This is a genomic window from Aeromonas sp. QDB63 (assembly GCF_027707425.1).
Lineage (GTDB): Bacteria > Pseudomonadota > Gammaproteobacteria > Enterobacterales > Aeromonadaceae > Aeromonas > Aeromonas caviae.
Genome location: NZ_JAPCIS010000001.1, coordinates 167,328 through 280,551, shown reverse-complemented (window position 1 = coordinate 280,551; position 113,224 = coordinate 167,328). Strand labels below are relative to the sequence as shown.

The window sequence follows — 113,224 nt, the reverse complement described above, 5'->3', positions numbered from 1 at the left end:
GTATTGGCAAATGTCAGGTCAATGGGCGCGGTCAGCACGATGGCGGACGAGCGCGCAGGAATACCCAGCCCGGTTCAGGGGCGTCTGCACTTTCAAGGAAGGCGCCAAGGACCACGCGGATGCATGATGCTACTTGGGAGTGGGCAGATCGGGTCTGCACCGTGAGAGCCGGGCAACGCAGGCAGACAGCCTGAACGGTTCTCAAGGCGAGTAAATCAGAAGAAGGTTATGCGGGTACTGGCAGGATTCATCGTGAGGTGAAGCATTGCGAACATAATCAGGGCTGATTAACTAGCCGGCGCGCATTCTCTCCTCGAAATGTGTAAAAAGCAAACACTAATTGTGCGTTCACCCAGTCATTCCCTGTTTTTCTCTGCCACGGGGATGACAAAAGGGCTCCCTTGGGAGCCCTTTTCATTGCCGGTCAGGGACGGGCTCAGGCGTCGCCACAGGCCTTCTTGGCGGCGGTGATCATGGGGGTAATGGTCATGCCCTGTACCACGATGGAGAACATCACCACCGAGTAGGTCATCACCAGGATCACCTGGCGCAGATCGACGTTGTGTTCCGGGATCATCATGACACCGGATGGCAGTGCCAGGGCCATGGCCATGGCCAGACCGCCACGCAGGCCGCCCCAGGTGAGGATGCGCACCGAGAAGGTGTTGTAGCTGCGGAACTTGCGGAACGTCACATAGGGCAGGGAGACGCTGATGAAGCGGGCAGCCAGGCAGAGCGGCACCGCGATGACCAGCAGGATCCAGTCGCGCCAGTCGAGGTCCAGCAGCACCAGTGCCAGACCGATCAGCAGGAACAGCAGGGCGTTGAGGAACTGATCCATCAACTCCCAGAAGTGATCCAGGTGGTGCTGGCTCTGCTCGGAGAAGCCGGAATGACGGGTCCAGTTGCCGATCATGATGCCGGTCACCACCATGGCCAGGGCGCCGGAGACGCCGATCATGTTGGCGAAGGCGAAGCCCGCGGTCGGGATGCAGAGGGTCAGCAGCAGCTCCAGGGAGCCGTCGTCGGTGGCGCTGATCATCACGTGGGCGATGAGACCCAGCACGGCCCCGAACAGGATGCCGCCGAGAGCCTCATGCAGGAACAGACCGGCCACGCTGCCGAAGGTGGGCTCCACGCCGCCAAAGGCCACGGCAAACACGGTGGCGAAGATGACCAGACCGACACCGTCGTTGAACAGGGATTCCCCCTCGATCTGGATGGCGATCTGGGGTGGCGCCTTCATCTTTTTGACGATGGCCAGTACGGCAATCGGGTCAGTGGGGGAGATCAGGGCACCGAACAACATGCAGTAGACCAGCGGCACATCCCAGCCCAGCAGCTTGGCGATGAACCAGAAGCCGTAGCCGATGAGGAAGGTGGAGAGCAGGGTGGCGGCTATGGCCAGAATGGTGATTTCCCACTTCTGGCTACGCAACGCCTTGAGGTTGATGCCAAGGCCGCCGGCGAACAGCAGGAAGCCCAGGATCCCCTTCAACAGGAAGTTCTGGAAGTCGATGCTCTCCATGGTCTTGATGGCGAGAGGCTCCAGATTGAACCAACCCAGTTTGCCAAACAGCACCAGCAGCGCGGAGATCAGCATGGAGCCCGCAGTGATGGCGATGGTGGTCTGGATCTTCACAACATACTGGTTGGCAAAGGCGATGAAGATCGCCAACGCTGCCAGGAAGCAGAGTGTGTAGTAGACGCTCATAGTTATTTTTCTCTTTGGTAAACAGCAAGCACGTATCCCTCTTGAGGACGGGCATAGGGTACTCCCGGGTTAGATCATGCTCATTACCTATTTATGGTTATATTTAATCGTCACCACGGACAGATAGACGGCTAGATTTCCATTTAATTTGATTGCTGCTAGGATGGGCATCACGCAGTTGCATGGATGTAAGGGGTACGAGCGGTGTCGAGCAGAGAGTCGAACAAGAAAGCGGATGTCACAACCAGGCTGGAAGCCTGTCTCAAGGAGCGGATCCTGATCATCGACGGGGCCATGGGCACCATGATCCAGGGTTACAAACTCGGTGAGGCGGACTATCGGGGGGAGCGGTTTGCCGACTGGCATACCGACATCAAGGGCAACAACGACCTGCTGGTGTTGAGCCGTCCCGCCGTCATTCGCGAGATCCACGACCAGTATTGTGCCGCCGGGGCCGACATCCTCGAGACCAACACCTTCAACGCCACCCGCATCGCCATGGCGGACTACGAGATGGAAGCGCTCTCGGCCGAGATAAACCGGGAGGCGGCCCGCCTGGCCCGCGCCGTGGCGGACGAGTGGACCGCCAAGGACCCGGCGAAACCGCGCTTTGTGGCAGGGGTACTGGGCCCCACCAACCGTACCGCCTCCATCTCGCCGGACGTGAACGATCCGGGCAAGCGCAACGTCACCTATGACGAGCTGGTGGCCGCCTACACCGAATCGACCCACGCCCTCATCGAGGGCGGTGCCGACATCATCCTGATCGAGACCATCTTCGACACCCTCAACGCCAAGGCGGCCGCCTTCGCGGTGGACCTGGTGTTCGAGGAGCTGGGTTACAGCCTGCCGGTGATGATCTCCGGCACCATCACGGACGCCTCCGGTCGTACCCTCTCGGGCCAGACCACCGAGGCCTTCTACCACTCCCTTCGCCACGTCAAACCGGTCTCCTTCGGCCTCAACTGTGCGCTGGGGCCGGACGAGCTGCGCCAGTACGTGGAGGAGCTGTCCCGCATCAGCGAGACCCATGTCAGCGCCCACCCCAATGCCGGTCTGCCCAATGCGTTTGGCGAGTACGATCTGGACGCGGTCGAGATGGCGGAGCATATCCGCGAGTGGGCCCAAAGCGGCTTTCTCAACCTGGTGGGCGGCTGCTGCGGCACCACCCCGACCCACATCCGCGCCATGGCGGACGCCGTGGCGGGCATCAAGCCCCGCGCCCTGCCGGATCTGCCGGTAGCCTGCCGGTTGTCGGGCCTGGAGCCTCTCATCATCACGGCGGACTCCATGTTCGTGAACGTGGGTGAGCGGACCAACGTCACCGGTTCGGCCAAGTTCAAGCGCTTGATAAAAGAGGGGCTCTACGACGAGGCCCTGGATGTGGCCAAGCAGCAGGTGGAAAACGGCGCCCAGATCATCGACATCAACATGGATGAGGGGATGCTGGACGCCGAGGCGGCCATGGTGCGCTTCCTGAACCTCATCGCCGGGGAACCGGATATCGCCCGGGTGCCGGTGATGATCGACTCCTCCAAGTGGGAGGTGCTGGAGGCGGGCCTCAAGTGCGTGCAGGGCAAGCCGGTGGTCAACTCCATCTCCATGAAGGAGGGGGAGGACAAATTCATCGAGCAGGCGAAACTGCTGCGTCGCTACGGCGCCGCCGTCATCGTCATGGCGTTCGACGAGGTGGGCCAGGCTGATACCCGTGCCCGCAAGTTCGAGATCTGCCAGCGCGCCTACCGCATTCTGGTGGACCGCGTCGGCTTCCCGCCGGAAGACATCATCTTCGACCCCAACATCTTCGCGGTGGCGACCGGCATCGACGAGCACAACAACTACGCGGTGGACTTCATCGAGGCGGTGAAGGACATCAAAACGCACCTGCCCCACGCCATGATCTCCGGCGGCGTCTCCAACGTCTCCTTCTCCTTCCGTGGCAACGAGCCGGTGCGCGAAGCCATCCACGCTGTCTTCCTCTACCACGCCATCAGGAACGGCATGGACATGGGGATCGTCAACGCGGGCCAGCTTGCCATCTACGAAGACATCCCGGCCGAGCTCAAAGAGAAGGTCGAGGCGGTAGTGCTGAACCTCAACGACAACGCCACCGAGGCGCTGCTGGCCATCGCCGAGAAGTATCGCGGCGCGGGTGCCCAGGCGGAGGATCCGCGGGATCAGGAGTGGCGCAGCTGGCCGGTGGGCAAGCGGCTCGAACACGCCCTGGTCAAGGGGATCACTGATTTCATCGAGGAGGACACCGAGGAGGCGCGCGCCCAAGCCGAGAAGCCGCTGCACGTCATCGAGGGGCCGCTGATGGACGGCATGAACGTGGTGGGCGATCTGTTCGGCGCCGGCAAGATGTTCCTGCCCCAGGTGGTGAAGTCGGCCCGGGTGATGAAGCGGGCGGTGGCCTACCTGCAACCCTACATCGAGGCGGAGAAGTCCGGCGGTTCCAGCAACGGCAAAATCGTGCTGGCCACCGTCAAGGGCGACGTGCACGACATCGGCAAGAACATCGTCGGGGTGGTGCTCCAGTGCAACAACTTCGAGATCGTGGATCTCGGGGTCATGGTCTCCTGCGAGACTATCCTCAAGACGGCCCGGGAAGTGAACGCCGACATCATCGGCCTGTCGGGCCTCATCACTCCGTCCCTGGACGAGATGGTGCATGTAGCAAAGGAGATGGAGCGTCAGGGGTTCAAGCTGCCGCTGCTCATCGGCGGTGCCACCACTTCCAAGGCCCACACCGCGGTGAAGATAGAGCAGAACTACTCCGAGCCCGTGGTCTATGTCTCCAACGCCTCCCGCGCCGTGGGGGTGGCCCAGAGCCTGCTGAGCCCGGAGCTCAAGCCCGCCTTCGTCGCCCGCATCGACAAGGAGTACGAGATTGCCCGGGATCAGCATGCCCGCAAGCAGCCGCGCTCCAAGCCGGTCAGCCTGGCCCATGCCCGGGCCAACCGCCATCAGCTGGACTGGGTGGGCTATGAGCCCCCGGCGCCCCGGGAGCCCGGCGTACAGAAGTTCGAAAACGTGCCCATCTCGGTGCTGCGCCCCTACATCGACTGGACGCCGTTCTTCCTGAGCTGGGAGCTGGCGGGCAAGTTCCCCCGCATTCTGGAGGATGAAGTCGTGGGGGAGGAGGCGACGCGCCTCTACGCCGACGCCAACGCCATGCTGGACCAGCTGGAGAAGGATCAGAGCGTGCGCTGCGCCGGCATTGTCGGCCTGTTCCCCGCCAACGCCGTGGGGGACAGCATCGAGGTCTACACCGACGAGACCCGCACCCAGGTGCGCAAGGTGCTGCACCACCTGCGCCAGCAGAGCGAGAAGCAGGGCTTCCCCAACTACTGTCTGGCGGACTATGTGGCGCCGAAGGAGAGCGGCAAGCCCGACTGGATCGGCGCCTTCGCGGTGACCGGCGGCATCGGCGAGGAGGCCATCGCCAAGGCCTACAAGGCGGACCACGACGACTACAACGCCATTCTCATCCAGGCGGTGTGCGATCGCCTCGCCGAGGCCTTTGCCGAATACCTCCACGAGCAGGTGCGCAAAGTGCACTGGGGCTATGCCCCGGACGAGGCACTCAGCAACGAGGAACTGATTCGCGAAAATTATCAGGGGATACGTCCGGCGCCGGGCTACCCGGCCTGCCCGGAGCACACCGAGAAGGGGAGCATCTGGGAGCTGCTGGACGTGGAACAGGCCATCGGCATGCAGCTCACCGAGTCCTACGCCATGTGGCCGGGGGCGGCGGTATCCGGCTGGTACTTCTCCCACCCTGAGAGCAAATACTTCGCGGTGGCCCAGATCCAGCAGGATCAGGTGGAAGACTACGCCCAGCGCAAGGGGATGACCCTGGCAGAGGCCGAACGCTGGCTGGGACCCAACCTGCACTGATCCCCGTCTGCCTCGCCTCACGCGGTGCGGGGCAGACGCCGGGTACGCACGCCATATCGAGGTTGCCATGAAGATTGGATTTGTCGGTCTGGGGGCTGTGGTGCAGACAGCCTATCTGCCTGCACTCGCAGCCCTGGCCGAAAATACCGAGATATGGGGCTTTGATCCCGCCATCACCCTGCCCGGCGTCATGTCTGCGCCGACCCTGGAAGCCCTGCTGGCCAAACCCCTGGATCGGCTGGTGATCGCCACCCCTTCCCTGCTGCATCTGCCCGTGTTGGAGCAGGCACTGGCCAGCGCCATTCCCCTCATCCTGGTGGAGAAACCCGTGGTGGCCACCCTGGCCCAGCACGATCGCCTGCACGCCCTGCTGGCGGACCCCGAGGTCGCAGCCAGGGTGCTGGCGCTGGATCACTGGATGGCCCGCAATGCCATCCAGCAGTTGCTGCTGAGCGGCAAACTGGATGAAGGCTGGCAGCCTCGGGCACCAGGCTTCGCCGGGGTCGGGCTGGCCACCCTCGCCGATATCAGCGCGGTGGAGGGCTTTTTGCTGGAACCCTGCGGCCTGGACGAGACGGGGCATCCCTGTGCCCTCAACTTCGCCACCGGGGAGCCGGATCGGCGGGTCCTGCGCCATCCAGACGGGGTGATCCTCGACATCGGCACCCATCTGCTGGCGATGATCCGGGAACTGCTGGTGGCCCTGGGTGGAGACGACCGCCTGCACCTGATCGCGGAGGACGTCTGCGACCGGCTGGGGCAGCCCATCCGGCGCGGGGATCTGGAGACCGCCGAGGGGCGAGCCTGCCTGCGCGGCGAGGCGGCAGGGGTGCCCCTGACCCTCTGGCTCGACAAGTATGCCGGTCCCGGGGTGGAGAAGAAGGGGCTTTGCCTGCACTTCAAGGACGGGCGGCGCATCGAGCTGCTTCGCCGCGGCAACCTGGAGTGGCTGCACCATCACGACGTCGACGGGATGCGGGGCTGGCAACATGAGGGACCCCTCTATCGCCACTGCATCGCCCAGACCCTGCTGGCCCCCGTGCCTTTGGGAGGCTGGGCCGGCACCACGGCGCGCCGTTTGCAGGAGGTCGCCCTGCTGCTTGAGTTGCAGCAAGGGCTGCGCGGCCCCCATTGACGTCGCTGTGGGCCATCGGGCATGAGGGCTGGTGGCTGGCGCCGTCTTGCAGAACGGTCTGTTCTTGAGTGCGGCACTCTCGGTTTTTGCCTGTTCTTGCAGAACCGCGCATGGTGAGGGGAAAGGATTGGCGTTGCCAGTCGTTCATGGCACCTTATACTCTCCAGTCCGATTATCAGGTCTGCCATTTCCATGAATATTGCCATTTTATCCCGTGAGCCCAACAACTACTCCACCCGCCGTCTGGTCGAGGTGGCCCGGGCCCGTGGGCATCAGGTCGAGGTGCTCGACACCCTGCGCTGCTACATGAACATCGCCTCCCACAGCCCCTCCATCCATTACGAAGGACGGGAGCTGGAGAGCTATGACGCCGTGATCCCGCGCATCGGTGCCAGCATCACCTTCTATGGCACCGCCGTGCTGCGCCAGTTCGAGATGATGAGCACCATGGCTCTCAACAGCTCGGTGGCCATCTCCCGCTCCCGGGACAAGCTGCGAGCCATGCAGCTGCTCTCCCGTCACGGCATCGGCCTGCCGGTGACCGGCTATGCCCACAGCACCCACGACGTACCGGATCTCATCACCATGGTGGGGGGCGCCCCCCTGGTGGTGAAGCTGCTGGAGGGCACCCAGGGGATTGGCGTGGTGCTGTGCGAAACCCAGAAGGCCGCGGAGAGCGTCATCGAGGCCTTTATCCAGACCAACAACAACATCCTGGTGCAGGAGTACATCCGCGAGGCCAACGGCGCCGACATCCGCTGCCTGGTGGTCAACGGCAAGGTGGTGGCCGCCATGCGCCGCCAGGCCCAGCCGGGGGAGTTTCGCTCCAACCTGCACCGGGGTGGCACAGCCGAAGCCATCAAGATCACGCCGGAAGAGCGTGCCACCGCCGTGCAGGCCGCCAAGATCATGGGGCTGGACGTGGCCGGGGTGGACATCCTGCGTAGCGCCCGCGGCCCGCTGGTGCTGGAGGTGAACTCCTCCCCCGGTCTGCAGGGGGTGGAAGCCGCCTCCGGCAAGGACGTGGCGGGCAAGATCATCGAGTTCCTCGAGCTCAAGGCGAGCCGCAAGCACAAGCCGGCGGAATGAGTCCCAAACGAGTGTCAGACAGGTAAACACAGGGCGCCCTCGGGCGCCTTGTTGCTATCTGGGGGGTGGGCTGGAAGGCTGCGGGCTTGCCGGGAAGTGTCTCCCTTCTCCCACAGTGTTGAACAGCCGGGAAGAAGGGCCGGGAATCAGGGGGTTATGCCGCCCCGGGGGCGCCGGGGATCATCACCAGCCGGGCGCTGAAGACCCCCTCCACCAGATGGGTCTCAATCTGCCAGCCCAGCTTCTCGCAGATGCGCTGGATGATGGTGAGACCGCAGCCGTAGCCGAGGATCTGATCCGGCGCGGCGGCGGTGGGGTTGCTGATGGTGAGCACCTGCTCGTGCAGGGTGATCTCGATGTGCCCCTCGGCGTAGCTCAGGGCGTTTTTCAAGAGGTTGCCGAGGGCGATGGCGAGCAGGGAGAGGGGGGCCTGCACCTCGCTCTCCTCGTCCAGTTGCAGGCGAATGTCCAGCGTCTCCCGTTGCAGCAGGGGAGCGAGGCGGGTCAGCTCCCGGCGAATGAGCGGCGCCACCTGCTGGGGCGGGCGCTCCACGGCCTCCTTGCGTCCCAGCAGCAGGAAGGTTTCGGTGAGCAGGGCCATCTCGTCGGCGGCGGCGCGGATGCGGCTGACGGCGCGGGCTGCCGGGGCGGGCAGGTCATTCACCTTGCCGAGCAGGGCCGCGGATCCCTGGATCACCATGTTGGGGGTGCGCAGCTCGTGGCTGGCAAAGCGGCTGAACTCCTGTTCACGGGCAAACACGGCGGCTACCTCGTGCTTGCCCGCCAGCAGCGCCTGCTCTATCTCTCGCAGCTCCTGCCAGGGGGCATCGGGCACGAAGTCCCCCTGATCCGGGGTCAGGTGGGCGACCCGCTGGCGCAGCCGCTCCAGCGGCCTGGTGATGTGACGCACCAGCCAGATGCCGAAGGCGAGGCTCCCCAGCAGCAGGGCCAGGCCGATGAGGCGGGTCACCAGATGCAGCTTGGCTTCGTAAGGGTCGAGGTAGTCGTCCGCATCGTCGTTGAACACCAGATAGAGCAGCCCCTGACCCGAGGGGTGGGCGCGTACCAGGAAGTGCTTGTCCTCCCGGCCCAGCTGATGCTCGAAGAAGCCGGAGCTCTGGTAGGCCTTGAGCCAGGCGGGCAGGCGGCCCGCCTCTGTCCAGTAGCTGGAGAACTGGCGCGGACTGGGGGCGGGGGCCGCCATCCCGAGGCGCAACCAGTCGTCGTCATAGCGGGTTGCCTCCGCCTCCAGCCAGTGGCGCAGGCTCAGCTCCTCCATCTTGTTCTCGGCCACCACTATCAGCAGGCTCAGGATCACCAGCAGCAGCAGACCGGCCCCTCCCAGCGCCAGCACCAGGCGCCGGCGCAGGCTCGGCAGGCCGGAGGCAAGGGGCGGCGTCGGGTTCGTCATGGGGTCACCAGCCGGTAGCCCTGGCCGTGCAGGGTCTCCAGCATGGGGGTGGGGAAGGGCTTGTCGAGGGCGCTGCGCAGGGCATAGATGTGGCTGCGCAGGGCGTCGGAGTCGGGCTCCTCGTCGCCCCAGACGGTGTCGAGCACCTCCTGGCGCGTCACCAGCTGGGGCGCGCGCTTCACCAGCAGGGTGAGGATCTGGAACGGGATCTTGCCGAGCTTGAGCTCCACCCCGGCGCGGGTGGTGCGGCCGCTGGCGGGATCCACCGTCAGATCGCCAAAGCAGAGCACGCCCATGTCCCCTCTGGGGCCACGCAGGCTGAGGGCCTCCAGGCGCACCTCCAGCTCCTCCATGGCGAACGGCTTGACCAGATAGTCGTCGCCCCCCGCCCGAAAGCCTGCCAGCTTGTCCTCCAGGCTGTCACGGGCGGTGAGAAAGAGCACCGGGGTCGCGATGCCGTCCGCACGCAGCCGCTCCACGGTACGCAGGCCGTCGAGGCGCGGCATCATGACGTCCATGATGATGACGTCGAAGCGCTCCTGGGCCAGCAGTTGCAGCGCGGCCTGGCCATGATAGGCGCAGTCCACCCTGTGCCCGGCCAGCGCCAGATAGTCCATGATGGTCTCCGCCACCTGGGGACTGTCTTCCACCACCAGTATTTTCATGCTCTGATCTCCTGGTCTGTGCCGCTATTTCACGGCCATTTCACACCGGATGGGTCATCCTGTGTGCCAGTGTAACCCCGAGGATCCCCGATGAAGAAGTCTCTCTGCGCCTTCTGGTTATTGATTCTATTGCCTTTTGGTCTGGTGCAGGCGGCCGAGTTCAAGCTCACGGGCCGCACCACCTGGCAGCTTGGCCAGTTGATGGTCAATGGCATTCCCTTCGTGATCGATGAGCGCACCCGCTTCAAGGATGGCTTGGATGAGGACGATCTCGGCGGGACCTGGGTCGATCTGGAAGGGGTCGTGCAGGAGACGGCGGCAGGGGCGCGGCGGCTCGTTCGCGAGGTGGAGGCGCTGGAAGAGGAGGACGAGATGGAACTGGAAGGGCCGGTGGAAGGGGGACGGATCTGGGGTTATGTCACCTCGGATGGGAGCCTCTCCCCGTTCGAGGGACGCTGGCTGGAGCTGGAGTGCAAGTTTGACGGCATGCGCCTGAGCCAGTGCCGGGAGGATGACTGACCGGTCAGGGCGGACCGGGAAAAATTGCCCGTCCGGGGCCATAGTTAAACCTCACCCCGTGACCCCGGACCGCCTGCCATGACCCGAACCGCACTCTGCCTGCTGCTGTTGCCCTTCTGCACCCTTGCCGACGACGCCGAGCTCTGGCTGGTGGAGCTGGAGCACAACGACGGGGTGCGCCTGCAATTCCAGGGGGCTGAGCTGGAGCTCGGCAGTGCCGAACTGCACGGCGTGGCGCAGCCGGACGGACTCGTGCCCGGCATGCACCTCGCGATCCAGAGCCGCTACGGCGTCGCCGAGACGATCCGGGTGCTCGACGGGGCGCCGGATCCGGCGCTCGGGGCCAACTGGCGGCGGGCGGAGGATCGACTGCTCACCCACAATCAGCAGGCATTGCTGCTACAGGAACTCGGCGTGCTGGTGTTTGATGCTGACACTCGCTGGATCAACGGCAGCGCTGCCGATTTGCAACCGGGTCGCCGCCTGGTGCTGAGCCGGGATGAAGAGGGCCGCCTCACCGATATCCTCATTCCCGACCCCGAGGATCCCCTCGACGCCGAAGAGTGAGACCTCTCTCCCTTTCCCCTTGTTAATGGCTTGTACTTTAAATTTCCCCACTTATACTGGCGCACATCTTGTCGGAGTGCTGACCGTCGAACGACGCTAAGCTGAGACCGTTAATTCGGGATCCGTGGAACCTGATCAGGTTAAGACCTGCGAAGGGAAACAAGGGTAACTTGCGGGTTACCGCGCTAGGGAAGGCACACCTTCCCGCCAGCTGGAGGCAGACCGCCTCTGGCTGGCACAGGCGCACAGGGGGAGGTTGTCCCGTCCGGTTGTCCTTAGGGCGCCGGGTTTCCAGACTAGGGAAACAACGGGACGGCAGAGCAGGGAAGATCCATGCCCGGCTCACTCCCCCGAGCACACCCCGCCGCAAGTTCATCTTCTCCTCGAACTCCAGACAAGCAAACACCCATAACTTCAACCAGTTAATGTGAGTTTTGCTATGTCTACCAATGTATCTGATACCACCAAATCCAGCCGCCGCGAGCAGCGCTCCAGCGCCCAGACCTTTATCGACAACCTCAAGGGGATGGCGCACCCCAACTCCCGCCGCATCTTTATCCAGGGTTCTCGCCCTGACATCCGGGTGCCACTGCGGGAAATCCAGCTGGCCGACACCTTCGTCGGCGGCACCAAGGACGCTCCCCAGTTCGAGCCCAACGAGCCGGTGCCGGTTTACGATACCTCGGGCCCCTATGGGGAAGAGGCCGCCCCCATCGACGTGCGCCGCGGTCTGCCGCGTCTGCGGGAGAACTGGGTGCTGGAGCGCGATGACACCGACGCGCTGGACGGGCTGAGCTCCACCTTCACTCAGGAGCGGCTGGCGGACGAGGGGCTGGATCACCTGCGCTTCGAACATCTGCCGAGCGCCCGCCGTGCCAAGCCGGGCCGCCGGGTCACCCAGCTGCACTATGCCCGCCAAGGCATCGTCACTCCCGAGATGGAATTTATCGCCCTGCGCGAGAACATGGGCCGCGAGCGGGTGCGCTCAGAACTCCTGCGCACCCAGCACCCGGGTCAGGGCTTTGGCGCCAGACTGCCCCAGAACATCACCCCCGAGTTCGTGCGCGATGAGGTGGCCGCCGGTCGCGCCATCATCCCCAGCAACATCAACCACCCGGAAGCGGAGCCCATGATCATCGGCCGCAACTTCCTGGTGAAGATCAACGCCAACATCGGCAACTCGGCGGTCACTTCCAGCATCGAAGAGGAAGTGGAGAAGCTGGTCTGGTCCACCCGCTGGGGTGCCGACACCGTGATGGATCTCTCCACCGGCCGCTACATCCACGAGACCCGCGAGTGGATCCTGCGCAACAGCCCGGTGCCCATCGGTACCGTGCCCATCTACCAGGCGCTGGAGAAGACCAACGGCATCGCCGAAGACCTCACCTGGGAGCTGTTCCGCGACACCCTGCTGGAACAGGCCGAGCAGGGGGTGGACTACTTCACCATCCACGCCGGCGTCTTGCTGCGCTTCGTGCCGATGACTGCCAAGCGCCTCACCGGCATCGTGTCGCGTGGTGGCAGCATCATGGCCAAGTGGTGCCTGTCGCACCACAAGGAGAACTTCCTCTACGAGCACTTCCGCGAGATCTGCGAGATCTGCGCCGCCTATGACGTCAGTCTGTCGCTGGGTGACGGTCTGCGTCCGGGCTCCGTCTATGACGCCAACGACGAGGCCCAGTTCGCCGAGCTGCGCACCCTGGGCGAGCTCACCAAGATTGCCTGGGAATACGACGTGCAGGTGATGATCGAGGGCCCCGGCCACGTACCCATGCACATGATCGAGCGCAATATGACCGAGCAGCTCGAGCACTGCCACGAGGCGCCGTTCTATACCCTGGGCCCGCTCACCACCGACATTGCACCGGGGTACGATCACTTCACCTCCGGCATCGGCGCCGCGCTCATCGGCTGGTACGGCTGCGCCATGCTCTGCTACGTGACCCCCAAGGAGCACCTGGGCCTGCCCAACAAGGAGGACGTGAAGCAGGGGCTCATTACCTACAAGATCGCCGCCCACGCTGCTGACCTTGCCAAGGGCCACCCGGGCGCCCAGATCCGCGACAACGCCATGTCCAAGGCGCGCTTCGAGTTCCGCTGGGAGGATCAATTCAACCTGGCCCTGGATCCCGACACCGCCCGCGCCTACCACGACGAGACCCTGCCTCAGGAGTCCGGCAAAGTGGCACACTTCTGCTCCATGTGCGGGCCCAAGTTCTGCTCCATGAAGATCACCCAGGACGTGCGCGACTACGCCGCCAAGCTGGAAGCCGTAGAGATAAAGCTGGTCGGCATGGACGGTCAGCAGGAGCGGGTGGTGGCCGAGGTGGAGAGCGGCATGGCCCGCATGGCTGAAACCTTCAAGGAGACCGGCGGCGAGATCTACCATCAGGCGGCGACCCTGAAGCAGGCCGCAGGGGAGGAGGCGTGAGCTGCGAGCGCGGGGCTGTCAGCCCCGCCGACCTGTCCGCCGTGACGCAGGCCCGCCCCGTGGTCTGGACCATCGCCGGGTCCGACTCCGGCGGCGGGGCCGGCATTCAGGCCGACTTGCACACAATGCATGACCTCGGCGTGCACGGCTGCTCTGTCATCTCCGCCATCACCGCCCAGAACTCGGTGGCGGTGAAGATGGTCGACCCCGTGCTGATGCAGACCTTCGCCGCCCAGATCGATGCCCTGGGGCTGGATCTGCCACCCGCCGCCATCAAGATAGGCCTGCTGCCGACCCGGCTGCATGTGGAGGTGCTGGCACGCAGGTTGTCGACCGTCGAGGCTCCCTTCGTGGTCTACGACCCGGTGGCCATCGCCAGCACCGGCACCCCCATGGCGGAGCCCGGCATGCTGGTGGCGGTGCGCGAGCACCTGCTGCCGCGCCTCTCCTTGATCACCCCCAATGGTCCCGAGCTGGAAGCCCTGACCGGCCTGCCCGCCACCAGTCCCGAGCTGGTGCGCCTCGCCGCCCGGCGGCTGCGCGAACTCGGCGCTCGCGCCGTGCTGGTCAAGGGGGGCCACCTTGAATGGGGCGGGGATCTCTGCCTCGACTACTACCAGGATGAGACCCGCGAATTCTGGCTCGCCGCGCCGCGCCTCGATACCCGCCACGGTCACGGCACCGGTTGCGCTTACGCCAGCGCCATCGCCGCCGTGGTGGCGCAGGACTATCCGGTGGAGGACGCCATCACCCTGGCGCGCGCCTACCTGCAACAGGGCTTGGCGGCGGCGCAAGGGGTGGGGGCCGGCCCCGGCCCCATCGCCCATCTCGGCTGGCCTGCTGATCTTGCCCACTTCCCCCGTGCCGTGCTGGCGGGATCGCCGCTCGATCGCCGCTTCGGACTTTATGACGCGAGCAGCGCCCGTCTGCCGCAGGGCCCCTTCGCGCCGACCGAACACCACCTCGGCCTCTATCCGGTGGTGGATTCGGTCAAGTGGCTCAAGCGTCTGCTGGGGGCCGGGGTCAAGACCATCCAGCTACGGATCAAGAATCTGCCCGCCACAGAGGTGGCGCCGGCCATTCGTGATGCGGTCGCGCTCGGTCGCCGCCATGGGGCGCGGCTCTTTATCAACGACTACTGGCAGCAGGCCATCGAGGCGGGGGCCTGGGGCGTGCATCTGGGGCAGGAGGATATGGAGACCGCCGATCTCGCCGCCATTCAGGCGGCGGGGCTGCGCCTTGGCATCTCCACCCACGGCTACTTCGAGCTGATGCGGGCCCGCGAGCTTGCCCCCTCCTATATCGCGCTCGGCCATATCTTCCCGACCAACACCAAAGCGATGCCTTCGCGCCCCCAGGGGCTGGCGCGGCTGCACCACTACCGCGCCCTGATGGCGCAGTGGCCCACGGTGGCCATCGGTGGCATCAGCGAGGAGCGGGTGGCGGCGGTCAAGGCAAGCGGGGTCGGCAGCATTGCGCTGGTCTCGGCCATCACGGCGAGCGATGACTGGCAGGGCGCGACCGAGCGGCTGCTCGCTGCCGTGGGGGCGGGGGATGAACCGCGCTCGGCCTGCGTGATACGGGAGGCAGAACATGCGCTCTGATGCCGCTTCTCTCAGTGACAAAGAGTATCTGCGATACGGCCGCCAGCTGATGCTGGCGGAAGTGGGGGAAGCAGGTCAGGCGCGGCTGAAAGATAAATCCGTGCTGATCGTGGGCCTCGGCGGGCTCGGCTCGCCGCTCGCCCTCTATCTGGCCGGCGCCGGGGTGGGCACCTTGTGGCTGGCCGATGGCGACACGGTGGATTCCAGCAACCTGCCGCGCCAGATCCTGTTCGATAGCGAGGCGGTCAACCACTCCAAGGCGGAGCTGGCCCGCGAGCGCTTGGCGGCCCACAACCCGCTGGTGGAGCTGATTGCCATCAATCAGCGACTCGATGCCGCCAGCCTGCCGGGGTTTGTGACCGAGGTGGATCTGGTGATCGACTGCTGCGACAACCTCGCCACCCGCCAGGCCATCAACGCCGCCTGCGTGGCCCAGGGCAAGCCCTGGGTCTGTGCCGCCGCAGTGGGCTGGCAGGGGCAGCTGATGGTGCGCACCAGCAGCGATCACGCCTGCTACGCCTGCCTCTATCCGCTGGATACCAAGGTGAGTCAGAGCTGCGAGACCAGCGGTGTCACCGGCCCGCTGGTCGGGGTGATGGGCTCTTTGCAGGCGCTGGAGGCACTGAAACTGCTGCTCGGGATGCCGAGCCCGGTGGCGGGCACATTGCGCCGGTTCGATGCGTTGACCCATCAGTGGCAGACCCTCACGCTGGCTCCCGACCCCGATTGCCCGGTCTGCGGCAGCACCCACCCGGCTCAGGAGAATTAACCATGAAGATCCGATTGAACGATATCGAGCTGACGCTGCCCACCGGCCAGCGCCTGACTGAGCTGCTGGCGGTGCAGGAGATTCCCCCTCAGGGGGTAGCGGTGGCCCTTAACGGCGCCGTGCTGCCCCGTGGCCGCTGGGCCGAGACCCGTCTCAATGACGGGGACGAACTCCACCTCTTCACCGCCATTGCCGGAGGCTGACCCATGATGCTCGCAGTCCCATCTTCGCGTGTTCTGCCTTGCGGCGGCACTCCATCTCTACTTACCACTGTGGCGGGAGGCTGACATGCTCAAGATTGCCGATCACACCTTCTCTTCGCGCCTCTTCACCGGCACCGGCAAGTTTGCCCGCCCGGAACTGATGGCCGCCGCCATCGAGGCAAGCGGCTCCCAGCTGGTGACCATGGCCATCAAGCGCCTCGAACCGGGCAAGGCCCACGACGATATCCTCACGCCCCTTCGGCAACTCGGGGTCAAGCTGCTGCCCAACACCTCGGGGGCCAAGACCGCAGCCGAGGCGGTATTTGCCGCCCACCTCGCCCGCGAGGCGCTGGGCACGAACTGGCTCAAGCTCGAGATCCACCCCGACCCTCGTTACCTCCTGCCCGATCCCATCGAGACGTTGAAAGCCGCCGAGCAGCTGGTGAAAGAGGGCTTTGTGGTGCTGCCCTACTGCGGGGCCGACCCCGTGCTGTGCAAGCGGCTCGAAGAGGTGGGTTGCGCTGCCGTGATGCCGCTGGGCGCCCCCATCGGCTCCAATCAGGGGTTGGTGACCCGGGAGTTTCTCTCCATCATCGTCGAGCAAGCCAATGTGCCCGTGGTGGTGGATGCGGGCATCGGTGCGCCGAGCCATGCGGCCGCCGCCTTTGAGCTCGGCGCCGATGCCGTGCTGGTCAACACCGCCATCGCGGTGAGCGGCGACCCGATCGCCATGGGCCGCGCCTTTGCGCTGGCCTGCACCGCCGGGCGCAGTGCCTATGAAGCCGGTCTCGGCGCCCGCGCCCTGCAGGCCCAAGCCTCCAGCCCGCTTACCGATTTTCTGGGGGCGTTATGAGTCAGCATGCCAATGGCCCCACCCCGACCCTCCCCTTGCCAGGGGAGGGAGTATCGACTCCGCCCTCTTGTGAAGTAGGAGGTCGGGGGGGCGGATTAACACCTCCCCCTTGTGAAGGGGGAGGCCGGGAGGGGGTTGAGAGAAAGTCGGAGAGTTTTCTCGATAGATGGCTCGAGCTGGAGTGGGACGATATCGGCATGCAGATCCGCGCCAAGACCGCCGCCGATGTAGAGCGGGCGCTGAATACCTCCCGCCGTACCCTGGCGGACTTTATGGCGCTGATCTCCCCGGCCGCCGAGGCGTATCTGCCGCAGATGGCAGCCGAGGCCGAGCGGCTCACTCGCCAGCGTTTTGGCAACACCATCGGCTTCTATGTGCCCCTCTATCTGTCGAACCTCTGCGCCAACGACTGCACCTACTGCGGCTTCTCCATGAGCAACCGCCTCAAGCGCAAGACCTTGAATAGCGAGGAGATTGAGCGCGAGTGTCTGGCCATCAAGGCGCGCGGCTTTGACAGCGTGCTGCTGGTGACCGGCGAGCACGAGCACAAGGTGGGGCTCGCCTATTTTCGGCAGGTGTTGCCCATCATCCGCCGTCACTTCAGCACGGTGGGGATGGAGGTGCAGCCCCTCTCTCAGGACGAATACGCCGAGCTGAAAACCCTCGGCCTCGATTCGGTCATGGTCTATCAGGAGACCTACCACGCCCCCACCTATGCCCGCCACCATCTGCGTGGCAACAAGCGGGACATCGCATGGCGCCTCGCCACGCCGGATCGGCTCGGCCGTGCCGGTATCGACAAGATAGGGCTGGGGGCGCTGATCGGTCTCTCCTCGGACTGGCGCGCCGACAGCTACTTTGTCGCCGAGCACCTCGCCTGGCTGGAGCGCCACCACTGGCAGAGCCGCTACTCGCTCTCCTTCCCGCGCCTGCGCCCCTGCACCGGGGGGTTGGAGCCGGAGGTTGTGATATCGGATCGCCAGCTGGCCCAGCTTATCTGCGCCTGGCGCCTCTTCTCGCCCACGCTGGACTTGTCCCTCTCGACCCGCGAGTCGGCTACGTTTCGCAACGGCGCGGTGCGCCTTGGCATCACCCAGATGTCGGCCGAGTCGCGCACCCAGCCGGGTGGCTATGCCGAGGGGGATAAAGAGGAGCTGGAGCAGTTCGCCATCCACGACGACAGGCCGGTGGGGGAAGTGGCCGCCGCCGTGCGGCAGGCAGGGTTGCAGCCGGTGTTCAAGGATTGGGAACCCTTCCTGGGCCGATAGGGGCGGCCACGCCCCCCTTTACCGGCGGCGCCCGGTATAACGATTGGGCGCCGTTCGGCCACACACCTTGCTGGTGGCGACCCTTTGGCTCCCTCCCCTGCGAAGGGGAGGGCTGGGGAGGGGTCTTTATGCGGCATTTCATTGCCATCGTAGGGTCGATTAGCCGTCAGGCGTAATCGTCCGTTCCGAGGCATGGTGTTGGCGGCAGGAGCCGTTGTGTGGTGGCACGGCCTTGCCGTGCAGGACGCGAGGCCGCTGGCCTCGAAGGGGTTTCGCCCGCCCTTCGGGCTTGGTCGAGTAACTTTTCTTTGCGTGGCCAAAGAAAAGTCACCAAAAGAAAGGCCACCCCCGCTTATTCGCCCGACTTCGTCGGGTTCCTTCGTCTCACCCGCTTGTCCGACGGCACGCGCCGACGGGCCATCCATGGCCCGGCGCCGCTCGCTCGACATCCTGTCTCGCGGCCTGGACAAGCGGGTTCGTCTCAGCGAATAAGAGGGGGAACCAAGACCGCGCCCGATCTTGGCCAGTTAGTACGGTGTGCGTTGTAATGCTCGTTCATGTCACACCTCTCAATATCAACAGGGAAATATCCCCAACTATCTGATATATGGCGTAGTATCGGAAATAACTGACTCTGGATGAGGCTTTCAAACTAGGGAAGGTGCGAATAAGTCATATGGCACGAGAGCATTTAATGGTAACCCATTGATATTAAATGACTAAAACTTTCATTTTTTGTTCGTGGGATACTTGTTCGCACTTTCCCTAATTGACGTGTTTGTGTTGGATGTTTCTCGTTCATAAGTGGTCAATCTGGGGAAAGGAGTCTCGATATTGTGGGGGGGGCTGCGGATTGATGTTGCTTGGTTGAGATTCACATGACATCTGTATTGTGTTCTTGTCCTGCCTTATACACCTGTCTGGGCCAATCCCTGTCGCCTGATTGCCGGCTGCGCATCGACCCGGAGCCGGTTTGTCTCTAGCATGGGAGGGATGCGGGGCTGGTGCTCCGCCCCCACGGGCTTTTGGCGAAGTCCGTCCTGCGGACTTCTGGCGGAGAGAAAAGATGAAGCTGCGTTCCTTGTTGATGGTGGGTGCCCTGCTGCTGGGCGGATGTGCGGTCAATCCCTATGGGGGGACGCCTGCGCCGGTCGGCGAGCCGGACAAGCCGGTGACCAAACCAGAGAAACCCGTGGCCGAGCCTGACAAGGCCGAGCCGGTGCCTGCTCCCAAACCCGTGGCACCGACGGGGCTGGCGGTCGCCCTGGCCGATGACTTCCTGAAGGCCGCCGATGTGCAGGCACTGGCGGGCAGCAGCCCGGTACTGCTGCTGATGGCGCCCCAGAACGGTACAGGTGAGCCCTTCAGCACCCAGCCCCTGGCGGTGGCCATGATCCAGCGCATTCAGGCCAATAGCGGCTTTCGTTTCGCAGACCCGGGCCAGGTGGCGGCCATCACGGGTCAGCTTGAATACCAGCAGGGGGGCATGAACCCCGCCTCCCTGGTGCGTCTGGGTCGCCAGACCGGGGCGGGTTACATGCTCTACGGGGATCTCCTCTCTGAAGGGGGCCGCTACCGGCTCGCCATGAGCCTGATGGATCTCAAGAGCGGTGAACTGCTCTGGAATGCCAGCCGATCCGCAGCCCGCTGATGCCGGCTCGCCGGATCCCTCTTGACCGGGATCCGGCCTTGCCCCCCTTGTCCGGGGGCGGGAATACCCCTGTGGCGCCCCTGACGTCATAGGGGTTGGCATGTCGCACTGCCTGAAGGCAAAAACACCTTCCTGACTGTCTGAGAATTCTGGTTCTGACAGCATCCCCGATTGCTACCATTCACTTTGCCGGAGGCTTGTCCGGTGAACACGTCACCGATCGCATCCTTCCCGCCCGGCAGGCAGCTTTCTGCCCCTGTGCGATACTCCATGAGTCTTGTATAACAGGAGTACAGGGACCTACTCCCATGGATAGTAAGGAGCTCGGATGGCGCTCTCAGTGGCACAACTCTACGAAGTGATGGCCCAGTTGCCGGATCCCGTTTTCATCCTCAGCGAAGATGGCTACTACATCGAGTACATCGGCGGGATGGAGCAGCAGTCCTACCAGAACGGCAACCCGCTGATCGGCAGACAACTGCTGGACGTGCTGCCCGAGGACAAGGCGCAGTGGGTGATGGCGCAGGTGGCTCAGGCCCTCGCCAGCGGCCAAGTGCAGGTGGTGGAGTATGACCTCTCCCCCGCCGAGGTGGACGGCATCGACGCCGACGCCGGGCCCCAGGGAATGCAGCGTTTCGAGGGCAAGATAGCGCCCTTGCCCTCTTTATATGAGGGGAAGCGGGCGGTGACCTGGATGACCCGCAGCATCACCCGCCAGCACGAGCTGCAACAGCGGCTCAAGCGGCTCGGGGAGACGGATCAGCTCACCGGCCTCTACAACCGCCACTTCTTCTTCGACCAGTATCACCACAGGGTGCAGGGGCAGCATCTCACCGGCCTCATCATGCTGGATCTCGATCACTTCAAGCAGATCAACGATCGCTTCGGCCACCAGACCGGTGACAAGGTCCTGTGCCGGGTCTGCGAGTGCGTCTCTGCCCAGTTGCGGGGGGAGGATCTCTTCGTGCGCAGCGGTGGCGAGGAGTTTCTGATCCTGCTGCCGCAGATCGACGAGGGGATATTGCTGAAGGTGGCGGAGCGGATCCGCGCCGCAGTGGCGGCCATGGCGCCGGATCCCGCCCCCGTGACCGTGAGTCTGGGCACCACCCTGATCCGGCCGGGAGAGGATCTTGGCACCGTGCTGGCCCGGGCGGACGAGTGGCTCTATCGGGCCAAGCGGGGCGGGCGCAACCGGGTGGCCCATGATGGGGCGCCCTGAGGGGCGCAGTGAACAGGAAAGAGGGCGACCCGGGGTCGCCCTCTTTCATTTGGCCGGGCCAGATCAGCCGAACAGGGTCGAGATATTCTGCCCCGCCATCAGCAGGCCGATGGCCAGGGCGCTGAACCAGACCAGGGTGGCGGCGACCAGGGCATAGCCGAGGGCGACGAAGAGACCGTCCCGCTGCAACATGCCGATGGCCAGCAGCAGGATGGCCCAGGCGGGCATGGCGTTGGTGAAGGGAATGGCGCCCAGCGGCAGCATCAGCAGCAGGGCGGCCAGCATGATGAGCAGGCCGTTGCAGCGGTTGATGGTCACGCTGCCGGTCAGGATGAGCAGGCGCGGGCGGATGAAGCGGTCGATGCGGGCCAGCAGATCCGCCCCCTTGTGCAGGGTCGGCTTGAGGTGCTCGGCGGCAAAGCGGCGCTCCATCAGGAAGGCGGGCAGCCAGGGCACCCGGTTGAGGGTGATGCCGATGCCGATGAAGAGGATCAGCAGGCCAAAGGGGGTGCTGACGCCGGGAATGGAAACCGGCAGCAGGAAGGGAACCGTGAGCAGCACGCAAAACAGCAGCATGCCCTGCTCGCCCACCAGGGCCAGCATCTGGCGCAGGCTGATGTGGCTCTCCTCGATGGCGTGGGCGGTGGCCCTCAGGGTATCGGAGAGCGTGCTTTGGGGGTCGTTGAGTTGCGCGGCAACCATTCCTGAGATCCTCGTCTGTTGATGCCACCGCTGTGGCGCCGCCAGCTTACGGGGACGAGGTTAATCCCGGATGAATAACCCCGGGGAGCACAGATATTTCCATCGGGAGCGGGGCAATGGGGCTGGTACAGCCCCCGTCCAGTGTGGGAGACGGGCGCTCTGATATGCTTTGCGCAGGTCTTTCACCAAAGGATGAGCACATGAGAGGAGCGATGGGGATGGTGCCGGGGCTGCTGCTGCCCCTGGCGGGCTGGGCAGCCGAGCCCCCGGCGACGGGCTGGCAGCTGACTCCCTTTGCGGGATACAGCTCGGCCATCGACTTTCGGGCCATGGACGAGCCGGCCCCCACGCCGCACGGGAGCGACATAGACACCCTGCAAGGGGAGCGCTCCGGCAGCTGGGGGCTATTCATCAGCAGGGAGGTGGATGACCCCGGCATGGTGGAGCTGCTCTACAGCCACCAGTCGACCCGGGTGTCCCCCGAACTGCCCGACAGGCTGACGGTGGACACCCTGCAGTTTGCCGGGGCCCTGACTCTCTCGGACAACCTGATGGCCCCCTATATCGGTGCCGGGATAGGGGTCACCCGCTTGGATGCCTACGACAGCGAGACGGCCCCTTCCATGTCCCTGGCCCTCGGGGTGCAGCCGCGCCTGACCGAACATCTGGCTGTGCGGGCCGAGGTGCGCGGTTATGGTGCCCTGGTCAACGACGACAGCCAGTTTCTCTGCAACCCCGAGATCTGCGCCTTTCGGGTGAGGGGGGAGCTGATCACCCAGTGGCAGGCCAATATCGGCTTGACCCTGAGGTTCTGAGCCCCGCTCGGACTAGGCGATGCCCTTGGTGAGGCGACTCAGGGGCTCGTTGACGTCGAACACCTTGTACTGCACCGCGCTGGCGCCCATGGCGAGCACCCGCTGCTCGTGCATGGTGGCGTAGGCGAGGGCGCTCCCCTCATCCTCGAACAGATAGATGCCGCCCGCCTCGCCGGTGCGCGGGTTCTCGGTCCAGATCTTGGAGATGAAGCCCGGCTCCCGGGTGATGGAGTCGGCCAGCGGCATGGCCGCAGCAGTGAGGGCCGGTCCCATCATCTCGGCGGGGAAGTTGAAATGGATCTGCAGCAGGCTGGGCATGATAAACCTCTCGTGGGCGTTGATTGACGGAATCCGCATCATAGGAAGCCGGTATCTTGGCTGCAAGAAGGCACATTTTCGTGGCATAGTTACCGCAAAGTAACCACTCACGAGCCATACCGTGCCCTCACTGCCCTGTCCCGCCTATCAGGTATTAAGCCTGCTGACCGGCAAATGGAAGCCGGCCATTCTGTTTCATCTGCGCGAACAGACCCGGCGCTTTGGCGACCTGCGCCGCTGCCTGCCCGAGGTGAGCCAGAAGGTGCTCACCGCCCAGCTCAAGGAGCTGGAGAGCGACGGTGTCATCATCCGCACCCTCTACCCCGACGTACCGCCCAGGGTGGAGTACAGCCTGAGCCCCCTTGGCGTCGCCCTGATCCCCCTGCTTCAGCAGATGCACGATTTTGCGCTGAACCACGTTGATCTGCTGGCTGGTCAGGGTCCTGTTTCTAGCGAGCCCGCAGCAACCAGCGGCTGAGGGCGGTGGCCGCCAGCAGTCGGTAGCCGAGCAGAGTGAGCGCCAGCAGCGCGGGTACCTTGAGGAGTTCCCACCACACCTGTTTGCCCTGGGGGCCGAAGATCATCAGCCACACCACCAGCATCATGTGCAGACAGTAGAGGCCGAGCACTTTGGGGGCCTGGCGCTCCAGCCAGCTGCCTTTGCCCCATGCGGGGTTGGCCAGCAGCAGGCCGAACAGCCCCAGCGCCCAGGGGAGCGAACCCAGCAGGAAATCATGACGAGCGAGGGGGACGGCGGCAACGCGCAGCAGACCTGCGGCCTCCAGGGCATAAAGCCCCATCCCCGCCATCATCATCAGGGCGCAGCGCCTGGCGTCCGGCTGCCAGGCACGCAGGCGCAGCTCGGCGCCGAGAGCCACGAACAGCAAGGAGAAGAAGGGGCCGTTGCGGGTCAGCAGGGCCCACTCGCCCCCCGGCAGCAGCGGGCCATAGGAGCCACCGATCAGGGCCAGGCTGTAGAGCAGGGCCCCCAGCAGCAGGGCCAGCCTTGGCAGGCGGGCCTGCTGGCAGAGCCCCAGGATCAGCACCGCCACCATCAGGGCGGGCAGGAACCAGAGGTGGATCATGCCGCCCACCCACCAGACGTTGAGATGATCCCCGAGCTGCATCTGCCACTGGCCCGCCATGGCGGGCAGGTAGCCCTCGCTCACCGCCGCGAGCGGGTTGAAGGGTATCAGCACGTAGAGCAGGCTCCACGCCAGCCAGAGCCCCAGCAGGGGTCGGCAGTAGCGCAGTGCGACCGTCAGCGGGTGGCCCGCGGCGAGGGCGGGTTGCAAGAAGTAACCGGCGCACAGGAAGAACAGCGGCACCGCGAAGCGGCAGAGCTGGTTGATGACGGCCCCGACCAGAGGGTAGGGCGTGCTGTCCCACAGGGCGGGGTCGAAGGGGTTGCTGAAAGGGGAGAGATGGATGGTCATCACGGCCAGGATGGCCACCACTCGCCCGCATTCGATGCTGGAGATGCGCATGATTCCTCGTGGCGTTCGGGAGCTGGGCGCACCCTATCAGCCGCAGGTGCTCCCTATCCAGCCGCCTGGTCGCCAACTGTGACCCCCATCGGCGGCCGGTTACCCTTTGTTACCCGAGGTGCGGGCAAGGTTACCGCCGCCGGGAGCGGGATCCCGTTTTGGTGTCGGTAAAAGGGCTAGAGCAGGGCCACCAGCACGGTGACCAGGGCGCCCAGCAGCAGCAGGGTGATGCCGCGACCGGCGGGGCCGTGCAGCTTGTTCCACATCAGCAGGCTGGTGAGGGCCAGCAGCAGCATGGCCAGGGCCGCCAGATCTCCCACCAGTTGCCAGGGCAGGCCGGTGCCCATGCCACGGTGCAGCCGGTTGAGGCTGGCAGCGAAGTTGGCCTGCTGCAGCTCGGTGCGCACCAGCAGAGTGCCTTCCACATAGCTGGCGGCCACGCTTTCGCTCAGGGTGACACCGCGCAGCTCCCAGCGGGCCGGCAGGGTGAGGGCGCCGGATGGTGTGGGCAGGGTCTGGGGCGGGGTGATCTGGGGTCGCCCCTCCTCGAACATGTCTGCATAACGCTGTTGCAGCAGGGCTTTCAATTCATCCGGGCTGGCCAGCGGCGTGCTCAGTACTATCTCTTCGCTCGATTTGGCGGTGTGGGGACCGGGCAGGGGCAGCACGGCCCTGTGTTGCAGCCAGAGGCCGGTGAGGCCGTAGAGCAGCATCAGGGTGAGGGTGGCAAAGCCGGCCCAGGCGTGGATGCGGCGCACCCACTTGTTGCTGTGCAGGGGGAGTTTTCTGCGTGTCATCGTTCGGTGCTTCATAACAATCTGGCCAGCGAACGCTGGCCAGAGGGGTCGGTAAACAGGGAGGATCAGAAGCGGTAGGCGGCGGTCAGGTGCAGCTGACGGGGCGTGCCCGGCATGATCTGGGCCGCGCTGGTGGCGCTGACGAAGTAGTCGTGATCGGTCAGGTTCTCCACGCTCAGCTGGGCTTCCCACTGGGGCCAGCGGTAGCCGGCACGGGCGTCGAAGCGGGCGTAACCGGGCAAGGTGGTGGTGTTGGCGTTGTCGGCGAAGCGATCCCCCACCGCCGTCATCCCGGTCTCGCCGAACCAGCCCTGCTTGCCGCTCTGGTAGCCGGCGAACAGCTGGCCGTTCTGGCGGGAGACGTTCATCGGTCGCTTGCCTTGCAGGTCCGCGTCTGCCTTGACCTGCTCGGCATCCTGGATGGCGACGCCGCCGCGCAGATAGATCTCGTCGGTCAGCTGGGCACGGGCGCTCAGCTCGATGCCGTCGGTGCGCTGCAGACCGGTGAGGATCACCCGGGTGGGATCCAGCGGATCCTTGCTGCGCTTGTTGTACATCTCCAGCCGGTAGAGGGAGAGGGTGGTGGCGAGGCGGCCGTTCAGCCAGTCGCTCTTCACGCCCCCTTCATAGAGCCGGGTGTGCTGGGGATCCAGGTTGTTGTTCTTGTCCCCCGGGGTGATGCCGATAAGCTCGCCGCCCACCGGGGTGAAGGTCTTGCTGTAGGAGGTGTAGAAGGCATGCTCCTCGATGGGGTTCCACACCAGGCCCAGGCGCGGACTCAGGCTGGTGACCGAGAGGGTCTCTTCCTTGTCGAGGTCGTTGCGGCGGCTGGTGACGGTGAAGTCGTCGCGGCGCAGGCCTGCCAGCAGGTGCCAGTCGCCCAGGCTGAGCTGATCCTGCACATAGAGGCCGACACCGCGCACCCTGTGATGGGCGTCGCTGGAGAGTTTCATGGCGCCGTCGTAGGTGGGCAGGGAGCCCGGATCATAGAGGTTGCCTGCCGGGATCGGGTTGGCGTTCTGGTAGAGCTTGGGGGTGCGATCCTGCCAGCCCTGCTCCAGGCCCACCAGCAGACGATGGGCGACGGGGCCGGTTTGCAACTGGCCTTCCGCCTCGGTGTTGCTGGTGAGGCTGCTGGCCTTGAGATCCTGCTGCCAGCGGGCGCGGGTCACCTTGTCACCCTTGACGCTGGTGACATAGGTGTTGTCGAACTGGCTGTCGAGAGTGGTGTAGCCGAGCTGCTGGCGCAGTTGCCACTGATCGTTGATGTCCCAGGTGAAGCGGGAGCGGGTGGACTGGGCCACATCGTCGATGAAGTCGCGGCGGGTGTCGCTGTAGACGCTCTCGATGGGGACATCCGCCGGGCGACCATCGACGCCGGGAATGCCGCGATCCGGGGTGCGATCGTGCTCGTTGCGCTCGTATTGCACCAGCCAGTTCAGGGTGTCGGTGATCTCCCAGTTGACGGAGGGGGCCAGCAGGGTGCGCTTGCTGGTCACGTCGTCGCGAAAGCTGTCTTTGTCTTCCTGGGCCAGGTTCAGGCGCACCTGTACCCGCTCTCCTGCCTCGCCGTTGAGGTCGGCGGCGAAGCGTCGGCTGTCGAAGCTGCCTACCTGGGCGCTGACGCTGGAGGCCTGCCCCTTCTGGGGAACCTTGCTGACCCGGTTGACGATGCCGCCCGTGCTGCCACGGCCGTAGAGCACGGCGGCGGGGCCCTTGAGCACTTCGACCCGTTCGATGTTGCCAAGGTCGCGGGTGTATTGCATGTCATCGCGCAGGCCGTCGAGGTAGAAGTCGTTGCTGGCGCTGAAACCGCGGATGGTGACGCCGTCAAAGCGGGTGTCGCCGCTGGCGTTGACGCCAGGGATGCCGGTCAGGGCTTCACTCAGGGTGGGCTGGCCGAAGGCGGTCAGCTCGCTTGCCTTGACGGTCTCGATGCTCTGGGGCACCAGCTTGGCCGGGGTGGCGGTACGGGTCGCGGTGGCGACCTCTTCATGTTGGCTGCGTTTGCCGACCACGGTCAGGGTTTCGTCTTCGGCACGGGGGCTGGTGCAAACCGCCAGCAAGGCGACGCCCAGCAAGGCGCGCGGGGAGTTGGAATGGTTCATCTGGGTGTGACTCTTTGTCGACCAATCGGCCTGAAATTGTTGATTTAATTGTAATTATTGATTTCTCTCATCGCGAGAGGTTGCTAATGATATTGATTTTCATTTGCCTTGCAAGGAGAAGATGCAAGAAAAAGAGATCATTGGCGGCAGGCACTGAGGGGGCTGGAACCTCGGGGAAAAGGCCGGGGGAACCTTGGTTCGGTTCGGAGGGGACGCTACCATGGTGGCCTCGCGCCTTGGCGCACCATCCGGAACACACAGGGAGAGAAACATGGTCGAGATCATCAGGGCGGATCTGCACAACCCTCGCCACGGCGAGGCGCTGATCGCGATGCTGGACGAATACGCCAGGGACGAGATGGGGGGCGGCAGTGCACTGGCGGACGAGGTGAAGGCGAATCTGGCCGACGCCCTGGCCGCGCGACCCGGTGCTCATGTGCTGCTGGCCTGGGTCGATGGGGAGCCCGCTGGCGTTGCCACCTGCTTCGAGGGTTTTTCGACCTTCGCCTGTCAGCCGCTGCTCAATATCCACGACGTGGCGGTGCACCCTGCCCATCGCGGCCAGGGCATCGGCAAGCGGCTGTTGGCGGAGGCGGAGCGGCTCGCCCGGGAGCTCGGTTGCTGCAAGCTGACCCTGGAGGTGCTGGAGGGGAACAAGGTGGCCCAGGCTGCCTATCGCGCCAGCGGCTTTGCGGGTTATGAGCTCGATCCCGAGGTGGGCCGGGCTATGTTCTGGCAGAAGAAGCTGGGGTGAGAGGGTCGGCAAACATGATCTGCCGGGCTTGCCTCTGAGACTCCTGTCCCCTAGAGTGGCACCAGATTTTTCAATGTGTTGATGGAACCGGCCCGGCCGGGTGAGTGACATGACCCTTTATGCTTCGGATCAGCGAGTGACCCGAATGAACTCCGTACAGATGCGCACGATGAAGCATTGTCCGGAGCCGGTGGAGGCCCAGACCTCCCATCCATTCATCGTGCAGTGACGACCGGATCTCGCTACCTCGCGGGAGCCGTGACCTTGCCGCACGACTGAACCAAGGCCATAGACGTTGCCTCGTCTATGGCCTTTTTTGTTGCCCCGCAGCCAGGCTGCGGGTGCGAGACAGAGCAGAGGCCCGCCCGGGTCTCTGCTTTTTTTATGGTTTGTCATGACCGACGGGTATGCTTGGCAAGGGCCGGGTCGTTGGCCAGAGAGGCTGACCATCTTCAAGAGGAAACAGTGCAATGTCACAAAATATCTATGACGAACCAGGGTTTTTTGAGGGCTATGCCCAACTGCCACGCTCCCTTCACGGGCTGGCGGGGGCGCCGGAGTGGCCGGCGCTGCAAGCCATGCTGCCGGATCTTGCCGGCAAGCGGGTGCTGGATTTGGGCTGCGGTTATGGCTGGTTCTGCCGGGCAGCCAGAGATCTCGGGGCTGCCGATGTGGTCGGTATCGATCTCTCCGCGAAGATGCTGGCCCGTGCCGCCGAGCTGACCCGGGATGAGGCCATCCGCTATCGGCAGGGGGATCTGGACGGTCTTGCGCTGTCCGATGAGCCTTTCGATCTCATCTACAGCTCCCTGGCGCTCCATTACCTGCCCGAGGTGACGCCGCTGTTTGCGGAGATCCACCGTGCGCTGGTGGCTGGCGGTAGCCTGGTGTTCTCGGTGGAGCACCCCATCTTCACCTGCCCGCAGCCGCAAGGCTGGCTGGTGGATGCAGAGGGACGCCGCTCCTGGCCCGTCAACGGCTATCAGGCGGAGGGCAAGCGGGTCAGCAACTGGCTGGCGGAGGGGGTGGTCAAGTATCACCGCACCCTGGGCACCTACCTCAATGCCCTTGTCGCCGCCGGGTTCCAGATCCGCCGCGTGGAGGAGTGGGGGCCGACGGCGGCGCAGATTGCGGCCAACCCGGCCCTGGCGGAGGAGGCGGAGCGCCCCATGCTGTTGCTGGTGTCGGCGTACAAACCCCTGGCCTGACGCAATAAAAAACGGCGCGCAGAGTGCTCTGCGCGCCGTGTCGTCAGGTGGTTGCCGACTTAGAAGTCGTAGCGGGCCGCCAGCTGGAAGTCATCCTTGGTGTTGAGCTTGCCGCTGTCATGGCTGTCGAGGTTGTTGATGCGGTACTCGCCGATGACGCGCAGGTTCTTGTTGAACTTGTACTGGGCACCCAGGGTGTAGTAGTCGATGGAGTCGTAGTCAGACTTGCCAGCCTGCTCCACCTTCTGCTTGTTCCACAGGGCCATCAGGCCGAAGCCGCTCTCGAAGTTGTAACCCAGCGCCCCTTCCCAGCCGGTGTGATCCTTGCCGGTGGCCAGGAAGTCGCTGCCGTCGGCATAGCTCAGAGCGGCGTAGAGGGCCTTGTTGTCGTACTTGGCGGAGAGCAGCCACAGCTTGGCATCCTCTTCACCGCTCTTGTCGCGGATGCCCACGTTGTAGGCGGTCCCCAGGGAGAGGTTGAACGGGAAGGTGTAGGCCACGGCGGCACCGTAGGCGGCATCGCTGTCCTTGCTGGAGGTCTCTTCGGTGTCACCGCCATCGAACTTGTAGCTGGTATCTACCTGGAAACCGTTGAACAGGCCGGAGTACTTCAGCACGGAGCCGGCGCGGTTGGTGGCGAAGGTGTCGGTCTTGGCGCCCAGTGCCTCGTTGCCGTAACCATCGGAGAGAGAGACATCAGTCCAGTCCGCCAGGAAGCCAGGAGCCCCTTTCTGGCGACCGAAGGTGACGGTCCCCCAGTTGGCGCCGACACCGGCGAACGCCAGACGGGTGCGCAGGTTGTCGGAGTTCTCGCTGACGGTCTTCTCGCTGTCGTTGATGTACATCTGCAGTTCGTACTGGGCCAGCGCCTTGAGACCCGGGTTGATCTCGCTCTCTACCTTGGCGCCCAGACGGACAAACTGGTTGGCCCCCTGCTTGTCGCTGTATTCGTTCTTGATGTCACCGTTGGCGTCCAGCTCTTTCTTCTCGCCGAAGAACTGGCCGGCGTAGATGCGGCCGTAGAGGTCGAGCAGGGTGCTCTCGTTTTTGTACACTTCGACGGCTTGAGCCTGGAAGGCGGCGGTAAGAGCCAATGCTACTACTGTCAGCTTTTTCATCATGATCCCTTGTGTTGCAAGCTTTTGTTTTAAAAGACGGGGCCATGCTAGAAGTGACAGATGACAGTCGGGTGACCGTGCAATGAACAAACCGTGTCGGTTCCATGTCAGCGGGATGAAAACCGGGATTTATGTGGCTGGTCGCCACTTTTACGCGCAAAGGTTTGCCCTTGTGGTAGAATGCCGCCCGTTTTCGAGCTCCTAAGGTTGGATATGCGATGAGACGTGAACTGGCAATCGAATTTTCCCGAGTGACGGAAGCGGCTGCACTGGCTGGCTACAAGTGGCTCGGACGTGGTGACAAGAATATCGCCGATGGCGCGGCCGTGGCGGCCATGCGTCACATCCTCAATCAGATCCAGATCGATGGCGAGATTGTGATTGGCGAAGGGGAGATCGACGAAGCCCCCATGCTCTACATCGGCGAGAAGGTGGGCACGGGTCAGGGCGACGCCGTTGACATCGCGGTCGACCCCATCGAGGGGACCCGTATGACTGCCATGGGTCAGGCCAATGCCCTGGCCGTGCTGGCGGTGGGCGACAAGGGATCCTTCCTCAAGGCCCCCGACATGTACATGGAAAAGCTGATCGTGGGCCCCAAGGCGAGAGGCGCCATCGATCTCGATCAGGCCCTGGAGCTGAACCTCAAGGCCGTGGCCAAGGCGCTCGGCAAGCCCCTCTCCCGTCTGACCGTCATCACCCTGGCCAAGCCGCGTCATGACAAGGCGATCAAGGAGATGCAGGGCCTGGGGGTGCGGGTGTTCGCCATTCCCGACGGTGACGTGGCCGCTTCCATCCTCACCTGTCTGCCGGACAGCGAAGTGGACATGCTCTACGGCATCGGTGGCGCGCCGGAAGGGGTGATCTCCGCCGCGGTGATCCGCGCCCTGGACGGCGACATGCAGGCTCGTCTGATCCCCCGCCACCAGGTCAAGGGTGACAGCCCCGAGGTTCGCGCCCTGGGTGAACAGGAGATCGCGCGCTGCGAGGAGCTGGGCATCGACGTGAGCAAGGTGCTCAAGCTCGAAGATCTGGCCAAGAATGACAACGTCATCTTCTCGGCCACCGGCATCACCAAGGGTGATCTGCTGGAAGGGATCACCAGCGACGGCGTCATGGCGACCACCGAGACCCTGCTGATCCGCGGTAAATCGCGCACCATCCGTCGTATCAAGTCGATCCACTTCCTGGATCGCAAAGACAGCGTGGTACGCGACATCATCCTGTAAGCAGGAGGATGGCGGTGGCGGCAAGTCACGTACTCTCATGCCGTCGTATCAAGCCGATCCACTTCCTGGATCGCACGGACAGCGTGGTACGCGACATCATCCTGTAAGCAGGAGGATGGCGGTAGCGGCAAGTCACGTACTCTCATGCCGTCGCATCAAGTCGATCCACTTCCTGGATCGCAAGGACAGCGTGGTACGCGACATCATCCTGTGATGTGCTGACTCCCGCAGCAAAAAGCCCGGCACTGCCGCAATGCTGTTCACTTAAGAGAATTTGAGTTCCAGTCCACGTAGTATCAGGGCTAAAAAATGAGGGAGGCATGATGCCTCCCTCTTTCTATTGCAAGCCACGCTGGATAAAGGCTGAAGGAACATCGACTGGAAACAGCCTTGCTCCCCCAACTCAAGTCGCATTTATGAATAATTAGTCAAAAATGTGCTTATCTGAACAGCATTGCGGCACTGCCGGGCTTTTTGCGCTCTGCAGGGCGCCAGGGTGCCCGGGCAGGGATAAGGCTTAGGAGAAACCGGACTCCTTGCTACACTGCAGTGCCCCACAGAGGAAACATCACATGGAATGTCGTCAGGGATGTGGTGCCTGCTGCATCGCCCCCAGCATCAGCAGTGCCATTCCCGGCATGCCGGACGGCAAGCCCGCCGGTGTGCCCTGTGTGCAGCTCGATGCGCACCTGGGGTGCAAGATCTTCGGCCAGCCGGAGCGCCCGGCGGTGTGCGGCGGCTTTCGCCCCATGGCGGACGTGTGCGGCTCCCATCGCCAGGAGGCCATCTGGCTTATCGGCGAGCTGGAGCGGCTGACCGCCTGAGCCCTTGACCCTCTCCCTCGGGGAAAGGGTGTCTGCTTGTCTCCCTTCATCTCCGCCCCTTCTCCCGCAAGGGGAGAAGGGGGTGCCGCCATTCGGAGTCATGAAAAAGGCCCCCTCGCCTGGCGAGGGGGCCTTTTTATGGTCGGCTCATGGTGAAGCCAACTTATTCCTTGACGCGCTCGATGCGACCACCCAGGCCTTGCAGCTTGTGCTCGATGTCTTCGTAGCCACGGTCGATGTGATAGATGCGATCGACTATGGTGGCCCCTTCGGCCACGAAGCCGGCCAGCACCAGGCTGGCGGAGGCGCGCAGATCGGTCGCCATCACCTGGGCACCCTTGAGCTGCTGGGTGTCGCGGCAGATGGCCACATTGCCCTGCAGTTCGATGTCGGCACCCATCCGAACCAGCTCGGGCACGTGCATGAAGCGGTTCTCGAAGATGGTCTCGGTGACCATGCCGGTGCCCTGGGCGACCGCGTTCAGCACGGTGAACTGTGCCTGCATGTCGGTCGGGAACGCCGGGTAGGGGGCGGTCTTGATGGTGACAGGTTTCAGGGGGCGACCTGTCATGTCGAGGGTGATCCAGTCGTCACCCTTTTCAATCAGGGCGCCAGCTTCTTCCAGTTTGACCAGTACGGCTTCCAGCAGGCTGGGGTCGGTGTTGCGGCAGGTGATCTTGCCACCGGTCACGGCGGCGCCCACCAGGAAGGTGCCGGTCTCGATGCGATCGGGCTGCACGCTGTAGCTGCCACCGTGCAGACGTTCTACGCCGTCGATGGTCAGGGTATCGGTGCCGGCGCCCTGAATGTTAGCTCCGAGCGCGTTGAGGAAGTTGGCCAGATCGACCACCTCCGGCTCACGGGCGGCGTTTTCGATCACGGTGCGACCGTCAGCCAGGGTGGCGGCCATCATCAGGTTCTCGGTACCGGTCACGGAAACCATGTCCATCAGGATGTGGGCACCTTTCAGGCGGCCGTCGACGCGGGCTTTGATGTAGCCCTCTTCGATGACGATCTTCGCGCCCATCAGCTCCAGGCCGTGGACATGCAGGTTGACCGGGCGGGCACCGATGGCACAGCCGCCGGGCAGGGAGACGTCTGCTGCACCGAAGCGGGCTGCCAGCGGGCCCAGGGCCAGGATGGAGGCTCGCATGGTCTTCACCAGCTCGTAGGGGGCGACATGATTGTTTACCGCGCCGGTCAGCACGGTCACGTTGCCGTTGACCTTGGTGGTGGCGCCCAGCATCTCCAGCAGCTTGAGGGTGGTACCCACGTCTTTCAGGCGCGGTACGTTGGAGAGTTGAACCTCTTCGTCACACAGCAGGGTGGCAAACAGGATGGGTAGGGCGGCATTCTTGGCGCCGGAGATGGTCACTTCACCGGAGAGGGTGCAGGGGCCGGTGATCTTGAATTTGTCCATGGTTTACTTCTTTACCAAATCAGGAGGGCAGCTGGAATTTACGCTCGCGTTTCCACTCGGCGTCGGTATAGGCCTTGATGGAGAGAGCGTGGATCTCGTTGGTGGCGATCTTGTCCATCAGCGGGGCATAGATGGCCTGTTGTTTCTTGACCCGGCTCATGCCGTCAAACATGTCGCCGACGGCGATCACCTGGTAGTGACTGCCGTCCCCTTTGACATGGACTTCGGACAATGGCAAAGCCTCGAGGAGTATCGCTTCAATTTCAGAGACTTGCATTATGAGTCCTCAGTTGTGAGCGGGGTTGAATGAAAGAGGCTGGCCACCCCGTAGAGGTTGGCCAGCGTATGGAAATCGTTGGAGGCACCCACCAGTGTCGGAGTGGCACCCCGTGCCAGTGCCGCCTTGGCCCACTTGACCAGCAGGGCAAGGCCGGCGGAATCCAGGGTAGTGACGGCACCGAGTTCGAGCCGGTCGTCCTGCCACCAGTCGACGCGGCGTTGCCACAGATCGTTGACCTGCGGGGCCTGCAAGTCACCGCTCAGGATCATGACTTGATCACCAGCGGCTTGGCATTGTGTTCACGCAGCTGGGCGATCACCGCATCGATGCCGTTCTGGCGAATGAGGCCACCCAGCTCGTTCTGCTTGGCAGAGAGCAGGCTGATCCCTTCGGCAACCATGTCGAAGGCTTTCCACTCGCCGGTCTTGTTGTTCTTGCGCAGCTTGAACTCGAGGAAGATGTCCGGCTTGCCGGCCTCTTTCACGCTGACGTTGACGGCGGTGATGTTGCTCTCGGCGGCTTTGCCGGGTTGGACCTTGACGGTCTGCTTGTCAAAGTGTGCCAGGGCGTCGGCGTAGGAGCTCACCATGTACTCGGTGAAGACGTCCACAAAGGCGTCACGCTGGGCAGGGGTCGTCTGTTTGATCTGGTTGCCGAGCACCTTGTAGGCGGCGAAGCGGTTGTCCACGTAGGGCAGCAGCTCCTCGCGGATGATGACGCGCAGGTGATCGGGGTTGCTCTTCACCTGGGCCTGATCGGCTTTCAGGCGGGCAAAGGTCTGCTGGGCGGCCTGATCCACGAGGGCATAGGGGTCCGAAGTGTTGACATCCGCACGGGCGACGAGGGAGAACAGCATGCTGGTCATCAGACCCAGCATCAGGGCGATCTTCTTGAACATGGTTACTCCTTGGTTGCGGGTGTGTTGGCCGGGGAGGACTGGCTGTAGAGGAACTTGCCAATCAGATCTTCCAGCACGATGGCGGACTTGGTGTCTTCGATCATGTCGCCATCCTTGAGCATGCTGGTGCCCATCTCCTCATCGCTGAACCCCGGTGCCAGACCGATGTACTGCTCACCGAGCAGGCCAGAGGTCAGGATGGAGAGGGTGCTGGTCTCGGAGAACTCGCCGGCACTCTTCTGCATCTGCAGGGAAACGATGGGGACCTGGCTCTTGGGATCCAGGGTGATGTCGCTGACACGACCGACGACGACGCCGCCGACCTTGACCGGCGAGCGCACTTTCAGGCCGCCGATATTATCGAAATGGGCGCGCAGGGTATAGGTTTCTCCTTCCGGTTTGAAACTCAATCCCGCCACTTGCAGTGCCAATGCCAGAATGGCCGCGATGCCAGCCAGCATGAAGGCGCCAACCAGAAATTCTACTTTGCTGAACTTCATCTTTCCCTTATCCAAACATGACTGCGGTGAGTATAAAATCCAGACCGAGCACGGCCAGGGATGAGTGAACCACGGTACGGGTCGTCGCCTGACTGATCCCGGCCGAGGTCGGTTTGGCATCATAGCCGTTGAAGAGCGCTATCCAGGTCACCACCAGGGCGAAGATCAGGCTCTTGATGGCGCCCTGCATGATGTCGTCCTGCCAGTCGACGGAGGCCTGCATGGCGGACCAGAAACTGCCTTCGTCCACCCCCAGCCAGTCGACACCAACCAGCTTGCCGCCAAAGATGCCGATCAGGCTGAACATGAAGGCCAGCAGCGGCATGCTGATGACCCCGGCCCAGAAGCGGGGCGCCACGACCCGGCGCAGCGGATCGACCGCCATCATCTCCAGGCTGGAGAGCTGCTCGGTGGCCTTCATCAGGCCGATCTCGGCGGTGAGGGCGGAGCCCGCACGACCGGCGAACAGCAGGGCGGTGACCACAGGGCCCAGCTCACGGAGCAGGGAGAGGGAAACCAGAGGCCCCAGGCTCTGCTCTGCGCCGAAATCCTTCAATACGTTGTAACCCTGCAGGGAGAGCACCATGCCGATGAAGAGGCCGGACACCAGTATGATGGCGACGGATTGCACTCCCACCACATACAGTTGCTGCACCAGCAGCGGGAAGTGCTTGCGTGGCTGGGGTCGTCCTGCCAGTGCATGAAACAGCATGATGGTTGCCCGGCCGACGGCGTTGATGAAACGCACACCGCTGCGGCCCAGCTTGCTTATCTGACTTGTCAACATCACAGATCCTGTAGCAGGTCGCCTGCCGGAAAATGAAACGGAACAGGACCGTCGGGCAATCCCTTGAGGAACTGCTCGACTTCGGGATTGTGCTCCTCGCGCAGCTGCTCCGGTGTGCCGTGTGCCACTACCTTGCGGTTGGCGATGATGTAGGCGTAGTCGGCGATGCTCAGCACCTCCTTCACGTCGTGGGTGACGATGACGGAGGTGATGCCGAGGGCATCGTTGAGCTCCTTGATGAGCTTCACCAGCACCGCCATGGTGATGGGGTCCTGCCCCACGAAGGGCTCGTCATACATGATGAGATCCGGATCCAGCGCGATGGATCTCGCCAGGGCCGCGCGACGCGCCATGCCACCGGAGAGCTCGGACGGCATCAGCTTGGCCGCCCCGCGCAGACCGACAGCCTGCAGTTTCATCATGACGATGGTGCGGATCAGCTCTTCAGGCAGGCCGGAGTGCTCCCGCAGCGGGAAGGCCACGTTGTCGAAGACGGTCATGCCGGTGAACAATGCGCCGCTCTGGAACAGCATGCTCATCCGTTTACGCACTTCATACAGGCGCGAACGGGAGAGCGTAGGAATGTCTTCCCCGTCAAACAGGATGTGACCAGACTCAGGCTTGAGCTGGCCCCCGATCAGGCGCAGCAAGGTGGTCTTGCCGATCCCGCTCGGACCCATGACGGCGGTGACCTTGCCACGGGGAATGGTCAGGTTGATCCTGTCGTACAGCAGCCGATCCCCGTGACTGAAGGTCAGGTCGGAGATGGTGATCAGGTCATCGTTCAAACAATTGTCCATCCGGTATAAATGAAGAGCGAATTTTATGGGCTAGTCTAGGTCTAAGCAACAGCGAGGAACAACTATTGAGCGGGTTTCCCCCCCAAGTACGCGACAGTTTTATGTAACAACCTGCGTCAATGACCGCCCATTCCGCATCCGATTCGCTTATCTCGGCAGACTTTTTTATAATCCCGCAGCAAATTTCGGCCCGGAGCTGTGCCTTTATGTCTGTAAAGCCTGAAAAAGTGTCTGAATTGTTCGATTTCCGTCGCAGCGCCCGAGCGGTGCTGGACATAGAAAAACAAGCCATTGATGGACTCTACCAGTACCTTGACGAGGCGTTCGAGCGCGCCTGCGAGATGGTGCTGCGCTGTGGCGGCAAGATAGTGGTGACCGGCATGGGCAAGTCGGGTCATATCGGCAACAAGATTGCCGCGACCCTGGCCAGCACGGGAACGCCCGCCTTCTTCCTGCACCCGGGCGAGGCGAGCCACGGGGATCTCGGCATGATCTCAGCCGGGGATCTCATCATCGCCATTTCCAACTCCGGCGAGAGCGACGAGATCCTGGCCCTGCTGCCGGTGCTCAAGCGCCGCGGCATTCCACTCATCTGCATGACAGGCAATCCGGCTTCCACCATGGCGAAAGAGGCCAACGTGCACCTGTGCATCAAGGTGGAGAAAGAGGCCTGCCCCCTCGGTCTGGCCCCGACATCCAGCACTACCGCCACCCTGGTAATGGGGGACGCGCTGGCCGTGGCCCTGCTGGAGGCCCGTGGCTTCACAGCCGATGACTTTGCTCTGTCGCATCCGGGCGGGTCCCTCGGCAAGCGGTTGCTGTTGCGAGTGGGCGATCTGATGCACAGCGGCGAGCTGTTGCCCAAGGTGGGGATAGATGCCACCATCAGCCAGGCGCTGCTGGAAGTGAGCCGCAAGGGGCTCGGCATGACGGCGGTGGTGGACGATCAAGGGCTGCTTGCCGGTCTGTTCACCGATGGTGACCTGCGCCGCATTCTGGACCTGCAGGTGGACATCCATCACACCCCCATCAGCCGCGTCATGACGGTGAACTGTGTTACCGTAGGGCCTGAGATGATGGCGGCCGAGGCCGTCAAGCTGATGGAAACCAGGAAAATCAACGGGTTGTTGGTCGTGGATGGGGAGAGACACCCGCTGGGTGCCTTCAACATGCATGACCTGCTGAAAGCCGGAGTAATTTGATGCAAGACGTACCGACCCTCTATGGTCCGGTGACGCGCAGCCAGTACGAGAAGGCGGCGCAGATCCGCCTGCTGGTGTGCGATGTGGATGGGGTGCTCTCCAACGGCTTCATCTATATGGGCAATAACGGCGAAGAGCTGAAGACCTTCTGCACCCGTGACGGTGCCGGCATGCGTGCCCTGCTCAATGCGGGCATCGAGATTGCCATCATCACGGGGCGAACCTCCCGCATCGTCAGCGATCGCATGAAGAGTCTGGGAGTCCAGCACCTGGTGCAGGGTGCAGACAAAAAGCTGCCCCACTTCGAGGCCTTGTTGACCAAGCTCGGGCTGGATGCATCGCAAGCCGCCTATATGGGAGATGACACCATCGATCTGCCGGTGATGCAGGCTTGCGGCCTGGGTATCGCCGTTGCCGACGCCCATCCGCTTGTGCTGGCGAAGGCGGATCTGGTGACGCGGCTTGGCGGTGGCGTCGGGGCCGTGCGCGAGGTGTGCGACCTGATCTTGCAGGCCCAGGGATTGGCTGACTATCAACCCGAGGCGTCGCGATGAACAAACAGACTGTGCTGTTCGGCCTGCTGTTTCTGGCTGCGCTGGCGGCCTGGCAGCTGGGGGAGATCGAGCTGGTCCCCGAGCCGACCACCAAGACGGAAAATTTTCAACCGGACTTCACCGCCAGAGAGTTGGTGACGACCCGTTTCAACGAGCAGGGCAAGCGCACCGAGCGGCTGGAATCCGAATATGCGGAGTACTACCAGGTGCTCGAGCAGGCCACTTTCACCAAGCCGGTGGTCTACATGTTCGATGACAAGGGCGCGGCCGAATGGAAGCTGACGGCCGAAACCGGGGTGCTCAACACCGATGACAATGTGATCCTCCGTGACAAGGTGCATCTGGACGGTCTGCTGCCCGCTTCCTTCATCTCCACGCTGGATACCTCCTATCTGGAGCTGGATCTGGTGACGCAGGGGATGAGAAGCAACCAGCACATCAGCATTGTGAGCCAGGAGTTCCAGACCGAGGGCGTTGGCCTCAAGGGTCACCTGGAACGTAAATATTTCGAGTTACTGGATAAAGGCCATGCCACTTATTTCAATGAAAAACGTTAATCTGGCCCTCACGGCCCTGTTGCTGTGCGGTTCCCTGAATGCCAAAGAGTCCGACTTTGCCGAGAAGGTCTATGTGGATGCTGTCAAGCAGGTGGCCGAGATGCAGGACAACCGCATCACCTTCAGCGAGGATGTCATCATCACCCAGGGCACCATCAAGATTAAGGCCGACAAGGTGGTGGTGATCCGCTCCGGCGACAAGGGCGCCGAGGTCATGACCGCGTATGGCAACCCAGCCACCTTCTTCCAGGTGCTGGACAACGGCAAACCGGTCAATGCCCATGGCAACAGCATCCGCTACGAGCTTAAGAACCGGCTGGTGACCATCACCGGCAATGGCCAGCTCAAGCAGGAAGACAGCCAGGTGACCGGCGATCTCATTCGCTACGACATCGTCAAGCAGAAGATGATTGCCGAGAGCAAGGGACCCACCCAGCGCGTCAAGACGGTGTTCCTGCCGGATCAGGTGGAGAACTTTGACAAACCCGCCGATCAGAAGAAGTAGGAAACAACAGCCATGGCAGTGTTAAAAGCAACGGGTCTGCAAAAGAGCTACAAGCGCCGCATGGTGGTCAGCGATGTGAGCCTGGAGGTGGGAACGGGCCAGATCGTGGGCCTGCTCGGCCCGAACGGCGCGGGCAAGACGACCTCCTTCTACATGATCGTGGGCCTGGTGCAGCGGGATGCCGGCCTCATCACCATCGACGAGCAGGACATCAGCCTGCAGCCCATGCATATCCGTGCCCGCAATGGCATCGGCTATCTGCCCCAGGAGGCCTCCATCTTCCGGCGCCTGTCGGTGTTCGACAACTTGATGGGGGTCATGCAGACCCGCAAGGGGTTGAGCCGCGAAGAGCGGGAGGATAAGGTCGAACAGTTGCTGGAAGAGTTCAATATCACCCATATCCGCGACAGCCTGGGCCAGAGCCTCTCGGGTGGGGAGCGTCGCCGGGTGGAAATCGCCCGGGCGCTGGCTGCAGAGCCGAGATTCATTCTGCTCGATGAGCCTTTCGCAGGTGTTGATCCTATTTCTGTCATCGATATCAAAAAGATCATCCAGCATCTGAAAGAACGCGGGTTGGGTGTGCTGATAACGGACCACAACGTCAGAGAGACGCTGGATGTGTGCGAGAAGGCCTACATCGTCAGCCACGGCAAGATGATTGCCGAGGGCGCGCCGGCCGATATCCTCGCCGATGAGCAGGTCAAGCGCGTCTATTTGGGCGATCAATTCAGTCTATAGTAAGGGGGCACCCCTCATTTTTGTTAGGTGACTGCCTCGCTGAACATAAGGATATCCCGACGTAGATGAAGCCGACATTACAGTTGCGTCTCGGTCAGTCCCTGACCATGACGCCACAATTACAACAAGCGATTCGTCTGCTCCAGCTCTCCACCCTGGAACTCCAGCAGGAAATTCAGCAAGCGCTCGACAACAACCCCTTGCTGGAGCAAGAGGAGAACGAGGCGCAGGAAACCAGTCAGGCAGAGACACAGGACGCCAGTCAACTCGACTCCAGCGATGCCATGGCCCAGGAGAGCATGCCGGATGAACTGCCGGTGGACACCACCTGGGACGAGGTCTACTCGGCCGGTACGGCCCAGAGTGCAGGCCCCATCCATGACGGGGAAGACAGCGTCTATCAGGGGGAGACCACCGAGAACCTGCAAGACTACCTGCTGTGGCAGATGCGGCTCACCCCGTTCAGTGATGTGGATGCTGCCATCGCCCTTGCCATTATCGATGCCATCGACGAATCCGGGTATCTGACAGCCACCCTCGAGGATATTCAGGCTGCAGTCAGCAGCGAGGAGGTAGAAGTCGAACTGGATGAGATCGAAGCCGTGCTCAAGCGGGTGCAGCATTTCGATCCGGTCGGCATCGCCGCCCGTTCGGTGCAAGAGTGTCTGCTGATCCAGCTCGGCCAGTATTCGCCGGACCTGCCCTGGCTCGACGAAGCCAGAGAGGTGATCCGCGAACACATGGACCTGCTCGGCAATCGCGACTACCGCACCCTGGCTCGCAAGACCCGCCTCAAGGAGAGCGATCTCAAGGAGGTGCTGGATCTCATCCAGCAACTGGAGCCCAGACCCGGCAACGGCATCATCCAGAGTGAATCCCAGTACGTGATCCCGGATGTGTCCGTGGTCAAGAAGGGCAGCAAGTGGGTGGTTGAACTCAATCCGGATTCTGCTCCGCGCATCCGTGTCAACGAGGCCTATGCGGCCATGGCGCGCAATGCCCGCAGCAGCACGGATACCCAGTTCATCCGTTCTCATTTGCAGGAGGCCAAGTGGTTCATCAAGAGCCTGGAGAGTCGTAACGACACCCTGCTCAAGGTGGCCAGCTGCATCGTCGAGCAGCAGCAGGGCTTTTTCGAGTACGGCGAAGAGGCCATGAAACCCATGGTACTCAACGACATCGCGGAAGCGGTGGAGATGCATGAGTCGACCATTTCACGGGTCACGACCCAGAAGTACATGCATACGCCCCGCGGCATTTTTGAACTGAAGTTTTTTTTCTCCAGTCACGTCAATACGGAGGGAGGAGGAGAGTGCTCATCGACCGCTATTCGCGCCCTGATCAAGAAGCTGGTGACGGCGGAAAACCCCGCCAAGCCGCTTAGTGATAGCAAGATCGCGGATTTGCTGGCCGAACAGGGTATTATGGTGGCGAGACGCACGATCGCAAAGTACCGTGAATCCTTGTTGATCCCGCCATCCAATCAGCGCAAACGCCTGGTTTAGGCAAACAAAAGGAAGACGTTATGCAAATTAACCTGACCGGACACCATGTCGAGATTACCGAAGCTCTGCGTGATTATGTGAACAACAAATTTGCCAAACTCGAGCGTCACTTTGACCATATCAACAACGTACACGTGGTGTTGAGCGTCGAAAAACTGAACCAGATCGCCGAAGCCAAGCTGCATGTCAGCGGGGGAGAGGTGTTCGCCAATTCGCAGCATGCCGACATGTATGCGGCGATTGATACCCTGCTGGATAAACTGGATCGGCAGATCATCAAGCACAAAGATAAGTTAAATCAAAAATAACTATGCAACTTGAACACATACTGAGTCGGGACTGCACCAAGAGTGCGGTCCCTTGTACCAGCAAGAAACGCGCGCTCGAGATCATCAGTGAACTGGCCGCAGAGCGCCTCGGCGCTTCCCGCCAGGTCCTGTTTGAAAGCCTGCTGGCGCGAGAAAAGATGGGTAGTACCGGGATCGGAGCCGGTATCGCCATCCCCCACGGCCGGATTGACGACGCCTTCGCGCCGACCGCCGTGTTGATGACCTTCTCCGAGCCCATCCCTTTCGATTCTATCGACAATCAACCGGTTGACCTGCTCTTTGCATTGCTGGTGCCGGAAAGCGAGTGCAAGCAGCACCTCAAGACTCTTTCCCTGATGGCATCCAAACTGGGTGACAAGGCCGTCTGCCGCCAGCTGCGCCAGGCGACCAGCGACGAAGAACTCTATCAGATCATGACGTCGGCCTGAGGCCGGGTCTGACACAGCCACGTTGGCGTGAGGGGACAAGATGCAGTTAATTGTAGTAAGCGGTCGTTCGGGCTCCGGCAAGACGGTGGCCCTGAGGGTGCTCGAGGATCTCGGGTACTACTGCGTGGACAACCTGCCTGTCAACCTGCTGCCCCAGTTGATCGTGTCGGTGGAGAGTCAGTATGACAAGCTGGCGGTCAGCATCGACGTGCGCAACCTGCCTGCCCAGGCAGACAGGCTGGAGAACCTGCTGAGCCAGGTGCGCAACGAGGGGCGAGTCAAGTTTTCGAGCTTCTTCTTCGATGCGGACAACGCGACCCTGCTCAAACGCTACGGTGAGAGCCGTCGTCTGCATCCTCTGTCCCGCAACAAGCTTTCGCTGGACGAGGCGATCCGGGAAGAGACCCACCTGCTGGCACCGCTCTCCTCGACCGCCGACCTGCGCATCGACACCACCAACCTCAGCATCCACGATCTCAGCGAGCTCATCAAAACCCGGGTGCTCGGCAAGAAAGAGAACGAACTGGTGCTGGTGTTCGAGTCGTTCGGTTTCAAGTACGGCATTCCCAAGGATGCGGACTTCGTGTTCGACGCCCGTTTCCTGCCCAACCCGCACTGGATCCCGGAGCTCAAGCCCTTCACCGGCAAGGATGAGCCCGTGGCCAACTACCTCTCCAGCCAGCCGGATGTCATGCTGTTCATCCAGCAGATCGAGAACATGCTGGGGACCTGGTTGCCCCACCTGGAGCGCAACAATCGCAGCTATGTGACCGTCGGGATCGGCTGTACCGGCGGACAACACCGCTCGGTGTTCATCGCCGAGCGGCTGGCCAGCGCATTCCGGTTGCTTGGCAAGAACGTGCAGATCCGCCATCGCACGTTGGACAAGCGTTCAAACTCCGCCTGACAGATCCACAGGATGCTCAGATGACCGTTTCCGCCTCGGTAGAAGTCAAAAACAAGTTAGGCATTCACGCGCGACCGGCCATGATGCTGTTCGAGCTGGTGCAGGGGTTCGATGCCCACGTGTTGCTGCGCAACGAGGAGGGGGTCGAGGCCGACGCGGACAGCGTGATCGGCCTGCTGATGTTGGACTCCGCCCAGGGCAAACAGGTGGAGGTGCAGGTGGAGGGCCCCGAAGAGGTGGAGGCCCTGGCCGCCGTGGTGGCGCTGTTCACCTCGGGCTTCAATGAGGAGTAATACGCCTCGGCGTGCTCAAGGTGCGCTGCGAGCCAGCGCCTTGAAAGCGGCAAAGTCCCGACAAGCCAGCAGACTTCTGCTGGCTTTTTCGTTCATCAGTGCCAGAAACAGATCATAAAGTCCCATGGCTTCCTCATAATCCGCCTTGGCGATGGCCAGCACGAAGATGAGGGTAGCGCTCTCGCCGTTGCCCCAATCGATCCCCTGGGGGGCCAGCACGGTATAGACCAGGGTGCGGCGCGCCAGCAGGCCGAGGGAGTGGGGCAGAGCGATGCCGTCCCCCAGCATGGTTGAGACGATCCGCTCACGCTCCTGCAAGGATCCCCGGAATCCGCTCTGCACCAGATCCTCCGCCTCAAGCTGGCTGCAGATGCGATCAAACAGCACCCCCTGGCTGATGGGTTCATCAAGCACCATGAAGTGGTCGGCATCGAAATACTTGTCAAGCAGATAGGGACGAGTGCGATCGACGAGCACCAGCTTGCCGAGCTGCTCCAGCTGGTACTGGGTCGGGAAGGGGGAGACCTACACCACGGGAGCATTCTTCTCGCTCACCTTGAGGGTGCTGATGACGAAATCCTGCTCGACTCGCACCAGTCCCTCATAGTCCCGCACCGACTCCAGCGTGGTCAGCTGTAGTTGGGGGTATTCCCGCCGGATGCGTGCTTCCAGCACCCGGAAGGTGGCGTTGCCCGCATCGCACAGCAGCAGCGCCTGGGGGCGCCGGGTGTAACCGATGTCGTAGTGGCGCTCCAGGCCGACCCCGATGTGGATCACCAGGTAGCCGATCTCGTGGTGGGTCAACCGGTAGGGGGTCTGCCTGATCCACTCAGAGATGGCCGCCAGGGTGATGTCGTAGGCGAGGGGGTAATACTGCTTGATGTGGTCCGCCAGGGGATTGTGACTGCCAATCTGGTATTTGACCCGCAGCAGCATGGCGCCGATGTGGGTCTGCAGGTCGGCTCGCAATTGCGGGTCGCCGCGCAGGTCATAGGGGTAGTGCTGGTGGATGTAACCCAGCAGGTGCGCAGTCAGCTGCTCGCTCTCGGCCGCCATGGCCGGGCTGAGCAGGGGCGTCTCTGCAGTGAGGCGAGCCTGGATCTGGATGGCGAGACAGGCGATCTCTTCCTGCCCCGGTGAAGTCAGGATCGGCAGCTCGGCATAGATGTCGCGGGCCACTACTGCCAGGGGCGGGGTGATGTCGTCGCTGGCAAACTGGCGCAACTCATGGCCAGACGCCTGGCGCAGCAGTGCGACGGCACAGTAGACGGTGACTTGCTGCAGGCTCTCGTCGGCCAGGCGCAGCTGATGGCGACCGAGTTGCTCGTGAATGTGGTTGCCCACTACCTCCAGCGTCTTGTTGGGGCAGAGGGTGGGCAACAGGCTCTGGAGCGGATGCTGGTGCAGCAGCTCCTGGCAGAGCAGTTGGGTGAGGCAGGCGCGGATCGCCATCTCGCTTCCCGCAATGCGCATCCCCACCCTGGGTTTGCTGTCGATGGTGAGCCCGAAGTGGGCGAGCCGCTCCCGCACCTCCGTCATGTCCCCTTGCAAAGCCGCCCGGCTCAGATACCAGGTGTCCGCCAGCTCGTCGAGTTTGATCCCCTGTTCTGCCGTCAGCAGCAAGACCTGGAGGTGCAGCACCCGCTCGCGGCTGGTGCGAGGCAGGGGGCTCTCCTGCCCCTGGGCGGCCAGCAGCGCATCGAATAGCCCCTGATTGTAGATCTTGAGCTGGTAACCGCTGCCCCGCTGATGGATCAGGTGGGCGCCCCGGGTGGCAATGAGCTCGTTCAGGGTCGCCACGTCGGTACGCACCGTGCGGGTGGAAACATTGAGACGGCGGGCCAGCTCCTCCTGTGGCAGAGGCTCGGCGTGAAGCAGGGCGAGCAGTTGCTGGAGTCTAGGGTGGGGCAGCTTGGTCATGAGGGGGTGAGGACTCCTGTCGCGCATGGTGGGTCGATGTTAACAAGGGGGTCATTAACAAGCCAGGCACCGCCCAGTGATCGGACCGGTGCCTGTGGGTTTGCTATGCCAGCAGTGCCTTCACCATGGCGAGGAGGGTACGCACATCCTCCGGCCGGGTCTGGCCACTGACACTGTCGATGATGGAGCTGTAGACGTGGGGGATCACCTTCTCGACTCCTGCCTCCAGCGCGATCCGCACTATCTCCTCGAAGTTCTCAAGATCGATGCCGCCGGTGGGCTCCAGCCAGAAACCGTGGCGGGCACAGGCCTCGGCCACTGCCTGATACTCGGTGCGGCAGGCGAGTCCCCCCATGGGGAAGAACTTGACCGAGCTGCCGCCCATGTCCTTGAGCAGGGCAATGGCGGTATCGATGGGGACGATGCCGTCAGCCTGCTGCGCGCTGAGGGGGCCGGTGGAGATCTTCACCATGCCGGGGGTGCCGGTGGGGGAGACAAGGCCATTGACCAGGGTGTCAGCTTGACCGAGCAGCGCCCGGCTGGCCCCGACCCCGGTGAACACCTGATTGACGTGCTGGGGCTGCAGCTGGCGGGCCAGCTCGGCCACCATGGTGGACTGGCGCGGATCACCGGCTCCCAGCCCGATGGAGAGGGCGTTGTCGATAAGCTTGGCGTAGGCCTGCATGTCGGCGACGGCAGAGGGAATGTCCGGGTAGTTCTTGGAGAGCACGCCGACCAGGACGTGGCCCTCGGCAGCCTCATAAATGTCGACGGCATTCTCTTTGGAACCTGCCAGCACGTTGAGGCAGACCCGATCGCTGTAGTAATTGGGGGTAAGAGACATCAGTTGTTCTCCTGAACGAGGTGGGCAATGGCGGAGTGGATCTGGTCGAGCTGGGGCTGGGTGACGCTGCGTACGTCTATCTCGATGTGCCCCTCGTTGGCCTTGTAGCCGCGGCAGTAGACGGCGGGGGTACCCTGTTGCAGACGAGAGACCACTTCCGCCGTGGTCATGCCGATCTGCTGGTGGTCGAAGGCGATGTCGGTGCGGGCGATGTCGCGCCCCGCGCTGTCCCACACCACCTTGGCGGTGACGCCGGGCAGCTGGTTGAGGCGCTCGATGAAGGGGGTCATCTTGGCGACCATGGCGGCGCCGCTCTCCTTCTCTTTGGCCAGGTAGCGCTCGATGGCGTGGGTCAGGCCGAGGATCCCCTCCTTGCCCACCTTCATGGCACGGCCTATGCCGCCAGCCTGCTGCTTGACCCACTCCACATACTGACGTCTGCCGAGCACCAGGCCGCTGGTGGGCCCTTCGATGGCCTTGGCGCCGCTGTAGATGACCAGATCTGCACCCTGGTTGTAGTAGAGACGCAGATCCTCTTCGGCCGCCGCATCGACGATGAGCGGGATCCCGTGGGCCTTGGCCACCTCGGCCGCCTCGGTCACCGACAGAATGCTCTTCTGCACGCAGTGGTGGGACTTGATGTAGAGGATGGCGGCGGTATTGGCATGGATGGCGGCGGCCAGCTGGGCGGGTGAGCACTCGTTGGCGTAGCCTGCCTCCACCACCCTGCCGCCCCCCAGGTTGACCATGGTGCCGACGGGGGCACCAAAGTTCACGTTGTGGCCCTTGGGCAGCACGATGTCGCTCGGCACGTCGTGAGCATGAGCATGCAACTGCTCGAGACGATAGGGGTCGCCGCGCACGATGACGGCGGCCACCGACTGGGCGATGCCGGCGCTGGCGCAGGAGACCACCACCGCATCTTCAACGCCCAGCAGATCGGCCAGGTAGGCGCCGGTCTTGTTGACCAGATCCTTCACCTCAAAGTAGTGGCCGAGGCCGAAGTTGACCGCATCGACCACCTCTTGCTCGGGGGTGGATACGCCGAGGATGGTCATGCGCCCGGAGGCGTTGATCACCGGTTTGAGCCGGTATTTCTCATACACAGAAGGCATGGTGTGATTTCCCGTAGTGAGTCAGAACCAGTTCGCCGCCCACCAGGGCGGCGAGAGGGAGCAGTTGCCGGTCACCGTTGCGGGCGCCGGCCTCGGTATCGGTAAAGAGAGTGGGGCCGCAGCTCACCTCGAACAGGGTGATGTCTGCATCGGCGCCCACCTCGAGTCGCCCCTTGCCGGGCAGGCGCAGGGCATCGGCGGCCTGGTGGGTGACGCAGGCGAGCACCTGCTCCAGGGTCATGCCGATGGCGAAGAACTTCGACATCACGTGGGCAAGGCTGTAGACGGGCCCCTTGATGCGGTTCTTGCAGTAGATGTCTGAACTGATGGTGTGGGGCAGGATGCCCTGGGCAATGGCCAGCTCCGCCACTTCGAAGCTGAAGCTGGCACCGCCATGGCCGATGTCGAGCAAGAGTCCCCGCCGCATCGCCTCGCGCACCGCCTGGCGCAGTTCACCCGCCGGGGTCAGGATGCGGTTGGGCTTGCCGTTGAAGCAGTGGGTCAGCAGATCGCCCTCCCCCAGCAGGGCGACGATCTCGTCCAGATCCGGCGGCGTGTTGCCCACGTGCACCATCAGTGGCAAGTTGCCATTGGCCTGCTGGATCTGCTTGGCCATGCGCAGGGGTTGCAGACCGCTTTCACCCACCACGCTGCCGCTCATGCGTGCCTTGATGCCGACGATGAAGCCGGGATGGCGCCGGATGGCCGCCTGGGCGAGGGCGGGATCGATGTCTGCCGGATCCGCCAGCTCGTTCTGGCGCAGCAGGCCGATGCGGGAGATGTTGAGCAGGGCGTGCACCCGGGTCTTGCAGTCGGCGGCGAGACGCTGGAAGTCGTCCACGTCGTCGGCTCCGGTGCTGCCGGCGTCGATGACGGTGGTGACACCGGACGCCACCCCCACCTTGTCCGGCTCATCGTGATAGAGGGGGGAGGCGGGGTAGCAGTGGGTGTGGCCGTCAATCCAGCCGGCGCTCACATGGACCTGCCCGCCCAGAGTGAGGGTTTGCTTCGCCTCCGTGCTTTCTGGCAGCGAACCCAGCGCCGCTATCTTGCCATGCTCGATGGCGACGTCGACGAGCTGCCCGTTTCCCAGGCGTCCCGCCCTGATGATCATGTCGTACATGCTGATATCCCTCTTGTAACCTGCTTGCGCTCTTACTGCGAGGCCGCTTCCAAGGCTCATGTGCTGCTCTTCACCTTGCTGACGACCTCTCGCGACAGAGCGCAAACAGGTTCTTGAATGCCGCCCAAGAGACGGCCTTGGATTAAGCCAGGGCGATGGGGAAGAAGGTCCCGAACAGCATGGCCCCCAGAATGGCGCCGCCCGTGATGGGCTTTTCCCAGATGTAAAACAGCAGGGCACCCAGCAGGGAGCCTATCCCGATGGGAATGGAGGCGCCCATGGCGGAGAGGATGATGAGGGGACCGAGGAAGCGGCCCGAGCTGTTGCCAGCCCCCATCATGACGTCTGCGCCGTAGGTGGAGTTGCTCTGGTTGATGGTGAACTTGCGCGCCAGGATGATCACGTAGCCGATGGCCATCCCAATCCCCATACCGGTGATCAGGGAAGCGGTGAAGTTTTCCACCGGATAGACGATGCCGGCCCCCAGCAGCAGGGCGGGCACTCCGAGGCCGACTCCGGTCTGGATGGCGCCGCCGATGTCGAGGATGCCCACCAGGGAGCCCTCGATGATGCGGGCGAACAGGAAGCTTGCACCGAAGGCGGCGACTGCACCATAGGCCCCCGTGTCCATGCCGGCTTTCAGCATGGCGACGAAGGCCACCTCGTTGAAGGCGCCGACCCCGTAGAGGTAGAACATGTGGGTACCGGCGAAGACGCCGGAAGAGAGCAGACCGACAAAGATGGGGAAGGACCAGTCGGCATACCAGAAGTTGTTTCTCAGTTTCTCATCCATGGTGTGCACCCTTATTTGCCGCTCATGAGGTTGTGGACGTTTTCCAGCCACAGGGGAACGCCCAGGTGGAAGGATTCAATGAGTTTCATGTCAAAGCCGCGGAAGAAGCCGCTCAGCACGAACAGCAGGACGATGGCACTCATCATCACCTTGGTGACGTGGTTCCAGCCGCTCTCTTCCACCCCCTTGCCGATCAGGATGCCAAGCACCAGGCCTGGTACCGCGTTGCCCATGATGAGCTGGGCCAGACCGCCGAAGATGGTGGCCCAGAAGCCGGACTTCTTGCCTGCCTCGATGGCGGCCAGCCAGAAGATCACCGGCATGACGGTGTTGACCAGCAGGTTGGCGGCGGGCACCAGCACCTTGACCGCGGTCACCTGCAGGGCGGCAGGTACGGCGGCGGCCGTGCTGTTGAGGAAGGCGACGACGATGGCACCAATGATGCCGCAGGCGATGGCCATCTTTTTGGGATCATGGAGGGTGGTGGCGAGATCCCGGTTCTTGATCATCAGGGCCGCTGCACCCCAGTTCGGCAGGATGCGGTGATCCACGTCCTGAGTGAAGGCGCCGGCCGCGACCGTGGAGGCCCAGGCGTTGAAGAAGAAGCCCAGACCGAACGAGAAGTGGGAGGCGGGGTCCCCTTCGCAGGAGTTGAGCTCGCCCAGGGTACGGAACGCGCCCATCCCCTGCACGGTCGGGGCGTGGAACATCCGCGCCGCGCCAGCCCCCACCCCGACGCCTACTAGGCCGCCGATGATGAGTGACTTCATCAAAATGATTAGAAACATCCAACTTGTCCTTTTGGTTGTGGGGTCAGGCCCGGGTGAAATCCACCTTGTCGACATCCAGGCTGGTGACCTTGACGGTGATCGCCAGCCGGACCCGGAACTCGTGGCGCTGGCGTGGCAGGAAGAAGAACAGGAACTTCTCCACCCGTGCCGACTCCTCGGCCTCGAGCACCTCGACCTCGAGGGGTTCGATGCGCAGCATCACCTTGGGGCTCTCCTTGAGCAGGCTGGGTTGCACCTGGCTGAGGGCGGCGGAGAACGCCTGCTGGCGAGTCGCCCCCTTGCCGTTGACCGTGATCCGGGTAGTGAAGTGCTCTTTCATCAGACGCGTCCGTGTTTCTTGGCGAAGGCTTCGATCAGCTTCTGGCCCAGCTCTTCCTTGTCCATGAAGCCGAAGCCCAGTACCACGCACCCCTCGTTGATGGCGGTGACACCCTCCTCGATGGATCGCATGCCGTAGCGGCACTTGTAGCCGTACTTGGTCTGGGCCGTGATGGCGCCCGCGCCACCGCTGCCGCAGAAGGAGATGCCAAGGTCGGCCTGCTCCTTGTTCATTACATCACCGAGCTTCATGTCGGCGGCCATGCCGGGGATGACGGTCACGGTGGCGCCGGCGGCTTCTGCGCCCGCCCCCACTTTCTGACCCTTGCCGAGACGATCTCCAATCACGAGTTTGATGGCAGTCATTTAGCTTTCTCCTTTTACTGAGCTGAGTTCGTTTTCTTTGGCCACTTCAAAATGGACGGACAAGAGGTGCGCCTCCTCGTAGGCGAGGCGGTCGAGCCAGGCGACGACCTGTTCGGCCAGGCGCAGGGAGAGGGGGGAGATCTCCTCGAACAGGCTGAGGTCGACTTCCGGCAGGGATTCCCCGCTGTAGGAGCGCCACACCATGGCCTTGACGTGGGAGGCCAGCATCTGTTGCTGCACGTCGTTGGGGCGTATGCCCTGATCCGCCAGCAGGTTGTGAATGCGGGTCAGGGTCAGGTCGGTCTTGCGCAGCAGTGCCGGGCTGTCCGGGGTCAGGGGGGCGTCATGGGTGTCGGTATTCAAGGTTTGCTCTCCAGGCTGGTAGAAAGGATGGGATCACCATAAAGCGGAGGAGAGTGCGGGAGGAGGCAGGTTTTTTCCGATTCGAAGTGGAAATCCGGAGGGAAAGGCATCAAAAGAAGCCCTTTTGGCGATCAAGAAGAGGAAAGGAGCGGACTGGCGGCAAGGGAGTGTGATCGGTGGCGGGTTTTGACGGCGCCTTCGCCCGATCGTTTATTGGCGCAATGTGTGAGCTGTCTCACGCACAAGCGGGGCCGGAGGAAAGCGGGCACAAAAAAGGGCCCTGTCGGGCCCTGCGAGGATCCGCCTCTCAGGTGGCGGGTGCCGCACTGCTGGTCGGCAGGGTCTGATTCTGCTAGCGCAGGTCCTCTTCGATGATGACATCGACGTCCAGCGGCTTGCCGTTGCGGATCACCGAGATGGTGAGCTTGGTGCCGGGGCGGCTCTCTACGATCTTGTCCATGACGGGACGCACGCCGGTGATGGCCTCTCCGTTGATCTTGAGCAGTACATCCCCACGTTTGAGACCGGCCTTGGTGGCTGGGCCATTGGGATCCAGGCTCTCCACCACCAACCCCTGCAAGTCCCCCAGGTTCAGCATGCGCGCGACGATGGGATTGATCTCGACGCTGGAGATGCCGAGGTAGCCGCGGATGACCCGACCGTTGGCGATCAGCTCGTCCATGATGCGCTTGGCCAGCTTGTAGGGGATGGCAAAACTGATGCCATAGCTCTCCTGATTGCCGTTGAGGTGGTAGGCGGCGGTATTGATACCCACCAGATCGCCACGGCCATTGACCAGGGCGCCTCCGGAGTTGCCCTCGTTGATGGCGGCATCGGTTTGCAGCAGATCCTGTCTGCCATTGCTGTCCGGCCCCATGCTGGAGAGGCCGATACGCCCGGTGGCGCTGATGATGCCCTGGGTGATGGTCTGGCCGACGTTGTAGGGGTTGCCGATGGCGAGCACCACGTCTCCCACGTCCGGCAGACGATCCGGGTCCTGAGGGATCACCGGCAGGTTGTCCGATTCGATGTAGAGCACCGCCAGATCGGTCAGTTTGTCGGTGCCGACCAGCTCTGCACTGAATACCCGACCATCTTGCAGGGCGACGATGATCTGGTCCGCATCGGCGATGACGTGATAGTTGGTGAGCACGTGACCGCGCTGGTTCATGATGACGCCGGACCCCAGCCCCTGGGGTCTGAGTTCGGCTTTTTCACCGCGATTGCCGGCGAAGCTGCGGGTGTAGATGTTGACGACGGCAGGGCCGGCACGATGGGCCGCGTAGGAGAAGCTCAGCTCGCGGGCATTGGTGATGAGGCCCGGCAGGGGGGCGCCGCCGCGAAAATTGGGAAACACCAGCAACAAAAGCGCAGCCATGGCGAGGCCAAAGCCGACGGACTTGCCCAAGTAGCTGATCAGAGGTGGGATTTTCATGTCTTTCTCGTCCGTACAGGCTGCGGGCAGAGAATAACATTATCGATGGATAAAAATCACCCGCGGCGGTTGCCGCGGGTGTGAGGGGCTTAACGGATCACCAAATAGAGCGAGGAGTCGCCGCGCTGAATGTTCAGCGCCAGGACTTCCGGCTTGTTTTTCAACACCTTGGTCAGTTCACCCATGGAGTTGATGCGCTGGCGGTTGACTCCGATGATGATGTCACCCTTCTGCAGGCCGGAGGCGGCTGCCGGTGAGCGGGGATCGATGTCGGAGACTGCCACGCCGGTCACGGGGTCCGTGATGGTGCTCAGCTTGGCCCCTTCCAGGGCGGGATGCAGGGCGCTGGCCAGGATCTCGCTGTCATCCGCCTTCTTCAGGGTGACCTTGACGGTCTGCTCCTTGCCGTCACGAATGAGGCCGAGCGAGACCTGCTTGTCGGCCCCCATGGTGGCGATTTTGGCACGCAGCTCGCCGAAGGAGCGGATGGGCTTGCCATCGATGCTGATGATGATGTCGCCTGCCTTGATGCCTGCCTTGGCGGCAGCGGAGTCAGGCATGACCTGGTTGACGAAGGCACCGTCCTTCTTGTTGTAGCCGAAGGTCTTGGCGATTTCGCTGGTGAGCTCGGTGCCGGTAATCCCCAGCTGGCCACGGCGCACTTCGCCGTATTTCACGATCTGCTCGGAGAGATCGCGCACCATGTTGGACGGGATGGCAAAGCCGATGCCGATGTTGCCGCCGTTGGGGCCCAGGATGGCGGTGTTGATGCCGATCAGCTCCCCGCGCAGGTTGAGCAGGGCGCCGCCCGAGTTGCCGGAGTTGATGGCCGCATCGGTCTGGATGAAGTTCTCCAGATTTTCGATGTTGAGGCCGCTGCGACCCAGGGCGCTGACAATGCCGGAGGTGACGGTCTGGCCCAGGCCGAACGGGTTGCCGATGGCCAGCGCGTAGTCACCGACTCTCAGCTCGTCGGAGTCGGCGAACTTGATCTGCACCAGATCCTCGGCCTTGATTTGCAGCAGGGCGATATCCGACTGTTTGTCTTCCCCTATTTTCTTGGCTGCATACTCACGGCCATCCTTCAGGTTGACCTTGATTTCGTCCGCCTCGTGGACCACGTGGGCGTTGGTGATCACGTAGCCTTTCTTGGCATCGATGATGACGCCGGAACCAAGCGCCTGGAAGGGCTGCTCGCTCACCTGCTCGTCAGGCATGTTGGGGCCGAAGAAGAAGCGGAATTGTTCCGGCAGGCGCTGGCGGGTGATCTTCTTGCCAGAGACGGAGATGTTGACCACGGCAGGGGTCACCTGCTCGAGGACGGGGGCCAGGCTCGGCATCTCCTGGTTGTTCGCCATCAGGGGCAGTGCGGCCTGCGCCGGTGCTGAGGACATGGCGATACCGACACTGAGGGCTAAGACACTGAATACAGAAAGAGATTTACGCATATGAGAAACAGCTCCCAGAAAAAGTTGCAGTGCAATCGTCAAGGTCTGACCACGATAAAGCGTAATTAGTTCAACCGACGATCAGCCCGGCTGCTTGAGCAGGCCGGACGCACCGGCGTAATCGCGGGGAGGAAGGCCCGGCTCCTCGCTGTTGGCGGCATCGCCTGTTTCTTCCACTTCGGGTTCGCGGAACAGTGGTTCCTGTACCTTGGCCAGGAACTTGCTCTGTTCCGCCATATGGCGATAAAGGGTCTGGTACTGTTCGGCCAGTTGCTCCATCAGGGCTGCGCTGTCGGCGAAGTGGGTGGTGATCTGCCCCTGGTAGCTTTCCAGCTCCTTGTGGGCTTTTTTCAGCTCCTGTTCCAGGCGTCCGGCATCCCGGCTACGGACAGAGAAGCGGCCGATCAGCACGCCGATGATCAGGGCGGCGATCGCCAGCAGGATCCCGTTAAACAGAGTCATAGAAGCTCCTTGTTACAGCTAACACGATGAATTTGAAGCGGTCGGATGGACCGCAACGCCTCGTTGGCACTATACCGTGCCCCCCGAGAGCGTGATACCATTTTGTCCCTCATTCAGGGACTTGGAGGCGGTTTACAGGATGACCCCGCAGCAAAAATATCAGCAGGATTTGCAGCGCCCCGGCTTTGTGGCCGATCCGGCCCAGGCCATGGCAGTCGCCCGCCTGGAGCGACTTTATCAGGATCTGTGCGCAAGCCCGACTCCGACCAGATCCCGTGGCCTGCTGGGTTGGCTGCAAAAGCCGAAAACCCGTGACCCCGTCCAGGGGTTATATATGTGGGGCGGTGTGGGCAGAGGCAAGACCTGGCTGATGGATACTTTTTTTGAGAGCCTGCCGGGGGAGCGCAAACTGCGCATCCACTTCCACCGTTTCATGCACCGGGTGCACGATGAGCTCAAAGGGCTGACCGGTCAGTCCGATCCGCTCAAGCTGATCGCTCGCAAGCTGGCCGATGAGACCGACGTCATCTGCTTCGACGAGTTTTTCGTCTCGGATATCACGGATGCCATGCTGCTCGGTACTCTGTTCCAGGAACTCTTTGGCCATGGCGTGGTGCTGGTGGCCACATCTAACATTCCCCCTCAGGATCTCTACCGCAACGGGTTGCAGCGTGCTCGCTTCCTGCCAGCCATCGCGCTTATCGAGCGTCACTGCGAGGTGATCAATGTCGATGGCGGTGTCGATTATCGGCTGCGAACCCTTGAACAGGCAGAGATCTATCACTTCCCGCTGGATGAGCAGGCCAGGAGCAACCTGGATCGTTATTTCAGCCAGTTGACCGGGATTGGGCAGGTGACTGCCGCCGCACTGGAAGTCAACCATCGCCAACTGAGTGCACTGGGCGTGGGGGAAGGGGTGCTTTATATGGAGTTTGAACAGCTGTGCTGTACTCCACGCTCCCAGGGCGACTACATCGAACTGGCCCGTGAGTTCCACACTGTCCTGCTGGCCAATGTGCAACCCATGGGCAGCGGCACGGATGACGCGGCCCGCCGCTTCATCGCCATGGTGGACGAGTTTTATGAGCGGCACGTCAAGCTCATCATATCGGCGGCGGTCCCCATGACCGGGCTCTATGGCGAAGGCTTGCTGAATTTCGAATTCAAGCGTTGCCTTTCACGGCTTCAGGAGATGCAATCGCACGAATACCTTGCCAGAGTGCACCTTCCTTAGTCACAATACCGCGCCTGCCAGTCGGATGGGCATCTGCGGCAGGTAGGGTCGGGCGACATTTGCTAGCTTCATGGCAGTGAAATTAGCAGGTGATATTTAAGGCAACTTCACTTATAATCGCCCGGCCCACGTTACAGCTGTCGATAAGACAGCAACACTTTAAGCTTTACTTGTATTCGAAGGGGTACAGGTAGGCCATCGTTTGTTGTTTGTGGGAGAGCCCCCATAAGCAATTGGGTCTGTAACAGGTAATTGGGTTTAACTTAATGAAAACTTTCGTTGCCAAGCCAGAAACCGTAAAACGTGACTGGTACATTGTGGACGCAGAAGGTAAAACTCTGGGTCGTATCGCAACCGAGATCGCTGCTCGTCTGCGTGGTAAGCACAAAGCCGAGTACACTCCGCACGTTGACACCGGTGACTACATCATCGTTGTAAACGCTGAGAAGGTACACGTAACCGGTAAGAAATTTACCGACAAAATGTACCACGCTCACTCCGGTTTCCCGGGTGGTATCAAGTCCATCAGCTTCGACAAGCTGATTCAGCGTAAGCCGGAAATGGTAATCGAAGCTGCCGTCAAGGGCATGCTGCCGAAGGGCCCGCTGGGCCGTGCCATGTTCCGTAAGCTGAAAGTTTACGCAGGCGCAGAGCACGCTCATGCTGCTCAGCAACCTCAAGTACTGGATATCTAACGGGAACTGGCAACATGGCAGAAAATCAATACTACGGTACCGGCCGTCGCAAAAGCTCCACTGCTCGCGTATTCATCAAAGCGGGTAGCGGTAAAATCGTAATCAACCAGCGCTCCCTGGAGCAATACTTCGGCCGTCCGACTGCCCGCATGGTAGTTCGTCAGCCGCTGGAACTGGTCGAGATGACCGAGAAACTGGATCTGTACATTACCGTTAACGGTGGTGGCATCTCCGGTCAAGCTGGTGCGATCCGCCACGGTATCACTCGTGCTCTGATGCAGTACGACGAGACCCTGCGTTCCGAACTGCGTAAAGCTGGCTTTGTTACTCGTGATGCCCGTAAGGTTGAGCGTAAGAAAGTCGGTCTGCACAAAGCGCGTAAGCGTCCGCAGTACTCCAAGCGTTAATTCGCTTTTGGTACGCACTCTCAGGAGTGTCAAAAAAGCCTGGCAATTTGCCAGGCTTTTTTTATTGGTAATGTTACATGTGACAATGCTAAGCATACGTCACAAAAGACAAAAAATTGTGTATTTATTGTTTTTGCCCATCGACTCCCTTTCTTGTCAAATTGTTATCTTTTCTTTAAAATTTCCATGGTCTTTCTGTGTCAATTGCCACTCCGCTTCCATCGCAGTTGTCAGAGGGAGAGGAGAAGTAAACAGGGACACTATAAGAATGAGCGGAGTCCACATGGGAGAGTTTTTGGATGAGCAATGCGCCAGTTGATACCGGTCGCCGCAGATTTCTTACCTGGTCAACGGTTGCCGTTGGCGGTGTAGGAGCTGCTTTTACCGCAGTGCCGTTTATTAAGTCATGGAATCCGAGTGCCAAAGCCAAGGCGGCAGGCGCCCCGGTTGAAGTGGATATCAGCAAGCTGGAGCCGGGTCAGCTAATCCGCGTCGAGTGGCGTGGTAAACCGGTCTGGGTGGTGAAGCGTACCAAGCAGACGCTGGATGCTCTGGCTGCACACGATGACAAGCTGCGGGATCCTGCGTCAGACGAGCCACAGCAACCGGACTATGCCCACAATGGCTACAGATCCATCAAACCGGAAATCTTCGTGGCCGTTGGCATCTGCACTCATCTGGGATGCTCCCCTTCCTATCTGCCCGACAGCTTCGGCGAGCAGGTTCAAGGGGTAACTTCCGGCTTCTTCTGCCCCTGCCATGGCTCCAAATTCGACATGGCTGGTCGAGTGTTCCAGGGCGTCCCCGCACCGCTGAACCTGGTCATTCCGCCATACCAATTTCTTAGCGACACCACCATTCTGGTCGGTGCCGATGGCAAGGAGGCCTGACCATGTTTGCCAAACTCATGGGCTGGATCGATGATCGTTTCCCGCTCACGGCCATGTACAACGACCATATGGCCAAGTATCCGGCGCCCAAGAACCTGAACTTCTGGTACTTCTTCGGCTCGCTTGCCATGTTGGTGCTGGTCAACCAGATCATCACCGGCATCTGGCTGACCATGAACTACAACCCCTCGGCGGAAGGTGCCTTCGCTTCCGTGGAATACATCATGCGGGATGTGGATTACGGCTGGCTGCTGCGTTACATGCACTCAACCGGGGCATCCGCCTTCTTCATCGTGGTCTACCTGCACATGTTCCGCGGCATGATCTACGGCTCTTACCAGAAGCCACGGGAACTGCTGTGGATCTTCGGCATGCTGATCTTCCTGGTACTGATGGCCGAGGCCTTCATGGGTTACCTGCTGCCCTGGGGGCAGATGTCGTTCTGGGGGGCCCAGGTCATCATCTCGCTGTTCGGTGCCATCCCCGTTATCGGTGACGATCTGACCCTGTGGATCCGGGGGGACTATGTCATCTCGGGTGCAACCCTGAACCGCTTCTTTGCCCTGCACGTCATCGCTCTGCCGCTGGTGCTGGTGATGCTGGTGGCCATGCATATCCTGGCGCTGCACGAGGTGGGCTCCAACAACCCCGATGGTATCGACATCAAGAAGCACAAGGACGAGAACGGCTGGCCACTGGATGCGGTCGCGTTCCACCCCTATTTCACCGTGAAGGACATGATCGGGGTAGCCGGTTTCCTGTTCTTCTTCTGTGCCATCATCTTCTTCAAGCCGGACATGTGGGGCTATTTCCTCGAGAAACCGAACTTTGAGGTGGCCAACGGCCTGAAGACACCGGCGCATATCGCTCCGGTCTGGTACTTCACCCCCTTCTACGCCATCCTGCGTGCGGTGCCGGACAAGCTGCTGGGGGTCATCATGATGGGCCTCTCCATCGTGGTGCTGTTCCTGTTGCCCTGGCTGGATCGCTGCAAGGTGCGCTCGGTGCGTTACCGCAGCACCCTGCACAAGCTGAACATCGCCCAGTTCGTGGTCTGCTTCATTATCCTGGGGGTGCTGGGCGTGCTGCCATCAACCCCGACCCTGACGCTGATTGCACAACTCTGTACTCTGGGTTATTTCGGATTCTTCGTCCTGTTGTTCTTCTACAGCAAGAATGAGAACACCAAGCCGCTGCCGGAGAGGGTGACATTCAAATGAAAAGAATAATTTTTGCAGTGCTGGCCCTGCTACCTGGTCTGGTGTTGGCCTCTGGCGGTGGCTTCCCTCTCGACAAGGCGGAGTACGATTTGAGTGACAAGGCATCCCTGCAACGGGGGGCCGCCACCTTCATGAACTACTGTGCCGGCTGTCACTCCACCCAGTACCAGCGTTATAACCGGGTGGCGGCTGACATTGGCATTCCGGACGATCTGATGAAGGAGAACCTGGTCTTCACCGGCGCCAAGATCGGCGATCTGATGAAGAGCGCCATGTCCGAGAAGGATGCTGCGCGCTGGTTCGGCGCGCCGCCCCCCGACCTGACTCTGGTTGCCCGGGTGCGTGGTGCAGACTGGATCTACACCTATCTGCGTTCCTTCTACGTGGACGAGACCCGTCCATTCGGGGTGAACAACGCCGTCTTCCCGTCCGTGGGTATGCCCCATGTGCTGGAGCCGTTGCAGGGGACGCCCCGCGCCGAGTTCAAGACGCACACCCTGGATGGCGTGGAGATGCAGCAAGTCGTCAGCATCAAATCTGACGGCAACGGTGAAATGAACAACGAAGAATATGATCAGACGGTACTGGATCTGGTAAACTTCTTGGTCTACTCGGCTGAGCCGGTGCAGCAGGAGCGCGAACGTATGGGCTTCTGGGTACTCGGATTCATCGCTATCTTCTTCATCTTCACTGTGCTGTTGAAGAAGGAATTCTGGCGCGACGTTCACTAAGCGACCAGATCGGAGTAATATGACGCACGGCAATGAAGACAGACATGCTTCATTGCCGTTTCTGCTTTTTAATGACGGGAGGGTTCAATGGCTGTAGCTGCCAATAAGCGTTCGGTAATGACGCTGTTTTCCGGTGCCAACGATATGTTCAGCCATCAGGTGCGTATTGTCCTGGCGGAGAAGGGTGTTAGCGTGGATATCTGCCAGGTTGATCCTGCCAACCTGCCGGATGAGCTGGCCGAGCTGAACCCGTACAACACTGTACCGACTCTGGTGGATCGCGAGCTGGCGTTGTACACCTCGCGCATCATCATGGAGTATCTGGACGAGCGTTTCCCGCATCCGCCCCTGATGCCGGTTTATCCGGTCGCGCGCGGCAACAGCCGTTTGATGATGCACCGCATCGAGCTGGACTGGTACTCTCTGGCCGACAAGATCATGGCGGGCACCGATACCGAAGCCGCCCGTGCCGAGCTGCGTGACAACCTGCTGGCCATCGCCCCCATCTTCGGCGAGATGCCCTATTTCATGAGCGAAGAGTTCGGTCTGGTCGACTGCTACATGGCGCCGTTGCTGTGGCGTCTGCCGAGCCTGGGCATCGATTTCACCGGCCGTGGCGCCAAAGAGCTGAAGGCTTACATGGTTCGCCTGTTCGAGCGTGAATCCTTCCAGGCTTCCCTGACCGAGGCCGAGCGCGAGATCCGTGCCGGCGTATGAGCATGGAACCGACAATGACACCCAGTCGCCCGTATCTGCTGCGGGCGTTTTTTGACTGGTTGCTGGATAACGATCTGACTCCCCATCTGGTGGTCAATGCCAATATTCCCCATGTGATGGTACCGATGCAGTTCGTGCAGGATGGCCAGATTGTTCTGAACATAGCCCCCCGGGCCGTGGGCCAGTTCCACATGGACAATGACGCTGTCAGCTTCAGCGCCCGTTTCGGTGGCGTATCGCAGCAGGTCTATATCCCCATGGCGGCCGTACTGGCCATCCATGCCAGGGAGAATGGAGTGGGGACCCTGTTCCCGCCGGAGCCCGGGTATGACCTCTGGCTGGAACAGGCACAGACACCAACGTCGGTTGACCCCGAGCCGGAACCACCGCGCCCGAGCGGTCGCCCGACCCTGAAAGTCATCAAATAAAAAACGCAGCCTGAAGGCTGCGTTTTTTTTCCTGCCAGATGGTCAATTCTGGGCAAACTCGAAGGCTTTGATCACCTGTTTAACGCCGCTGACGTGGCGGGCGATTTCCACGGCCTGATCCCCTTCCTGGCGGGTGACCAGCCCAATGAGGAATACCTCGCCATTCTCGGTGACAACCTTCACCTTGGCGCTGTCGAAGTTCTTGGTGCCCAGCATGTCGGCCCGCACCTTGGAGGTGATCCAGGTGTCATTGCTGCGCACGCCGATACTGACTGGTTTGCCAAGGCGCAGTTCGTTGTAGACATGGCGAACCCCTTCAACCCGGCTCACGATTCTACCCGCTTCCTGTTTGTAAGCGTCAGAAGGTGTCTGACCCACCAGCAGCACACGGCCGTTGTTGCTGTAGACACTGATCTTGCTGGCGGCGCTCAGGGGCTTGTTGTCGGCTAACAGGTTGGCGGCTTTCAGCTCTATGGTCTGATCGTCCCACTGGGCACCCAGGGTGCGGCGATCGCCGCTCGCTTTGGCGGTGCCAGCCGCGCCACCGACCACCACGGCAGCACAGCCTTGCAGCAGCAGGACGCCAGTCAGCAGGGCAAGAGCGAGAATAGGCTTCTTCATGGTTTCAGTCTTCCTGTTGCGGGAAAAGTGTCTGGTCGATGAGGTCACAGAGACAGTGCAGGGTCAACAGGTTCACTTCCAGAATACGAGGACGGCGAGCGGAAGGAACGCGGATCTCCACGTCATTGGGGCCCAGCAGACCGGCGATCTCTCCCCCGTCTCCGCCACCGAGAACAATGATGGTCATGTCGCGGGAGAGGGCGGCCTCCGCAGCCTTGATGAGGCTGCGGCTGTTGCCTGTCGTGGTGATGACCACCAGGATGTCGCCTGGTTGTCCCAGAGCACGTATCTGTTTGGCATAGACCTCTTCGAAACCGTGATCCGTGGCGATGGCGCTGATGGTCGCCATGTCGGGCGTCAGGGCGAGACCGGGCAGGGAGGGGCGAGGAGTTTCATAGCAGTTCACCAGTTCGGAAATGAACAGCTGTGCCAATGCCGAGGAAGGACCATTGCCACATGCCATCACCTTGTGGCCATTGAGCAGGCAGATGGTCAGCATCTGGGCTGCCGTATGGATGGCATCCGGCAGTGCTTCGGCGGCAGCTATCTTGGTCTGGATACTCTCGGTGTAATTCTCTTTGATGGGATCAGTCATGGGGTCCTCTTAAAACGCGTTCTGGATCCAGTCCGGCTGGTCGCCCTCGAACGCGATCACATCGAATCGACAGGCCTGGTTGGCCTCATTGATGGCATGTTGCTTGAAATAGTGGCGCGCGGCCAGCACGATCTTGTGCTGCTTGCGCCGGGTGACCGAGCTGGCTGCACCGCCATGGGTGGCGTTGGCGCGATATCTCACTTCAACGAACACCAGGGTCTCCCCCTGGCGCATGATGAGATCGATCTCGCCGCCACGGCAGCGGTAGTTGCGGGTCACGGGTTGCAGGCCGCGGGCCTGCAACCAGCGTTCCGCTATTTGCTCAAAGTGTTGTCCCTTGCTCGTCGCTGCCGACGGCAACAGGTTCAACCACTGCTGGTGAAGTTGTGTCAGTAGCCTCTTCATGAGTCGCATCCTCCAGCTGGGGGGCGGCGCTGTCGCTGACCAGCTTGCCATTCTGGTAGGTGGCCCAGTCCAGCATGCGCACTATGTTGCCCTGGGGATCCACGCTCAGCTGGCCGCTCATGCCGGGTTGCTGCATGGCATTGACCTTGCGCATTTGCGGCAGGTTGCCTGCCAGGCTGACGGCATCGTAACCGAGGGCGAACAGGCGCAGCAGGTCGCCCTGGGTCTGGGGCCAGAGCAGGGCAATCTGTTCACGCTGCGTCTCGAAGCCACCCAGCAGCAGTGGCATGTCGGAGATATGCATGCCGTTAAGCTCGGATGCCACCTCGGTCGTCCCGCCGTCGTATCCCCGCGAGCTGCTGTAGATGGGCAGGCTGCCCATGGGATTGACCGAGATGTCCACATAGGGCTTGATCATCCGGGTCTCCAGGCTGTTGGCCACCACATAGACGGCGTCGATGCTGCGCGGCGCGGCATCGGACAGCTGGACAATCTCCCCGGCTCGTGCCGTGGAACGGCCGCTCAGAGCGTTCTTGACCATGCCCTGCACTTCGTTGCGCGCCCCGAAGGTGGCAACCACGGGCTTCTCCTGGCTGACGCCGGCCCAGGCCTGCTCAAACGCCTTGATACTGCTGTAGCCAATCCGGCCTTGTGCCGCGATCAGCAGCGGCTTGCGGTAGCCCTGACCATAGAGGTACTGGGCAGCCTGGCTCGCATCGGCAGCGGCGGAGAGCGAGAAATAGAAGGTATTGTCGTTGACGATTGGCTTGTCCAGCTCGTTGAGCGCCAGCACCGGCACGGTCGGACTCGACTTGAGCAGCTCCTCCACCTGATCCTTGAGCAGGGGGCCGATGATCATGTTGGCCCCTTCCTGAATGGCCTGCTTGTAGAGGTCCCCCATCGCCTTGCCCTGGGTATCATAGAAGTTCAGGGTGAACTGGCTCTGATTTTCCTTGTAGGACATCAACATGCCGTTGCGGATGGCGGCGCCCTGGGCCTCCAGGTTGCCGGAGAGCGGCAGGAAGACGGCGATCTGCTGCAGCGAACCGTTGTCCGTAGTAGCGAGATCCCCAAGGCCGGCCGGCATGTCGCTCTGGGCAGGGTGGTTAGGGAAGCTCTGCTTCCAGCCGGCAAGCTGGCGGGCCAGCTGGCTCGGCTGTGCCCCGAATTCGTTCACCAGCGCCGCAAGACGCAGCCAGCCGGTGGTCACATCGGGAGCTGGCTCCTCTTCGAGCGCCTGCAGGGTGGAGGGGGTCATGCTTTTCAGCAGCGACCAGATCTGCTGGTGATTGGTGGCCAGCTCATTCTTGGCCAGATAAGGTTCCAGCAGGATCAGCGACTTGGCCGCACCAAACTTGTTGTTGATGTCGAGCTGCAGCACCACGCGCTGGCGGTACCAGTCCTTCTGGGTATCGGCATCCAGCACCACATCCGGCTTGCCTTCCAGCAGGATCAGCGCCTGGTTGGCGTTGCCCTGGGCGAGTAGCAGGTGTGCCTGCAGCAGTTGCAACTGCGCCTGCTGCACCGGGCTCTTCGCCTGCTTCTGCAACTGCTGATACAGGGCGGCAGCCGGTTTGGCCTGGCCGAGCGCCAGATAGCTGCGCGCCGCCATCATCTGCCACACGAAGGCCTCTGCCGGTTTGGCGGGATCCACCTGCTCCAGATACCACTGGGCATTCTTGGTCAGATCCGAGAAGGCTGACGGCATGCCGGGTTGTCCGGAAGATTGATTGGGCTCCGACGCACAGGCGGCGAGCAGGACTGCCGCGAGTAGGATGCCGAAGAGTCGTGATACACTTAGCTGCTTTATAACCCGGTTCAAGTTCATTCCCCGACCAGTGTTGAAATTCTCCATAGTGTAAACGGGCCAATATGGCGACACAATTGTCGGGACACTCGGAGCTCCCATGAGTGACATCCCAACCCTGTATATAGTCCCCACTCCGATCGGCAATCTGGCCGACATCACCCAGCGAGCACTGGACGTGCTGCGCAGCGTCGATCTGGTGGCCGCCGAGGATACCCGGCATACCGGGATCCTGCTCAGCCACTACCAGATCTCGGTACCGACCTTTGCTCTGCACGATCACAACGAGCAGCAAAAGGCGGATGTGCTGATCGCCCGCATCAAGGAGGGCAAGAGCGTGGCCCTGGTCTCCGATGCGGGGACGCCGCTCATCAGCGACCCCGGTTATCACCTGGTCACCCGTTGTCGTGAAGCCGGGGTCAAGGTGGTGCCGCTGCCCGGTCCCTGCGCCGCCATCACGGCGCTGTCCGCCGCCGGGCTGCCCACCGACCGCTTCGCCTTCGAGGGTTTCCTGCCGGCCAAGGCCAAGGGGCGGGATGATCGCCTGCAAGCCGTCATCGAAGACACCCGCTCTCTGGTGTTCTACGAATCGCCGCGCCGGGTGCAGGAGACGGTGGAAGCGATCGCTCGCATCCTTGGTGAGCGCCAGGTGGTGGTGTGCCGCGAGCTGACCAAGACCTTCGAGTCCATCCACGGTCTGCCCGCCTCCGAGATGCTGGCCTGGCTCGGAGAGGACGATAACCGTTGCCGCGGGGAGATCGTGCTGGTGGTCGCCGGTGCCAGCAAGGTGGATGACGAGTTGCCTGCGGAGGCGATCCGCACCCTGGGGCTGCTGGTGGCCGAGCTGCCGCTCAAGAAGGCGGCGGCCCTCACCGCCGAGATCCACGGGGTGAAGAAGAATGCCCTCTACAAGTACGGTCTCGAGCATCATTAATTGCCGTAATCGGGAATTGCCGGTTTACCCCGTCCGCTTCACGAGGCTATAATCCGCGCCTCGGAGTTGGCTGGGCAATCGCTGCTTCGTCGTTGTGTCCCTCGGGACAGACGGGCGGAGGGGAGGAAAGTCCGGGCTTCATAGGGCAGGGTGCCAGGTAACGCCTGGGGGGCGCGAGCCTACGACCAGTGCAACAGAGAGCAGACCGCCGATGGCCCGCAAGGGATCAGGTAAGGGTGAAAGGGTGCGGTAAGAGCGCACCGCGCGACTGGCAACAGTTCGTGGCACGGTAAACTCCACCCGAAGCAAGACCAAATAGGCCCCTATTGGCGCGGCCCGCGTTGGGGGCGGGTAGGTTGCTTGAGCCAGTGAGCGATTGCTGGCCTAGAGGAATGATTGCTACCCGGGGCAACCCGGTACAGAACCCGGCTTACAGGCCGACTCCGACCTCTTTCCTGAAGAGCCTTGCGATTTATCGCAAGGCTCTTTTTATTAACCATAAAGTACTGCCTCGGTTGACTCGTGATATTTACTGTTGGGCTAGCTATGTTTAACAAATGTATTTTATATCAATCTGTTATGTGGAATTTTTCCATGTTCTGAATATCGTGATGGCGCTGGAGAAGCGCGGCCTGCATGGCTGATGTTTATTCGTGCAATTTGTCAGTTTTTTAATTGCTGAAAATTAATCGAGTTGCGGGTAACACAAATAACTTGTGGAAAATCAATTCATTTAATCGGTAGTCTCATCACGCTGCGTCAATATGTTCCCCATGCCCGAGATCCTTGCTTGAAAAGCCCCCTGCTCGTCCTTAAACTTCATGGTGGAGAAAAGTGGATCAAAGTGGTTTTATTGGGCATCTAGCCCCCATAACTCACCTTCGGGGACTGCAATTTGTTGCGTGGCGCTCACGCCATCAGCCTGGACAGCAAGGGGCGGTTGGCGATTCCGACCAAATTTCGTGATTGGCTGCGCGACGAATGCGACGGCCAGCTGGTCTGCACCATCGACATCGCCCATCCCTGTCTGCTGCTTTATCCCCTGAATGAATGGGAAGAGGTGGAGCGCAAGCTGAAGACCCTTTCCAGCACCAACCCGGCGGAACGCCGCCTGCAGCGTCTGCTGCTCGGCCACGCGGCCGAATGCGAACTGGATGGCAATGGCCGTCTGCTGCTCAGCCAGCCGCTGCGCAGCCATGCCGGGCTGGACAAGAAAGTCATGCTGGTGGGCCAGCTCAACAAATTCGAGCTGTGGGATGAAGCCCGCTGGCAACAACAGATCAACGACGACATCCTGGGCCTGCCCGAGGACGACTGGGCAAGTTCACCACGACTACAGGATTTTTCTTTATAAATGACCCAAGCCGCTGAACACATCACAGTGCTGTTGCACGAAGCCGTCGAAGGGCTGGCCATCAAGCCGGACGGTATCTACGTCGACGGTACCTTTGGCCGGGGTGGTCACTCTCGTCTCATTCTCCAGCATCTGGGCCCGAACGGCCGTCTGATCGCCATCGACCGGGATCCCCAGGCCATTGCCGAGGCGGCCAAGATCCAGGATCCCCGTTTCGAGATCGTGCACGGTCCCTTCTCCGGCATCACCCGCTATCTGACCGAGCGCGGCCTGCTGGGCAAGGTCGATGGCTTCCTGCTGGATCTCGGTGTCTCCTCCCCCCAGCTTGACGATGCCGAACGTGGCTTCAGCTTCATGAAGGACGGCCCGCTCGACATGAGGATGGATCCCACCTCCGGTCAGAGCGCCGCCGAGTGGCTGGCCCGTGCCGATGTGGACGACATCGCCTGGGTGCTGAAAACCTTCGGTGAGGAGCGCTTCGCCAAGAAGATTGCTCGCGCCATCGTACACGATCGGGTGACCGAGCCCTATGTGCGCACCCGCCAACTGGCGGAGATGATTTCCCGGGTCAACCCGAGCAAGGAGAAGGGCAAGCACGCGGCGACCCGCAGCTTCCAGGCCATCCGCATCTATATCAACAGCGAGCTGGACGAGATCGAAACCGCCCTCAACGGCGCGCTGGACGTGCTGGCTCCTCACGGCCGTCTCTCCGTCATCAGCTTCCACTCTCTGGAAGATCGGCTGGTGAAACATTTCATTCGCAAGCACGAGAAAGGTCCTGAAGTACCCCACGGCATCCCCCTGACTGAAGCCCAGCTTGCCGGTGGTCGCAAGCTGAAGTCGATCGGCAAGGCGCTCAAGCCTTCCGACCACGAGGTCAATGAAAACACCCGGTCCCGCAGTTCGGTGCTGCGGGTCGCAGAGCGTCTTGCGGAGTAAACGATGAGCGACGTGCGCGTTCACCTCGCCAGGGAGATCGTTGCGGATCTCTGGCGCCACAAGTTGCAGGTCCTGTTGACCGTCGCCGTGCTGGTCACCGCCTTTGCGGTGATCCTGGTGACCAACATGACCCGGGGTCTGACGGCCAAGCAGAACGATCTGATGGCGGAGGAGGACAGGCTCAACATCGAGTGGCGCCACCTCTTGCTGGAACAGGGCACATTGGCTGAGCACTCCCGGGTGGCGAGTCTGGCCATGGACAAGTTGCAGATGGCTCGTCCCCTGGTGACCACTGAAAAGGTAATTACACAACCATGACACGCAAGGCCGCCACCAAGGCTCCGGCAAAGGACAAAGCCAAGGCGAAAGCACCCTCACTCTACCCGTGGCGCTTTCGTACCCTGGTTTTCTTCATCGGCATCGCGTTTGCGGGGCTGATCCTGCGGCTGGCCTGGATCCAGGTGATCGATCCGGACAGACTGCGCCAGGAGGGGGATATGCGCTCCCTGCGCACCACCTCCACCCAGGCGGTGCGCGGCATGATCACGGACCGCAATGGCGAACAGTTGGCGGTATCCGTGCCGGTCGAAGCGGTCTGGGCCGATCCCAAGACGGTGCACGAGTCCGGTGCCATCCACAACGAGCGTGCCTGGCTGGCACTCTCCGCCGTGCTCAAGCTCGACATCAACACCCTCAAGCATCGCATCGCCAACCCGAGCAAGCGCTTCGTCTATCTGCAGCGACAGGTGACGCCTGCGGTGGCCGAGTACATCAAGGGGTTGAAGCTGGGGGGCATCTATCTGCGCCCCGAGGCGCGCCGTTTCTACCCGACCGGCGAGATAAGCTCCCACCTGGTGGGGGTGACCAACATCGATGGCAGCGGCATCGAGGGGATTGAGCGCAGCTACAACGAGTGGCTGACCGCAACCCCTGGCGAGATGCGGGTGCGCAAGGACAGGCAGGGCCGCGTCATCGAGCGCCTGGGCCTGGTGAAAGAGGGCAAGCACGCCAACGATCTGCAACTGAGCATCGATCAGCGGGTGCAGGCGCTGGCCTATCGCGCCCTCAAACGGGCTACCGACGAGAACAAGGCCACCTCCGGCTCCATGGTGATGCTGGATGTGAAGACCGGCGAGGTGCTCGCCATGGTCAACACCCCCTCCTACAACCCGAACAACCGCGGCCAGTACCAGAGTTTCCGGGTGCGAAACCGGGTGGTGACCGATACCTATGAGCCGGGCTCCACGGTCAAGCCATTGATTTTGCTTAGTGCCTTGCAAGCCGGTGTCACCAGCTGGAAGGACTTCATCCCGGGCGGCCCCCTCTTTATCGGGGCCAAGCAGATCCGTGACGTGAGTATCCACAAGGCGACCAACCTGTACGACATCCTGCGCTACTCCTCCAACATCGGCATGTCGCGCATCGCGCTGCGGATGCCGGCCCAGGAGATGATCAATACCCTGAGCATGGTGGGATTCGGCATGGACACCGGCAGCGGCCTGATGGGGGAGAGCAGCGGCATGCTGCCCCAGCGTCGCCGCTGGTCCGACATCGAGCGAGCCACCCTGTCGTTCGGTTATGGTCTGCGAGTGACCCCGCTGCAGCTGGCCTCCGCCTACGCCACCCTGGCCAACAAGGGCAAGCGGGTGCCGCTCTCCATCATCAAGGTGACCAAGCCGCCCAAGGGTGAGCAGGTCATCGATCACAACAACGCCGCTGCCATGTTGCAGGCGCTGGAGTACGTGGTCAGCAATGCCATTCCCAAGGCCCAGATCCCCGGTTATCGGGTCGGTGGCAAGAGTGGTACCGCCAAGGTGGCCGTGGCTGGGGGCTATGGCAAGGACTACATGGCCTGGTTTGCCGGTTTCGCGCCAGCCAGCAATCCCCGTTTCGTCATGGTGGTGGTGATCAACGAGCCCAAGGGGGATGCCTACTACGGCGGTGCCGTGGCGACCCCGCCCTTTGCGGAGGCCATGGGAGGCGTGTTGCAGCTCTTCAACATCCGTCCCGATGCGATCCCGCCCGAGGTGCCCGCCAAGCTTGCCCGCACGGAGGCCAACAATGGCGCACCGCGTACTTGACGGGCATCCGGTTTTTTCCATCGGCCCCGCTGCTGTCGGGGCGTTTTCCATGGCGTGTACGAGCGCCCGCATTCCCGCATTTTCGGAGGCTTCCCATGCCGCCCCGCACACTTGATCAACTGATGAGCCGCTTCGGCATCGATGCCCCGGCGCTTTCCCTCAACGATCTCCAGCTCGACAGCCGGCGGGTCGGTCCCGGCTCGCTCTTCGTGGCGATTCGTGGCCATCAGGTGGATGGCAGGCGCTTCATCGAACAGGCGGTGGCTCAGGGAGCGACCGCCGTGCTGTTTGAGGAGGACGGAGAATTCGTCCCTCCGGCGACCCAGATCCCCTGCATCGGCATGAGGGATCTTCCCGCTCGTCTCTCCGAGCTGGCCGGCCATTTCTACGGTCACCCTGCGCAAAAGTTGCAACTGGTGGGCATCACGGGCACCAACGGCAAGAGCACCACGGCCCTGCTGGTGGCCAACTGGCGCACCCTGCTGGGGGGCAAGGCCGGGGTCATGGGCACCATAGGCAACGGTCTGTTTGGCGAGCTCATCGAAGCAGAGAACACCACGGGCAGCGCGGTCCAGGTGCAGGCCAATCTGGCCGCCTTGCAGCAGCAGGGGGCCGATCTGGTGGCGATGGAGGTCTCCAGCCACGGTCTGGTGCAGCATCGCGTGGCGGCCCTGCCGTTTGCCTCGGCAGTCTTCACCAACCTGAGCCGGGATCATCTGGACTATCACGGCACCATGGAGGCCTATGCCGCCGCCAAGGAGGAGCTGCTGAAGCTGGTGGATGAGCCTTGCGCCGTCATCAACGCCGATGACCATCTGGGACGGCAATGGCTGGCGACCTATCCCGGTGCAGTGGCCTTCGGGGTTCATGGTCCGATTGAAAACCATGCCGGACGACAACTGACGGCGCAGGATCCCCACTTCCACCAACAAGGTTTTGATACGCGCATTAACTCCAGCTGGGGGAATGGTGTATTATCCGCCCCCTTGCTCGGCCGCTTCAACGTCAGCAACGTGCTGGGCGCCATGGGTGCCATGCTGGTGCTCGGCTACGACTTCGATGACCTGCTGGCGACGGCCCCCAGACTGCAACCGGTGACCGGTCGCATGGAGTGCTTCGGCGGTGGCGATGCGCCGCTCGCCGTGGTCGATTACGCCCACACCCCGGATGCGCTGGAGAAGGCATTGCAGGCCCTGCGGGTGCACTGTCACGGCCGGCTCTGGTGCCTGGTGGGATGCGGCGGCGACAGGGATCGCGGCAAGCGTCCCATGATGGCTGCCATGGCGGAGCAGCATGCGGACTGCGTGATCCTGACCGACGACAATCCCCGTACCGAGGAGCCGGCCCGGATAATGGCCGACATGGTGGCGGGTCTTCGCGATCCCGGCGCCGTGCAGATCGAGCACGACAGGACCAAGGCAATCCAGTTGGCACTGAGCCAAGCGAGCAAAGACGACATCATCCTGGTGGCCGGCAAAGGCCACGAGGATTATCAGATCATTGGAACCGACAAGCGGCACTACAGCGATAGGGAAACCGTCGCAGCCGCCTTGCACACATTAATGGAGTCATTCAAATGATGACCCTCAGGCTTGCCGACCTGGCGCAGGTGCTCGATGCCCGTCTGATCGGGGGCGACCATGAGATCACGGCGGTCAGCACCGACACCCGTACTCTGGGCGCGGGGGCGCTGTTCGTGGCCCTGCGCGGCGAGCGTTTCGACGCCCACGATTTCTGCGACCAGGCGGTTGCCGCCGGCGCCAGTGCCCTGCTGGTGGAGCGCGAATTGCCGCTGGCCATTCCACAACTGGTGGTGGGCGACACCCTCAAGGGGCTTGGGCGTCTGGGCAGGCTGGTGCGCGAGCGCATCAATCCGAAAGTGCTCGCCATCACCGGCAGCTGTGGCAAAACCACGGTGAAGGAGATGGCGACGGCCATCCTGCGTTGTGAAGGGGAGGTGCTGGCCACCGCCGGCAACTTCAACAACGAGGTGGGGGTGCCGCTGACCCTGCTGCGCCTCGAGCCGCAACACCAGTTCGCGGTGATGGAGCTGGGAGCCAACCACCCGGGCGAGATCGCCTGGACCACGTCGCTCGCCAGACCCGACGCCGCCATCATCAACAACGTCGCTGCCGCGCACCTGGAAGGCTTTGGCTCCCTGGAAGGGGTGTTCCATGCCAAGAGCGAAATCTTCGAAGGGTTAGGCGAGGGCGGCACCGCCATCGTCAATGCCGACAACGAGTTCTGGCCGAAGTGGCGTGAAAAGGGCATCCACTGCGCCTTCTCCCTTGAGGATCCGCGTCAGCCGTTCCACGCCCGCGACATCGTGCTCAACGAGCAGGGTTGTGCCGGGTTCGTGATGGTGACGCCCCAGGGAGAAGTGAATCTGACCCTGGCCATTCCGGGTCGCCACAACGTGGCCAACGCCCTGGCTGCTGCCGCCGGTACCCTGGCCCTGGGCGCATCGCTTGCGTCCGTCAAGGCGGGGCTGGAGCAGATGGCGCCGGTCAAGGGCCGTTTCTGCGTGCAACGCTGGGGTGGCCTCACTCTGGTGGATGACACCTACAACGCCAGCGTGGAGTCCGTGCTGGCGGGTATCGATGCCCTGACCGCCATGAACGGCTACAAGGTGCTGGTATTCGGTGACATGAAAGAGTTGGGTGAGGAGTCCGCCGCGCAGCATGCCCGGGTCGGACACCACGCCCGTGAGCAGGGCCTCGATGCCGTGCTGACCGTAGGGGAACAGAGTCGCCACACCGCAGATGCCGCGGCTGGCCGACATTTCGATAACAAGGCGTCGTTGTTTGAAGTGCTTGCGCAAATGATAAATACACATCAAGAAATCGCGATCTTGGTCAAGGGTGCCCGCGGCTCCCACATGGAAGATATCGTCGAGATGGTCAAGGGCCATCAGGAGTCAGCCACATGCTAGTCTGGCTGGCGGAACTGCTCACCCCGCACTTCACCTTCTTCAACGTCTTCTCCTACCTGACGTTTCGCGCCATCTTGTCGATCATCACCGGTCTGGTGGTGGCGCTCTGGATGGGGCCGCGCCTCATCCGTCGCCTGCAGATCATGAAGTTCGGCCAGGTGATCCGCAACGACGGTCCCGAATCCCACCTCAGCAAGAAGGGCACCCCGACCATGGGCGGCCTGATGATCATTGCAGCCATTTTCACTTCTGTGCTGCTCTGGTGCCGCCTCGACAACCCCTATGTCTGGCTGGTGCTGTTCGTGCTGGGGGCCTATGGCGCCATCGGTTTTGCCGATGACTATCTCAAGGTGGTGCGCAAGAACACCGATGGCCTCATCGCCCGCTGGAAGTACTTCTGGCAGTCCGCGGTCGCGCTGGGTGTGGCAGTCTTCCTCTACGCCACGGCCACCCACGATGGTCAGACCCAGCTGGTGGTCCCCTTCCTCAAGGATGTGATGCCCCAGCTCGGCCTGATGTTCATCCTGCTGACCTACTTCGTCATCGTCGGTACCTCCAACGCGGTCAACCTGACCGATGGCCTGGATGGCCTCGCCATCATGCCCACCGTGATGGTGGCGGGGGGCTTCGCCCTGATCGCTTGGGCGACCGGTAACGTCAACTTCGCGAACTACCTGCACATTCCCTACGTGCCCTACACCTCCGAACTGGTGATCGTCTGTACCGCCATCGTGGGCGCGGGCCTGGGCTTCCTCTGGTTCAACACCTACCCGGCCCAGGTCTTCATGGGGGACGTGGGTTCCCTGGCCCTGGGCGGCGCGCTCGGTACCATCGCGGTGCTGGTGCGCCAGGAGTTCCTGCTGGTGATCATGGGGGGCGTCTTCGTGATGGAGACCGTCTCGGTGATCCTGCAGGTCGGATCCTACAAACTGCGCGGCGTGCGGATCTTCCGCATGGCCCCCATCCATCACCACTATGAGAAGAAGGGCTGGCCGGAGCCGCGTGTCATCGTGCGCTTCTGGATCATCACCCTCATGCTGGTGCTGCTTGGCCTCGCCACCCTGAAGGTGAGGTAAGCCATGGTCATCATCATCGGACTCGGCAAAACCGGACTCTCCTGCGTCGATTACTTCCTCGACCGCGGCGTCACGCCGCTGGTGATGGACACCCGTACCAATCCGCCGGGCAAGGACGAGCTTCCCCCCGAGGTGGAGCTCATCCACGGGTTGGACGCTGAGCGGCTCAAGCAGGCGCACATGATAGTGGCGAGCCCGGGCATCGCCCTGGCGACTCCGGAGTTGAAGGCCGCCGCCGAGTTCGGGGTGCGCATCGTCGGTGACATCGAACTGTTCGTGCGTGAAACCCAGACGCCCGTCATCGCCATCACCGGTTCCAACGGCAAGAGCACGGTCACCACGCTAGTGGGTGAGATGATCGCCGAGGCGGGGCTCAAGGTCGGTGTGGGGGGCAATATCGGCACCCCGGCGCTGTCGCTCCTCAAGCAGCCCATGGATCTCTGCGTGCTGGAGCTCTCCAGCTTCCAGCTCGAGACCACCTACAGCCTGCGGGCCGCCGCCTCCGTGGTCCTGAACCTCAGTGAAGATCATATGGATCGCTATGCCGGCATGGCGGATTACCGCGCCGCCAAGATGGAGATCCATCAGCACTCCCAGCACATCCTGATCAATCGCGACGATCCCCAGACCCTGCCCGATGTGGGTCAGGTGTGGCAGAGTTTCGGCCTCGACTGCAACGGCTACGGTCGCTGCGAGCTGGAGGGCCGTCACTGGCTGACCTTGCACGGCGAGCCGCTCCTGGCGGTGGACGAGATGAAGATAGTGGGTGCCCACAACCAGGCCAATGCCCTGGCGGCCATGGCCCTGTGCGATGCGGTGGGCATTCCCCGCGAGGCACAACTTGCCGTGCTGCGCCGCTTTGAAGGCCTGCCTCACCGTGCCCGCTTCGTGCGGGAGGTAAATGGGGTGCGCTGGATCAACGACTCCAAGGCCACCAACGTGGGGGCGACCCTGGCCGCCGTGGCCGGGGTGCGTGAAGCGGTAAAGGGCCGCCTGCTGCTGCTGGCCGGTGGCCAGGGCAAGGGGCAGGACTTCGGCCCGGTGCAGGCCCTGCTCGGCAGCCAGATCGATCACATGTACTGCTTTGGTCAGGATGCCGAGGTGCTGCTGGCCCTGGGCGAACAGACCGAGCGAGTTGCCGATCTTGACGCTGCTGTCGCCAAGGCGGCGACCGACGCCAAGCCTGGTGACTGGGTGCTGCTGGCGCCGGCCTGCGCCAGCCTCGATCAGTTCAAGTCTTTCGAAGCGCGCGGTGATCGTTTCACCGAACTGGTGATGGGCTTATGAACGCCCTGCGTGTGGTTGCGGGATTCTTGCAGCGCTGGTTGCTACCGGCGCGCCCCGCTGGTCTCTACGATCGGCAACTGGTGGTGCTGGCCCTCGCCCTGATGGGCGTCGGGCTGGTGATAGTGGCGTCCGCTTCCATCCCTGAGGGGATCGCCATCAACAACGATCCCTTCATGTTCGTGAAGCGCCACGGCATGTTCCTGGTGATGGCGCTGGGTATCTCCTGGTTCGTGTTGCAGGTGCCTATGGCACGCTGGCAGCAGTACAACGGCCCCATGTTGTTGCTGGCCATCGTGCTGCTGGTGATGGTGTTGCTGGTGGGCCGCAGCGTCAACGGTTCGGTACGCTGGCTGCCGCTTGGCCCCTTCAACTTGCAGCCGGCTGAGTTCGGCAAGTTGGCACTGTTCGTCTATCTGGCGGGCTATCTGGTGCGCCGCCAGAGCGAGGTGCGCGAGCGCTTCATCGGTTTCATGAAACCCATGGCGGTGCTGTTCGTGGTGGCCATCCTGCTGCTGGCCCAGCCGGATCTCGGGTCAGTGGTGGTGATGTTCGTCACCTCCCTCGGGATGCTGTTCCTGGCCGGAGCCCGGCTGGTGCAGTTCATCGGTCTCATCCTGGTGGGGGTGAGCGCAGTGGTGACCCTGATCATCGCGGAGCCCTACCGGATGCGGCGGGTGACCTCTTTCCTCGACCCCTGGGCCGATCCCTTTGGCAGCGGCTATCAGCTGACCCAGTCCCTGATGGCCTTTGGTCGGGGGAGCTGGTTTGGCGAGGGGCTCGGCAACTCCATCCAGAAGATGGAGTACCTGCCGGAGGCCCACACGGACTTCGTGTTCGCCATTCTGGGCGAAGAGCTGGGCTACGTGGGGGTGCTTGGCGCACTCTTCCTGATTTTTGCGCTGGCGGTGAAGGCGCTCAAGCTGGGTCACCAGGCGCTGGTGGCCGAGCGGCTCTATGAAGGTTATCTGGCCATCGGCATCGGCATCTGGTTCAGCTTCCAGACTTTCGTCAACGTCGGTGCCGCCAGCGGCATGATGCCTACCAAGGGGCTGACCCTGCCGCTGGTCAGTTATGGCGGCTCCAGTCTCATCATCATGATGGTGGCGGTGAGCATGTTGATTCGTATCGATTTCGAGTTGCGCCAGGCAAGTGCCCAGGCGCGCGTGCGGGAGGTTGCGTGAGCAAGACGTTACTGGTGATGGCGGGTGGTACCGGGGGCCATGTGTTCCCCGGCCTGGCTGTCGCCGATCGCCTCAAGGCCCAGGGCTGGACCATCCACTGGCTCGGCACTGCCGACCGGATGGAGGCGGAGCTGGTGCCTGCCCATGGTTATCCCATCTCCTTCATCGACATCCAGGGGGTGCGTGGCAACGGCATCAAGCGTCTGCTCGCGGCGCCCTACCGTGTCATCAAATCCGTGCTGCAGGCCCGCCAGGTGCTCAAGACCATCCAGCCCGATGTGGTGCTGGGCATGGGGGGCTTCGCCTCCGGCCCGGGTGGCGTGGCCGCCTGGCTGTCCGGCATTCCGCTGCTGCTGCACGAGCAGAATGCCGCCGCCGGCCTGACCAACAAGCTGCTGGCCCGTATCGCCAGGCGGGTGCTGATGGCCTTCCCTGGTGCCTTCGCCCCCAATGCCCGCACCGCCGTGGTGGGCAACCCGGTGCGCCCCGAGGTGGTGGCGCTGCCGGATCCCCAACTGCGCAGCAGCAGCGATCCTCTGCGCCTGCTTGTGGTCGGTGGCAGCCTGGGGGCCCGGGTCCTCAACGAGCAGGTGCCTCCTGCGGTTGCAGCTGCCGGTGTGCCCATCGAGGTACGTCACCAGTGCGGCAAGGGCAATGGGGAGGCCGTGGCTGCTTCCTATGCCGGGCTGGGGGTCGAGGCCGAGGTGAGTGAATTTATCAAGGACATGGCGGATGCCTATGCCTGGGCGGACCTGGTGGTGTGCCGCGCCGGCGCATTGACCGTCTCCGAAGTGGCCGCTGCCGGTGTGGCCGCCATCTTCGTGCCCCTGCCCCATGCGGTGGACGATCACCAGACCCGCAACGCCCTGACCCTGGTCGACGGCGGTGCGGCCGAGTTCCTGCCCCAGTCCGAGCTGACGCCGGCGGCGCTGGCGTCGCGCCTCTCCTGGCTCGCCGGGCGCAGGGAAACCCTGCTGAACATGGCCCAGGCCGCGCGCCGGGTCGCCATCATCGATGCCGCCGAACGGGTTGCCGATGAGTGCAAACGGCTCGCCACCGGCTGAGCCAAACGAGATGGAAGGCGAAGATGTGCCGCCAAGGCCCCGCTTCTGTCTTCGAACTGATGAATGTCGCCGAATGAAAATGGCCTGTGGCCGCGAATTGAGAAAGAACTATGACCAAGGTTGAACTGGCAAAACTGCGTACCGTTATCCCCGAAATGCGCCGCGTGCGTCGCATCCACTTCATCGGCATCGGTGGCGCCGGTATGGGCGGTATTGCGGAAGTGCTTGCCAATGAAGGGTATCAGGTGACCGGCTCGGATCTGGCCCGCAACGGGGTGACCGAACGCCTGGCCTCTTTGGGCGCACACATCTTTGTCGGTCACAGTGCCGAGCATGTGGACGGTGCCAGCGTGGTGGTGGTTTCCACCGCCATCAAGCAGGACAACCCCGAGCTGCTGGCTGCCCGCGAGCTGCGTATTCCCGTGGTGCGCCGCGCCGAAATGCTGGCTGAGCTGATGCGCTTCCGTCACGGTATCGCCATCGCCGGGACCCACGGCAAGACCACCACCACCAGTCTGGTGGCGAGCATCTATGCCGAAGCGGATCGCGACCCCACCTTCGTCATCGGCGGTCTGCTCAACAGCGCCGGCACCAATGCCCGCCTGGGCAGCAGCCGTTATCTGATTGCCGAGGCGGACGAGAGCGATGCCTCCTTCCTGCATCTGCAACCCATGGTCTCCATCGTGACCAACATCGAAGCGGATCACATGGACACCTATGGTGGCGATTTCTCCAGGTTGAAGGCCACCTTCATCGATTTCCTGCACAACCTGCCGTTCTACGGTCTGGCCGTGGTGTGCGTGGATGACCCCGTGATCCGCGGCATGCTGCCGGAGATCGCCCGTCCCACCCTCACCTACGGTCTGAGCGATGATGCCGATGTGCAGGTGCTGGACTTCGTGCAGACCAGCAATCGCAGCCGTTTCCGGGTGCGCCGTGCGGGGGCGGGTGAGCTGGAGGTGACCCTGAATCTGCCGGGCATCCACAACGCCCTCAACGCCGCCGCCGCCATCGCGGTGGCAACCGAAGACGGCATCGGCGACGAGGCCATCATCCAGGCACTTTCCAAGTTTGAAGGGGTGGGGCGCCGCTTCCAGCAATATGGCGAGTTTGAAACCGGCCGTGGCAAGGCCATGCTGGTGGACGATTACGGTCATCACCCGAGCGAAGTGAAGGTGACCATCAACGCCGCTCGCGCCGGCTGGCCCGAGAAGCGGCTGGTGATGGTGTTCCAGCCGCACCGCTACAGCCGGACCCGGGATCTCTACGAAGATTTCGCGGATGTGCTTTCCAAGGTGGACGTGCTGGTGATGCTGGAGGTCTATGCCGCCGGTGAGGAGCCCATTCCCGGTGCCGATGGCCGTGCCTTGTGCCGTTCCATCCGCTCCCGCGGCACCCTGGAGCCCATCTTTGTCGCAACGCCGGACGATGTGCCCGCGGTGCTGGCCGACCTGATTGGCGAGGGGGATCTGGTATTGACCCAGGGGGCGGGTAACGTCGGTGCGCTGGCCCGTCGTCTCGGCGAGATGAAATTGAGCGTGGATAGCATGAAATCCGGTGCCTGAGGGCCCAATGAGTATTTTGACCGCCAAGCCGAGGCCTATATAATGGCGAACCGGTCTGCAAGTGGCCGGCATGGCGCGTTTTACGGGGATCGATCGGGTGGAGGCAAGGGCACAAGGGCGCACCAAGGGGGGCTTCATCGCCGGGGTGGCATTTTTTATCCTGGTCATGTGGGGGCTCTACCAGACTGCGCTGGATGTTAAAGACTGGCTGACGGATGCCAGTCGGTTGCCCATGAGCGAGCTGTTGCTGCAGGGGCAACACGAATATTTGAAGGCCGATGAGTTGCGTGCTGCCGTGCTGGATGGTGCCGAACTTCGCAACTTCTTCGAGCTGGATGTGAACGAATTGCAGGCGCGTCTGAACGCTCTGCCCTGGGTGGCCCAGGTCTCGGTACGAAAGAAGTGGCCGAACAAGATCAAGGTCTATCTCACGGAACAGGATGTGGCGGCTCGCTGGAACGGCAACCGCTTCGTCAACACCAAGGGTGAGGTATTCAGTGCCCCGGACAGGGTGAAGAAGCCCCTGATGCAGTTGTCTGGGCCCGATGATCAGGCCGCCAAGGTGCTGGAAGCCAGCCATCAGTACGAAACGCTGCTGGCGGCCAAGGGATACAAGTTGCTGGGGGTGAATCTGACCCCCCGCCATGCCTGGGAACTGACCCTGGATGGCAACATTCAGCTGTTTGTGGGGCGCTCGGATATCGCGCTTCGTCTGCAGCGGTTTATCGATGCCTTTCCGGTCATCGAGCCCCGTGAGCGGGTTGCTTACGTGGATCTTCGATACGACACCGGGATGGCAGTTGGCTGGAAGAAAAGCGAAGAGAAAGTGAATGACCAACACCGCAGATAGAAATTTGATTGTCGGACTGGATATCGGCACGACCAAGGTGGCGGTACTGGTTGGCGAAGTATTGCCTGATGGCGAACTCAATGTCATCGGCATGGGCAGCCACGCTTCTCGCGGGATGGAGAAGGGCGGGGTCAATGACCTCGACTCCGTGGTCAAGTCCCTGCGCCGCGCGGTGGAAGAGGCCGAGATGATGGCAGACTGCCAGATCAGTTCCGTCTATCTGGGGCTGTCCGGCAAGCACATCGATTGCCGCAACGAGACCGGCATGGTGCCCATCTCCGACGAAGAGGTGACCCAGGAGGATGTGGACAACGTCATCCACACCGCCAAGTCGGTGCGGTTGTCTGACGAGCTCCGGGTGCTGCACGTGCTGCCTCAGGAGTTCGCCATCGACTATCAGGAAGGGATCAAGAACCCGGTTGGCCTCTCCGGCGTGCGGATGGCAGCCAAGGTGCATCTCATCACCTGCCACAACGACATGGCGCGCAACATCGAGAAGTGTGTGGAGAAGGTGGGTCTGCGGGTGGATCAGCTGATCTTCTCCGCCCTGGCCTCCAGCTACGCCGTGCTGACCGAAGACGAGAAGGAGCTTGGTGTCTGCGTGGTGGACATCGGTGGTGGCACCATGGACATGTCGCTCTTTACCGGCGGCGCCCTGCGCCACACCAAGGTGATTCCCTATGCGGGCAGCACGGTGACCAGCGACATCGCCTATGCCTTCGGCACGCCGCCGCTGGATGCGGAGGCGATCAAGGTGCGCTATGGCTGTGCCCTCGGCCGCCTGGTCAGCAAGGAAGACAATATCGAAGTGCCCAGTGTCGGCGGTCGCCCGGCGCGCAGCCTGCAACGGCAGACACTGGCGGAAGTGATTGAACCCCGTTACACCGAGTTGCTCTCCATGGTGAATGACGAGCTGGTGCGGGTGCAGAGCGAATTGAAGGCACAGGGGGTCAAGCATCAGCTGGCCGCCGGTGTGGTCTTGACCGGTGGCGCGGCCCAGATCGAAGGCATTGTGGAGTGCGCAGAGCAGATCTTCCAGAGCCAGGTCCGGGTGGGCGAGCCCATGAATATCCGGGGATTGAGTGACTACGTACAGGCACCGGTGTACTCGACTGCGGTCGGGTTGTTGCAGTACGGCCGCACCAACCAATCCACCGGCAGTAACAAGGAATATGCCGCCAAGGCAAGCGTAGGTGGGCTGGTCAAACGGGTCAGCAACTGGTTGCGTGGCGAGTTCTAAAGATTTTGCTGAGTCAGGCAAATAAAGCGGAGAGACAACATGTTTGAATTTATGGATAGCCACACTGACGAAGCCGTCATCAAGGTGATAGGTGTGGGTGGCGGCGGCGGCAACGCAGTCGAGCACATGGTTCGTCAAAACATCGAAGGTGTCGAGTTCATCACCGTGAACACCGACGCCCAGGCACTGCGCAACTCCAGTGCCAATACCACCTTGCAGATCGGCGGTGGCATCACCAAGGGTCTGGGTGCCGGGGCCAACCCGGAAGTGGGTCGTGACGCCGCCATGGAAGACAGGGAAGCGCTGCGCGAGCTGCTGACCGGTTCCGACATGGTGTTCATCGCTGCCGGCATGGGTGGTGGTACTGGTACAGGTGCTGCCCCGATCGTGGCCGAAGTGGCCCGCGAGATGGGTATCCTGACCGTTGCCGTCGTGACCAAACCGTTCTCCTTCGAAGGGAAGAAGCGGATGGGCTTCGCCGCTCACGGCATCGAAGAGCTCTCCAAGAACGTCGACTCACTGATCACCATCCCCAACGACAAGTTGCTGAAGGTGCTGGGTCGCGGCATCTCCCTGCTGGACGCCTTCAAGGCGGCCAACGACGTTCTGCTGGGTGCAGTACAGGGCATCGCCGAGCTGATCACCCGCCCGGGCCTCATCAACGTCGACTTCGCGGACGTGCGTACCGTGATGCGCGAGATGGGTACCGCCATGATGGGTACCGGCTCCGCCTCCGGTGACGACCGTGCCGAAGAAGCGGCCGAGAAGGCCATCTCCAGCCCGCTGCTGGAAGACGTGGATCTGGCCGGTGCCCGCGGCATCCTGGTCAACATCACTGCTGGCATGGACATGACCATCGAAGAGTTCGAGACCGTGGGTAACGCGGTCAAGGCCTTCGCGTCCGAGAACGCTACCGTGGTGGTGGGTACCGTAATCGACCCGGAAATGCACGACGAACTGCGCGTTACCGTAGTGGCGACCGGTATCGGTGCCGAGCGCAAGCCCGACATCACTCTGGTCAAGAACAACATGGTTCAAGAGCGTCCGGCCCGTCAGCCCCTGATCAGCGAAGCCCTGCAGTCTCGCGTGATGGAAGAGGCCCCGGCCAAGGTGGTGAACGCCGAGCCGCAAGCTCGTCGCGAACCGGATTATCTCGATATTCCTGCGTTCCTGCGCAAGCAGGCAGACTAAGCCTCTGATGGCTCTGGTTTGTTTGTTGCTTAAGGATTGTGCTAAGATGGCCCGGCAACGACCATCTGGTCAGGAATTTGAGCTGTTAAAGCGGATACGCCCATGATTAGACAAAGAACCTTGAAAACGAGTGTCCAGGCCACCGGTGTGGGCCTGCATTCGGGCCGGAAAGTCACTATGACGTTCCGTCCGGCGCCTGTTAACACAGGGATCGTTTACTTGCGTACCGATCTGAATCCTGTGGTCGCGCTGCCAGCCAACGCCGATCAGGTGCGTGATACCGTGCTTTGTACCGCTCTGGTGAACGAAGCCGGTGTTCGCGTGTCGACCATCGAACATCTGTCTGCCGCTCTGGCCGGGATGGGCATCGACAACCTCTATGTCGAGGTTGATGCCCCCGAGATCCCGGTAATGGACGGCAGTGCGCATCCGTTCATCTATCTGCTGCAGGAAGTGGGTATTCGTGAACAGAACGCGCCCAAGCAGTTCGTGCGGATCAAGCAGAGCATCCGGGTTGAAGACGGCGACAAGTGGGCGGAATTCCACCCCTATCGCAACGGCTTCAAGATGGATCTCGAGATCGATTTCCAGCATCCGGTGTTTGAAGGCCGCAACCAGCGTTGCGTGCTGGACTTCTCCGGCAGCTCCTTCGTGAAAGAGATCAGCCGTGCCCGTACCTTCGGCTTCATGCGTGACATCGAGTACCTGCGTTCCCAGAACCTGGCACTGGGCGGCAGCCTGGAAAACGCCGTGGTGCTGGATGACTACCGGGTGCTGAACGAAGATGGTCTGCGCTACGAAGACGAGTTCGTGAAGCACAAGATGCTGGATGCCATCGGCGATCTGTACATGTGCAATCGCAGTATCATCGGTGAATTCCGTGCCTACAAGACGGGCCATGCCCTGAACAACAAGCTGCTGCGTGCCCTGCTGGCCCAGCAGGAGGCCTGGGAACTGGTGACCTTCGAGGGTGAGGGCGACAAAGCGCCTATCGCTTACTACGACAACGGTCTGGTTCTGGCCTGATAGCTGTGCAACAGGACGTCGGTCATCTCTCCGCACCGACGTCCTGTCATTTGTTTATTCCATCCTTTAATACCGATTATCTCCCGGTTTTATTGCCCGTGCAGGCCCTTGGCCTCACCTGACCGAGAAGACAGATTTCTATGAGCATTACCCTGATCCTCCACGGTAAGCAGCGCCGCAGGTTGCACTTACCCAAACAACGTCTGGCCTGGGTCGGCGGTATTATCTTCACTGTATTGGCCTTGGGGGGCGGCTGGCTCTGGCAGAGCTGGCAGCAGAAAATGGAGGCGCTGGAAGTGGCGCTGACCCTGGCGCAGCAGCAAAAATCCACGCAAGGGGCCGATGAAGCCCGCGAACAGCTTGCCATGCTGGCCGCCCAGGTGGGCACCATGCAGGGACAGCTTGGCCGTCTCAACGCCCTCGGCGAACGCCTGACCGAGAAGGCGGACCTGGATCCCGAAGAGTTCAACTTCAAGGAGCTGCCTCCCATGGGGGGCCCCTCCTATGATGCGGATCTGGAAGTCAGCCTCAACGAATTGCAAGACTCCATGGAACACCTCAACCGCCAGCTCAGCAGCCGCGAAGAACAGCTGTCGGTACTTGAAACCTTCATCATGAATCACCATATCACCGATGCCGGCTTCATCCCGGGTTCACCGGTGAAGCAGGAGCGAGTCTGGATCTCCTCCGGCTTCGGTGGCCGGGTCGATCCGTTCAACGGTCGCGCCAAGATGCACAAGGGAGTGGATTTCCGTGGCAAGCCCGGCACGCCCATCCTGGCGACCGGCAAGGGGATCGTCAGCTGGGCTGGCCGTCACCCTGAATTTGGCAACATGGTGGAAATCGACCATGGCAATGGTCTGGTCACCCGCTATGCCCACAATTCCAAGTTACTGGTGGATGTGGGCACCCTGGTCGATGAGGGCCAGAAGATTGCCCTGATGGGGCGAACCGGTCGTGCAACCGGAGTTCATTTGCATTACGAAGTGTTGAAAGATGGTCGTCAGGTCAACCCCGCGCGCTTTCTGAATGCCAGACGGGGTTAGGTTTTTTCTTCAGGTTCCAGTGACGGAACGCTTATATAACCAAAACAGTTGGTACCCATGATTAGCACACTGCTCACCAAGATTATCGGCAGCCGGAACGACAGAACGCTCAAGGCTTTGCGCAAAATTGTAAAACAGATCAATGCGATGGAGCCTCAGTTCGAGGCACTGTCCGACAGCGAGCTGCAGGCCAAGACCGCCGAGTATCGCCAGCGCCTGGAGCAGGGTGAGACCCTGGAGCAGTTGCTGCCGGAGGCCTTCGCCACCGTGCGTGAAGCCTCCCGCCGGGTGTTCGGCATGCGCCACTTCGACGTCCAGCTGATCGGCGGCATGGTGCTGAACTCCAACCGTATCGCCGAGATGAAGACGGGTGAAGGCAAGACCCTCACCGCGACCCTGCCGGCCTACCTGAACGCCCTGACCGGCCGCGGTGTGCACGTCGTGACGGTGAACGACTATCTGGCCAAGCGTGATGCGGAAGCCAACCGCCCGCTGTTCGCCTTCCTCGGCATGACGGTGGACTGCAACGTGCCCGGCATGGATGCATCCCAGAAGCGCGATGCCTACGCTGCCGACATCACCTACGGTACCAACAACGAATTCGGTTTCGACTACCTGCGCGACAACATGGCATTCTCGCCGGAGCAGCGCGTACAGCGTCCGCTCAACTACGCGCTGGTGGATGAGGTGGACTCGGTGCTCATCGATGAAGCCCGCACCCCGCTCATCATCTCCGGTCCGGCGGAAGACAGCTCCGCCATGTACACCCAGATCAACAAGTTGATCCCGCTGCTGGTCAAGCAGGACAAGGAAGACTCCGAGGAGTACACCGGCGACGGTCACTACACGGTGGACGAGAAGAACCGCCAGGCGCTGCTGACCGAAAACGGCCAGATCTTCGTGGAAGAGCTGCTCAAGAAAGAGGGACTGCTGGCCGAGGATGACTCCCTGTTCTCCGCCACCAATATCAGCCTGCTGCATCACGTCAATGCCGGCCTGCGCGCGCACACCCTGTTCGAGCGCAACGTCGACTATATCGTCCAGAAGGACGAGATCGTCATCGTCGACGAGCACACCGGCCGCACCATGCCGGGTCGTCGCTGGTCAGACGGTCTGCACCAGGCGGTCGAGGCGAAGGAAGGGGTCAAGATCCAGAACGAGAACCAGACCCTGGCCTCCATCACCTTCCAGAACTACTTCCGTCTGTACGACAAGCTGGCGGGCATGACCGGTACTGCGGATACCGAAGCCTTTGAATTCCAGCAGATCTATGGCCTGGATACCGTGGTCATCCCGACCAACAAGCCGATGGTGCGCAAGGACATGGGCGATCTCGTCTACCTGACCGCCCAGGAGAAATACGCGGCCATCGTGCAGGACATTCGCGAGTGCGTGAAGCGCGGCCAGCCCGTGCTGGTCGGTACCGTCTCCATCGAGAACTCCGAGCTGCTCTCCGGCATCCTGACCAAGGAAAATATCCCGCACAAGGTACTGAACGCCAAGTTCCATGCCATGGAAGCGGAGATCGTCGCCCAGGCCGGCCAGACCGGCGCTGTCACCATCGCCACCAACATGGCCGGTCGTGGTACCGACATCGTGCTGGGTGGCAACTGGCAGGCGGAGATCGCCCAGCTGGAAAACCCGTCAAGCGAGCAGATTGCCGAGCTGAAAGCGGCCTGGCAGGTGCGTCATGACGAAGTACTGGCGGCCGGTGGTCTGCATATCATCGGTACCGAGCGTCACGAATCCCGCCGTATCGACAACCAGCTGCGCGGCCGTTCCGGTCGTCAGGGTGATCCGGGTTCCTCCCGCTTCTACCTCTCCATGGAAGATACCCTGATGCGGATCTTCGCCTCCGACCGCGTGACCGGCATGATGAAGAAGCTGGGTATGGAAGAGGGCGAGGCCATCGAGCATCCCTGGGTGACCAAGGCCATCGAGAATGCCCAGCGCAAGGTGGAAGGTCGCAACTTCGACATCCGTAAAAACCTGCTCGAGTTCGACGACGTGGCCAACGATCAGCGCAAGGTGGTCTACGAGCAGCGCAACGAACTGCTGGACACCAACGACATCTCCGAGACCATTCACGTCATCCGTGACGACGTCTACGGCGCCATCATCGACGAGTACATCCCGCCCCAGTCCCTGGAAGAGATGTGGGACGTGCCGGGTCTGGAAGCGCGTCTGAAGTCCGATTTCGCCCTGGATCTGCCGTTGCAGCAGTGGCTGGCGGAAGACGACAAGCTGTATGAAGAGAAGCTGCGTGAACGCATCCTGGATGAAGCCACCAAGCTCTATGCCCACAAGGAAGAGCTGGTCGGCAAGGAGGTGCTGCGCAACTTCGAGAAGGCGGTGATGCTGCAAACGCTGGATGGTCTGTGGAAGGAGCACCTGGCGGCCATGGATCACCTGCGTCAGGGCATCCATCTGCGCGGCTACGCACAGAAGAACCCCAAACAGGAGTACAAGCGCGAATCCTTCGATCTGTTCACCCAGATGCTGGAGACCCTCAAGCGCGACGTGGTCAGTATCCTGAGCCGGGTACAGGTGCAGGAGCGGGATGTGGAGGCGATGGAAGAGCAGCAGCGCCAGCAGGCCGAAGCCGCTCCCCGTACCTACACCCATGCCACGGCCGAAAACCAGCTGGCTGACGAGGATACGGGTGGGGCCGAGGGCCATACCACCTTCGTGCGCGACGAGCAGAAGATCGGGCGCAATGATCCCTGCCCCTGTGGTTCGGGTAAAAAATACAAGCACTGTCACGGTCAGCTGACCTGACACCCTGCCATGATGAATACACCGCCTCCGGGCGGTGTATTCATTTTCGGACCAAGGAGGGGACGATGAGCAGATTGCCGGCGGGATGGGATGGGGAGGCACATGGGCACTGGCTGCAGGAGAGACGCCAGGAGGCGATCCGTTGTGTGCTGAGCAGGCTGAACGAAGAGACGAACAAATCCGTTCCCCTGCAACTGCAGTTTGCCTATTACCTCTTTTTGTCCGGCGATCCCGCCTCGGCGGCACAGGTGCTGACGCTGGCGTACCGGTCCGCGCCCGATAACACTGAGGTGCTGCGCAATCTCTGTGTCTGCCTCTCGCGCTCCGATCAACATGAGCGGGCCGTGACGCACCTGGTCGAACTGGTGCGGCGCGAGCCGGATGATTATCTGGTCCATGACGGGCTTTGCACTTCCCTTGCCAAGCTAGGACGCCATGAAGAAGCGGCACAAGCGGGAACCCGTGCCCTGACTCTCAAGGATGAGGCCGTCTCGCAGCCCGTCGCGGGGTGGGTGCTGCCGGCAGAGGGGCCGGATGTCTGGCTCGCGGAGCAGGGGGAGAAGCAGGCAGTCATCGCCTTCTCCTTGTGGGGGGTACAGCCCCGCTATTTGCGGGGAGCGCTCGACAATGTGCTGGCCGCAGCTTACCTCTATCCGGGCTGGCGGGTGCGCTTTTATGTGGATGGCAGTGTCTCTCAGGGGTTTCTGGCCTGCCTGCAGGAACATGGCGCAGAGATAAAGGTGCAGCCCGATGGCCAATCCCAGCGTCAGCGCCTCTGCTGGCGCTTCCTGGTCGCCAATGATCCCGGAGTGGGGCGCTTCCTTGTGCGCGATGCGGACTCCGTGCTGAATCTGCGGGAGCGGCTGGCGGTCGATGACTGGCTTGCATCGGGGCGCTGGTTCCATATCATGCGTGACTGGTGGAGCCACACCGATCTGGTGCTGGCCGGCATGTGGGGCGGTGTGGCCGGTGTGCTACCTCCCCTTGCGCCGCTGATGGCGAGCTATCAGCCCAGTACCATGGAAACACCGAACATCGACCAGTGGTTCTTGCGAGACTGTTTATGGCGCTATCTGCGCCAGAGCGCGCGGGTGCACGATCGGTGTTTCACTCCGCCCGGTGCTGTGCCCTGGCCGCAGGTTGCGCCGCCGGGCAATGAGCATGTCGGGCAGGATCTCTTCAGGGCCCGGGGGGATCAGCAGGCCATTCGGCTTGCTCCCTGGATCGCCCGTTTGCCGTGTTTACGCTGAGGACAATGATGGAACAGAAGAAACGGATCTGGGTGGCGGTGGGCGTCATCGAGAACGAACGGGGCGATATCTTCATCGCCAAACGCTCAGCCGATCGCCATCAGGGGGACCGCTGGGAGTTTCCCGGTGGCAAGGTGGAGTCGGGGGAGGATCTGCTCACCGCGCTGGACAGGGAATTGTGGGAAGAGATCGGGATCCGGGTGCAGGATTGTGCCCCCTTCATGGAGCTGCACCACGACTACCCCGACAAGCAGGTCTTGCTGGATATCTGGAAGGTGACCCGTTTCCACGGCGAGCCCTTTGGCAAGGAGGGACAGGAGTGCCGCTGGGTACCACTGGCCTCGCTGCACGAATACCGCTTCCCGGATGCCAACGGCCCCATCGTCGCGCGGTTGCAGGCCTCGCTTGCCTGAAAGGGAATCGATACCAACGAAAGAGGGCCTGAGGGCCCTTTTTTGATCGTGAAGTGTTTATTGCCAGGGATCGCCCCGTTCCGGGTCGGGCAGCAGATCCGGGTTGATCTCGCCCGGGATGCGCTTCTGTTCATCCGCCCACTCGCCGAGGTCGATCAGCTGGCAGCGCTTGCTGCAGAAGGGGCGAAACGGGCTCTGCGGACCCCATTCGATCTCGCTCTGACAGGTCGGACACTTTACCTTGGTCACCATGGGGCGCTCCTCAACAACAGGCGAGCTGGAAGGAGACGTCGCCTATCTGCTGCTCCGTCGTCGGCAGGAAGCGCAGGGCGAAGCGGTTCTTGTGGCCGCTCAGGGTCGGATAGCAGGGCTGGGTGCCCGCCAGACGGATGCGGATCAGTTCAGCCCCTTCGGCGGTATCCTGGAAGAAGCCGTTGGTGGCCACCTGGTCGCTGAAGTTGCCCGACTCGCGCCACAGGCGCAGCAACAGGGAGATGGCGTTCATCAGCAGGGTGATGTCACTCAGCCATTGCTGCATCTGCTGGTGGCGGGTGACGGCCGGGGTCGCCAGCCAGTGGTGCAGTTGCGGCACATCGAAGGCGCACAGACCACCCGGAATGGAGAAGCGCTGACGAATGGAGCCGAGCAGGCGATCCTCTTTCAGACGGGCGCCGGGGCGCGGGGAGTTCAGCAGGTTGCGGGAGAGCTGGGTGCTCTCCTGCTGCATCCGCTGGATCTGCTCGAGATCGACGTCAGGCAGACTGGCCCAGTGGCTCAGGCGTTGGCCGAGGCGCTCCAGATCCTTGATGAGATCGGCACGCAGGTCACCACGCTCCAGCAACTCCTGCAAATCGAACAACCCCTTGAAGAAGGCGATATGTGCCCAGGACTGGTCACTCTCCAGATTGTCGCGGATCTGGGAAAACAGGGACTCCAGACGAAGATAGGTCCGGCTTTTTTCATTGAGGGGAAAATCGTAAATCATGCCTAATCCTGGCCAGCCATAAACCGGCCTAGTGTACTCACAGTTGGTGGGCTTGTTGAGAGGCAAATGCCAGATATGTCTGGTGCAGGGCGAAAATTCGCTGCCCGATGGTCTCACTCGTACCACTCTGGTTGTCCAGGACGTCGTCGGCCATCGCCAGGCGTTCGCTGCGGCTCGCCTGGGACGCCAGTATCGCCTGGACCTGTTCCCGAGTGACGTCATCGCGGCGGCAGGTACGCTCGATTTGCGTCGCTTCGTCCACATCGATCACCAGTACCCGATCGGCGAGGGAAGTGAGCCTGTTTTCCACCAGCAAGGGGACGACCAGCAGGCAGTAGGGGGAGCGGGTTGCCTCACACTGGCGCAGCATCTCGCTGCGGATGAGGGGATGGAGCAGGGCATTGAGCCACTCCTTGGCCTGCGAATCGGTGAAGATCCGCTCTCGCAGCCGGCGGCGATCGAGCTGGCCATCGGGGGCAACGACATCCGGGCCAAAATGGGCGGCGATGGCAGCCAGAGCAGGGGTGCCGGGCTCCACTACCTCGCGGGCGATGATGTCCGCATCCACCACCTCGATGCCCAGCTCGGCAAAGCGGTTGGCAACCGTGGTCTTGCCGCTGCCGATTCCCCCTGTGATTGCGACTACATACATGGGTCAGAGATCCTTTTGCTAGAGCACGACATCAAGATACCAGCGGGTGATGCTATCGCCCCACAGCAGCGTTATCCAGCCCGCGATGGCGAGATAGGGGCCAAAGGGAATGGGTTTGCTCTGGTGGTGGTTGCGCAGCAGGATGAGACCGATGCCGATGATGGCGCCCGCCAGCGAAGAGAGCAGCAGCACGATGGGCAAGGCTTGCCAGCCGAGCCAGGCGCCCAGCGCCGCCAGCAGTTTGAAATCCCCGTACCCCATCCCTTCCTTGCCGGTCAGCAGCTTGAAGGTCCAGTAGAGGCTCCAGAGCACCAGATAGCCAGCCATGGCGCCGACCACCCCATCGGCCAGGGGCACGAAACCGCCCGCCAGATTGAACAGCAGGCCACCCCAGAGCAGGGGCAGGGTGAGCTGATCCGGCAAGAGCATCTTGTCCAGGTCGATGAAGGTCAGTGCGACCAATGTCCAGGTGAGCAACAGAGCGGCAAGGGTGCCCCAGCCGGGGGCAAGCGCGGCTGCTACCGAGACCGACAGCAGGGCGGTGAGCAGCTCAACCAGGGGATAGCGAGCCGAAATGGGGGCGTGGCAGTTGCGGCAGCGCCCCCTGAGCCATAGCCAGCTCAGCAGGGGAATGTTCTCCAACGCCCCTATGGGGTGGTCGCAGTGGGGGCAGCGGGAGCGAGGCACCATGAGGTTGTATCGTCCGGTTGCAGGAGGAGTCTCTTCACCGTCACCGAAATAGTCGCTGTATTCGGCATGCCAGGCCTGCTCCATCATGATGGGCAGACGATGGATCACCACGTTCAGGAAGCTGCCCACCATCAGGGAGAAAAGGAAAATCAAGGAGAGATAGAGCCAGGGCAAGCCCTGGGCCAGTTCGATCAAAGGCACCATAGATCAATCGCTTGTGTCGGGAACGGGGATGGCAGATGGCCGGGGGAAATGCACCGCCCGGCCCTCTGTCGAGGGGGTCAGTGTATCACAGAGCCCAGCTTGAAGATGGGGAGGTACATGGCCACGACCATGCCGCCGACCAGCACCCCGAGCACCACCATGATGATGGGTTCGAGCAGGCTGGTGAGGCCGTCGACCATGTCGTCCACTTCCTGTTCGAAAATGGCGGCGACCTTGGAGAGCATGTCGTCGATGGCGCCGGATTCCTCACCGATCATCACCATCTGGGTCACCATGTCGGGGAAAAGATCCACGGTGCGCATGGCGACGTTGATCTGCATGCCGGCCACCACCTCGTTGCGAATGGCCATGGTCGCAGTGCGATAGACATAGTTGCCGGATGCTCCGGCCGCCGAGACCAGGGCATCCACCAGCGGGATACCGGCGGAGAAGGTGGTGGAGAGGGTGCGGGCAAAACGGGCCATGGCCGCCTTGTGCAGTATGTTGCCCACCACGGGAATGGTGAGGATGAACTTGTCCGTGTTGTCCCTGACCTTCTGGGATTTTCGCCAGGCCCGCACATAGAGGAAGACGGCGAGAGCCGCGCCGCCAAAGATGGCGTACCACCACTCCTGCATGAAGCGGGAGATGGCGATGACGAACCGGGTGAAGGCGGGCAGTTCGGCACCGAAGCTCTTGAAGATATCCTCGAACTGGGGAATGACGAAGAGCAGCAGGATGGAGGTGACGACGATGGCCACCAGAATGACCATGGACGGATAGAACATGGCCTTCTTGATCTTGGATTTGAGGGCTTCGTTCTTCTCGCGGTAGATGGCGATACGGTCGTAGATGGTCTCCAGGGCACCGGATTGCTCCCCGGCCTCGACCAGGTCGCAATAGAGGTCGTCGAAGTGGCGGGGATGGCGGCGCAACGCCTCCGAGAGCGGGGTGCCCGTTTCCACATCGGCGGCGATCTGGCCGATGAGTTCGCGCACCGCCGCTTTCTCGTGGCCGCGAGCAATGATCTGAAGACTCTGCACCAGAGGCACGCCGGCGGAGAGCATGGTAGTGATCTGGCGGGAGATGACGGCGATGTCCATCGGCTTGATCTTGGCGCCGCCCTTGGAGAAGAGCCCCTGGCTCTGCTTGCTGACCCTGGTGACGTTGACGCCCTGCTTGCGCAGCTCGGCCTTGACGGTGGTGATGCTGTCGGCTTGCAGCTCGCCGGAGACCTTCTGTCCCTTGCGGTTGACGCCGTGCCAGCGGTAGGAGAAGACTTTTTTCGGTGCGTTGCGTTTTTGAGCTAATGTGGCCATCACTGCATCCTGCAATTGGGCGACGGTGGCCGGATGCTGCTGCCTGTCCGGCTCATCTTGGCTTGAAGAAGGTCATCGGGGTGTTGGCAGCAGCGTCACCCGGTGAGATGCCTCGAACATTCTACTCAGTTGGTGGTAATCCGGTTGATTTCAGCCAAGCTGGTGACCCCAAGACGGGCTTTTTCAAGACCCGAGATCCGCAGGGTACGCATTCCTTCCTTTTGAGCGATGGCCGCGATTTGCAGCGAATTGGCTCCCTGCATGATAAGTTTGGCGATGTTGTCGGACATCAGCATGATCTCATAGATCCCGACCCGCCCACGGTACCCTCCCGAGCACTCCTTGCAACCCACGGGCTTGAACAGGCGCAAGCCAACGGCCAGCTGCTGCTGGGTAAAACCGAGCTCCAGCAGCTCGGCTTCTGGAACCGTTTCGGGGGACTTGCAGTGGTCGCACAGTTTGCGGGCGAGACGCTGGGCCATGATGAGGGTGACCGAAGAGGCGATGTTGAAGGCCGGCACCCCCATGTTCATCATCCGGGTGAGCGTTTCTGCCGCCGAGTTGGTGTGCAGGGTGGAGAGCACCAGGTGACCGGTCTGGGCGGCCTTGATGGCGATCTCGGCGGTTTCCAAATCCCGTATCTCCCCCACCATGACGATGTCGGGATCCTGGCGCAGGAAGGAGCGCAGGGCGCTGGCGAAGGTGAGCCCCGCCTTGGGATTGATCTGCACCTGGTTGACGCCGGGCAGGTTTATCTCAACCGGATCTTCGGCGGTGGAGATATTGACCTCGCTGGTGTTGAGGATGTTGAGGCCGGTATAGAGTGAGACCGTCTTGCCTGACCCCGTAGGGCCGGTCACCAGGATCATGCCCTGAGGTTTGGAGAGGGCGTGCAGGTATTGCGTCTTCTGCCGGTCGTCAAAGCCGAGTTGATCGATATTGAGCCGGGCGGCCGAGGAGTCCAGCAACCGGATCACGATTTTTTCGCCCCACATGGTGGGCAGGGTGTTGACCCGCATGTCCATGGATCTGTTGCGTGAGATCTTGAGCTTGATCCGGCCATCCTGGGGCAGGCGCCGTTCGGCAATGTCGAGCCGCGCCATCACCTTGAGACGAGCCGCGAAGCGGTTGGCCAGGTTGACCGGCGGCGTGGCGACTTCGTGCAGTATGCCGTCTACCCGAAAGCGGATACGGTACTTGGTCTCATAGGGTTCGAAGTGCAGGTCGGAGGCGCCGCGCTTGATGGCATCCATCATGATTTTATTGATGTATTTGACGATGGGGGCATCGTCATCTGCGGTATTGACGCTCTCATCGAGGCGGGAGTTTTCGTCCGAGACTTCCAGCTCGGAGATCTCCGACTCGTCGATCTCCTCCATGCCGAGGGCATCCTGCTCGCTTTCCAGCAGCTTGCCGATGGCGGCGGTGAGCTTGTTCTCTTCCACCAGCAGGGCTTCTGTATGGAGCCCGAAGCTGAAGCCAAAATCCTCCAGTGCCGACACGTTGGTCGGATCGGACATGGCGATATAGAGGGTATGCCCCTGGGTGTAGATGGGCAGCACATGGTGTTTTTCAATCAGCTTTTGATTGAGGTATTTCTGCGGGATCTCGGCGAGATCGAAGGCCGCCAGATCCAGCAGAGGTACCCCATATTCCAGCTCGCAGAAATCGGCGAGAGCTTTGCTGTCGAGGATGTCGTTTTCAATCAGGAAGGTGACAAAGGGCTTGCGCTGCGCCTTGGCCTGGCTCAGATAGCGCTGTGAGTCCGGCTCACTGAGGAGGGAAGAAGCGGCCAAGCTGGTGGCCAGGCCGCTATTAAGGCTAGAGGTCATTAATTAGCAAACACCATCAGCTATGCAAGAACTGACAGCCCCTGATGCATTGTTACTCCAGATGACTTTGTTGTTTGTAATAGTTGGCGTCAGTATATAAGTCTGACCTTTCAAGCCATTTACTGGGGCATTACTTGCTCCAATAGCAGTAGCCGTAATGACACCATTAGTGGTCGATAAGGATGCTAGGTTGCCGGTGGTCGTAGTTATGTTTGCTGGTATGCCATTTGACCCACCGCTGCATCCAGTTAGTGTGGACAGATTGTTGTAACAGAGTTCGACCGATGCTTTTGCCGCTCCTGTTGCTGCAACCACCTCAGTAAACTTTGCTTTCGCGGTATAGTTTTGATAAGCCGGCAGTGCTACCGCCGCCAGAATGGCCACGATCGCGACCACGATCATCAATTCGATAAGGGTAAAGCCTGATTGCTTCTTCATTTCAAATATCCTTTTTGTCCTTGGTTCCTGGGAAGTGCCGATGGAAAACTATCCACACGTCAGTATCTTATCCGAGCTGTTTGACTTGGCAACAGAGGTCGGGGTCCTTGTTAACAATCTTTCTGTTATTTGTGAAAATTTTGATATAAATCATGGATGAAGAGTCCCTATCGACTCTTTTTTACTGGCGGGATGGGTCCATCTCACACTCCTTTGCCGAGGGATCCTGCCTTAAAGAAAAGGCGCCCGTGGCGCCTTTTGCAAGTCCTTCATCTTCTTAATATGTCAGCCGAGCCATGATGAGATCGCGAGTCTTTCTCAGCTAGCCTTTTCAGCTAAACAAAGCGCATGGAGAGATCCAGTGCCCGCACATGCTTGGTCAGTGCCCCTACCGAGATAAAGTCGACGCCGGTGGCGGCATATTCTGCCAGCGTGTCCAGCGTCACATTGCCGGAGACCTCCAGCTTGGCACGGCCCTGATTGAGGGTCACGGCTTCGCGCATCATGGGCACATCGAAGTTGTCCAGCATCACTATATCGGCGCTGGCGGCCAGAGCCTGTGCCAGCTCGGCCAGGGATTCGACCTCCACCTCCACCGGTTTGCCCGGATTGAGACGGCGCGCTTCGCTGATTGCTTCAGCGATGCCGCCGCAGGCGAGAATGTGGTTCTCCTTGATGAGGTAGGCATCAAACAGACCGATGCGGTGGTTTTTGCCGCCGCCGCAGGTGACCGCATACTTCTGGGCGCTGCGCAGGCCGGGCAGGGTCTTGCGGGTATCGAGCAGGCGGCAGTCAGTGCCTTCCAGCTCGGCTACATAACGGGCGGTCAGGGTGGCGACCCCGGAAAGGGTCTGCACGAAGTTCAGCGCATTGCGCTCGCCGGTCAGCAGCACGCGGGCGGGGCCATGGAGGCGGAACAGCTCCTGATTGGGGGCAAGGCGTTCACCATCTTGCACTTTCCACTCGACCTTCACTTCGCCACCGAGCTGGGCAAACACCTCGTCGACCCAGGGCTGGCCGCAGAAGACGCCCGCCTCGCGGGTGATGACTCGCGCGGTCGAGATGCGATCGGCCGGGATCAGCTGGGCCGTGATGTCGGCGCTGGCATCCGGTTGATCCAGCGCGGTGAGGGCATCGCCCAAGTCTTCGAGAAGTGCGGCGCGCACGGCGCGGCGGATGTCCTGTTGTAACATGCCTTATTCCTGCAAGGGTCTGAGAAGCAATTGCCTGTCTTTCTGGCGCAATTCCAGCCTGCCCAGGGCATTCATGCCCACCAGGATCTCCTCCCCGTCGGCAGCCGGATTGATAAAGACGGACAAATCGTACAGGGTCAGCGGACCCATCGCCAGACTTTCGATCCGGCCGGTTTCGACCTGGATCTCTCCGGCTGCCGTGTTGACACGGCTGCGGCCCGTGGCGACGAGGCCGAGCCGGGCGGCCACCTGGCTCGGTATGGTCACCCGGGTTGCTCCTGTGTCCAGCAGCAGTTGCACCGGCTGGTCGTTGATGGCACCCTCCAGACGATAATGGCCGCTGGCATCGGCCCTGAGCAGCAGATCGCCGCTGGCGGTCACCGACGGTTGTTCACGACCATGAAAGTAGAGGGTCAGCAGACCCAGCAGCGAGAGCCAGGCGAGCAGCCAGAGACGGCGTGCCATCGGGTGCATAGTGTGTCCCATATCGCGCGAGTGAATGGCTCAGCCTAACATAGCGTTATCCATGAATTCAGAGACTTGTTCCCAGTTTTCCCATCCCGCCAGAGGCACATCGCTTCCATTTGTGAGTCGAGCAGACGATGACACAACCCACAACCCTGTTTTCCATCGATCGAGAAGGATGGTGCGAGCAGGCCCGCAAGGTGCCTTCCCCCCATCACAATGAGAGGCTCAGCCCGGAGGATGTCTCCTTGCTGGTGATACACGGCATCAGCCTGCCCCCCGGGCAGTTTGGTGGCCCCTTTATCGACGAGCTGTTTCTGGGGCGGCTCGATCCCGGTGCTCACCCCTATTTCGCCGGTATTCATCAACTGAGGGTCTCGGCCCACTGCCTGATCCGCCGCGATGGGGAACTGGTACAGTACGTGCCTTTTGGCGCCAGGGCATGGCATGCGGGAGTCTCGAGCTGGGAGGGGAGGGAGGCGTGCAACGATTTTTCCATCGGGATCGAACTGGAAGGGACCGACGAGCTTCCCTACAGCGACAAGCAATACGAGGTGCTGTCGGACCTCAGCCGGGCGATTGTTCACCGTTATCCCGCCATCACGGCGGACCGTATCGTCGGCCACTGCGACATCGCGCCGGGCCGCAAGACGGATCCAGGTGACAGTTTCGAATGGCCTCGCTATCGGGAAAAGCTCCACTTTGAGTGAAAAATCTAAAAATTATTTTGTGTTTTTAGAATCAATGGCTTGCCTTGTCTGGCAAGCCATTGTTCATGCTGTTGAACAAATGTTATCGGTGAGCAAGCTCACAAATATTGGTCAGACCATTTTCTATGAGCTATATCATGATTCCGCGTTTTTACCCCCAAAGTGGCAGCCTGGCTTCTTGATTCAGATCATCTTTTGGGTGGACTTTTTTCAAGCCCTCTGCTAATTTTCGCCCCAACCATAAAATTGGTAATACCAATTTAACAAAGTAGCCTCATGCCCTATATCAAGATAACTCAGCCCAAGCTGGCCGACGCCATTGTCGCCGAGCTGGAAAGCATGATTCTGGAAGGCAGCCTGCAGCCGGGCCAGAAGTTGCCGCCCGAGCGGGAACTCGCCATCCAGTTTCAGGTGTCGCGCCCTTCCTTGCGCGAAGCCATCCAGCGCCTGGAAGCGAGAGGACTCTTGTATCGTCGTCAGGGCGGTGGCACTTACGTACAAAATGCCCTGAGCAAGGGGATCGCCGACCCCCTGTTCGAACTGCTCAGCACTCACCCGGAAGCCCAGTACGACCTGCTGGAGTTTCGTCACGCGCTGGAAGGCATCTGTGCCTACTATGCGGCGCTGCGGGGCACCGAGGCTGATTTCGAACGGATTCGCCTGGCGCAAGCCGCCATCGAAGAAGCCGGTCAGCAAGGGTCGCTGGTGGTCGAATCGGCCGCCGTGACCCAGTTCTATCTGGCCGTGGCCGAGGCCTCCCACAACGTGGTGCTGCTGCACCTGTTGCGGGCCATGGGCCCCATGCTCGAGCAGAACATTTTACGCAATAACGAAATTTTGAATCGCCGTCCGGGAGTGGTCGCCAAGATCCGTCGCCATCGTGCGAGCCTGATCGAGGCTATCCTGTCGGGGGCTCCGGAGCGGGCCAGGGCTGCTTGTCATGAGCACCTGGCCTTTATCGAGGACACCTTGTTGGATATGCAGAGGGAAGACAGCCGGATCCAGCGATCCATGCGTCGGATCCGTCAGCAGGAAAACTAATCCCACAAGGCTTTCTTAATTGTCGAATGCTTGCGCCCTTCGCCGTGCAATGCCGTGCAATCACAACAACATAGGAACCAGCCATGTCTGATATCCTGAAGAACGATGTGGACCCGATAGAAACGCTGGAGTGGCTTGCCTCTCTGGAATCCCTGCTGCGTGAAGAGGGTCCGCAACGCGCTCAGTTCATCCTTGAACAGTTGGCCGAGAAAGCCCGCGCAAGCGGTGTGGACGTGGCTGCCAAGGCAAACCGCGACTACATCAACACCATCCCGTCCAGCGACGAGCCGGCTTACCCGGGCGACCTGGAAATGGAACGCCGCATTCGCGCCATCATCCGCTGGAACGCCATGATGATCGTGCTGCGCGCCTCCAAGAAAGACCTGGACCTGGGTGGTCACATGTCTTCCTTCGCTTCTTCCGCGACCATCTATGAAGTCTGCTACAACCACTTCTTCCGTGCCCGCAACGAGAAGGACGGTGGCGATCTGGTCTACTTCCAGGGTCACATCTCCCCGGGCATCTACGCCCGTGCCTTCGCCGAAGGTCGCCTGACCGAAGAGCAACTGGACAACTTCCGTCAGGAAGTGGATGGCAAGGGTATCCCTTCCTACCCGCACCCGAAACTGATGCCGGAATTCTGGCAGTTCCCGACCGTCTCCATGGGTCTGGGCCCCATCGCCGCCATCTATCAGGCGCGCTTCCTGAAGTACCTGACCGACCGTGGCATCAAGGATTGCTCCGAGCAGACCGTTTACGCCTTCCTGGGTGACGGCGAGATGGACGAGCCGGAAGCCAAGGGTGCCCTGACCGTTGCCGTGCGTGAAAAGCTCGACAACCTGGTGTTCGTGGTCAACTGCAACCTGCAACGTCTGGACGGCCCGGTTGTGGGCAACGGCAAGGTCATCAACGAGCTGGAAGGCCTGTTCTCCGGCGCCGGCTGGGACGTCACCAAGGTCATCTGGGGTCGCAAGTGGGATGAGCTGCTGAAGAAAGACACTTCCGGCAAGCTGATCCAGCTGATGAACGAAACCGTGGACGGTGACTACCAGACCATGAAGTCCCGCGACGGCGCCTACGTTCGCGAGCACTTCTTCAACCGTTACCCGGAAACCGCCGCGCTGGTCAAAGACATGACCGACGAGGAGATCTTCGCCCTGAACCGCGGTGGTCACGACCCCCGTAAACTGTTTGCCGCCTTCACCAAGGCCGCAGAGACCAAGGGCAAGCCGACCGTGATCCTGGCCAAGACCATCAAGGGTTATGGCATGGGCGAAGCGGCCGAAGGCAAGAACATCGCTCACCAGGTCAAGAAGATGGATCTGGGCTCCGTGCGTCACCTGCGCGATCGTTTCAACCTGCCGGTGACCGACGAGCAGCTGGAAAACCTGCCGTACCTGAAGATCGAAGAGGGTACCGAAGAGCACAAGTACCTGCACGCCCGTCGTGCCGCACTGAAGGGCTATGTACCGACCCGTCTGCGCGAAAGCACCACCAAGCTGGAAATCCCGGCGCTGGATGCCTTCGGTCCGCTGCTGGGCGAACAGGCGCGCGAAATCTCCACCACCATGGCGTTCGTGCGTTCCCTGAACGTGATGCTGAAAGACAAGTCCATCGGCAAGCGCATCGTGCCGATCCTGGCTGACGAAGCCCGTACCTTTGGTATGGAAGGCCTGTTCCGCCAGATCGGTATCTACAGCCCGCACGGTCAGCAGTACACCCCGCAAGACCGCGACATCGTCTCCTACTACAAGGAAGACAAGCAGGGTCAGGTTCTGCAAGACGGTATCAACGAGCTGGGCGCCATGTCCTCCTGGCTGGCTGCTGCAACCTCTTACAGCACCAACGACTGCCCGATGATCCCGTTCTACATCTACTACTCCATGTTCGGCTTCCAGCGGATCGGCGACATGGCGTGGGCAGCCGGCGACCAGCAAGCCCGTGGCTTCCTGCTGGGCGCGACCTCCGGTCGTACCACTCTTAACGGCGAAGGTCTGCAGCACGAAGATGGTCACAGCCACATCCTGGCCGGCACCATCCCGAACTGCATCTCCTACGACCCGTCCTACGCCTACGAAGTGGCGGTGATCGTACAGGACGGCCTGCGCCGCATGTACGGTGAGAACCCGGAGAACGTGTTCTACTACATCACTACCCTGAACGAGAACTACGCCATGCCGGCCATGCCGGAAGGCGCCGAGGAAGGCATCCGCAAGGGTATCTACAAGCTGGAATCCGTGGCCGGTACCAAGGCCAAGGTACAGCTGCTGGGTTGTGGTTCCATCCTGGGTCACGTGCGCACTGCCGCCCAGATCCTGGCCAGCGAGTACGGCGTGGGTTCCGACGTGTTCAGCGTCACCTCCTTCAACGAACTGGCTCGTGACGGTCAGGACGCGGATCGCTGGAACATGCTGCACCCGACCGCCGAAGCGCGTGTGCCCTACATCGCTCAGGTACTGGGCAGCGAAGCCACCATCGCTGCGACTGACTACATGAAGTCCTTCGCCGATCAGGTGCGTGCCTTCGTTCCGACCGAGAACTACCGTGTACTGGGTACCGACGGTTACGGCCGCTCCGACAGCCGTGCCAACCTGCGTCGTCACTTCGAAGTGAACGAGTTCTACGTAGTGGTTGCTGCCCTGACCGAACTGGCCAAGCGCGGCGAGGTAGACAAGCAGGTTGTGGCCGAAGCCATCGCCAAGTACGGCATCGATGCCGACAAGGTCAACCCGCTGTACGCGTAAGAGGATTGAGTGTCGCGCCGGGTATCCGGCGCGACCTTGCCTGGGTTTAAACGGATAACGCGGGATGCGCGTGGTGATGCTCAGGCAGCCACGCGAATGCACGCAAGAGGATAAAGCGCAATGTCCAAACAGATTATGGTGCCGGATATCGGTGCCGATGAAGTTGAAGTCACCGAGATCATGGTGGCCGTGGGTGACAAGGTCGAGCTGGACCAGTCCCTGATCGCCGTGGAAGGTGACAAGGCCTCCATGGAAGTCCCGGCCCCCGCCGCCGGTATCGTCAAAGAGATCCTGATCAAGGTGGGCGACAAGGTTGCCACCGGTTCCCAGATCATGGTCTTCGAAGCCGAGGGCGCTGCCGCACCGGCTCCGGTCCAGGCTGCTGCCCCGGTTGCTGCCGCGCCGGCCGCCGCTCCTGCTGCTGCCGCTCGCCAGGACGTCAACGTGCCGGACATCGGTGGTGACGAAGTCGAAGTGACTGACATCATGGTTGCCGTGGGCGACATGGTTGAAGCCGACCAGTCCATCATCGCCGTGGAAGGTGACAAGGCCTCCATGGAAGTGCCTGCACCGTTCGCCGGTCGCGTGGTCGAGATCAAGGTTGCCGCCGGCGCCAAGGTTTCTACCGGCTCCCTGGTGATGGTCTTCGAAGTGGCGGGCGCAGCCCCGGCCGCTGTTGCTGCGCCGGCTCCTGCTGCTGCCCCAGTGGCTGCCGCTGCTCCGGTTGCCGCCGGTGCCAAGGACGTCAACGTGCCGGACATCGGCGGTGACGAAGTGGAAGTGACCGAAATCATGGTCGCCGTGGGTGACAAGGTTGAAGCCGACCAGTCCCTGATCACCGTGGAAGGCGACAAGGCCTCCATGGAAGTGCCTGCACCGTTCGCCGGTGTGGTCAAGGAGATCAAGGTGAAGGCGGGTGACAAGGTCTCCACCGGTTCCCTGATCATGGTATTCGAAGTGGCGGGTGCCGCTCCGGCTGCCGTGGCTGCTCCGGCTCCTGCCGCAGCGCCTGTTGCTGCCGCGCCGGCTGCCGCCGCTCCTGCGCCGGTTGCCCAGGCTGCTGCCGCCTCCGATTTCGTGGCCAACGACGCCTATGTCCACGCCTCCCCGGCTGTACGCCGTCTGGCGCGCGAGTTCGGTGTCAACCTGGCCAAGGTGAAAGCCTCCGGTCGCAAGGGTCGCATCGTCAAAGAAGACGTGCAGGCTTACGTGAAGGATGCGGTCAAGCGCGCCGAGTCCGCTCCGGCTGCCGGCACCGGTACTGGCAACGGCATGAGCGTCGTGGCCTGGCCGAAGGTTGATTTCAGCAAGTTCGGCCCTGTCGAAGAGCTGGAACTGACCCGTATCCAGAAGATCTCCGGTCCTGCCCTGCACCGCAACTGGGCCATGATCCCCCACGTCACCCAGTTCGACGAAGCCGATACCACGGATCTGGAAGCGTTCCGCAAAGAGCAGAACATCCTGGCCGAGAAGCAGAAGCTGGACGTGAAGATCACCCCGCTGGTGTTCATCCTGAAGGCGGCCGCCAAGGCCCTGGAAGCCCATCCGCGCTTCTGCAGCGCCCTGTCCGAAGACGGCAGCAAGCTGATCATGAAGAAGTACATCCACATCGGTGTGGCGGTGGATACCCCCAACGGTCTGGTGGTTCCGGTGGTTCGCGACGTCAACAAGAAGGGCATCCACGAGCTGTCCCGCGATCTGGCCGAGATCTCCAAGAAGGCCCGTGCTGGCAAGCTGACCGCTGCCGACATGCAGGGCGGTTGCTTTACCATCTCCAGCCTGGGTGGCATCGGCGGTACCAGCTTTACCCCGATCGTCAACGCGCCGGAAGTGGCCATCCTGGGCGTCTCCAAGTCCGAGATGAAGCCGAAGTGGAACGGTAAAGAGTTTGTGCCGCGCCTGATGCTGCCGCTGGCTCTGAGCTACGACCACCGCGTCATCGATGGCGCCGACGGTGCCCGCTTCATCACCACCCTGAGTGGTGTGTTGTCCGACATTCGTCGACTGGTCCTGTAAGTGAGAGGGCGGGCCCAGAGCCCGCCCTTTTTGCTTCTCATTTCGTTAACAGGATTGTAAACTTGCCCCGTTTTTTTCACGGCTGCAGCGGCCTTGTTTGGCATAAGACTGTGCTGTCCGGGGATATAAGAACGACAAAGAGGTCATGATGAGTAAAGAAATCAAAACCCAGGTCGTAGTACTGGGTGCTGGCCCTGCCGGTTATTCCGCTGCCTTCCGTGCGGCTGACTTGGGTCTGGATACCATTATCGTCGAGCGTTACTCCACCCTGGGTGGCGTCTGCCTGAACGTGGGTTGCATCCCGTCCAAGGCACTGCTGCACGTCGCCAAAGTCATTGAAGAAGCCAAGGCGCTGGCCGAGCACGGCATCGTCTTCGGTGCCCCGCAGACCGACATCGACAAGGTGCGTCTGTGGAAAGAGAAGGTCATCAACCAGCTGACCGGCGGTCTGGCTGGCATGGCCAAGATGCGTAAAGTCCAGGTCGTGAACGGCTTCGGCAAGTTCACCGGTCCGAACACGCTGGAAGTGGAAGGCGCCGACGGCAAGACCACCGTCACCTTCGACAACGCCATCATCGCCGCCGGTTCCCGTCCGGTGAAGCTGCCGTTCATCCCCCATGACGACCCCCGCGTATGGGACTCTACCGATGCGCTGGAACTGACGACCGTTCCTGGCAAGCTGCTGGTCATCGGTGGCGGCATCATCGGTCTGGAGATGGGTACCGTGTACTCCTCCCTGGGTTCCGAGATCGACGTGGTGGAATTTGCCGACCAGCTGGTACCGGCTGCCGACAAAGACATCGTCAAGATCTACACCAAGCGCGTTGCCAAGAAATTCAACATCATGCTGGAGACCAAGGTCACCGCCGTTGAAGCCCGTGAAGACGGCCTGTACGTCTCCTACGAAGGCAAGCACGCCCCGGCCGAGCCGGTTCGCTACGACAACGTGCTGGTTGCCGTGGGTCGTGTGCCGAACGGCAAGATGCTGGATGCCGAGAAGGCCGGTGTTGCCGTCAACGAGCGCGGTTTCATCGAAGTGGACAAGCAGCTGCGTACCAACGTGGCCCACATCCACGCCATCGGCGACATCGTCGGTCAGCCCATGCTGGCCCACAAGGGTGTACACGAAGGCCACGTGGCGGCCGAAGTCATCGCCGGCAAGAAGCACTACTTCGACCCGAAAGTGATCCCGTCCATCGCCTATACCGAGCCTGAGATGGCCTGGGTGGGTCTGACCGAGAAGGAAGCCAAGCAACAGGGTCTGAACTTCGAAGTCGCCACCTTCCCGTGGGCTGCCTCCGGTCGCGCCATCGCGTCCGACTGCTCCGACGGCATGACCAAGCTGATCTTCGACAAGGAGAGCGGCCGCGTCATCGGTGGTGCCATCGTGGGTACCAACGGCGGTGAACTGCTGGGTGAAATCGGTCTGGCCATCGAGATGGGTGCCGACGCCGAAGACATCGCGCTGACCATCCACGCTCACCCGACTCTGCACGAGTCCGTGGGTCTGGCTGCCGAAGTGTTCGAAGGCTCCATCACCGACCTGCCGAACGCCAAGGCCAAGAAGAAAAAATAATCTTCTGCCCGTTTCATAAGAAAAGCCGCTCCATGGAGCGGCTTTTTGTTGTCTGTCTTTCGGCACCCAGCGGTCAGCAGCGCCCCTTCTTGGCCTGTCCCGGTGGGCAGAAGGTACCGTAGCCTCCGCGATCCCCGTCGCTGACCCGGATCCGGGTATCGTCCACGCTCACGTCGGCACCGTGCACCCGCACGGGCCCGCTGCTGCAGGCGCTGAGCAGCCCCCCCAGCACTATCATCACGACCAGCTTGCCCATAACTCCTCCTCTCATTTTCCTGATTATGGGGCATTTTCAGAAGCCGGTGGAGGTGGCGCAAAAGCGCCTGCGTCACGGCTTGCCGTGGTGGCGACAGAGGGCGCCGCTGCGCCCTCTGTCGGGTGATGAAATGGGAGTCAAAAGTTACAGCCGGAAGTTGCCGACCAGCTTGTCGAGCTCGCCGGAGAGGTGCTGCAGGTTGCGGCTCGACTCGGTCAGGTGATGGGCGATATCGGCGGTCTCCATGGTGAGCTGGTTGATGTCTTCCACGTTGCGGTTGAGTTCGCCCACCACGCTCGACTGCTCTTCGGTGGCGGTGGCGACCTGGATGTTCATGTCGCTGATCTGGGTGATGTGCCCGGTGATCTGGTCGAGGGCGCCGTTGGCCTCGTCGGCCTGGGTCACCACCCGCAGGCTCTGGTTGCGCCCCTGGGCCATGGCGCTGACGGCGCGGGCGCTCTGCTCCTGGAGGCTGTTGATCATGCCCTGGATCTCGGCGGTGGAGGCGGCGGAGCGGCTGGCGAGGTTGCGCACCTCGTCGGCCACCACGGCGAAGCCACGGCCCTGCTCGCCGGCGCGGGCGGCCTCGATGGCGGCGTTGAGGGCAAGCAGGTTGGTCTGCTCCGAGATGCTGCGGATGGTGTCGAGGATGCTGCCGATGGAGTCGGTCTGGCTCGCCAGTGACTCGATGACCCCGGCGACCTGTTCGATTTCACCGGAGAGGCCGACGATGCCGTGACGGGCCTGGGCGACGACCTGGGCCCCCGCATCGGCCTGCTCGTTGGCCTGCTTGGCGACGTCGGCTGCCAGGGATGCATTGCCGGCGATCTCGGTGACGGTGGCCCCCATCTCGTGGATGGCGGTGGCGACCTGGACGGTGCGATCCCGTTGGGCGGTGCAGTTGTGCTGGGTGAGCTGGGCCTTGGCAGCCACCTCGCTGGCGGTGGCGGCTACCTGGCGGGAGTTGCTCGCCACCTGCACGATGGCCCCGTGGATCCGGGTCACGAATTGGTTGAAGCTGTGGGCAATCTCGGCCAGCTCGTCCTTGCCGGTGAGACTGGCGCGGCTGTCGAGGGCGAGGTGGCGGGCCACTTCGCCAATATGGGATTGCAGGAAGGAGACCCGGCGGCGCAGCCCGATGAGGATGAGGGTCGAGACGAGCAGCGAGATGGCGATGGCGATGACGATGATGGCGATCATCTGGGTACGACCGCTGTCATAGCTGTTTTCGCTCAGGTCGTTGCGATGCTGGGCCTGACCTATCAACCCGTCGAGCAGCTCATTGGCGCCCTTGCGCATGACCCCGTAGCTCTGGCTGTAGCGATCCCGGTAGATGGCGCGTGCCTCGTCCATCTTGTTGTCAGAGAGCGCCTGCAACATGGGGGTCAGCTCATCCCGCTCCACCCGGGTGAATTGATCGAGCAGGGTCTGGGCCTTGGCCCGGGCGTCCGGATCGACCTGGGCCTTGACGGCCTGCTCCATGGCCTGGCGCATCTCGGGAATGTCTTCCTCGCGGGTCTCCTTGACCCGGGTCAGCACCCCCTTTTCGTCGCGCAGGGAGGTGTCCTGCAGCAGCATCATGTCGATGCCGACGCGCATGCGCGGGATGCGGGAGGCCACTTCCGCCATGGCCCGCATGGGGGTGGCGGTATTCTGGAACAGCTCTTCGGCCTGCTGCCTGATGTTGTCCATGCTGCGCAGACTGGCGGCGCCAACCAGCAGCAGGGCGAGACAGGGCACGGTGACGGCCAGGATCAGTTGGGTTTTGATGGTGAGGTTGCCTGCCAGCATGTTGACTCCTTGGTGTGTTGCTGTGTCGCTACTGTAGCGGCTCGTCATGACGGTTCGCCGTCATGGGGGTCGGTATTCCCTGTCGACCCGGTGAAAAAAGGGCGCCGCAGCGCCCTTTCATCTTATAACCGGAAGTTGCCGACCAGCTTGTCGAGCTCGCCGGAGAGCTGTTGCAGGCTGCGGCTGGACTCGGTCAACTGGTGGGCGATGTCGGCGGTCTCCATGGTGAGCTGGTTGATGTCCTCCACGTTGCGGTTGATCTCCCCGACCACGCTCGACTGCTCTTCGGTGGCGGTGGCGACCTGGATGTTCATGTCGCTGATCTGGGTGATGTGCCCGGTGATCTGGTCGAGGGCGCCGTTGGCCTCGTCGGCCTGGGTCACCACCCGCAGGCTCTGGTTGCGCCCCTGGGCCATGGCGCTGACGGCGCGGGCGCTCTGCTCCTGGAGGCTGTTGATCATGCCCTGGATCTCGGCGGTGGAGGCGGCGGAGCGGCTGGCGAGGTTGCGCACCTCGTCGGCCACCACGGCGAAGCCACGGCCCTGCTCGCCGGCGCGGGCAGCCTCGATGGCGGCGTTGAGGGCCAGCAGGTTGGTCTGCTCCGAGATGCTGCGGATGGTGTCGAGGATGCTGCCGATGGAATCGGTCTGGCTCGCCAGTGACTCGATGACCCCGGCCACCTGCTCGATCTCACCGGATAGGCCGACGATGCCGTGACGGGCCTGGGCGACGACCTGGGCCCCCGCATCGGCCTGCTCGTTGGCCTGCTTGGCGACGTCGGCTGCCAGGGATGCATTGCCGGCGATCTCGCTGACGGTGGCTCCCATCTCGTGGATGGCGGTAGCGACCTGGACGGTGCGATCCCGCTGGGCGGTGCAGTTGTGCTGGGTGAGCTGGGCCTTGGCGGCCACCTCGTTGGCGGTGGCGGCGAGCTGGCGGGAGTTGCTCGCCACCTGTTCGATGGAGCCGTGGATCTTGGCGACAAAGTTGTTGAAGCCGGTCGCCACCTGGGCCAGTTCGTCACGGCCATCGACCTTGAGGCGATGGGTGAGGTCGCCATCACCGCTGCCGAGTTCGCGGAACAGGCGGGCCAGTTCGTTGAGGGGGCGGCTCACGGAGCCCGCCAGGAGAACGCCGAGCAGCCCCATGCCGACGGCGATGGCCAGGCTGACCAGCACCATGTGCAGGCGCGCTCTGTCCAGTTCGGCATAAATCTCGGCCTCCGGCACCTGGGCCACCAGATACCAGTCGAGCAGGGGGATGTAGCTGCTGGCCAGGATCACGGGCTGGCCGTCGACCTCGGCACGGGTGGCGGCAAAGGGCTGCTTGTTGAGCAGGTTGGTGCTGCTGCCGCTGGCCAGCTGGGTCAGGTTGTCCCGATCGATGCGGGCGGCGTCGGGGTGCAGCTTCACCTTGCCGCTGCCGTCTGTCATGAAGACGAAGCCGCTGTCGCCGATGCGGAAGTTGGCGAGCATGCTGACCATGCTGTCGAGGGATTTGGCTAGGCCGGCGAGGCCGCGTCCGTCGAGCTGCTGGAAGTTGACGAACAGTTTTACCTCGCCATTGCTCTCCCGAAAGATGCTGAGCATCAGATCCTGGCGGCTCTTGGTGTAGTCATAGAACCAGTTGTCCTGCTCGTGGTTCAGGATGCGCAGAAAACCGTCCTGGTTGTAGTAGGCGGCACTCTGACGATCGGCGAAGGAGGCGGTGACCAGGCCATACTGGCTCGTCATGTCCTTGAGCTGGTTGATAAGGATGGACTCCTGCTCCTTGGGCATGCCGCGCTCGACCCAGTCCAGCACGAAGCGGTCGTTGGCAAGCTGTCTGGCGGCATTGGCGACCGAAGTGAGATCCTTCTCGATCTCCTTGCCGATGCGCTGGGTCAGGTTGGGCAGCTCCTGCTCGAACATGCGGTTCTCGATCAGCTGCTGGGCAGAACGCTGGCTGAAATAGCCCACCAGCAGGCAGGAGAGGGCCACGGCGAGGATGACGGTGGCCAGAATTTTCTGTTTCAGTGTCAGGCTTGCGAACATAAGGGTGACTCGGAAGTGTGAACCAGGGTTGAACTCATAATAGCGGCTGATTTGGCGCGCTCTTGAGGCGGCGGGGGCGTTTATTGTCGATTAACGTTTGCGCTCACACCCGGATTGGACTGGATTGGCGCCCGATTTTGCCGAGACATCGTTGCAAGCGGGGCGACCCCTCGCCAGCACCCCGGCTTGCGGTTAAAGTGCTTGCACTTATAGTAGGCTGCACCTGACTGGCGGCCTGCCCGCTCGACTCGCACCGGATTTATGGACTCTCATATGCGCATCTTTCATCGGGGATGGACCCACCTGCTCGTGCTCCTGCTGGCGACCCTGCCGTTCATGGTGGCGGCCGGAGCCAATGATCCCGCGCCTTCGGCCAGAAACCCGGGGGCAACCAAGATGGAGCGTCCGAGGATCGCCCTGGTACTGAGCGGCGGCGGGGCCAAGGGGTCGGCCCATATCGGGGTGCTCAAGGTGCTGGAGGCAAAGCACATCCCGGTGGACATCATCGTCGGGACCAGCATGGGCTCCTATGTGGCGGGCATGTATGCCATGGGGCTCAGCGCCGAGGAGGTGGAGCGCACGACGCTGGCCATCGACTGGAACAAGGGCTATCAGGACAAGGTGGGGCGCGACGAGCTATCCCTGCGCAAGAAGCAGCAGACCGAGAAGTACCAGCTGCGCACCGACATCGGGGTCAACGGTGACCAGACCCAGCTGCCGGACGGCTTCTTCCAGGGACAGTCCATGGCCAGCCTGCTGCGCCACGCCACCTCCAACCTGCCGGCGCAAAAGAGCTTCGACAACCTGCCTATCCCCTATCGCGCGGTGGCGACCGACATGGAGACGGTGACCCCCTTCGTGCTGGATCACGGCAGCCTCGCCAAGGCGATGCAGGCCTCCATGTCCATTCCCGGTGCCCTCAAGCCGGTGGACTGGGACGGCCGCATCCTGGCCGATGGTGGCACGGTCAACAACATGCCGGTGGACGTGGCCAAGGCCATGGGGGCCGACGTGGTGATCGCGGTGGACATCGGCGCCAAGCTGCGTACCCGGGAATCCTTGAAGTCGGGGCTGGCCATGATCGATCAGCTCACCACCTATATGACCCAGGTGGGGACCGAAAAGCAGAAGGCGCTGCTCGGCCCCAGGGACATCCTGCTGACCCCCGAGTTCGGCAACATGGGGATCGCCGACTTCGCCCTGATGCCGGAGGGGATCAAGATCGGGGAGGCGGTTGCCAACAGTGCAGCGGCCCGGCTCGATGCGCTCTCTCTCTCGCCCGCCGCCTACGCCGACTATCGCAACGGCAAGCTGAGCCGGCGCGCCGAGCGCAGCGGCCAGCCCGCCTACTACATCGACAAGGTGGAGATCATCAACAAGTCGCGCCTCTCCGACGACACGGTGCGGGCCATGCTGAACGTGCGTCCGGACAAGGTGCAGACCTACGAGAGCCTGGAGGCGGGGATCCGTCGCCTCTACGCCCTGGAGTCGTTCGATCGGATCACCTACGAGGTGGAGGAGCGGGACGGGGAGAACGTGCTGGTGGTGGACGCCAGCGAGAAGAACTGGGGGCCGGGTTATCTTAACTTCCAGCTCGGTTTCTCCGATGACTTCGAGAGCAGCTCCAACTACAACGTCGGCATGTCCTACACCCTGACCAACGTGAACGACTGGGGAGGCGAGTGGCTGACCGAGGCGTCCCTCGGGACCGCCAAGCACCTCAAGACCGACTTCTACACCCCGCTGGAGCCCTCCCAGACCTACTTCGGCGAGACGAGCCTGGCCTACGACAAGACCCAGCGACGCGTCTTCTTCCCGGAAGAGAGCAGGTCCTCGTCCGGGGTCAGCTATCTGGACTCCGAGTACAGCTTCACCAGCGTGGATCTCGCCGTCGGCTGGAATCGCCAGCCCTGGAGCCGCTTCTCCCTTGGGCTGGAGGGCAAGATCGGCAGCGTGGAGATCCAGAACCTCACCAACGCGGATGCCGATGCCTCAGCCTGGGGACCCTACATCCGCTTCGAGCACGACACCCTCGACAGCCGCTACTTCCCCTATCAGGGGGTCTACTGGGACATCAAGGGTGGCTACTCCTACGTCGATCTCGACCCCGCGGACGCGCCCTCCGAGCAGGCCGAGGGGGTGAATTACCGGCTGGTGATGATCAAGCCCTGGTCCTGGGACAGACACAGCCTCAACCTGATGCTGGAAGGGGGCGGCTCAAGCTCCCAGGAGACGGTACCACTGTTCGTGCAGGATCTGGGCGGGCTGTTCCGCATGTCCGGCTTCCAGCATTACCAGTTGAGCGGTCGCTACAGCCTGTTCGGCGGATTGCGCTACATCTACCGGGTGGCGGACAACGATTTCGGTGCCTTCAAGGCGCCCCTGTTCCTCGGGGGCTCCCTCGAGCAAGGGGGGGTCTGGGACAAGGGAGAGGACATCAGCATCGAATCCTCCTATACCTCGGGTTCCCTCTATATGGGGGTGGAGAGTTTCCTCGGTCCCATCTTCCTCGGCTATGGCGTGGCGGAGGGGGGGCACGACATGTTCTATCTGCAATTGGGCACTACGTTCCAATAAGGGCGAAATGCTGCCTTTTTGTTAACTCACCTTGGGTGGGCGGCTTGTCACTCTAAAAAAAACTAATAGGTTTATATGGTTATGCTGGTTTGATGAATAACTGCACAGGGTTTGGATTTTAATTAGTCGTTAAAACTTATATAGTGGTGGGCACCCTACGGGTGTCCCGCAAGGACGATCGCCGCGAGCTTGGGCGAACCCCAAAAAAAGACCAAAGAGGAATTAGTCGTGCTTGAAACATACCGTAAACACGTCGCAGAACGTGCCGCCGAAGGCGTGGTTGCCAAACCTCTGGACGCAGAGCAGGTCGCCGCCCTGGTTGAGCTGATCAAGAATCCGCCCGCCGGCGAACAGGACTTTCTGAAAGAACTGTTGTCCTCCCGCATTCCCCCGGGTGTTGATGAAGCGGCCTATGTGAAAGCCGGCTTCCTGACCGCCGTCGCCAAGGGCGAGGCCCATTCCCCCATCCTGACTGCCGCCGAAGCCGTCGAGCTGCTCGGTACCATGCAGGGTGGTTACAACATTCAGCCGCTGATCGACCTGCTGGACGATGCGACCCTGGCTCCTCTTGCCGCCAAGGGCCTCTCCCACACCCTGCTGATGTTCGACTCCTTCCACGACGTGGAAGAGAAGGCCAAGGCGGGCAATGCCCACGCCAAGCAGGTGCTGCAATCCTGGGCCGACGCCGAGTGGTTCCTGAACCGCCCGGCCCTGGCCGAGAAGATCACCGTCACCGTGTTCAAGGTTACCGGCGAAACCAACACCGACGATCTGTCGCCGGCGCCGGACGCTTGGTCCCGCCCGGACATTCCGCTGCACGCCCTGGCGATGCTGAAGAACGCCCGTCCCGGCATCACCCCGGACAAGGATGGCGTCATCGGTCCCATCAAGACCATTGATTCCCTGAAAGAGCAGGGCTTCCCGCTGGCTTACGTGGGTGACGTGGTCGGTACCGGCTCTTCCCGTAAATCCGCTACCAACTCCGTGCTCTGGTTCATGGGCGACGACATTCCGTTCGTGCCGAACAAGCGTGCCGGCGGCGTCTGCCTCGGTGGCAAGATTGCCCCCATCTTCTTCAACACCATGGAAGATGCCGGCGCCCTGCCCATCGAAGTGGACGTCTCCAAGCTGGAAATGGGCGATGTCATCGACATCTTCCCCTATGAGGGCAAGATCACCCGCCACGGCACCGACGAGGTGCTGGCCCGGTTTGAACTGAAGACCGAGGTGCTGATCGATGAAGTGCGCGCCGGTGGCCGCATTCCGCTGATCATCGGCCGCGGCCTGACCGACAAGGCCCGCGAAGCGCTGGGTCTGCCGTTCTCCACCGTGTTCCGTCGTCCGCAGCCGGTGGCCGATACCGGCAAGGGCTTTACCCTGGCCCAGAAGATGGTGGGCAAGGCATGTGGCGTTGAGGGCATCCGCCCGGGCACCTACTGCGAACCCAAGATGACCACGGTCGGCTCCCAGGACACCACGGGCCCCATGACCCGCGACGAGCTCAAAGATCTCGCCTGCCTCGGCTTCTCTGCCGATCTGACCATGCAGTCCTTCTGCCACACCGCGGCCTATCCCAAGCCCATCGATGTGCAGACTCACCACACCCTGCCGGACTTCATCATGAACCGCGGCGGTGTGAGCTTGCGTCCGGGTGACGGTGTCATCCACTCCTGGCTGAACCGCATGCTGCTGCCGGATACCGTGGG

The 113,224-nt window shown here is 62.0% G+C and carries 107 protein-coding genes, 1 other RNA gene, 1 pseudogene and 1 riboswitch (1 of these 110 running past the window's edge); of the genes and pseudogenes, 65 read left to right on the top strand and 44 right to left on the bottom strand.

What is annotated here, in order from left to right; genetic code table 11:
• Positions 1–436: 436 nt before the first annotated feature.
• Entirely contained in the window at positions 437–1,714 is a 1,278-nt protein-coding gene (locus PG879_RS01415) for a cation:proton antiporter (protein WP_041214319.1), read from the bottom strand.
• 204 nt (positions 1,715–1,918) lie between these two features.
• On the opposite strand from PG879_RS01415, the gene metH reads away from it, so the two are divergent.
• From metH to rimK, 3 genes are all read left to right on the top strand, one after another.
• Entirely contained in the window at positions 1,919–5,614 is a 3,696-nt protein-coding gene (metH, locus tag PG879_RS01410; protein ID WP_052815859.1) for a methionine synthase, read from the top strand.
• A gap of 67 nt (positions 5,615–5,681) precedes the next feature.
• The gene (locus tag PG879_RS01405; protein ID WP_052815860.1) at positions 5,682–6,749 is read left to right on the top strand and encodes a Gfo/Idh/MocA family oxidoreductase; all 1,068 of its coding nucleotides are present in this window, start codon (positions 5,682–5,684) and stop codon (positions 6,747–6,749) included.
• 192 nt (positions 6,750–6,941) lie between these two features.
• Positions 6,942–7,838, top strand: a complete 897-nt coding sequence (gene rimK, locus PG879_RS01400; protein WP_010672657.1) for a 30S ribosomal protein S6--L-glutamate ligase — start codon at positions 6,942–6,944, stop codon at positions 7,836–7,838.
• A gap of 154 nt (positions 7,839–7,992) precedes the next feature.
• On the opposite strand, the gene PG879_RS01395 is transcribed toward rimK, so the two are convergent.
• On the bottom strand, positions 7,993–9,249 hold the full coding sequence (locus PG879_RS01395; protein ID WP_052815861.1) for a sensor histidine kinase: 1,257 nt from the start codon (positions 9,247–9,249) through the stop codon (positions 7,993–7,995).
• Positions 9,246–9,914, bottom strand: a complete 669-nt coding sequence (locus PG879_RS01390) for a response regulator transcription factor (RefSeq protein WP_052815862.1) — start codon at positions 9,912–9,914, stop codon at positions 9,246–9,248. Before PG879_RS01390 ends, PG879_RS01395 begins: the two co-directional genes overlap by 4 nt.
• A 90-nt stretch (positions 9,915–10,004) precedes the next feature.
• On the opposite strand from PG879_RS01390, the gene PG879_RS01385 reads away from it, so the two are divergent.
• From PG879_RS01385 to PG879_RS01340, 10 genes are all read left to right on the top strand, one after another.
• Positions 10,005–10,433 carry a hypothetical protein gene (locus tag PG879_RS01385; protein WP_029313554.1) on the top strand — a complete coding sequence of 143 codons (429 nt, stop codon included), beginning with the start codon at positions 10,005–10,007 and terminating at the stop codon, positions 10,431–10,433.
• Positions 10,434–10,511: 78 nt separating this feature from the next.
• Positions 10,512–11,000, top strand: coding sequence for a hypothetical protein (locus PG879_RS01380; RefSeq protein WP_052815863.1), 489 nt, complete (start codon positions 10,512–10,514; stop codon positions 10,998–11,000).
• A 62-nt stretch (positions 11,001–11,062) separates the two neighbouring features.
• A riboswitch (TPP riboswitch) is annotated at positions 11,063–11,176 on the top strand.
• A 263-nt stretch (positions 11,177–11,439) separates the two neighbouring features.
• A complete protein-coding gene (gene thiC, locus PG879_RS01375; RefSeq protein WP_052815864.1) occupies positions 11,440–13,431 on the top strand; it encodes a phosphomethylpyrimidine synthase ThiC in 1,992 nt (663 codons plus the stop codon).
• Positions 13,428–15,035 carry a thiamine phosphate synthase gene (gene thiE, locus PG879_RS01370; RefSeq protein ID WP_052815865.1) on the top strand — a complete coding sequence of 536 codons (1,608 nt, stop codon included), beginning with the start codon at positions 13,428–13,430 and terminating at the stop codon, positions 15,033–15,035. The genes thiC and thiE overlap by 4 nt, the downstream gene beginning before the upstream one ends.
• The gene (locus PG879_RS01365) at positions 15,025–15,804 is read left to right on the top strand and encodes a HesA/MoeB/ThiF family protein (RefSeq protein WP_052815866.1); all 780 of its coding nucleotides are present in this window, start codon (positions 15,025–15,027) and stop codon (positions 15,802–15,804) included. Before thiE ends, PG879_RS01365 begins: the two co-directional genes overlap by 11 nt.
• A 2-nt stretch (positions 15,805–15,806) precedes the next feature.
• Positions 15,807–16,007 carry a sulfur carrier protein ThiS gene (thiS, locus tag PG879_RS01360; protein ID WP_039040452.1) on the top strand — a complete coding sequence of 67 codons (201 nt, stop codon included), beginning with the start codon at positions 15,807–15,809 and terminating at the stop codon, positions 16,005–16,007.
• A gap of 85 nt (positions 16,008–16,092) precedes the next feature.
• The gene (locus PG879_RS01355) at positions 16,093–16,860 is read left to right on the top strand and encodes a thiazole synthase (protein ID WP_052815867.1); all 768 of its coding nucleotides are present in this window, start codon (positions 16,093–16,095) and stop codon (positions 16,858–16,860) included.
• The gene (gene thiH, locus PG879_RS01350) at positions 16,857–18,128 is read left to right on the top strand and encodes a 2-iminoacetate synthase ThiH (RefSeq protein ID WP_202211755.1); all 1,272 of its coding nucleotides are present in this window, start codon (positions 16,857–16,859) and stop codon (positions 18,126–18,128) included. Before PG879_RS01355 ends, thiH begins: the two co-directional genes overlap by 4 nt.
• 1,066 nt (positions 18,129–19,194) lie before the next feature.
• Positions 19,195–19,779 carry a hypothetical protein gene (locus PG879_RS01345; RefSeq protein WP_010672673.1) on the top strand — a complete coding sequence of 195 codons (585 nt, stop codon included), beginning with the start codon at positions 19,195–19,197 and terminating at the stop codon, positions 19,777–19,779.
• Positions 19,780–20,107: 328 nt separating this feature from the next.
• Positions 20,108–20,998, top strand: a complete 891-nt coding sequence (locus PG879_RS01340; RefSeq protein ID WP_052814437.1) for a sensor domain-containing diguanylate cyclase — start codon at positions 20,108–20,110, stop codon at positions 20,996–20,998.
• A gap of 63 nt (positions 20,999–21,061) precedes the next feature.
• Here the strand turns inward: PG879_RS01340 and PG879_RS01335 are convergent, their stop codons facing one another.
• Positions 21,062–21,700 carry an exopolysaccharide biosynthesis protein gene (locus PG879_RS01335; RefSeq protein ID WP_010672675.1) on the bottom strand — a complete coding sequence of 213 codons (639 nt, stop codon included), beginning with the start codon at positions 21,698–21,700 and terminating at the stop codon, positions 21,062–21,064.
• A gap of 200 nt (positions 21,701–21,900) precedes the next feature.
• On the opposite strand from PG879_RS01335, the gene PG879_RS01330 reads away from it, so the two are divergent.
• Positions 21,901–22,515 carry an outer membrane beta-barrel protein gene (locus tag PG879_RS01330; protein WP_052814438.1) on the top strand — a complete coding sequence of 205 codons (615 nt, stop codon included), beginning with the start codon at positions 21,901–21,903 and terminating at the stop codon, positions 22,513–22,515.
• A gap of 12 nt (positions 22,516–22,527) precedes the next feature.
• Here the strand turns inward: PG879_RS01330 and PG879_RS01325 are convergent, their stop codons facing one another.
• Positions 22,528–22,833, bottom strand: a complete 306-nt coding sequence (locus PG879_RS01325) for a monooxygenase (protein WP_052814439.1) — start codon at positions 22,831–22,833, stop codon at positions 22,528–22,530.
• A gap of 121 nt (positions 22,834–22,954) precedes the next feature.
• Between PG879_RS01325 and PG879_RS01320 the strand changes: the two genes are divergently transcribed.
• Positions 22,955–23,311: a winged helix-turn-helix transcriptional regulator gene (locus PG879_RS01320; protein WP_052814440.1), complete on the top strand. Its 357-nt coding sequence runs from the start codon at positions 22,955–22,957 to the stop codon at positions 23,309–23,311.
• Here the strand turns inward: PG879_RS01320 and PG879_RS01315 are convergent.
• From PG879_RS01315 to PG879_RS01305, 3 genes are all read right to left on the bottom strand, one after another.
• On the bottom strand, positions 23,283–24,320 hold the full coding sequence (locus PG879_RS01315; RefSeq protein WP_052814441.1) for an acyltransferase: 1,038 nt from the start codon (positions 24,318–24,320) through the stop codon (positions 23,283–23,285). The two genes, PG879_RS01320 and PG879_RS01315, sit on opposite strands and share 29 nt — an antisense overlap.
• Positions 24,321–24,496: 176 nt before the next feature.
• Positions 24,497–25,117, bottom strand: a complete 621-nt coding sequence (locus PG879_RS01310) for a PepSY-associated TM helix domain-containing protein (RefSeq protein WP_052814442.1) — start codon at positions 25,115–25,117, stop codon at positions 24,497–24,499.
• Between the two features lie 65 nt (positions 25,118–25,182).
• Positions 25,183–27,225 carry a TonB-dependent receptor gene (locus PG879_RS01305; protein ID WP_052814443.1) on the bottom strand — a complete coding sequence of 681 codons (2,043 nt, stop codon included), beginning with the start codon at positions 27,223–27,225 and terminating at the stop codon, positions 25,183–25,185.
• A gap of 271 nt (positions 27,226–27,496) precedes the next feature.
• On the opposite strand from PG879_RS01305, the gene PG879_RS01300 reads away from it, so the two are divergent.
• Complete coding sequence (locus PG879_RS01300) at positions 27,497–27,979, top strand: GNAT family N-acetyltransferase (protein WP_052814444.1); 483 nt, start codon at positions 27,497–27,499, stop codon at positions 27,977–27,979.
• Between the two features lie 470 nt (positions 27,980–28,449).
• Positions 28,450–29,187 (top strand): class I SAM-dependent methyltransferase, encoded by a 738-nt coding sequence (locus PG879_RS01295; protein WP_052814445.1) that lies wholly within the window; start codon positions 28,450–28,452, stop codon positions 29,185–29,187.
• A 59-nt stretch (positions 29,188–29,246) separates the two neighbouring features.
• On the opposite strand, the gene PG879_RS01290 is transcribed toward PG879_RS01295, so the two are convergent.
• A complete protein-coding gene (locus tag PG879_RS01290) occupies positions 29,247–30,305 on the bottom strand; it encodes a porin (protein WP_029313567.1) in 1,059 nt (352 codons plus the stop codon).
• A 218-nt stretch (positions 30,306–30,523) separates the two neighbouring features.
• Between PG879_RS01290 and glpX the strand changes: the two genes are divergently transcribed.
• Both glpX and PG879_RS01280 read left to right on the top strand, forming a co-directional pair.
• Positions 30,524–31,534, top strand: coding sequence for a class II fructose-bisphosphatase (gene glpX, locus PG879_RS01285; RefSeq protein ID WP_039040467.1), 1,011 nt, complete (start codon positions 30,524–30,526; stop codon positions 31,532–31,534).
• A 572-nt stretch (positions 31,535–32,106) separates the two neighbouring features.
• On the top strand, positions 32,107–32,358 hold the full coding sequence (locus PG879_RS01280) for a YkgJ family cysteine cluster protein (RefSeq protein WP_010675884.1): 252 nt from the start codon (positions 32,107–32,109) through the stop codon (positions 32,356–32,358).
• A 163-nt stretch (positions 32,359–32,521) separates the two neighbouring features.
• Here PG879_RS01280 and murA read toward each other — a convergent pair whose 3' ends face one another.
• Genes murA through mlaF form a run of 7 tightly spaced genes read right to left on the bottom strand, consistent with a single transcriptional unit; the run spans position 32,522 to position 37,043 of the window.
• The gene (murA, locus tag PG879_RS01275) at positions 32,522–33,778 is read right to left on the bottom strand and encodes a UDP-N-acetylglucosamine 1-carboxyvinyltransferase (protein WP_143238151.1); all 1,257 of its coding nucleotides are present in this window, start codon (positions 33,776–33,778) and stop codon (positions 32,522–32,524) included.
• 19 nt (positions 33,779–33,797) lie between these two features.
• Positions 33,798–34,055, bottom strand: coding sequence for a BolA family iron metabolism protein IbaG (gene ibaG, locus PG879_RS01270; protein WP_010675882.1), 258 nt, complete (start codon positions 34,053–34,055; stop codon positions 33,798–33,800).
• Positions 34,055–34,327: an STAS domain-containing protein gene (locus PG879_RS01265; protein ID WP_134996882.1), complete on the bottom strand. Its 273-nt coding sequence runs from the start codon at positions 34,325–34,327 to the stop codon at positions 34,055–34,057. The genes ibaG and PG879_RS01265 overlap by 1 nt, the downstream gene beginning before the upstream one ends.
• A complete protein-coding gene (mlaC, locus tag PG879_RS01260; RefSeq protein WP_039040470.1) occupies positions 34,324–34,956 on the bottom strand; it encodes a phospholipid-binding protein MlaC in 633 nt (210 codons plus the stop codon). The genes PG879_RS01265 and mlaC overlap by 4 nt, the downstream gene beginning before the upstream one ends.
• 2 nt (positions 34,957–34,958) lie before the next feature.
• Complete coding sequence (gene mlaD / locus PG879_RS01255; protein WP_010675879.1) at positions 34,959–35,456, bottom strand: outer membrane lipid asymmetry maintenance protein MlaD; 498 nt, start codon at positions 35,454–35,456, stop codon at positions 34,959–34,961.
• A gap of 7 nt (positions 35,457–35,463) precedes the next feature.
• A complete protein-coding gene (gene mlaE, locus PG879_RS01250) occupies positions 35,464–36,243 on the bottom strand; it encodes a lipid asymmetry maintenance ABC transporter permease subunit MlaE (RefSeq protein ID WP_010675878.1) in 780 nt (259 codons plus the stop codon).
• Positions 36,243–37,043, bottom strand: coding sequence for a phospholipid ABC transporter ATP-binding protein MlaF (gene mlaF / locus PG879_RS01245; RefSeq protein WP_039040471.1), 801 nt, complete (start codon positions 37,041–37,043; stop codon positions 36,243–36,245). Before mlaF ends, mlaE begins: the two co-directional genes overlap by 1 nt.
• A gap of 206 nt (positions 37,044–37,249) precedes the next feature.
• On the opposite strand from mlaF, the gene PG879_RS01240 reads away from it, so the two are divergent.
• The 10 genes from PG879_RS01240 (at position 37,250) to npr (ending at position 44,061) form a co-directional block, all read left to right on the top strand.
• Positions 37,250–38,245 (top strand): KpsF/GutQ family sugar-phosphate isomerase, encoded by a 996-nt coding sequence (locus tag PG879_RS01240; RefSeq protein WP_029314845.1) that lies wholly within the window; start codon positions 37,250–37,252, stop codon positions 38,243–38,245.
• On the top strand, positions 38,245–38,799 hold the full coding sequence (gene kdsC, locus PG879_RS01235) for a 3-deoxy-manno-octulosonate-8-phosphatase KdsC (protein ID WP_042880203.1): 555 nt from the start codon (positions 38,245–38,247) through the stop codon (positions 38,797–38,799). The genes PG879_RS01240 and kdsC overlap by 1 nt, the downstream gene beginning before the upstream one ends.
• Positions 38,796–39,356, top strand: coding sequence for an LPS export ABC transporter periplasmic protein LptC (gene lptC / locus PG879_RS01230; RefSeq protein WP_052814446.1), 561 nt, complete (start codon positions 38,796–38,798; stop codon positions 39,354–39,356). Before kdsC ends, lptC begins: the two co-directional genes overlap by 4 nt.
• Positions 39,343–39,861 carry a lipopolysaccharide transport periplasmic protein LptA gene (gene lptA / locus PG879_RS01225; RefSeq protein ID WP_010675873.1) on the top strand — a complete coding sequence of 173 codons (519 nt, stop codon included), beginning with the start codon at positions 39,343–39,345 and terminating at the stop codon, positions 39,859–39,861. Before lptC ends, lptA begins: the two co-directional genes overlap by 14 nt.
• Before the next feature lie 12 nt (positions 39,862–39,873).
• Positions 39,874–40,599 carry an LPS export ABC transporter ATP-binding protein gene (gene lptB / locus PG879_RS01220; protein ID WP_010675872.1) on the top strand — a complete coding sequence of 242 codons (726 nt, stop codon included), beginning with the start codon at positions 39,874–39,876 and terminating at the stop codon, positions 40,597–40,599.
• A 65-nt stretch (positions 40,600–40,664) separates the two neighbouring features.
• A complete protein-coding gene (locus PG879_RS01215) occupies positions 40,665–42,104 on the top strand; it encodes an RNA polymerase factor sigma-54 (protein WP_041211850.1) in 1,440 nt (479 codons plus the stop codon).
• A gap of 20 nt (positions 42,105–42,124) precedes the next feature.
• The gene (gene hpf / locus PG879_RS01210) at positions 42,125–42,412 is read left to right on the top strand and encodes a ribosome hibernation promoting factor (protein ID WP_005305957.1); all 288 of its coding nucleotides are present in this window, start codon (positions 42,125–42,127) and stop codon (positions 42,410–42,412) included.
• A gap of 2 nt (positions 42,413–42,414) precedes the next feature.
• Positions 42,415–42,861, top strand: coding sequence for a PTS IIA-like nitrogen regulatory protein PtsN (gene ptsN, locus PG879_RS01205; protein WP_010675870.1), 447 nt, complete (start codon positions 42,415–42,417; stop codon positions 42,859–42,861).
• 40 nt (positions 42,862–42,901) lie between these two features.
• Positions 42,902–43,768, top strand: a complete 867-nt coding sequence (rapZ, locus tag PG879_RS01200) for an RNase adapter RapZ (RefSeq protein WP_052814447.1) — start codon at positions 42,902–42,904, stop codon at positions 43,766–43,768.
• Positions 43,769–43,788: 20 nt separating this feature from the next.
• Positions 43,789–44,061: a PTS phosphocarrier protein NPr gene (npr, locus tag PG879_RS01195; protein ID WP_010675868.1), complete on the top strand. Its 273-nt coding sequence runs from the start codon at positions 43,789–43,791 to the stop codon at positions 44,059–44,061.
• A 15-nt stretch (positions 44,062–44,076) separates the two neighbouring features.
• Here npr and PG879_RS01190 read toward each other — a convergent pair.
• The 12 genes and pseudogenes from PG879_RS01190 to PG879_RS01135 all read right to left on the bottom strand — a co-directional run bounded on the left by PG879_RS01190 (position 44,077) and on the right by PG879_RS01135 (position 55,039).
• Positions 44,077–45,981 (bottom strand): annotated as a pseudogene (locus tag PG879_RS01190) (BglG family transcription antiterminator).
• A 103-nt stretch (positions 45,982–46,084) separates the two neighbouring features.
• A complete protein-coding gene (dagF, locus tag PG879_RS01185) occupies positions 46,085–46,825 on the bottom strand; it encodes a 2-dehydro-3-deoxy-phosphogluconate aldolase (RefSeq protein WP_052814448.1) in 741 nt (246 codons plus the stop codon).
• On the bottom strand, positions 46,825–47,940 hold the full coding sequence (locus PG879_RS01180; RefSeq protein ID WP_052814449.1) for a DgaE family pyridoxal phosphate-dependent ammonia lyase: 1,116 nt from the start codon (positions 47,938–47,940) through the stop codon (positions 46,825–46,827). The genes dagF and PG879_RS01180 overlap by 1 nt, the downstream gene beginning before the upstream one ends.
• Positions 47,924–49,063: an amidohydrolase/deacetylase family metallohydrolase gene (locus PG879_RS01175; protein WP_052814450.1), complete on the bottom strand. Its 1,140-nt coding sequence runs from the start codon at positions 49,061–49,063 to the stop codon at positions 47,924–47,926. The genes PG879_RS01180 and PG879_RS01175 overlap by 17 nt, the downstream gene beginning before the upstream one ends.
• Positions 49,064–49,205: 142 nt before the next feature.
• Positions 49,206–49,856 carry a DUF4310 family protein gene (locus PG879_RS01170; RefSeq protein ID WP_041211843.1) on the bottom strand — a complete coding sequence of 217 codons (651 nt, stop codon included), beginning with the start codon at positions 49,854–49,856 and terminating at the stop codon, positions 49,206–49,208.
• A gap of 11 nt (positions 49,857–49,867) precedes the next feature.
• On the bottom strand, positions 49,868–50,644 hold the full coding sequence (locus PG879_RS01165) for a DUF4311 domain-containing protein (protein WP_010675862.1): 777 nt from the start codon (positions 50,642–50,644) through the stop codon (positions 49,868–49,870).
• A 25-nt stretch (positions 50,645–50,669) separates the two neighbouring features.
• On the bottom strand, positions 50,670–50,966 hold the full coding sequence (locus tag PG879_RS01160; RefSeq protein ID WP_052814451.1) for a DUF4312 family protein: 297 nt from the start codon (positions 50,964–50,966) through the stop codon (positions 50,670–50,672).
• Positions 50,966–51,331, bottom strand: a complete 366-nt coding sequence (locus PG879_RS01155; RefSeq protein ID WP_052814452.1) for an SFCGS family glycine-rich protein — start codon at positions 51,329–51,331, stop codon at positions 50,966–50,968. The genes PG879_RS01160 and PG879_RS01155 overlap by 1 nt, the downstream gene beginning before the upstream one ends.
• Positions 51,332–51,694 (bottom strand): transcriptional regulator, encoded by a 363-nt coding sequence (locus PG879_RS01150; RefSeq protein ID WP_052814453.1) that lies wholly within the window; start codon positions 51,692–51,694, stop codon positions 51,332–51,334.
• 352 nt (positions 51,695–52,046) lie between these two features.
• On the bottom strand, positions 52,047–53,129 hold the full coding sequence (gene degS / locus PG879_RS01145; RefSeq protein ID WP_052814454.1) for an outer membrane-stress sensor serine endopeptidase DegS: 1,083 nt from the start codon (positions 53,127–53,129) through the stop codon (positions 52,047–52,049).
• An 89-nt stretch (positions 53,130–53,218) separates the two neighbouring features.
• A complete protein-coding gene (locus PG879_RS01140) occupies positions 53,219–54,577 on the bottom strand; it encodes a Do family serine endopeptidase (RefSeq protein ID WP_029314844.1) in 1,359 nt (452 codons plus the stop codon).
• A gap of 81 nt (positions 54,578–54,658) precedes the next feature.
• Entirely contained in the window at positions 54,659–55,039 is a 381-nt protein-coding gene (locus PG879_RS01135; protein WP_010675856.1) for a YhcB family protein, read from the bottom strand.
• A gap of 139 nt (positions 55,040–55,178) precedes the next feature.
• Here PG879_RS01135 and zapE point away from each other — a divergent pair, with 139 nt between their 5' ends.
• The 8 genes from zapE (at position 55,179) to PG879_RS01095 (ending at position 61,361) form a co-directional block, all read left to right on the top strand.
• Entirely contained in the window at positions 55,179–56,273 is a 1,095-nt protein-coding gene (gene zapE / locus PG879_RS01130; RefSeq protein WP_041214026.1) for a cell division protein ZapE, read from the top strand.
• Between the two features lie 266 nt (positions 56,274–56,539).
• A complete protein-coding gene (gene rplM, locus PG879_RS01125) occupies positions 56,540–56,968 on the top strand; it encodes a 50S ribosomal protein L13 (RefSeq protein WP_005336289.1) in 429 nt (142 codons plus the stop codon).
• A 14-nt stretch (positions 56,969–56,982) separates the two neighbouring features.
• Positions 56,983–57,375 (top strand): 30S ribosomal protein S9, encoded by a 393-nt coding sequence (gene rpsI, locus PG879_RS01120; protein WP_005336286.1) that lies wholly within the window; start codon positions 56,983–56,985, stop codon positions 57,373–57,375.
• Between the two features lie 299 nt (positions 57,376–57,674).
• A complete protein-coding gene (gene petA / locus PG879_RS01115; protein WP_010675854.1) occupies positions 57,675–58,265 on the top strand; it encodes a ubiquinol-cytochrome c reductase iron-sulfur subunit in 591 nt (196 codons plus the stop codon).
• 2 nt (positions 58,266–58,267) lie between these two features.
• Complete coding sequence (locus PG879_RS01110) at positions 58,268–59,485, top strand: cytochrome b (protein ID WP_010675853.1); 1,218 nt, start codon at positions 58,268–58,270, stop codon at positions 59,483–59,485.
• Positions 59,482–60,216 carry a cytochrome c1 gene (locus tag PG879_RS01105; RefSeq protein WP_104454878.1) on the top strand — a complete coding sequence of 245 codons (735 nt, stop codon included), beginning with the start codon at positions 59,482–59,484 and terminating at the stop codon, positions 60,214–60,216. The genes PG879_RS01110 and PG879_RS01105 overlap by 4 nt, the downstream gene beginning before the upstream one ends.
• A gap of 87 nt (positions 60,217–60,303) precedes the next feature.
• Positions 60,304–60,933, top strand: a complete 630-nt coding sequence (gene sspA / locus PG879_RS01100; protein ID WP_039040485.1) for a stringent starvation protein SspA — start codon at positions 60,304–60,306, stop codon at positions 60,931–60,933.
• Entirely contained in the window at positions 60,930–61,361 is a 432-nt protein-coding gene (locus PG879_RS01095; protein ID WP_029314842.1) for a ClpXP protease specificity-enhancing factor, read from the top strand. The genes sspA and PG879_RS01095 overlap by 4 nt, the downstream gene beginning before the upstream one ends.
• A gap of 42 nt (positions 61,362–61,403) precedes the next feature.
• On the opposite strand, the gene dolP is transcribed toward PG879_RS01095, so the two are convergent.
• The 4 genes from dolP to PG879_RS01075 are packed head-to-tail and all read right to left on the bottom strand — an operon-like array spanning position 61,404 to position 64,690.
• Positions 61,404–61,982, bottom strand: coding sequence for a division/outer membrane stress-associated lipid-binding lipoprotein (gene dolP, locus PG879_RS01090; RefSeq protein WP_109421763.1), 579 nt, complete (start codon positions 61,980–61,982; stop codon positions 61,404–61,406).
• 4 nt (positions 61,983–61,986) lie between these two features.
• Positions 61,987–62,577 carry a D-sedoheptulose-7-phosphate isomerase gene (locus PG879_RS01085; RefSeq protein WP_010675848.1) on the bottom strand — a complete coding sequence of 197 codons (591 nt, stop codon included), beginning with the start codon at positions 62,575–62,577 and terminating at the stop codon, positions 61,987–61,989.
• A gap of 9 nt (positions 62,578–62,586) precedes the next feature.
• Positions 62,587–62,982 carry a YraN family protein gene (locus PG879_RS01080; protein WP_080770042.1) on the bottom strand — a complete coding sequence of 132 codons (396 nt, stop codon included), beginning with the start codon at positions 62,980–62,982 and terminating at the stop codon, positions 62,587–62,589.
• Positions 62,900–64,690, bottom strand: a complete 1,791-nt coding sequence (locus PG879_RS01075) for a penicillin-binding protein activator (RefSeq protein ID WP_233466711.1) — start codon at positions 64,688–64,690, stop codon at positions 62,900–62,902. Before PG879_RS01075 ends, PG879_RS01080 begins: the two co-directional genes overlap by 83 nt.
• A 199-nt stretch (positions 64,691–64,889) precedes the next feature.
• Here PG879_RS01075 and rsmI point away from each other — a divergent pair, with 199 nt between their 5' ends.
• From rsmI to mutT, 21 genes are all read left to right on the top strand, one after another.
• Positions 64,890–65,723, top strand: a complete 834-nt coding sequence (gene rsmI / locus PG879_RS01070; protein WP_180907140.1) for a 16S rRNA (cytidine(1402)-2'-O)-methyltransferase — start codon at positions 64,890–64,892, stop codon at positions 65,721–65,723.
• Between the two features lie 62 nt (positions 65,724–65,785).
• Positions 65,786–66,172, top strand: an RNA gene (rnpB, locus tag PG879_RS01065) — RNase P RNA component class A.
• 446 nt (positions 66,173–66,618) lie between these two features.
• Positions 66,619–67,077, top strand: coding sequence for a division/cell wall cluster transcriptional repressor MraZ (mraZ, locus tag PG879_RS01060; RefSeq protein WP_039040489.1), 459 nt, complete (start codon positions 66,619–66,621; stop codon positions 67,075–67,077).
• Positions 67,078–68,016: a 16S rRNA (cytosine(1402)-N(4))-methyltransferase RsmH gene (gene rsmH / locus PG879_RS01055; RefSeq protein ID WP_109421765.1), complete on the top strand. Its 939-nt coding sequence runs from the start codon at positions 67,078–67,080 to the stop codon at positions 68,014–68,016. It abuts the gene before it with no gap.
• Positions 68,017–68,019: 3 nt separating this feature from the next.
• Positions 68,020–68,334, top strand: coding sequence for a cell division protein FtsL (gene ftsL / locus PG879_RS01050; RefSeq protein WP_010675842.1), 315 nt, complete (start codon positions 68,020–68,022; stop codon positions 68,332–68,334).
• A complete protein-coding gene (locus tag PG879_RS01045) occupies positions 68,331–70,097 on the top strand; it encodes a peptidoglycan glycosyltransferase FtsI (RefSeq protein WP_010675841.1) in 1,767 nt (588 codons plus the stop codon). The genes ftsL and PG879_RS01045 overlap by 4 nt, the downstream gene beginning before the upstream one ends.
• Before the next feature lie 95 nt (positions 70,098–70,192).
• Complete coding sequence (murE, locus tag PG879_RS01040) at positions 70,193–71,677, top strand: UDP-N-acetylmuramoyl-L-alanyl-D-glutamate--2,6-diaminopimelate ligase (RefSeq protein WP_210555973.1); 1,485 nt, start codon at positions 70,193–70,195, stop codon at positions 71,675–71,677.
• Positions 71,674–73,029 (top strand): UDP-N-acetylmuramoyl-tripeptide--D-alanyl-D-alanine ligase, encoded by a 1,356-nt coding sequence (gene murF, locus PG879_RS01035; RefSeq protein ID WP_180907142.1) that lies wholly within the window; start codon positions 71,674–71,676, stop codon positions 73,027–73,029. Before murE ends, murF begins: the two co-directional genes overlap by 4 nt.
• Positions 73,023–74,105, top strand: coding sequence for a phospho-N-acetylmuramoyl-pentapeptide-transferase (mraY, locus tag PG879_RS01030; protein ID WP_010675838.1), 1,083 nt, complete (start codon positions 73,023–73,025; stop codon positions 74,103–74,105). Before murF ends, mraY begins: the two co-directional genes overlap by 7 nt.
• A 3-nt stretch (positions 74,106–74,108) precedes the next feature.
• A complete protein-coding gene (murD, locus tag PG879_RS01025; protein WP_069785545.1) occupies positions 74,109–75,392 on the top strand; it encodes a UDP-N-acetylmuramoyl-L-alanine--D-glutamate ligase in 1,284 nt (427 codons plus the stop codon).
• Positions 75,389–76,573: a cell division protein FtsW gene (ftsW, locus tag PG879_RS01020; protein ID WP_042880174.1), complete on the top strand. Its 1,185-nt coding sequence runs from the start codon at positions 75,389–75,391 to the stop codon at positions 76,571–76,573. The genes murD and ftsW overlap by 4 nt, the downstream gene beginning before the upstream one ends.
• Positions 76,570–77,637 (top strand): undecaprenyldiphospho-muramoylpentapeptide beta-N-acetylglucosaminyltransferase, encoded by a 1,068-nt coding sequence (gene murG, locus PG879_RS01015; RefSeq protein WP_010675835.1) that lies wholly within the window; start codon positions 76,570–76,572, stop codon positions 77,635–77,637. Before ftsW ends, murG begins: the two co-directional genes overlap by 4 nt.
• 110 nt (positions 77,638–77,747) lie before the next feature.
• Positions 77,748–79,202 carry a UDP-N-acetylmuramate--L-alanine ligase gene (gene murC / locus PG879_RS01010; protein WP_041211792.1) on the top strand — a complete coding sequence of 485 codons (1,455 nt, stop codon included), beginning with the start codon at positions 77,748–77,750 and terminating at the stop codon, positions 79,200–79,202.
• A gap of 97 nt (positions 79,203–79,299) precedes the next feature.
• Positions 79,300–80,052, top strand: a complete 753-nt coding sequence (locus PG879_RS01005; protein WP_029314839.1) for a cell division protein FtsQ/DivIB — start codon at positions 79,300–79,302, stop codon at positions 80,050–80,052.
• Complete coding sequence (gene ftsA, locus PG879_RS01000) at positions 80,033–81,292, top strand: cell division protein FtsA (RefSeq protein ID WP_010675832.1); 1,260 nt, start codon at positions 80,033–80,035, stop codon at positions 81,290–81,292. Before PG879_RS01005 ends, ftsA begins: the two co-directional genes overlap by 20 nt.
• Positions 81,293–81,331: 39 nt before the next feature.
• Positions 81,332–82,483, top strand: coding sequence for a cell division protein FtsZ (gene ftsZ, locus PG879_RS00995; RefSeq protein WP_005305686.1), 1,152 nt, complete (start codon positions 81,332–81,334; stop codon positions 82,481–82,483).
• 102 nt (positions 82,484–82,585) lie between these two features.
• The gene (gene lpxC / locus PG879_RS00990) at positions 82,586–83,509 is read left to right on the top strand and encodes a UDP-3-O-acyl-N-acetylglucosamine deacetylase (RefSeq protein WP_010675831.1); all 924 of its coding nucleotides are present in this window, start codon (positions 82,586–82,588) and stop codon (positions 83,507–83,509) included.
• Positions 83,510–83,649: 140 nt separating this feature from the next.
• Positions 83,650–84,555, top strand: coding sequence for a M23 family metallopeptidase (locus PG879_RS00985; protein WP_244053320.1), 906 nt, complete (start codon positions 83,650–83,652; stop codon positions 84,553–84,555).
• 57 nt (positions 84,556–84,612) lie between these two features.
• On the top strand, positions 84,613–87,333 hold the full coding sequence (gene secA / locus PG879_RS00980) for a preprotein translocase subunit SecA (RefSeq protein WP_069785548.1): 2,721 nt from the start codon (positions 84,613–84,615) through the stop codon (positions 87,331–87,333).
• 65 nt (positions 87,334–87,398) lie between these two features.
• Positions 87,399–88,583 carry a tetratricopeptide repeat protein gene (locus PG879_RS00975; protein WP_210555976.1) on the top strand — a complete coding sequence of 395 codons (1,185 nt, stop codon included), beginning with the start codon at positions 87,399–87,401 and terminating at the stop codon, positions 88,581–88,583.
• Positions 88,584–88,591: 8 nt separating this feature from the next.
• Positions 88,592–88,996, top strand: a complete 405-nt coding sequence (gene mutT / locus PG879_RS00970) for an 8-oxo-dGTP diphosphatase MutT (RefSeq protein ID WP_171864957.1) — start codon at positions 88,592–88,594, stop codon at positions 88,994–88,996.
• A gap of 57 nt (positions 88,997–89,053) precedes the next feature.
• Here the strand turns inward: mutT and yacG are convergent, their stop codons facing one another.
• From yacG to PG879_RS00925, 9 genes are all read right to left on the bottom strand, one after another.
• Entirely contained in the window at positions 89,054–89,248 is a 195-nt protein-coding gene (gene yacG, locus PG879_RS00965; RefSeq protein ID WP_010675826.1) for a DNA gyrase inhibitor YacG, read from the bottom strand.
• Between the two features lie 10 nt (positions 89,249–89,258).
• Positions 89,259–89,981, bottom strand: a complete 723-nt coding sequence (zapD, locus tag PG879_RS00960) for a cell division protein ZapD (RefSeq protein ID WP_010675825.1) — start codon at positions 89,979–89,981, stop codon at positions 89,259–89,261.
• A gap of 37 nt (positions 89,982–90,018) precedes the next feature.
• The gene (coaE, locus tag PG879_RS00955) at positions 90,019–90,633 is read right to left on the bottom strand and encodes a dephospho-CoA kinase (protein ID WP_201964293.1); all 615 of its coding nucleotides are present in this window, start codon (positions 90,631–90,633) and stop codon (positions 90,019–90,021) included.
• An 18-nt stretch (positions 90,634–90,651) separates the two neighbouring features.
• Positions 90,652–91,527 (bottom strand): prepilin peptidase, encoded by an 876-nt coding sequence (locus tag PG879_RS00950; RefSeq protein WP_257711449.1) that lies wholly within the window; start codon positions 91,525–91,527, stop codon positions 90,652–90,654.
• A 77-nt stretch (positions 91,528–91,604) separates the two neighbouring features.
• Positions 91,605–92,846: a type II secretion system F family protein gene (locus PG879_RS00945; RefSeq protein WP_010675822.1), complete on the bottom strand. Its 1,242-nt coding sequence runs from the start codon at positions 92,844–92,846 to the stop codon at positions 91,605–91,607.
• A gap of 125 nt (positions 92,847–92,971) precedes the next feature.
• Positions 92,972–94,678, bottom strand: a complete 1,707-nt coding sequence (tapB, locus tag PG879_RS00940) for a PilB family type IVa pilus assembly ATPase TapB (RefSeq protein WP_257711448.1) — start codon at positions 94,676–94,678, stop codon at positions 92,972–92,974.
• Positions 94,679–94,681: 3 nt separating this feature from the next.
• Positions 94,682–95,116, bottom strand: a complete 435-nt coding sequence (locus tag PG879_RS00935) for a pilin (RefSeq protein ID WP_257711446.1) — start codon at positions 95,114–95,116, stop codon at positions 94,682–94,684.
• Between the two features lie 335 nt (positions 95,117–95,451).
• The gene (gene nadC, locus PG879_RS00930) at positions 95,452–96,309 is read right to left on the bottom strand and encodes a carboxylating nicotinate-nucleotide diphosphorylase (RefSeq protein ID WP_203763250.1); all 858 of its coding nucleotides are present in this window, start codon (positions 96,307–96,309) and stop codon (positions 95,452–95,454) included.
• Positions 96,310–96,312: 3 nt separating this feature from the next.
• The gene (locus PG879_RS00925; RefSeq protein ID WP_042015101.1) at positions 96,313–96,783 is read right to left on the bottom strand and encodes a retropepsin-like aspartic protease family protein; all 471 of its coding nucleotides are present in this window, start codon (positions 96,781–96,783) and stop codon (positions 96,313–96,315) included.
• A gap of 128 nt (positions 96,784–96,911) precedes the next feature.
• Between PG879_RS00925 and ampD the strand changes: the two genes are divergently transcribed.
• The 5 genes from ampD (at position 96,912) to lpdA (ending at position 104,861) form a co-directional block, all read left to right on the top strand.
• The gene (ampD, locus tag PG879_RS00920; protein WP_109421774.1) at positions 96,912–97,484 is read left to right on the top strand and encodes a 1,6-anhydro-N-acetylmuramyl-L-alanine amidase AmpD; all 573 of its coding nucleotides are present in this window, start codon (positions 96,912–96,914) and stop codon (positions 97,482–97,484) included.
• Between the two features lie 276 nt (positions 97,485–97,760).
• Positions 97,761–98,525, top strand: coding sequence for a pyruvate dehydrogenase complex transcriptional repressor PdhR (pdhR, locus tag PG879_RS00915; RefSeq protein WP_010675815.1), 765 nt, complete (start codon positions 97,761–97,763; stop codon positions 98,523–98,525).
• 83 nt (positions 98,526–98,608) lie between these two features.
• Complete coding sequence (gene aceE / locus PG879_RS00910; protein WP_201921357.1) at positions 98,609–101,269, top strand: pyruvate dehydrogenase (acetyl-transferring), homodimeric type; 2,661 nt, start codon at positions 98,609–98,611, stop codon at positions 101,267–101,269.
• Positions 101,270–101,389: 120 nt separating this feature from the next.
• Positions 101,390–103,285 (top strand): pyruvate dehydrogenase complex dihydrolipoyllysine-residue acetyltransferase, encoded by a 1,896-nt coding sequence (gene aceF / locus PG879_RS00905; RefSeq protein WP_128296222.1) that lies wholly within the window; start codon positions 101,390–101,392, stop codon positions 103,283–103,285.
• 148 nt (positions 103,286–103,433) lie between these two features.
• Positions 103,434–104,861 (top strand): dihydrolipoyl dehydrogenase, encoded by a 1,428-nt coding sequence (gene lpdA / locus PG879_RS00900; protein WP_010675812.1) that lies wholly within the window; start codon positions 103,434–103,436, stop codon positions 104,859–104,861.
• Between the two features lie 73 nt (positions 104,862–104,934).
• Here the strand turns inward: lpdA and PG879_RS00895 are convergent, their stop codons facing one another.
• The 3 genes from PG879_RS00895 to PG879_RS00885 all read right to left on the bottom strand — a co-directional run bounded on the left by PG879_RS00895 (position 104,935) and on the right by PG879_RS00885 (position 108,941).
• A complete protein-coding gene (locus tag PG879_RS00895) occupies positions 104,935–105,117 on the bottom strand; it encodes a hypothetical protein (protein ID WP_017779057.1) in 183 nt (60 codons plus the stop codon).
• A gap of 144 nt (positions 105,118–105,261) precedes the next feature.
• Positions 105,262–106,908 carry a methyl-accepting chemotaxis protein gene (locus PG879_RS00890; RefSeq protein ID WP_143238133.1) on the bottom strand — a complete coding sequence of 549 codons (1,647 nt, stop codon included), beginning with the start codon at positions 106,906–106,908 and terminating at the stop codon, positions 105,262–105,264.
• Positions 106,909–107,030: 122 nt separating this feature from the next.
• A complete protein-coding gene (locus PG879_RS00885) occupies positions 107,031–108,941 on the bottom strand; it encodes a methyl-accepting chemotaxis protein (RefSeq protein WP_048208552.1) in 1,911 nt (636 codons plus the stop codon).
• Between the two features lie 273 nt (positions 108,942–109,214).
• On the opposite strand from PG879_RS00885, the gene PG879_RS00880 reads away from it, so the two are divergent.
• Together PG879_RS00880 and acnB are read left to right on the top strand one after the other, a co-directional pair.
• A complete protein-coding gene (locus tag PG879_RS00880) occupies positions 109,215–111,518 on the top strand; it encodes a patatin-like phospholipase family protein (RefSeq protein ID WP_210557698.1) in 2,304 nt (767 codons plus the stop codon).
• A gap of 228 nt (positions 111,519–111,746) precedes the next feature.
• A protein-coding gene (gene acnB, locus PG879_RS00875) for a bifunctional aconitate hydratase 2/2-methylisocitrate dehydratase (RefSeq protein ID WP_210557700.1) crosses the window boundary here: on the top strand, positions 111,747–113,224 show its 5' portion. 1,120 nt of this gene lie beyond the right edge of the window; the window shows 1,478 of its 2,598 coding nt (coding positions 1–1,478); its start codon is at positions 111,747–111,749; its stop codon lies off the right edge, out of view.

Excerpts from the sequence above, each read along its gene's own strand:
- PG879_RS00885 (WP_048208552.1), bottom strand. The coding sequence starts at position 108,941 with ATGTTCGCAAGCCTGACACTGAAACAGAAAATTCTGGCCACCGTCATC.
- PG879_RS00945 (WP_010675822.1), bottom strand. The coding sequence starts at position 92,846 with ATGGCCACATTAGCTCAAAAACGCAACGCACCGAAAAAAGTCTTCTCC.
- rplM (WP_005336289.1), top strand. The coding sequence starts at position 56,540 with ATGAAAACTTTCGTTGCCAAGCCAGAAACCGTAAAACGTGACTGGTAC.
- thiC (WP_052815864.1), top strand. The coding sequence starts at position 11,440 with ATGTCTACCAATGTATCTGATACCACCAAATCCAGCCGCCGCGAGCAG.
- PG879_RS01300 (WP_052814444.1), top strand. The coding sequence starts at position 27,497 with ATGGTCGAGATCATCAGGGCGGATCTGCACAACCCTCGCCACGGCGAG.
- PG879_RS01135 (WP_010675856.1), bottom strand. The coding sequence starts at position 55,039 with ATGACTCTGTTTAACGGGATCCTGCTGGCGATCGCCGCCCTGATCATC.
- lptA (WP_010675873.1), top strand. The coding sequence starts at position 39,343 with ATGAAAAACGTTAATCTGGCCCTCACGGCCCTGTTGCTGTGCGGTTCC.
- aceF (WP_128296222.1), top strand. The coding sequence starts at position 101,390 with ATGTCCAAACAGATTATGGTGCCGGATATCGGTGCCGATGAAGTTGAA.
- PG879_RS01330 (WP_052814438.1), top strand. The coding sequence starts at position 21,901 with ATGAGAGGAGCGATGGGGATGGTGCCGGGGCTGCTGCTGCCCCTGGCG.
- ptsN (WP_010675870.1), top strand. The coding sequence starts at position 42,415 with ATGCAACTTGAACACATACTGAGTCGGGACTGCACCAAGAGTGCGGTC.
- PG879_RS01180 (WP_052814449.1), bottom strand. The coding sequence starts at position 47,940 with ATGCCTTCTGTGTATGAGAAATACCGGCTCAAACCGGTGATCAACGCC.
- PG879_RS01085 (WP_010675848.1), bottom strand. The coding sequence starts at position 62,577 with ATGACTGATCCCATCAAAGAGAATTACACCGAGAGTATCCAGACCAAG.
- PG879_RS01395 (WP_052815861.1), bottom strand. The coding sequence starts at position 9,249 with ATGACGAACCCGACGCCGCCCCTTGCCTCCGGCCTGCCGAGCCTGCGC.
- PG879_RS00890 (WP_143238133.1), bottom strand. The coding sequence starts at position 106,908 with ATGCTGGCAGGCAACCTCACCATCAAAACCCAACTGATCCTGGCCGTC.
- nadC (WP_203763250.1), bottom strand. The coding sequence starts at position 96,309 with ATGTTACAACAGGACATCCGCCGCGCCGTGCGCGCCGCACTTCTCGAA.
- PG879_RS00895 (WP_017779057.1), bottom strand. The coding sequence starts at position 105,117 with ATGGGCAAGCTGGTCGTGATGATAGTGCTGGGGGGGCTGCTCAGCGCC.
- aceE (WP_201921357.1), top strand. The coding sequence starts at position 98,609 with ATGTCTGATATCCTGAAGAACGATGTGGACCCGATAGAAACGCTGGAG.
- ampD (WP_109421774.1), top strand. The coding sequence starts at position 96,912 with ATGACACAACCCACAACCCTGTTTTCCATCGATCGAGAAGGATGGTGC.
- PG879_RS01415 (WP_041214319.1), bottom strand. The coding sequence starts at position 1,714 with ATGAGCGTCTACTACACACTCTGCTTCCTGGCAGCGTTGGCGATCTTC.
- PG879_RS01355 (WP_052815867.1), top strand. The coding sequence starts at position 16,093 with ATGCTCAAGATTGCCGATCACACCTTCTCTTCGCGCCTCTTCACCGGC.
- rsmI (WP_180907140.1), top strand. The coding sequence starts at position 64,890 with ATGAGTGACATCCCAACCCTGTATATAGTCCCCACTCCGATCGGCAAT.
- sspA (WP_039040485.1), top strand. The coding sequence starts at position 60,304 with ATGGCTGTAGCTGCCAATAAGCGTTCGGTAATGACGCTGTTTTCCGGT.
- PG879_RS01390 (WP_052815862.1), bottom strand. The coding sequence starts at position 9,914 with ATGAAAATACTGGTGGTGGAAGACAGTCCCCAGGTGGCGGAGACCATC.
- degS (WP_052814454.1), bottom strand. The coding sequence starts at position 53,129 with ATGAAAATCCCACCTCTGATCAGCTACTTGGGCAAGTCCGTCGGCTTT.
- zapE (WP_041214026.1), top strand. The coding sequence starts at position 55,179 with ATGACCCCGCAGCAAAAATATCAGCAGGATTTGCAGCGCCCCGGCTTT.
- PG879_RS01365 (WP_052815866.1), top strand. The coding sequence starts at position 15,025 with ATGCGCTCTGATGCCGCTTCTCTCAGTGACAAAGAGTATCTGCGATAC.
- PG879_RS01160 (WP_052814451.1), bottom strand. The coding sequence starts at position 50,966 with ATGAAAGAGCACTTCACTACCCGGATCACGGTCAACGGCAAGGGGGCG.
- murD (WP_069785545.1), top strand. The coding sequence starts at position 74,109 with ATGGTCATCATCATCGGACTCGGCAAAACCGGACTCTCCTGCGTCGAT.
- PG879_RS00935 (WP_257711446.1), bottom strand. The coding sequence starts at position 95,116 with ATGAAGAAGCAATCAGGCTTTACCCTTATCGAATTGATGATCGTGGTC.
- kdsC (WP_042880203.1), top strand. The coding sequence starts at position 38,245 with ATGCAAGACGTACCGACCCTCTATGGTCCGGTGACGCGCAGCCAGTAC.
- PG879_RS01165 (WP_010675862.1), bottom strand. The coding sequence starts at position 50,644 with ATGTTTCTAATCATTTTGATGAAGTCACTCATCATCGGCGGCCTAGTA.
- PG879_RS01315 (WP_052814441.1), bottom strand. The coding sequence starts at position 24,320 with ATGCGCATCTCCAGCATCGAATGCGGGCGAGTGGTGGCCATCCTGGCC.
- lpdA (WP_010675812.1), top strand. The coding sequence starts at position 103,434 with ATGAGTAAAGAAATCAAAACCCAGGTCGTAGTACTGGGTGCTGGCCCT.
- dolP (WP_109421763.1), bottom strand. The coding sequence starts at position 61,982 with ATGAAGAAGCCTATTCTCGCTCTTGCCCTGCTGACTGGCGTCCTGCTG.
- ftsA (WP_010675832.1), top strand. The coding sequence starts at position 80,033 with ATGACCAACACCGCAGATAGAAATTTGATTGTCGGACTGGATATCGGC.
- PG879_RS01405 (WP_052815860.1), top strand. The coding sequence starts at position 5,682 with ATGAAGATTGGATTTGTCGGTCTGGGGGCTGTGGTGCAGACAGCCTAT.
- dagF (WP_052814448.1), bottom strand. The coding sequence starts at position 46,825 with ATGTCTCTTACCCCCAATTACTACAGCGATCGGGTCTGCCTCAACGTG.
- lptC (WP_052814446.1), top strand. The coding sequence starts at position 38,796 with ATGAACAAACAGACTGTGCTGTTCGGCCTGCTGTTTCTGGCTGCGCTG.
- ftsZ (WP_005305686.1), top strand. The coding sequence starts at position 81,332 with ATGTTTGAATTTATGGATAGCCACACTGACGAAGCCGTCATCAAGGTG.
- mraY (WP_010675838.1), top strand. The coding sequence starts at position 73,023 with ATGCTAGTCTGGCTGGCGGAACTGCTCACCCCGCACTTCACCTTCTTC.
- glpX (WP_039040467.1), top strand. The coding sequence starts at position 30,524 with ATGAGACGTGAACTGGCAATCGAATTTTCCCGAGTGACGGAAGCGGCT.
- PG879_RS01240 (WP_029314845.1), top strand. The coding sequence starts at position 37,250 with ATGTCTGTAAAGCCTGAAAAAGTGTCTGAATTGTTCGATTTCCGTCGC.
- yacG (WP_010675826.1), bottom strand. The coding sequence starts at position 89,248 with ATGGTGACCAAGGTAAAGTGTCCGACCTGTCAGAGCGAGATCGAATGG.
- mlaE (WP_010675878.1), bottom strand. The coding sequence starts at position 36,243 with ATGTTGACAAGTCAGATAAGCAAGCTGGGCCGCAGCGGTGTGCGTTTC.
- PG879_RS01385 (WP_029313554.1), top strand. The coding sequence starts at position 10,005 with ATGAAGAAGTCTCTCTGCGCCTTCTGGTTATTGATTCTATTGCCTTTT.
- PG879_RS00925 (WP_042015101.1), bottom strand. The coding sequence starts at position 96,783 with ATGCACCCGATGGCACGCCGTCTCTGGCTGCTCGCCTGGCTCTCGCTG.
- rapZ (WP_052814447.1), top strand. The coding sequence starts at position 42,902 with ATGCAGTTAATTGTAGTAAGCGGTCGTTCGGGCTCCGGCAAGACGGTG.
- tapB (WP_257711448.1), bottom strand. The coding sequence starts at position 94,678 with ATGACCTCTAGCCTTAATAGCGGCCTGGCCACCAGCTTGGCCGCTTCT.
- PG879_RS01380 (WP_052815863.1), top strand. The coding sequence starts at position 10,512 with ATGACCCGAACCGCACTCTGCCTGCTGCTGTTGCCCTTCTGCACCCTT.
- PG879_RS01170 (WP_041211843.1), bottom strand. The coding sequence starts at position 49,856 with ATGGATGAGAAACTGAGAAACAACTTCTGGTATGCCGACTGGTCCTTC.
- npr (WP_010675868.1), top strand. The coding sequence starts at position 43,789 with ATGACCGTTTCCGCCTCGGTAGAAGTCAAAAACAAGTTAGGCATTCAC.
- rsmH (WP_109421765.1), top strand. The coding sequence starts at position 67,078 with ATGACCCAAGCCGCTGAACACATCACAGTGCTGTTGCACGAAGCCGTC.
- lpxC (WP_010675831.1), top strand. The coding sequence starts at position 82,586 with ATGATTAGACAAAGAACCTTGAAAACGAGTGTCCAGGCCACCGGTGTG.
- PG879_RS01045 (WP_010675841.1), top strand. The coding sequence starts at position 68,331 with ATGACACGCAAGGCCGCCACCAAGGCTCCGGCAAAGGACAAAGCCAAG.
- PG879_RS01075 (WP_233466711.1), bottom strand. The coding sequence starts at position 64,690 with ATGCCGTCAGCCTTCTCGGATCTGACCAAGAATGCCCAGTGGTATCTG.
- PG879_RS01325 (WP_052814439.1), bottom strand. The coding sequence starts at position 22,833 with ATGCCCAGCCTGCTGCAGATCCATTTCAACTTCCCCGCCGAGATGATG.
- PG879_RS00880 (WP_210557698.1), top strand. The coding sequence starts at position 109,215 with ATGCGCATCTTTCATCGGGGATGGACCCACCTGCTCGTGCTCCTGCTG.
- secA (WP_069785548.1), top strand. The coding sequence starts at position 84,613 with ATGATTAGCACACTGCTCACCAAGATTATCGGCAGCCGGAACGACAGA.
- zapD (WP_010675825.1), bottom strand. The coding sequence starts at position 89,981 with ATGATTTACGATTTTCCCCTCAATGAAAAAAGCCGGACCTATCTTCGT.
- PG879_RS01095 (WP_029314842.1), top strand. The coding sequence starts at position 60,930 with ATGAGCATGGAACCGACAATGACACCCAGTCGCCCGTATCTGCTGCGG.
- PG879_RS01335 (WP_010672675.1), bottom strand. The coding sequence starts at position 21,700 with ATGGTTGCCGCGCAACTCAACGACCCCCAAAGCACGCTCTCCGATACC.
- hpf (WP_005305957.1), top strand. The coding sequence starts at position 42,125 with ATGCAAATTAACCTGACCGGACACCATGTCGAGATTACCGAAGCTCTG.
- murF (WP_180907142.1), top strand. The coding sequence starts at position 71,674 with ATGATGACCCTCAGGCTTGCCGACCTGGCGCAGGTGCTCGATGCCCGT.
- ftsW (WP_042880174.1), top strand. The coding sequence starts at position 75,389 with ATGAACGCCCTGCGTGTGGTTGCGGGATTCTTGCAGCGCTGGTTGCTA.
- mlaC (WP_039040470.1), bottom strand. The coding sequence starts at position 34,956 with ATGTTCAAGAAGATCGCCCTGATGCTGGGTCTGATGACCAGCATGCTG.
- PG879_RS01290 (WP_029313567.1), bottom strand. The coding sequence starts at position 30,305 with ATGAAAAAGCTGACAGTAGTAGCATTGGCTCTTACCGCCGCCTTCCAG.
- lptB (WP_010675872.1), top strand. The coding sequence starts at position 39,874 with ATGGCAGTGTTAAAAGCAACGGGTCTGCAAAAGAGCTACAAGCGCCGC.
- rpsI (WP_005336286.1), top strand. The coding sequence starts at position 56,983 with ATGGCAGAAAATCAATACTACGGTACCGGCCGTCGCAAAAGCTCCACT.
- rimK (WP_010672657.1), top strand. The coding sequence starts at position 6,942 with ATGAATATTGCCATTTTATCCCGTGAGCCCAACAACTACTCCACCCGC.
- mutT (WP_171864957.1), top strand. The coding sequence starts at position 88,592 with ATGGAACAGAAGAAACGGATCTGGGTGGCGGTGGGCGTCATCGAGAAC.
- PG879_RS01265 (WP_134996882.1), bottom strand. The coding sequence starts at position 34,327 with ATGATCCTGAGCGGTGACTTGCAGGCCCCGCAGGTCAACGATCTGTGG.
- PG879_RS01140 (WP_029314844.1), bottom strand. The coding sequence starts at position 54,577 with ATGCGTAAATCTCTTTCTGTATTCAGTGTCTTAGCCCTCAGTGTCGGT.
- thiH (WP_202211755.1), top strand. The coding sequence starts at position 16,857 with ATGAGTCAGCATGCCAATGGCCCCACCCCGACCCTCCCCTTGCCAGGG.
- PG879_RS00950 (WP_257711449.1), bottom strand. The coding sequence starts at position 91,527 with ATGGTGCCTTTGATCGAACTGGCCCAGGGCTTGCCCTGGCTCTATCTC.
- PG879_RS01305 (WP_052814443.1), bottom strand. The coding sequence starts at position 27,225 with ATGAACCATTCCAACTCCCCGCGCGCCTTGCTGGGCGTCGCCTTGCTG.
- PG879_RS01215 (WP_041211850.1), top strand. The coding sequence starts at position 40,665 with ATGAAGCCGACATTACAGTTGCGTCTCGGTCAGTCCCTGACCATGACG.
- PG879_RS01345 (WP_010672673.1), top strand. The coding sequence starts at position 19,195 with ATGAAGCTGCGTTCCTTGTTGATGGTGGGTGCCCTGCTGCTGGGCGGA.
- ftsL (WP_010675842.1), top strand. The coding sequence starts at position 68,020 with ATGAGCGACGTGCGCGTTCACCTCGCCAGGGAGATCGTTGCGGATCTC.
- PG879_RS01310 (WP_052814442.1), bottom strand. The coding sequence starts at position 25,117 with ATGACACGCAGAAAACTCCCCCTGCACAGCAACAAGTGGGTGCGCCGC.
- murA (WP_143238151.1), bottom strand. The coding sequence starts at position 33,778 with ATGGACAAATTCAAGATCACCGGCCCCTGCACCCTCTCCGGTGAAGTG.
- ibaG (WP_010675882.1), bottom strand. The coding sequence starts at position 34,055 with ATGCAAGTCTCTGAAATTGAAGCGATACTCCTCGAGGCTTTGCCATTG.
- coaE (WP_201964293.1), bottom strand. The coding sequence starts at position 90,633 with ATGTATGTAGTCGCAATCACAGGGGGAATCGGCAGCGGCAAGACCACG.
- PG879_RS01080 (WP_080770042.1), bottom strand. The coding sequence starts at position 62,982 with ATGAAGAGGCTACTGACACAACTTCACCAGCAGTGGTTGAACCTGTTG.
- PG879_RS01280 (WP_010675884.1), top strand. The coding sequence starts at position 32,107 with ATGGAATGTCGTCAGGGATGTGGTGCCTGCTGCATCGCCCCCAGCATC.
- PG879_RS01105 (WP_104454878.1), top strand. The coding sequence starts at position 59,482 with ATGAAAAGAATAATTTTTGCAGTGCTGGCCCTGCTACCTGGTCTGGTG.
- thiS (WP_039040452.1), top strand. The coding sequence starts at position 15,807 with ATGAAGATCCGATTGAACGATATCGAGCTGACGCTGCCCACCGGCCAG.
- PG879_RS01175 (WP_052814450.1), bottom strand. The coding sequence starts at position 49,063 with ATGTACGACATGATCATCAGGGCGGGACGCCTGGGAAACGGGCAGCTC.
- murE (WP_210555973.1), top strand. The coding sequence starts at position 70,193 with ATGCCGCCCCGCACACTTGATCAACTGATGAGCCGCTTCGGCATCGAT.
- mlaD (WP_010675879.1), bottom strand. The coding sequence starts at position 35,456 with ATGAAGTTCAGCAAAGTAGAATTTCTGGTTGGCGCCTTCATGCTGGCT.
- murC (WP_041211792.1), top strand. The coding sequence starts at position 77,748 with ATGACCAAGGTTGAACTGGCAAAACTGCGTACCGTTATCCCCGAAATG.
- petA (WP_010675854.1), top strand. The coding sequence starts at position 57,675 with ATGAGCAATGCGCCAGTTGATACCGGTCGCCGCAGATTTCTTACCTGG.
- mlaF (WP_039040471.1), bottom strand. The coding sequence starts at position 37,043 with ATGGACAATTGTTTGAACGATGACCTGATCACCATCTCCGACCTGACC.
- PG879_RS01155 (WP_052814452.1), bottom strand. The coding sequence starts at position 51,331 with ATGACTGCCATCAAACTCGTGATTGGAGATCGTCTCGGCAAGGGTCAG.
- PG879_RS00985 (WP_244053320.1), top strand. The coding sequence starts at position 83,650 with ATGAGCATTACCCTGATCCTCCACGGTAAGCAGCGCCGCAGGTTGCAC.
- PG879_RS00975 (WP_210555976.1), top strand. The coding sequence starts at position 87,399 with ATGAGCAGATTGCCGGCGGGATGGGATGGGGAGGCACATGGGCACTGG.
- PG879_RS01340 (WP_052814437.1), top strand. The coding sequence starts at position 20,108 with ATGGCGCTCTCAGTGGCACAACTCTACGAAGTGATGGCCCAGTTGCCG.
- pdhR (WP_010675815.1), top strand. The coding sequence starts at position 97,761 with ATGCCCTATATCAAGATAACTCAGCCCAAGCTGGCCGACGCCATTGTC.
- PG879_RS01110 (WP_010675853.1), top strand. The coding sequence starts at position 58,268 with ATGTTTGCCAAACTCATGGGCTGGATCGATGATCGTTTCCCGCTCACG.
- PG879_RS01295 (WP_052814445.1), top strand. The coding sequence starts at position 28,450 with ATGTCACAAAATATCTATGACGAACCAGGGTTTTTTGAGGGCTATGCC.